This window comes from Mesorhizobium sp. M00.F.Ca.ET.216.01.1.1, assembly GCF_004010325.2.
In the GTDB taxonomy this organism is placed as follows: Bacteria; Pseudomonadota; Alphaproteobacteria; order Rhizobiales; family Rhizobiaceae; genus Mesorhizobium.
Window position 1 is genome coordinate 1 of record NZ_SADR02000025.1, and the last position, 103,607, is coordinate 103,607.

106 protein-coding genes and 2 pseudogenes are annotated in these 103,607 nt (G+C 62.9%); 43 read left to right on the plus strand and 65 right to left on the minus strand.

The features are described 5' to 3' along the window. Nucleotides 1–123: 123 nt before the first annotated feature. Together EN859_RS26950 and EN859_RS26955 are read left to right on the plus strand one after the other, a co-directional pair. Nucleotides 124–441 (plus strand): nuclear transport factor 2 family protein, encoded by a 318-nt coding sequence (locus EN859_RS26950; RefSeq protein WP_245525713.1) that lies wholly within the window; start codon nt 124–126, stop codon nt 439–441. Between the two features lie 277 nt (nt 442–718). Continuing rightward, a complete protein-coding gene (locus tag EN859_RS26955; protein WP_127855771.1) occupies nt 719–1,798 on the plus strand; it encodes a siderophore-interacting protein in 1,080 nt (359 codons plus the stop codon). Between the two features lie 26 nt (nt 1,799–1,824). Here EN859_RS26955 and EN859_RS26960 read toward each other — a convergent pair whose 3' ends face one another. The 6 genes from EN859_RS26960 to EN859_RS26985 all read right to left on the minus strand — a co-directional run bounded on the left by EN859_RS26960 (nt 1,825) and on the right by EN859_RS26985 (nt 8,141). Continuing rightward, entirely contained in the window at nt 1,825–3,042 is a 1,218-nt protein-coding gene (locus EN859_RS26960; protein ID WP_127855772.1) for an MFS transporter, read from the minus strand. Next, complete coding sequence (locus EN859_RS26965; protein WP_127855773.1) at nt 3,042–5,153, minus strand: TonB-dependent siderophore receptor; 2,112 nt, start codon at nt 5,151–5,153, stop codon at nt 3,042–3,044. Before EN859_RS26965 ends, EN859_RS26960 begins: the two co-directional genes overlap by 1 nt. 172 nt (nt 5,154–5,325) lie before the next feature. Next, a complete protein-coding gene (locus tag EN859_RS26970) occupies nt 5,326–6,414 on the minus strand; it encodes an AbrB family transcriptional regulator (protein WP_127855774.1) in 1,089 nt (362 codons plus the stop codon). A 76-nt stretch (nt 6,415–6,490) separates the two neighbouring features. Beyond that, nucleotides 6,491–6,799: a putative quinol monooxygenase gene (locus tag EN859_RS26975; protein WP_127855775.1), complete on the minus strand. Its 309-nt coding sequence runs from the start codon at nt 6,797–6,799 to the stop codon at nt 6,491–6,493. Between the two features lie 48 nt (nt 6,800–6,847). Next, nucleotides 6,848–7,648 carry an SDR family oxidoreductase gene (locus EN859_RS26980; protein WP_127855776.1) on the minus strand — a complete coding sequence of 267 codons (801 nt, stop codon included), beginning with the start codon at nt 7,646–7,648 and terminating at the stop codon, nt 6,848–6,850. Between the two features lie 55 nt (nt 7,649–7,703). After that, nucleotides 7,704–8,141, minus strand: coding sequence for a DsrE family protein (locus tag EN859_RS26985; protein WP_127855777.1), 438 nt, complete (start codon nt 8,139–8,141; stop codon nt 7,704–7,706). 97 nt (nt 8,142–8,238) lie between these two features. On the opposite strand from EN859_RS26985, the gene EN859_RS26990 reads away from it, so the two are divergent. Then, complete coding sequence (locus EN859_RS26990) at nt 8,239–9,324, plus strand: hypothetical protein (RefSeq protein WP_127855778.1); 1,086 nt, start codon at nt 8,239–8,241, stop codon at nt 9,322–9,324. Between the two features lie 12 nt (nt 9,325–9,336). Then, nucleotides 9,337–9,582, plus strand: a pseudogene (vapB, locus tag EN859_RS26995) (type II toxin-antitoxin system VapB family antitoxin). 39 nt (nt 9,583–9,621) lie between these two features. Here vapB and EN859_RS27000 read toward each other — a convergent pair. From EN859_RS27000 to EN859_RS27020, 5 genes are all read right to left on the minus strand, one after another. Next, nucleotides 9,622–10,551 carry a cation diffusion facilitator family transporter gene (locus EN859_RS27000; RefSeq protein WP_127855779.1) on the minus strand — a complete coding sequence of 310 codons (930 nt, stop codon included), beginning with the start codon at nt 10,549–10,551 and terminating at the stop codon, nt 9,622–9,624. A 28-nt stretch (nt 10,552–10,579) separates the two neighbouring features. Beyond that, the gene (locus EN859_RS27005) at nt 10,580–12,769 is read right to left on the minus strand and encodes an anthranilate synthase (RefSeq protein ID WP_127855780.1); all 2,190 of its coding nucleotides are present in this window, start codon (nt 12,767–12,769) and stop codon (nt 10,580–10,582) included. A 252-nt stretch (nt 12,770–13,021) separates the two neighbouring features. After that, a complete protein-coding gene (locus EN859_RS27010; protein ID WP_127855781.1) occupies nt 13,022–14,077 on the minus strand; it encodes a succinylglutamate desuccinylase/aspartoacylase family protein in 1,056 nt (351 codons plus the stop codon). Between the two features lie 154 nt (nt 14,078–14,231). Continuing rightward, on the minus strand, nt 14,232–15,608 hold the full coding sequence (locus EN859_RS27015) for an FAD-containing oxidoreductase (RefSeq protein WP_127855782.1): 1,377 nt from the start codon (nt 15,606–15,608) through the stop codon (nt 14,232–14,234). Further along, the gene (locus EN859_RS27020) at nt 15,605–16,066 is read right to left on the minus strand and encodes a DUF4126 domain-containing protein (protein WP_127855783.1); all 462 of its coding nucleotides are present in this window, start codon (nt 16,064–16,066) and stop codon (nt 15,605–15,607) included. Before EN859_RS27020 ends, EN859_RS27015 begins: the two co-directional genes overlap by 4 nt. A 126-nt stretch (nt 16,067–16,192) precedes the next feature. On the opposite strand from EN859_RS27020, the gene EN859_RS27025 reads away from it, so the two are divergent. Further along, entirely contained in the window at nt 16,193–16,750 is a 558-nt protein-coding gene (locus EN859_RS27025) for a sugar O-acetyltransferase (protein WP_127855784.1), read from the plus strand. A 20-nt stretch (nt 16,751–16,770) separates the two neighbouring features. Here the strand turns inward: EN859_RS27025 and EN859_RS27030 are convergent, their stop codons facing one another. Both EN859_RS27030 and EN859_RS27035 read right to left on the minus strand, forming a co-directional pair. Continuing rightward, nucleotides 16,771–18,111: an ATP-binding protein gene (locus EN859_RS27030; protein ID WP_127855785.1), complete on the minus strand. Its 1,341-nt coding sequence runs from the start codon at nt 18,109–18,111 to the stop codon at nt 16,771–16,773. Continuing rightward, the gene (locus tag EN859_RS27035; RefSeq protein WP_127855786.1) at nt 18,108–18,767 is read right to left on the minus strand and encodes a response regulator transcription factor; all 660 of its coding nucleotides are present in this window, start codon (nt 18,765–18,767) and stop codon (nt 18,108–18,110) included. The genes EN859_RS27030 and EN859_RS27035 overlap by 4 nt, the downstream gene beginning before the upstream one ends. Before the next feature lie 179 nt (nt 18,768–18,946). Between EN859_RS27035 and EN859_RS27040 the strand changes: the two genes are divergently transcribed. Together EN859_RS27040 and EN859_RS27045 are read left to right on the plus strand one after the other, a co-directional pair. Continuing rightward, nucleotides 18,947–19,213, plus strand: a complete 267-nt coding sequence (locus EN859_RS27040; protein WP_127855787.1) for a PepSY domain-containing protein — start codon at nt 18,947–18,949, stop codon at nt 19,211–19,213. A 5-nt stretch (nt 19,214–19,218) separates the two neighbouring features. Beyond that, the gene (locus EN859_RS27045; RefSeq protein ID WP_127855788.1) at nt 19,219–19,779 is read left to right on the plus strand and encodes a cytochrome b/b6 domain-containing protein; all 561 of its coding nucleotides are present in this window, start codon (nt 19,219–19,221) and stop codon (nt 19,777–19,779) included. Between the two features lie 79 nt (nt 19,780–19,858). Here the strand turns inward: EN859_RS27045 and EN859_RS27050 are convergent, their stop codons facing one another. Beyond that, nucleotides 19,859–20,860: a helix-turn-helix domain-containing protein gene (locus tag EN859_RS27050; RefSeq protein WP_127855789.1), complete on the minus strand. Its 1,002-nt coding sequence runs from the start codon at nt 20,858–20,860 to the stop codon at nt 19,859–19,861. Nucleotides 20,861–20,989: 129 nt separating this feature from the next. Between EN859_RS27050 and EN859_RS27055 the strand changes: the two genes are divergently transcribed. After that, complete coding sequence (locus EN859_RS27055; protein WP_127855790.1) at nt 20,990–21,628, plus strand: cysteine hydrolase family protein; 639 nt, start codon at nt 20,990–20,992, stop codon at nt 21,626–21,628. Nucleotides 21,629–21,701: 73 nt separating this feature from the next. Here EN859_RS27055 and EN859_RS27060 read toward each other — a convergent pair whose 3' ends face one another. From EN859_RS27060 to EN859_RS27105, 10 genes are all read right to left on the minus strand, one after another. Next, complete coding sequence (locus EN859_RS27060) at nt 21,702–23,381, minus strand: formate--tetrahydrofolate ligase (RefSeq protein WP_127855791.1); 1,680 nt, start codon at nt 23,379–23,381, stop codon at nt 21,702–21,704. A gap of 342 nt (nt 23,382–23,723) precedes the next feature. Then, a complete protein-coding gene (locus tag EN859_RS27065; protein WP_127855792.1) occupies nt 23,724–24,119 on the minus strand; it encodes an ester cyclase in 396 nt (131 codons plus the stop codon). Nucleotides 24,120–24,217: 98 nt separating this feature from the next. Then, nucleotides 24,218–25,342 carry a DUF2333 family protein gene (locus tag EN859_RS27070; RefSeq protein ID WP_127855793.1) on the minus strand — a complete coding sequence of 375 codons (1,125 nt, stop codon included), beginning with the start codon at nt 25,340–25,342 and terminating at the stop codon, nt 24,218–24,220. A 14-nt stretch (nt 25,343–25,356) separates the two neighbouring features. Then, nucleotides 25,357–26,661 (minus strand): DUF6638 family protein, encoded by a 1,305-nt coding sequence (locus EN859_RS27075; RefSeq protein ID WP_127855794.1) that lies wholly within the window; start codon nt 26,659–26,661, stop codon nt 25,357–25,359. Nucleotides 26,662–26,770: 109 nt separating this feature from the next. After that, entirely contained in the window at nt 26,771–27,187 is a 417-nt protein-coding gene (locus tag EN859_RS27080; RefSeq protein ID WP_127855869.1) for a DUF559 domain-containing protein, read from the minus strand. A 134-nt stretch (nt 27,188–27,321) separates the two neighbouring features. Further along, on the minus strand, nt 27,322–29,232 hold the full coding sequence (locus tag EN859_RS27085) for an ATP-binding protein (protein ID WP_127855795.1): 1,911 nt from the start codon (nt 29,230–29,232) through the stop codon (nt 27,322–27,324). 24 nt (nt 29,233–29,256) lie between these two features. After that, nucleotides 29,257–30,402: a hypothetical protein gene (locus EN859_RS27090; RefSeq protein ID WP_127855796.1), complete on the minus strand. Its 1,146-nt coding sequence runs from the start codon at nt 30,400–30,402 to the stop codon at nt 29,257–29,259. Nucleotides 30,403–30,431: 29 nt separating this feature from the next. Then, on the minus strand, nt 30,432–31,520 hold the full coding sequence (locus tag EN859_RS27095) for a hypothetical protein (RefSeq protein WP_127855797.1): 1,089 nt from the start codon (nt 31,518–31,520) through the stop codon (nt 30,432–30,434). A 248-nt stretch (nt 31,521–31,768) separates the two neighbouring features. Continuing rightward, nucleotides 31,769–32,158 carry a cytochrome c family protein gene (locus tag EN859_RS27100; RefSeq protein WP_127855798.1) on the minus strand — a complete coding sequence of 130 codons (390 nt, stop codon included), beginning with the start codon at nt 32,156–32,158 and terminating at the stop codon, nt 31,769–31,771. 34 nt (nt 32,159–32,192) lie between these two features. Then, on the minus strand, nt 32,193–32,804 hold the full coding sequence (locus EN859_RS27105; RefSeq protein ID WP_127855799.1) for a thymidine kinase: 612 nt from the start codon (nt 32,802–32,804) through the stop codon (nt 32,193–32,195). A 218-nt stretch (nt 32,805–33,022) separates the two neighbouring features. Between EN859_RS27105 and EN859_RS27110 the strand changes: the two genes are divergently transcribed. The 4 genes from EN859_RS27110 (at nt 33,023) to EN859_RS27125 (ending at nt 37,442) form a co-directional block, all read left to right on the plus strand. Beyond that, the gene (locus tag EN859_RS27110; RefSeq protein WP_127855800.1) at nt 33,023–33,958 is read left to right on the plus strand and encodes a choline ABC transporter substrate-binding protein; all 936 of its coding nucleotides are present in this window, start codon (nt 33,023–33,025) and stop codon (nt 33,956–33,958) included. A 239-nt stretch (nt 33,959–34,197) separates the two neighbouring features. Then, nucleotides 34,198–35,052, plus strand: a complete 855-nt coding sequence (gene choW, locus EN859_RS27115; RefSeq protein WP_127855801.1) for a choline ABC transporter permease subunit — start codon at nt 34,198–34,200, stop codon at nt 35,050–35,052. After that, nucleotides 35,049–36,230, plus strand: coding sequence for a choline ABC transporter ATP-binding protein (gene choV, locus EN859_RS27120; RefSeq protein ID WP_127855802.1), 1,182 nt, complete (start codon nt 35,049–35,051; stop codon nt 36,228–36,230). The genes choW and choV overlap by 4 nt, the downstream gene beginning before the upstream one ends. A 174-nt stretch (nt 36,231–36,404) precedes the next feature. Then, complete coding sequence (locus tag EN859_RS27125; protein ID WP_127855803.1) at nt 36,405–37,442, plus strand: MBL fold metallo-hydrolase; 1,038 nt, start codon at nt 36,405–36,407, stop codon at nt 37,440–37,442. 35 nt (nt 37,443–37,477) lie between these two features. On the opposite strand, the gene EN859_RS27130 is transcribed toward EN859_RS27125, so the two are convergent. Further along, on the minus strand, nt 37,478–39,511 hold the full coding sequence (locus EN859_RS27130) for a BTAD domain-containing putative transcriptional regulator (RefSeq protein WP_245525714.1): 2,034 nt from the start codon (nt 39,509–39,511) through the stop codon (nt 37,478–37,480). Between the two features lie 197 nt (nt 39,512–39,708). On the opposite strand from EN859_RS27130, the gene cysK reads away from it, so the two are divergent. Then, entirely contained in the window at nt 39,709–40,794 is a 1,086-nt protein-coding gene (cysK, locus tag EN859_RS27135) for a cysteine synthase A (protein WP_127855804.1), read from the plus strand. A gap of 17 nt (nt 40,795–40,811) precedes the next feature. After that, nucleotides 40,812–42,299: an aspartate aminotransferase family protein gene (locus tag EN859_RS27140; RefSeq protein WP_127855805.1), complete on the plus strand. Its 1,488-nt coding sequence runs from the start codon at nt 40,812–40,814 to the stop codon at nt 42,297–42,299. A gap of 69 nt (nt 42,300–42,368) precedes the next feature. On the opposite strand, the gene EN859_RS27145 is transcribed toward EN859_RS27140, so the two are convergent. The 3 genes from EN859_RS27145 to EN859_RS27155 all read right to left on the minus strand — a co-directional run bounded on the left by EN859_RS27145 (nt 42,369) and on the right by EN859_RS27155 (nt 44,960). Continuing rightward, entirely contained in the window at nt 42,369–42,764 is a 396-nt protein-coding gene (locus EN859_RS27145) for a YciI family protein (protein ID WP_127855806.1), read from the minus strand. Nucleotides 42,765–42,837: 73 nt separating this feature from the next. Next, on the minus strand, nt 42,838–44,247 hold the full coding sequence (locus EN859_RS27150; protein WP_127855807.1) for an ATP-binding protein: 1,410 nt from the start codon (nt 44,245–44,247) through the stop codon (nt 42,838–42,840). Continuing rightward, on the minus strand, nt 44,244–44,960 hold the full coding sequence (locus EN859_RS27155; protein ID WP_127855808.1) for a response regulator transcription factor: 717 nt from the start codon (nt 44,958–44,960) through the stop codon (nt 44,244–44,246). The genes EN859_RS27150 and EN859_RS27155 overlap by 4 nt, the downstream gene beginning before the upstream one ends. Nucleotides 44,961–45,196: 236 nt before the next feature. Between EN859_RS27155 and EN859_RS27160 the strand changes: the two genes are divergently transcribed. The 3 genes from EN859_RS27160 to clpS all read left to right on the plus strand — a co-directional run bounded on the left by EN859_RS27160 (nt 45,197) and on the right by clpS (nt 46,485). After that, nucleotides 45,197–45,496 (plus strand): hypothetical protein, encoded by a 300-nt coding sequence (locus EN859_RS27160; RefSeq protein ID WP_127855809.1) that lies wholly within the window; start codon nt 45,197–45,199, stop codon nt 45,494–45,496. A gap of 37 nt (nt 45,497–45,533) precedes the next feature. Continuing rightward, nucleotides 45,534–45,791, plus strand: a complete 258-nt coding sequence (locus tag EN859_RS27165) for a hypothetical protein (RefSeq protein WP_127855810.1) — start codon at nt 45,534–45,536, stop codon at nt 45,789–45,791. A 388-nt stretch (nt 45,792–46,179) separates the two neighbouring features. Continuing rightward, complete coding sequence (gene clpS, locus EN859_RS27170; protein ID WP_127855811.1) at nt 46,180–46,485, plus strand: ATP-dependent Clp protease adapter ClpS; 306 nt, start codon at nt 46,180–46,182, stop codon at nt 46,483–46,485. Between the two features lie 43 nt (nt 46,486–46,528). Here the strand turns inward: clpS and EN859_RS27175 are convergent, their stop codons facing one another. The 4 genes from EN859_RS27175 to EN859_RS27190 are packed head-to-tail and all read right to left on the minus strand — an operon-like array spanning nt 46,529 to nt 53,357. Beyond that, nucleotides 46,529–48,616, minus strand: coding sequence for a hypothetical protein (locus tag EN859_RS27175; protein WP_127855812.1), 2,088 nt, complete (start codon nt 48,614–48,616; stop codon nt 46,529–46,531). 3 nt (nt 48,617–48,619) lie between these two features. Further along, entirely contained in the window at nt 48,620–51,442 is a 2,823-nt protein-coding gene (locus EN859_RS27180) for a DUF4159 domain-containing protein (RefSeq protein ID WP_127855813.1), read from the minus strand. Then, a complete protein-coding gene (locus EN859_RS27185; protein WP_127855814.1) occupies nt 51,439–52,353 on the minus strand; it encodes a DUF58 domain-containing protein in 915 nt (304 codons plus the stop codon). The genes EN859_RS27180 and EN859_RS27185 overlap by 4 nt, the downstream gene beginning before the upstream one ends. Beyond that, the gene (locus tag EN859_RS27190; RefSeq protein ID WP_127855815.1) at nt 52,353–53,357 is read right to left on the minus strand and encodes a MoxR family ATPase; all 1,005 of its coding nucleotides are present in this window, start codon (nt 53,355–53,357) and stop codon (nt 52,353–52,355) included. Before EN859_RS27190 ends, EN859_RS27185 begins: the two co-directional genes overlap by 1 nt. A gap of 147 nt (nt 53,358–53,504) precedes the next feature. Between EN859_RS27190 and EN859_RS27195 the strand changes: the two genes are divergently transcribed. The 3 genes from EN859_RS27195 to EN859_RS27205 are packed head-to-tail and all read left to right on the plus strand — an operon-like array spanning nt 53,505 to nt 56,046. Next, on the plus strand, nt 53,505–54,134 hold the full coding sequence (locus EN859_RS27195; protein WP_127855871.1) for a DUF1285 domain-containing protein: 630 nt from the start codon (nt 53,505–53,507) through the stop codon (nt 54,132–54,134). Next, nucleotides 54,134–54,766 (plus strand): CoA pyrophosphatase, encoded by a 633-nt coding sequence (locus EN859_RS27200; protein WP_127855816.1) that lies wholly within the window; start codon nt 54,134–54,136, stop codon nt 54,764–54,766. Before EN859_RS27195 ends, EN859_RS27200 begins: the two co-directional genes overlap by 1 nt. Beyond that, a complete protein-coding gene (locus EN859_RS27205) occupies nt 54,763–56,046 on the plus strand; it encodes a CCA tRNA nucleotidyltransferase (RefSeq protein ID WP_127855817.1) in 1,284 nt (427 codons plus the stop codon). The genes EN859_RS27200 and EN859_RS27205 overlap by 4 nt, the downstream gene beginning before the upstream one ends. Nucleotides 56,047–56,146: 100 nt before the next feature. Here EN859_RS27205 and EN859_RS27210 read toward each other — a convergent pair whose 3' ends face one another. From EN859_RS27210 to hemF, 5 genes are all read right to left on the minus strand, one after another. Next, nucleotides 56,147–57,124, minus strand: coding sequence for a S8 family serine peptidase (locus EN859_RS27210; RefSeq protein ID WP_127855818.1), 978 nt, complete (start codon nt 57,122–57,124; stop codon nt 56,147–56,149). Between the two features lie 85 nt (nt 57,125–57,209). Next, entirely contained in the window at nt 57,210–57,788 is a 579-nt protein-coding gene (locus EN859_RS27215) for a hypothetical protein (RefSeq protein WP_127855819.1), read from the minus strand. Nucleotides 57,789–58,085: 297 nt separating this feature from the next. Beyond that, a complete protein-coding gene (locus tag EN859_RS27220; protein WP_127855820.1) occupies nt 58,086–58,271 on the minus strand; it encodes a DUF1059 domain-containing protein in 186 nt (61 codons plus the stop codon). Nucleotides 58,272–58,533: 262 nt separating this feature from the next. Next, nucleotides 58,534–58,794, minus strand: a complete 261-nt coding sequence (locus tag EN859_RS27225; RefSeq protein WP_127855821.1) for a DUF1344 domain-containing protein — start codon at nt 58,792–58,794, stop codon at nt 58,534–58,536. A 245-nt stretch (nt 58,795–59,039) separates the two neighbouring features. Continuing rightward, complete coding sequence (hemF, locus tag EN859_RS27230) at nt 59,040–59,954, minus strand: oxygen-dependent coproporphyrinogen oxidase (protein ID WP_127855822.1); 915 nt, start codon at nt 59,952–59,954, stop codon at nt 59,040–59,042. Between the two features lie 110 nt (nt 59,955–60,064). On the opposite strand from hemF, the gene EN859_RS27235 reads away from it, so the two are divergent. Further along, on the plus strand, nt 60,065–60,322 hold the full coding sequence (locus EN859_RS27235; protein ID WP_006202578.1) for a hypothetical protein: 258 nt from the start codon (nt 60,065–60,067) through the stop codon (nt 60,320–60,322). On the opposite strand, the gene soxR is transcribed toward EN859_RS27235, so the two are convergent. Both soxR and EN859_RS27245 read right to left on the minus strand, forming a co-directional pair. Continuing rightward, nucleotides 60,319–60,765, minus strand: a complete 447-nt coding sequence (soxR, locus tag EN859_RS27240; RefSeq protein WP_127855823.1) for a redox-sensitive transcriptional activator SoxR — start codon at nt 60,763–60,765, stop codon at nt 60,319–60,321. The genes EN859_RS27235 and soxR overlap by 4 nt on opposite strands. Before the next feature lie 170 nt (nt 60,766–60,935). After that, nucleotides 60,936–61,394 carry a tRNA (cytidine(34)-2'-O)-methyltransferase gene (locus EN859_RS27245; protein ID WP_127855824.1) on the minus strand — a complete coding sequence of 153 codons (459 nt, stop codon included), beginning with the start codon at nt 61,392–61,394 and terminating at the stop codon, nt 60,936–60,938. 284 nt (nt 61,395–61,678) lie between these two features. On the opposite strand from EN859_RS27245, the gene EN859_RS27250 reads away from it, so the two are divergent. Genes EN859_RS27250 through EN859_RS27265 form a run of 4 tightly spaced genes read left to right on the plus strand, consistent with a single transcriptional unit; the run spans nt 61,679 to nt 66,430 of the window. Beyond that, nucleotides 61,679–62,248 carry a hypothetical protein gene (locus EN859_RS27250; RefSeq protein WP_127855825.1) on the plus strand — a complete coding sequence of 190 codons (570 nt, stop codon included), beginning with the start codon at nt 61,679–61,681 and terminating at the stop codon, nt 62,246–62,248. 29 nt (nt 62,249–62,277) lie between these two features. Continuing rightward, nucleotides 62,278–64,173: an ABC transporter ATP-binding protein gene (locus EN859_RS27255; protein WP_127855826.1), complete on the plus strand. Its 1,896-nt coding sequence runs from the start codon at nt 62,278–62,280 to the stop codon at nt 64,171–64,173. 10 nt (nt 64,174–64,183) lie between these two features. After that, nucleotides 64,184–66,067 (plus strand): ABC transporter ATP-binding protein, encoded by a 1,884-nt coding sequence (locus EN859_RS27260; protein ID WP_127855827.1) that lies wholly within the window; start codon nt 64,184–64,186, stop codon nt 66,065–66,067. A gap of 48 nt (nt 66,068–66,115) precedes the next feature. After that, nucleotides 66,116–66,430 (plus strand): DUF6665 family protein, encoded by a 315-nt coding sequence (locus EN859_RS27265; RefSeq protein ID WP_127855828.1) that lies wholly within the window; start codon nt 66,116–66,118, stop codon nt 66,428–66,430. 3 nt (nt 66,431–66,433) lie between these two features. On the opposite strand, the gene EN859_RS27270 is transcribed toward EN859_RS27265, so the two are convergent. Next, nucleotides 66,434–66,790, minus strand: a complete 357-nt coding sequence (locus tag EN859_RS27270; RefSeq protein ID WP_127855829.1) for a cupin domain-containing protein — start codon at nt 66,788–66,790, stop codon at nt 66,434–66,436. A gap of 312 nt (nt 66,791–67,102) precedes the next feature. Between EN859_RS27270 and petA the strand changes: the two genes are divergently transcribed. From petA to EN859_RS27295, 4 genes are all read left to right on the plus strand, one after another. After that, entirely contained in the window at nt 67,103–67,663 is a 561-nt protein-coding gene (petA, locus tag EN859_RS27275) for a ubiquinol-cytochrome c reductase iron-sulfur subunit (protein WP_127855830.1), read from the plus strand. Between the two features lie 17 nt (nt 67,664–67,680). Continuing rightward, complete coding sequence (locus tag EN859_RS27280; protein WP_127855831.1) at nt 67,681–68,982, plus strand: cytochrome b N-terminal domain-containing protein; 1,302 nt, start codon at nt 67,681–67,683, stop codon at nt 68,980–68,982. 90 nt (nt 68,983–69,072) lie between these two features. Continuing rightward, nucleotides 69,073–69,927, plus strand: a complete 855-nt coding sequence (locus EN859_RS27285) for a cytochrome c1 (protein WP_127855832.1) — start codon at nt 69,073–69,075, stop codon at nt 69,925–69,927. A 409-nt stretch (nt 69,928–70,336) separates the two neighbouring features. Continuing rightward, nucleotides 70,337–70,882: an adenine phosphoribosyltransferase gene (locus EN859_RS27295; protein WP_127855833.1), complete on the plus strand. Its 546-nt coding sequence runs from the start codon at nt 70,337–70,339 to the stop codon at nt 70,880–70,882. Between the two features lie 43 nt (nt 70,883–70,925). Here EN859_RS27295 and EN859_RS27300 read toward each other — a convergent pair whose 3' ends face one another. The 6 genes from EN859_RS27300 to EN859_RS27325 all read right to left on the minus strand — a co-directional run bounded on the left by EN859_RS27300 (nt 70,926) and on the right by EN859_RS27325 (nt 75,723). Next, complete coding sequence (locus EN859_RS27300; protein ID WP_127855834.1) at nt 70,926–71,396, minus strand: MaoC family dehydratase; 471 nt, start codon at nt 71,394–71,396, stop codon at nt 70,926–70,928. Further along, nucleotides 71,393–71,854: a MaoC family dehydratase gene (locus tag EN859_RS27305; RefSeq protein WP_127855872.1), complete on the minus strand. Its 462-nt coding sequence runs from the start codon at nt 71,852–71,854 to the stop codon at nt 71,393–71,395. Before EN859_RS27305 ends, EN859_RS27300 begins: the two co-directional genes overlap by 4 nt. 86 nt (nt 71,855–71,940) lie before the next feature. Next, nucleotides 71,941–72,915: a magnesium/cobalt transporter CorA gene (gene corA / locus EN859_RS27310; RefSeq protein ID WP_127855835.1), complete on the minus strand. Its 975-nt coding sequence runs from the start codon at nt 72,913–72,915 to the stop codon at nt 71,941–71,943. 199 nt (nt 72,916–73,114) lie between these two features. Continuing rightward, entirely contained in the window at nt 73,115–74,218 is a 1,104-nt protein-coding gene (gene ychF / locus EN859_RS27315) for a redox-regulated ATPase YchF (RefSeq protein WP_127855836.1), read from the minus strand. Nucleotides 74,219–74,314: 96 nt separating this feature from the next. Then, the gene (pth, locus tag EN859_RS27320; RefSeq protein WP_127855837.1) at nt 74,315–75,055 is read right to left on the minus strand and encodes an aminoacyl-tRNA hydrolase; all 741 of its coding nucleotides are present in this window, start codon (nt 75,053–75,055) and stop codon (nt 74,315–74,317) included. A gap of 23 nt (nt 75,056–75,078) precedes the next feature. Then, on the minus strand, nt 75,079–75,723 hold the full coding sequence (locus EN859_RS27325) for a 50S ribosomal protein L25/general stress protein Ctc (RefSeq protein WP_127855838.1): 645 nt from the start codon (nt 75,721–75,723) through the stop codon (nt 75,079–75,081). A 602-nt stretch (nt 75,724–76,325) separates the two neighbouring features. Between EN859_RS27325 and EN859_RS27330 the strand changes: the two genes are divergently transcribed. The 3 genes from EN859_RS27330 to EN859_RS27340 are packed head-to-tail and all read left to right on the plus strand — an operon-like array spanning nt 76,326 to nt 78,096. Beyond that, entirely contained in the window at nt 76,326–77,168 is an 843-nt protein-coding gene (locus EN859_RS27330; protein WP_127855839.1) for an N-acyl homoserine lactonase family protein, read from the plus strand. After that, a complete protein-coding gene (locus EN859_RS27335) occupies nt 77,165–77,638 on the plus strand; it encodes a winged helix DNA-binding protein (RefSeq protein ID WP_127855840.1) in 474 nt (157 codons plus the stop codon). Before EN859_RS27330 ends, EN859_RS27335 begins: the two co-directional genes overlap by 4 nt. Before the next feature lie 8 nt (nt 77,639–77,646). Further along, the gene (locus tag EN859_RS27340) at nt 77,647–78,096 is read left to right on the plus strand and encodes an SRPBCC family protein (RefSeq protein WP_189502253.1); all 450 of its coding nucleotides are present in this window, start codon (nt 77,647–77,649) and stop codon (nt 78,094–78,096) included. A 26-nt stretch (nt 78,097–78,122) separates the two neighbouring features. Here the strand turns inward: EN859_RS27340 and EN859_RS27345 are convergent. Beyond that, nucleotides 78,123–79,373 (minus strand): annotated as a pseudogene (locus tag EN859_RS27345) (MFS transporter). Nucleotides 79,374–79,485: 112 nt separating this feature from the next. Here EN859_RS27345 and EN859_RS27350 point away from each other — a divergent pair. After that, nucleotides 79,486–80,343, plus strand: coding sequence for a helix-turn-helix transcriptional regulator (locus EN859_RS27350; protein ID WP_127855842.1), 858 nt, complete (start codon nt 79,486–79,488; stop codon nt 80,341–80,343). A gap of 53 nt (nt 80,344–80,396) precedes the next feature. Here EN859_RS27350 and EN859_RS27355 read toward each other — a convergent pair whose 3' ends face one another. The 6 genes from EN859_RS27355 to lgt form a co-directional block, all read right to left on the minus strand. Continuing rightward, complete coding sequence (locus EN859_RS27355; protein WP_127855843.1) at nt 80,397–81,332, minus strand: ribose-phosphate pyrophosphokinase; 936 nt, start codon at nt 81,330–81,332, stop codon at nt 80,397–80,399. A gap of 125 nt (nt 81,333–81,457) precedes the next feature. Further along, nucleotides 81,458–82,063 carry a hypothetical protein gene (locus EN859_RS27360; RefSeq protein ID WP_127855844.1) on the minus strand — a complete coding sequence of 202 codons (606 nt, stop codon included), beginning with the start codon at nt 82,061–82,063 and terminating at the stop codon, nt 81,458–81,460. 54 nt (nt 82,064–82,117) lie between these two features. Next, a complete protein-coding gene (locus EN859_RS27365) occupies nt 82,118–83,269 on the minus strand; it encodes a Xaa-Pro peptidase family protein (RefSeq protein ID WP_127855845.1) in 1,152 nt (383 codons plus the stop codon). Further along, entirely contained in the window at nt 83,269–84,063 is a 795-nt protein-coding gene (gene pgeF / locus EN859_RS27370) for a peptidoglycan editing factor PgeF (RefSeq protein WP_127855846.1), read from the minus strand. Before pgeF ends, EN859_RS27365 begins: the two co-directional genes overlap by 1 nt. Before the next feature lie 127 nt (nt 84,064–84,190). Next, nucleotides 84,191–85,270, minus strand: a complete 1,080-nt coding sequence (locus tag EN859_RS27375) for a class I SAM-dependent methyltransferase (RefSeq protein ID WP_127855847.1) — start codon at nt 85,268–85,270, stop codon at nt 84,191–84,193. A 17-nt stretch (nt 85,271–85,287) separates the two neighbouring features. After that, on the minus strand, nt 85,288–86,163 hold the full coding sequence (gene lgt / locus EN859_RS27380) for a prolipoprotein diacylglyceryl transferase (protein WP_127855848.1): 876 nt from the start codon (nt 86,161–86,163) through the stop codon (nt 85,288–85,290). A gap of 131 nt (nt 86,164–86,294) precedes the next feature. Here lgt and EN859_RS27385 point away from each other — a divergent pair, with 131 nt between their 5' ends. From EN859_RS27385 to EN859_RS27395, 3 genes are all read left to right on the plus strand, one after another. Continuing rightward, nucleotides 86,295–86,597, plus strand: coding sequence for an accessory factor UbiK family protein (locus EN859_RS27385; RefSeq protein ID WP_127855849.1), 303 nt, complete (start codon nt 86,295–86,297; stop codon nt 86,595–86,597). A 423-nt stretch (nt 86,598–87,020) separates the two neighbouring features. Next, nucleotides 87,021–87,521, plus strand: a complete 501-nt coding sequence (locus EN859_RS27390) for a YbjN domain-containing protein (RefSeq protein WP_127855850.1) — start codon at nt 87,021–87,023, stop codon at nt 87,519–87,521. An 18-nt stretch (nt 87,522–87,539) separates the two neighbouring features. Then, complete coding sequence (locus EN859_RS27395) at nt 87,540–87,899, plus strand: tRNA-binding protein (protein WP_127855851.1); 360 nt, start codon at nt 87,540–87,542, stop codon at nt 87,897–87,899. Here EN859_RS27395 and EN859_RS27400 read toward each other — a convergent pair. Further along, nucleotides 87,896–88,477 (minus strand): alpha/beta hydrolase, encoded by a 582-nt coding sequence (locus tag EN859_RS27400; protein WP_189502256.1) that lies wholly within the window; start codon nt 88,475–88,477, stop codon nt 87,896–87,898. The genes EN859_RS27395 and EN859_RS27400 overlap by 4 nt on opposite strands. 118 nt (nt 88,478–88,595) lie before the next feature. Between EN859_RS27400 and EN859_RS27405 the strand changes: the two genes are divergently transcribed. Then, nucleotides 88,596–89,075, plus strand: coding sequence for an Lrp/AsnC family transcriptional regulator (locus tag EN859_RS27405; protein ID WP_127855853.1), 480 nt, complete (start codon nt 88,596–88,598; stop codon nt 89,073–89,075). Nucleotides 89,076–89,095: 20 nt separating this feature from the next. On the opposite strand, the gene EN859_RS27410 is transcribed toward EN859_RS27405, so the two are convergent. From EN859_RS27410 to EN859_RS27425, 4 genes are all read right to left on the minus strand, one after another. Next, nucleotides 89,096–90,118, minus strand: coding sequence for a glycosyltransferase family 1 protein (locus EN859_RS27410; RefSeq protein ID WP_127855854.1), 1,023 nt, complete (start codon nt 90,116–90,118; stop codon nt 89,096–89,098). Nucleotides 90,119–90,325: 207 nt separating this feature from the next. Then, on the minus strand, nt 90,326–91,738 hold the full coding sequence (locus EN859_RS27415; protein ID WP_127855855.1) for an ATP-binding protein: 1,413 nt from the start codon (nt 91,736–91,738) through the stop codon (nt 90,326–90,328). A 42-nt stretch (nt 91,739–91,780) separates the two neighbouring features. Next, nucleotides 91,781–92,500: a response regulator transcription factor gene (locus EN859_RS27420; RefSeq protein WP_127855856.1), complete on the minus strand. Its 720-nt coding sequence runs from the start codon at nt 92,498–92,500 to the stop codon at nt 91,781–91,783. After that, the gene (locus tag EN859_RS27425) at nt 92,487–93,020 is read right to left on the minus strand and encodes a MarR family transcriptional regulator (protein ID WP_127855857.1); all 534 of its coding nucleotides are present in this window, start codon (nt 93,018–93,020) and stop codon (nt 92,487–92,489) included. The genes EN859_RS27420 and EN859_RS27425 overlap by 14 nt, the downstream gene beginning before the upstream one ends. A gap of 249 nt (nt 93,021–93,269) precedes the next feature. On the opposite strand from EN859_RS27425, the gene EN859_RS27430 reads away from it, so the two are divergent. The 3 genes from EN859_RS27430 (at nt 93,270) to EN859_RS27440 (ending at nt 95,438) form a co-directional block, all read left to right on the plus strand. Next, entirely contained in the window at nt 93,270–94,163 is an 894-nt protein-coding gene (locus tag EN859_RS27430; protein WP_127855858.1) for a branched-chain amino acid aminotransferase, read from the plus strand. A 146-nt stretch (nt 94,164–94,309) separates the two neighbouring features. Then, nucleotides 94,310–94,627, plus strand: coding sequence for a hypothetical protein (locus EN859_RS27435; protein ID WP_127855859.1), 318 nt, complete (start codon nt 94,310–94,312; stop codon nt 94,625–94,627). Nucleotides 94,628–94,796: 169 nt separating this feature from the next. Then, on the plus strand, nt 94,797–95,438 hold the full coding sequence (locus tag EN859_RS27440; RefSeq protein ID WP_127855860.1) for an MBL fold metallo-hydrolase: 642 nt from the start codon (nt 94,797–94,799) through the stop codon (nt 95,436–95,438). A 109-nt stretch (nt 95,439–95,547) separates the two neighbouring features. Here EN859_RS27440 and EN859_RS27445 read toward each other — a convergent pair whose 3' ends face one another. The 3 genes from EN859_RS27445 to EN859_RS27455 all read right to left on the minus strand — a co-directional run bounded on the left by EN859_RS27445 (nt 95,548) and on the right by EN859_RS27455 (nt 96,830). Further along, a complete protein-coding gene (locus tag EN859_RS27445; protein ID WP_127855861.1) occupies nt 95,548–95,967 on the minus strand; it encodes a BA14K family protein in 420 nt (139 codons plus the stop codon). A gap of 194 nt (nt 95,968–96,161) precedes the next feature. Next, on the minus strand, nt 96,162–96,374 hold the full coding sequence (locus tag EN859_RS27450; RefSeq protein WP_006202521.1) for a cold-shock protein: 213 nt from the start codon (nt 96,372–96,374) through the stop codon (nt 96,162–96,164). A 243-nt stretch (nt 96,375–96,617) separates the two neighbouring features. After that, nucleotides 96,618–96,830, minus strand: a complete 213-nt coding sequence (locus EN859_RS27455) for a cold-shock protein (RefSeq protein WP_006202520.1) — start codon at nt 96,828–96,830, stop codon at nt 96,618–96,620. 527 nt (nt 96,831–97,357) lie between these two features. On the opposite strand from EN859_RS27455, the gene EN859_RS27460 reads away from it, so the two are divergent. Further along, on the plus strand, nt 97,358–97,750 hold the full coding sequence (locus EN859_RS27460) for a Kazal-type serine protease inhibitor domain-containing protein (protein WP_127855862.1): 393 nt from the start codon (nt 97,358–97,360) through the stop codon (nt 97,748–97,750). Between the two features lie 263 nt (nt 97,751–98,013). Next, the gene (locus EN859_RS27465; RefSeq protein ID WP_245525715.1) at nt 98,014–99,597 is read left to right on the plus strand and encodes a sulfotransferase; all 1,584 of its coding nucleotides are present in this window, start codon (nt 98,014–98,016) and stop codon (nt 99,595–99,597) included. A 13-nt stretch (nt 99,598–99,610) separates the two neighbouring features. Here the strand turns inward: EN859_RS27465 and EN859_RS27470 are convergent, their stop codons facing one another. The 4 genes from EN859_RS27470 to EN859_RS27485 all read right to left on the minus strand — a co-directional run bounded on the left by EN859_RS27470 (nt 99,611) and on the right by EN859_RS27485 (nt 102,606). Further along, nucleotides 99,611–99,964 (minus strand): DUF1428 family protein, encoded by a 354-nt coding sequence (locus EN859_RS27470; protein WP_127855864.1) that lies wholly within the window; start codon nt 99,962–99,964, stop codon nt 99,611–99,613. A gap of 89 nt (nt 99,965–100,053) precedes the next feature. After that, nucleotides 100,054–100,482, minus strand: coding sequence for a glyoxalase/bleomycin resistance/extradiol dioxygenase family protein (locus tag EN859_RS27475; RefSeq protein WP_127855865.1), 429 nt, complete (start codon nt 100,480–100,482; stop codon nt 100,054–100,056). A 151-nt stretch (nt 100,483–100,633) separates the two neighbouring features. Then, nucleotides 100,634–100,819 carry a hypothetical protein gene (locus EN859_RS39620; RefSeq protein WP_127855866.1) on the minus strand — a complete coding sequence of 62 codons (186 nt, stop codon included), beginning with the start codon at nt 100,817–100,819 and terminating at the stop codon, nt 100,634–100,636. 257 nt (nt 100,820–101,076) lie between these two features. Continuing rightward, nucleotides 101,077–102,606 carry an ABC-F family ATP-binding cassette domain-containing protein gene (locus EN859_RS27485; protein ID WP_127855867.1) on the minus strand — a complete coding sequence of 510 codons (1,530 nt, stop codon included), beginning with the start codon at nt 102,604–102,606 and terminating at the stop codon, nt 101,077–101,079. Nucleotides 102,607–102,978: 372 nt separating this feature from the next. Here EN859_RS27485 and EN859_RS27490 point away from each other — a divergent pair. Next, a partial coding sequence (locus EN859_RS27490) for an ISAs1 family transposase (protein WP_127856500.1) occupies nt 102,979–103,607 on the plus strand: 629 nt, incomplete at its 3' end.

Below are 103,607 nucleotides of genomic sequence, written 5' to 3' on the forward strand. Positions count from 1 at the left end.
AACCTCGTGCGATCAATCGACGACAAGCGAAGCATCAAGCTGCGCCGAAAGCGCGCTGCAAGAAACAACAAATACCTCGAACAGATCCTCCAACCTTCAATCCGTTAACCCGGATTCAAAGCCGTGGGCTATGGCTTGCTCCAGGATGCTCTTCCCCGCACGCGGCAAATGCGCCAGACTTGCCAAGCCTTTCTCGACACCTTCACCTCCGACGCCTTCCTGCGCGACTGGGGCCGGTCTTTCAGGGGCCGCGAGCAGATCGCACGCTGGAACCAGTCGGACAATATCGGCGTGCAGTCCCAGCTCCGCATCGTCCGCATCGCGTCGGCGGATGGCGCCTATCGCGTCCGGATTGCCGTGAAAGGCAAAGGTTTCAACGGCGAAGGCGACATGACTTTCACGCTCGACGGCGATCTCATCTCGAGCCTAGTGATCGCCTGAGAAACCAGCAGCACTCCTGGGAAGCGCGGGCTTCTGCTGCCGTGACGATCATGGTCTTCCGCCTCGCTCCGGCACTGCCGCCACTCTGTCTTCGAGCATCGGATTTTCTCAAACCGGTTCCCGCTTTTGGGTCCGATGGTCTCAAGCTCAGCCACTCCATAAAATATGATAACTTTCATCAAGTTTCTATGGAAACACCGGTTTGGCTGTGGCATGCCGATAACGGCGCCGACGTCCTGTGGTGACTTCGCACCAACCGGTATCGAAAGGCTGAACGATGGATCAATTGAGCGCGCAGACACGTATCAGGGACGCTGCCATCAAGTCGGTGATGGACAGACTGCGCGCCGAGCACTGCGAATTCGAGATCGACACCGGCGTTGCCGATCAATGGGAATTTCGCACGCATTACGGTTCGTTGAGCGCCAGGTTCGATGACGAAAGCGTGCTGATCCAGGTCGCGGCGGAAGATGAAACCTGCCTCGCCTACATGAAAATGGCGGTGGCCGGCCATTTTTCGGAACATTTCGGCACGACGAAAGGTATACGCTGGCAAGGCGACGGTAGCGACGCCGGCACGCCGGTCTTCTTCCGCGAGATCACGGTGATGTCCTCGATGCGGATTTCTCCGCACATGCAGCGCGTCCGCTTTGCCGGCAATGATCTCGGCCGGTTTGGCCGTGGTGGCCTGCATGTGCGGCTGCTGCTGCCGCCGCACGGCAGACAGCCGGTGTGGCCGACGACAGGCGCCGACGGCCTGCTGGCCTGGTCCTCGGGCGAGGATGCTCTCGTCGTCCGGGTCTACACGATCCGGGCGCTGGATGCCGCAAGCGGCTGGCTCGATGTCGATTTCGTCCTTCACCCCGGCAGGGAGACGCCGGCCGCGGCTTTCGCGGAAAAGGCGTTTCCGGGCGAGGTCATCGGCATGATTGGACCTGGCGGTGGCGGCGTGCCCGAAGCGGAGAACCTGCTTCTGCTCGGCGACGAAACCGCTCTTCCCGCCATTGGCAGAATCCTGGAGCATCTCTCGCCGTCAACCCGCGCCGAGGCGCTCATCGAAGTCGATGGCCCCGAAGACCGGGTATCGCTGGCCACGGGGAAGAACATCGACATTACCTGGCTTTATCGGCATGGGCGCGAGGCCGGTACTGCCGGACTGCTGCCGACGGTCCTGCGGCAGCGGAACCGCATGGCGCTTCCGGGCTATGTATGGGCCGGATGCGAGTTTGGCGATTTTCGCGAGATCCGCAAGATCGTCCGCAAGGAGTGGGGCTTACCGCGCGACCGGCATCTGGTCACCGCCTACTGGCGCCGCGGGGCGCAAGGCGAGGACGGGGCGGACGGCGGCGAGGAATAGTGCGCGCCGACGGACGCGGCGCGCAGTCAGCGACGGTCGGATACAATGGCAATTGCAGGCACCGCCAGCAGCGCGACCGCGCCTGCGCCGGCAAAGAATGCGCCATAGCCGAAATACTGCGCTGCGTAGCCCGCCACGATCCCGCCCGCCATACTCACCAGGGCGTCCATGCACTGGAAGAGCGTGAAGTCCACGCCGGCCTGCTTCGGGTCCGACCAGCGCATGAACTGCGCGTAAAGCGCCACGAAACCAAGCGCCATGAAGCCCGATGAGCTGAGCATAGCGACGGCTATCAGGATGGTGGTCGAGAAGCCGCCAAGAAGGTCGAAAACCGAAAAGAAGAGCAGCGATCCGGCCTGCAGGATGAGCGCCAGAATCAGCACGTTGCGGGTGCCGCACCACCTGACGAGAGCGCCGCCGGCGAGTGCTGCCGCGATGCCGACGAACATGCTGGCGACGCCGTTCACCAGCCCGACTGTGGAGAGATCGAGCCCGGCGTCGATCAGGAACGGGCCAAGCATGGCCAGTCCCGCCTTCTGGGCCACGACGTAGATCGCCGACGCGGCAAGGCCGCGCCGAATTTCGGGACGCCGCAATGCGCCGGCGAGCGAGGGAACGTGCGGTCGCGTCTCGTCGTGCGTCCGGTTGGTCGCGCCGAGCAGGAAGGGAAGACCGAGCAGCAGGAGCAGGGCGGCCATGGCCCAGACGGCGATCCGCCAGCCATAGGCGTCGACCAGAAACAGGAACAAGCCCGCGCCGATAGCGGAGCCGAGATAGGCGCCGCCGACCTGCGCGGCATTGCCCCAGCCGTGGTTTTCCTTTGCGAGGCTTTGCACTGCAAAACCATCGCAGGCGATGTCGACCGTGGCGGCGGCGAAGGCGACAATGGTCAGGCAGGCCAGGACCGGCCACCATGCGGCCGCGCCGAGCGCGCCGACCTCCCACAGTCCGGCGACGGACACCAGGCCGCCAGCGGCGACGATCGTGCCGGTGCGCGCCTTCCCCACCGGTGGAAGGCGATAGCGCTCGATCGCCGGCGACCACAGGAATTTGAGCGCCCATGGCAGCGCTATAAGTGAAACCAGGCCGATCCGATCGAGCGGCAAGCCCTGGTCGCGCATGACGGCAGGCAGGCCCGTCCAGGTGATGCCGCCGATCACGCTCTGCGCGACATAGAGGCCGCCGATCGCCAGCACGACGGCGACAGGCGACGAGGATGCCCGATCCGAAACGACGGTGGACATCAGAAACGATAACGCAAGCTGGCGAACAGCGAGCGGCCTTCGTCGCGATAGCAATAGCCGGCCGAGCAGATGGTCTTCTGATTGTCGAACAGGTTCTTGGCGTTGACCTGCAGCTTCACGCCCTCGAGGTCGGGGTTGCGGTAGCCGAAATCGTAGGAGAGCGAGGCGTCGACGAAGGCGCGCGCCTCATTCTTGAAGGTGTTGGTGTCGTCGCCGTAGCTGCTGCTGGCGACGCGAACGCCTGTGCCCAGCCCGAGGCCCTCCAGCGTGCCGTTCTCGAACTGATAGTGGCCCCAGAGCGACAAGATGTGATTTGGCGTCGCCGACAGTTCCTTGCCCACGGTTCCTTCGGCGCCGCGTTCGATTTTCACACGCAGATAAGTGTAGGAGGCGATGACGCTGAAGCCATTATCGAGGGAGGCATCGGCTTCCACTTCGACGCCACGCGAGTTCAGGTCGAGCTGACGCTGCTTGTTGATGCCGGTCGAGGCGTCGAACACGACGCCATCCTTCTGGTCGATATCGAACAGGGCGGCGCTGACGGTCGCGTTATAGTCCGGGATTTCGTATTTGACGCCGATTTCCCCCTGCGTCGCGATGGTCGGACGGGCGACGCGCGCGATGTCGCTGCTGACGTCGTCATAGACAAAACCGATGTTGGGCGAGAACGACGTCGAATAGTTGACATAGGGGGTGATGCCCCATTCGGTCAGATAGGACAGGCCGAGCCGGCCGGAGAAAGCGCTGTCGTCCTGCTTGGACTTGGTGAAGTCGGCGGCGGTGGAGGTGGTGTCGACCCAATCGTAGCGACCGCTGGCGAACAGGGTGAAATCGTTCCACTCCATCTGGTCATGCAGGTAGATGCCGAGCTGGTTCATCTCCTGCCCGCCGAGGTGGGGAACCGGCGCGGCCTTTATGTCGTCGACGGAGACATAGGACAGCCCGCTGCCGGCATCATAGTCGGACCAGGCGTAGTCGACGCCGCCTACCGCCGTGTGCCTGACCGGGCCTGTGTCGAACTCAAACTGCGCCATGTTATCGACGACGAAGTTCTTCATGTTCTCGGTGTAGTGGCCCCAGTAGCGCTGCAGCGGCTGATCTGGATCGATCGAATAGTGACCGCTATATTCGATGTCGGCGTCGACAGCGTTGTAGCGCAGGTTCTGCCGGACCGTCAGCACGTCGTTGAAGCGATGCTCGAACTCGTAGCCGATGCGGCCTTGGCTCTGGGCAAAGTCGTTCCAGGCGGGATCGCCCTCGTAGATGTCCGACAGGGCGCCATAGACCGGGTTATAGAACGCAGCAGTGCCGCCGGTTACGGATTTCGAATACTCGCCGAGGATGGTCAGCTTGGTATCGTCGTCTGGCTTGAACGTGACCGCCGGCGCCAGATAGATCTTGTCGTCGGGATAGCCGGGCAGTTCGGTGTCGCTTTTGCGGCCAAGGCTGGTGAAGCGGTAGAGGATGCTGCCGTCCTCATTTACCGGGCCTGAAGCGTCAAGCCCGGCCTGAAAGCGATTGTGTTCGCCCATCAGCATTTCGACTTCGCGGTACTGTTCCTCCTTGGGGCGCTTGGTGACGAGGTTGACGATGCCGCCCGGGCCGCTGACGCCATAGAGTGAGGATGCGGGACCTTTCAGGATGGTGACGCCCTCGATGCCGTAAGGCTCCGTCTTGAACCAGGCCGAGGGCCCGTTGTACTGGCGCAGCCCGTCGCGGAACATGCCGTTATAGAAGGCCTGGAAGCCGCGCAGGAAGAAGGCATCGTAGCGGGTGTCGAAGCCGAAGCTGTTGGGATTGGCGCTGGCCGTATAGCCGAGCGACTCGTTCAACGTGCGCGGCTTCTGGTCCTCGATCTGCTTCTGCGTCACCACCGAAATGGCCTGCGGGATCCTGACGATCGGCGTATCGATCTTGGTGCCGATGCGGTCTTTCTTGGCGACGTAGCCATCCTGTACCAGGATCTCGTCGCTCTCGGCGTTTACCGATATCTTCTCGAGGACGGTGACATTTCCGGCGTCCTGGGCGCGGGCCGGCCCGGACTGGCCGAGCATCGCAGCGCTGCCCAGCAATGTTATCCCCAAGCGCCATGTCGTCGGCCGCGTCCGCATCAACTCGTCTCCATCGTCCGTGCAGAATTTGCCGTGACGCGCTCTCAAATTTGAGTATTTGAGTCAAGTTATTTTTTGCGGTTTGCGCTCAGGCTGGTTGGTGCTGTCGCCGGGCAGCAAGGCGGGCCCGACGAAACCACGCTGCGAACTCAGGAGAGGATGCGGCGGGTTCTTATTGCTTCACACTTTTCGCCACTAGCTTCGCCACGCTCGGCCCGACCAGCAGCACGACGAGGAAGCGGGCCGACTGCAGCGCCATGACGAAGGAGATGTCGACGTGCTGCGCGGCGGCGGCGATGATGGCGACGCTGTCCACGCCGCCGGGGCTGGTTGCAAGGTAGGCGGTCAGTGGGTCGATGCCGAGCAGGCGACTGATGATGAAGCCGAGGCCGCCGCAAAAGGCGATCAGCACGACGATCGAGCCGATGATCTGCGGCAGCGCCCGCGTCGCGTGGCGCAGGATAGGCCGCGTGAAGTTCAACCCGATCGACCAGCCGACCAAGGTATAGCTGAGTGCCAGCAGCCAATGCGGCAACTGCATCGTCACGCCGAGCCCGAGATGGACCGCGGCGCCGAAAATGAAAGTGCCGAGGAAGACGGGCGACGGCAGCCTAAGCACTTTTCCGAGCAGGCTGCCGACCAGCGCCACGCCGAGCGTCGCGGCGAAGGCTGCCGGCTGGATCGGCGGGAACCAGACGACGGCCGGGATCTCGATACCCGATGTGTCGACCCACATCCTGGCGATCAGGGCCGCTGTCATCGAGACGAAGATGACGCGCAGATATTGCATGAAAGCGACTAGGCGCTGGTCGGCGCCGAAGGCACCGGCCATCAGCACCATGGCGGTGGCCGCACCCGGCGATGAGCCCCAGACCGCGGTGGTGCCGGGCAGGATACGCCAGCGGCTGATCAGCCAGCCGAGCAGGCTGGATGCGGCGACTGTCGCCACCACGGCGCCGAGGAACAGCGGCCATTCCTTGTAGAAGACCGGAAAGATGCCGGCGGAGATCGAGCCGGCGACAAGGCAGCCGACGACTGCCTGGGCCGAGCCGAACAGAGGGCGCGGGACGCGCACTGTAGCGCCGTTGGTGCCGGCGACGATGGCCGCGAGCATCGGTCCGATCAGCAGCGCCGCGGGCAGGGCGGCGAATTCCAGCGCGCCAGCGAACAGGATGGAAACAATCAGGATGGCCAGCCATTGCCAGACCTTGTGTATCCGCGCCATGCGCTCAACGGTCGACTGGTCTGGCAAGGAATCCATATTTTGCTCTTAGCTCCGAAGAGCGAAGATGCGAACCCCGCGGCGGCAAAAAAGGTTGGTTGCTTCCGCCTCGGGGTCAGTCCGTTTTGACAGGAGGCAGGCCGAAGCCGCCAACGGGACGGGTCTCAACCTGGAATTCAAAACCGGCGATGATCGGTCGCGCCTTGGCGATCGCCGCCTGGACTTCGGGCAGTTGCAGCGAAGCCTTGTGGCTCTCGGCGTCGGTCCACACTTCGGTCACCCATATGGCGTCGACGTCTGCCGGGTCCTTGGCGATGACATAGCTCAGGCAGCCCGGCAGCGCGCCAGTGCTGGCGAGCAGGACGTCCATGATCGCGTCGCGCTGGCCGCGCGCCGCCCGCATCTTGCCGATCAGTCCGTACATTCCCTTTGCTCCCTTGGGTTGCGCGACAAGGAGTATGCAGATCGCCGCTCAAGGCATCAACTGGCCACCATTCACCTCGATCACCTGGCCGGTGATGTAACCGCTCAAAAGGTCCGACGAGAGAAACAGATAGGCGCCGACGCAGTCTTCGGCCGTGCCGGCACGGCCCTGCGGAATGGTGGCCACCATGCCCTTCATCTGCTCGTCGGTCGAATAGCGCTCGTGGAACGGGGTGGCGATGGTGCCGGGCGCCACAGCATTGACGCGAATGCCGAAGCCGATCAGTTCCTTGGCCATGCCGCGCGTTACGTTGGAGACGAAGGCCTTGGCCGAGCCATAGAGGCCGGCGCCGCCACCGGCGCCGTTGCGCGCGGCGATCGACGAGGTGTTGACGATGAAGCCGCCCTGGCGCTTCAGCCACGGCATCGCCTTCCGCGAGGCGGTGAGCACCGAGCGGGCGTTGAGGTTCATCACCGCGTCGTAATGCGCCTCGGTCTGCTCGGCATAGGGCACGCGGCCGAGCATGCCGCCGGCATTGTTGACCAGGCCGTCGAGGCGGCCAAAATGTTGCGCACTGTCCTCGACGACCCGCTCGACATCGGCGGGAGCCGAGAAATCGCCCTGGGTCAGGAACACCTCGCCGCCGCTGTCGCGAATGGTCCCGGCCAGGTTTTCGGCGGCCGCCCGGCTTGAATTGTAATGCAGCGCGACGCGGCATTTCTGGGCGGCGTAGGCAAGTGCGAGCGCGGCGCCGATACCGGTCGATGCGCCGGTGACCAGCACCGCCTTGCCGGCGAGGTCTGGGATGACCAAGGTGGGGGTGACAAGGGTGGTCGTGGTGGCTGGCACTTTTGGTCCTCCGGGATTTTTGCCCGTCATTCGTAGGCCCTCGCCGCCGTCACGTTCAAGGCCTGATATAGACATAGCCCTGGCGTTGCAGTTCGGCGAGCTTGACGACGCCGCCGTTCTCGGCGGCGTCGAAGCCGTCGAGCAGGTCGGCCAGCGAGATATCCATGCCGTGCATGGTGTTGGCGCAAGCGTGTGGGCTGAGCCCTTCCTGGACAAGCCCAGCGAAACGCCCGGAAACCGCGGCGGATATACCCTTGGACTTGAAGGCGGCAAGGGCCGGACCATGCACGACGAGGGCGATGTCGACATTGCCGCCGGTGCCTTCATAGTGGTTCTTGATGTTGCCGAGCACGAAATTGACTTTGTCGAGATCGCTGAGGTGATAGGCGACCTTTTGCCTTTCCTCTTCCACGGCTGCCGCCTTGACCTGGCGTAGCCCAAAAAGGCCAGCGGCTCCGGCAAGACCCGCACGGAAAATGTCGCGGCGTCGCATGACTTCCCCTCCTGTTGCCGGCCTCACAAATTGCGTGGCCTCGGTACCGATCCTAGCATAAATTGACGCCGCGTCGTGTCGATGCGAGGAGGGGAACATGACGTCGAAGGCTATGTTGGGCACCGGATTTGGCGTCGCCCTATTTGCCGCACTTGCCGGCACAGCGTTCGCCGACGACACACCCAAGCTTACGGAACTCAGCCCGAACGGCGCCGATGCCTGTTTCGGACGAGTCTATGAGGCAGCGCATCTCAAGGCGCACCCGCATCAGAAGGTGGCGCGGATCTTCTTCTACTACGGTCCCGATCCGGTCAGCCATCCGAACGAGGAGTCAAGCCCCGGATCCGACACGTCCTACAACTCCTTCATGGCCACGACGGTGCGCGGCGCCCAGGCGCCGGAATGGGTCGGCGGCTGGTGCAACAAAGAGTCCGGGGACGGCACGACCGGCGCGATCCATTGCGGCATGGATTGCGATCGCACCATGGCCTCACTGAAGGTCGATGACAAAGGCCGGCTGATCGTTTTCGACGTGCAGCCCGATCTTTATCTCGATGCGGGAGCGGAAGACGAGCTCGGTGCGGCGGAATACGACAAGCAGGTGCTGGGCAACGAGGATGACGGCTTCCGGCTCGACCCGATGCCGGCCGCGACCTGCAAGGCGGAGTTCGCGCGCATCGATCCGATCGATCCGGCACTCGGCCCGCCGCTGCGCGAGCGGCTGAAGCCGGACCAGGCCTTCTGCTACGGCCGCGACTACGATGCAGCGCATCTCGGCTCGCATCCCGGCCAGGTGACGCAATCCATCCGGGTTTTCCGCGGCCCGATCGAACTGGCGTCGTTCGCCAACGGCGATGTGGCCAGCTGGCCGGACGGAGCCGACGTCACCATTTCGGTCACCACGCGGCAGAAGTCGGGCAAGGTCACGCAGACCTATTTCTGCCAGGGCGAGGCGGACCAGTGGCGCTGCGCGGCCAGCGCGAAAATGAGCGATTTTTCCTGCGATATCGCGCAGAAGGAAATTTTCCTGCGCCGTGGCGCCAACGGCACGATGATGCTGGCCAACCCGAACAGCTCGCTGCCGATCGTCGACCTCTGCTCAAAGGTGGCGGAAGGCGACACCAGATCCGACGACAAGGTGTTTCGGCTGACCCCGATGCCGCAATCCGCCTGCGCGCCCTGAGGAGATGGCACGATGAACAAGGCAAAGGTGTTCTGGTCAGGTCGTTCTCAGGCAGTGCGCCTACCCAAGGAATTCCGTATCAAAACCAAGGAGGTTTCGATCCGCCGCCACGGGCATAGCGTAATTCTCGAACCGCTTGCGCAGGATTAGGCCTGGCTCGACCAGGCGACCGGAACAGTCGACGACGATTTCGCCGAGGCGGCACTGGAAAGGCCGGCGGAGCAGGACCGGTCGGTTTTGGACGACTTGTTCAGGTAATCGATCTGCTCGGACCGGCACGTCAGGGATCGAGACGCTTCACGCGAACGGAACGGCCGTCGTGCCCCTAGGCAGCTTTGCCTCGTCGTCGGGCTCGACATGGATGGTGACGCGAACCGAGGGGATCTCGGCTTTCAGCGCGTCCTCGATGCGGTCGCAGATGACGTGGCTGTCGCCGACCGACATGTCGGCATCGACGACCAGATGGAACTCGATGAAGGTGGCGCGGCCGGCGATGCGCGTCTTCAAGTCATGAACTTCCAGCGCACCCTTGCAATTGGCCGAGATGATGTCGCGGATGTGCATGTGTTCCTGGGTGTCGACAGCGCGGTCCATTAGCCCGTTCATCGACGAGCCGATGACATGCCAGCCTTGCCAAAGGATGTTCAGCGCCACGATAACGGCAAGTGCGGGGTCGAGGATCTGCCAGCCGCTCAGCACGGCGCCGACCAGGCCGGCAAAGACGCCGACCGAGGTCACCACATCGGTCATTATGTGCTTGCCGTCGGCGACCAGCGCCGGCGATTTTTCGCTGCGTCCGGCGCGGATCAGCGTCCAGGCCCAGAAGGCGTTGATCACTGTCGCAACGCCGTTGACGGCAAGGCCGGTCCAGGGCTGCTCGATGGGGGCGTGATGCTGCCAGGACCGCCAGACCGCATTCAGGATCAACAGCGCCGCCACCACGATCAGCACCCCTTCCAGAACGGCAGAGAAATACTCGGCCTTGTGATGGCCGAACGGATGATCCTGGTCGGCCGGCTTGTAGCTGACCAGGATCGCCCAGTAGGCGGCCGCCGACGCAATGACATTGACGATCGATTCAGCCGCGTCCGAATACAGCGCCACGGAACCGGTGATGTACCAGGCGGCAAGTTTCAGGCCGAGCACGACGCAAGCGACGACGATCGACCTGAAGGCGAGGTTAGCGACTTTGCGTCTGGCGGCTGTTTTCGGCTCAATTGCTGTCATTGGTCGGTTCCAGCCGTGGAAACTCCGGCTAAGCGGCCTTTTCCTTGGCCTTGCGTGGCAGATGCGCGACGATGTTCTCGATGATGCGCATGCCGGCATTGTGGCCGAGCGTCATGATCGATTCCGGATGGAACTGCACCGCAGCAATAGGCTCCTTGCGGTGCTCGAACGCCATGATGACGCCGTCCTCCGTTTCTGCAGTAACGACGAAGTCGTCCGGCAGCCGCACCGGATCGGCGAAGATCGAGTGATAGCGGCCGACTGTCACCTCCTTGGGCAGGCCGGAGAAGATGATGCCCGGCTTTGACACGCGGATGCGCGACGGTTTGCCATGCATCGGTATATGCAGTTGCCGCAGTTCGCCGCCATAGGCCTCGGCCAGTGCCTGCAGGCCGAGGCAGACGCCGAAGATCGGCAGGTCGCGGGCGCGTGCCTTCTTGATGGTCGCGGCGCAATCGAAATCCTTCGGCGTGCCGGGGCCGGGCGACAGGACGACAAGGTCTGGCTTCAGCCGTTCGAACACTTCCTCCGGCACCGGCGAGCGCACGGTCGAGACATTGGCGCCGGTCTGGCGGAAATAATTGGCGAGCGTGTGGACAAAACTGTCCTCGTGATCGACCAACAGGATGTTGACGCCGTCGCCGACGCGGGCCGTGGTGCGTTCGGTGCCGGCGGCATTGCCGGCTTTGGCGTCGCGGATGGCGGAGAGCATGGCGGATGCCTTCAGTTCGGTTTCGGCTTCTTCTTCCTCGGGAACGCTGTCGAAGAGCAGCGTTGCGCCGGCACGCACCTCGGCGATACCGTCCTTGATGCGGATGGTGCGAAGCGTCAGGCCGGTGTTCATGTCGCCGTTGAAATTGACCATGCCGATCGCTCCGCCATACCAGGCACGCGGGCTCTTCTCGTTCTGCTCGATGAAGCGCATGGCCCACAGTTTCGGCGCGCCGGTAACAGTGACCGCCCAGGCGTGCGACAAGAACGCGTCGAAGGCATCCATGCCTTCCCGCAGCCGCCCCTCGATGTGATCGACGGTGTGGATCAGGCGCGAATACATCTCGATCTGGCGGCGGCCGATGACGCGCACCGAGCCCGGCTCGCAGACCCTCGACTTGTCGTTGCGGTCGACGTCCGAGCACATGGTGAGCTCGGATTCGTCCTTTTTCGAATTGAGCAATTTCAGGATCTGCTCTGAGTCGGAAATGGCATCGTCGCCACGCTTGATCGTGCCCGAGATCGGGCAGGTCTCGACGCGGCGGCCGTTGACGCGCACGAACATTTCCGGCGAGGCGCCGATCAGGTACTCGCCTTCGCCGAGATTGATGAAGAAGGAATAGGGTGAGGGGTTGATCGTCTTCAGCTTGCGGGAAATGTCGGAGGGCGGCGTCTCGCAGCGCTCGTAGAACATCTGGCCGGGCACCACCTCGAACAGGTCACCGCGCTTGAAGCTTTCCATCGCCTTGCGCACCAGATCGGCATATTCGCCGGGCTCATGGTCGCCGCGCGGCGGGATGCGGTCGGCGGTCCTGAACGGCTCGACGATCTCCTCGCGCGGCAGCCCTTCCGTTGAAAACTCGTCGCCGGAATAGTCGTAGCGGTCGGTCCAGGCCTTGGTCGAATAGTGATCGACGACAAGGATCTCGTCGGGCAGGAACAGCACGAGGTCGCGCTGGCTTTGCTGGCGTTCGAGCTTGTAGTCGACCGGATCGAACTGGAAGGCGAGATCGTAGCCGAAGGCACCATAGAGGCCGAGATTGGCGTCTTCCTCGGTCCTGAACAGAGCGGTGATGGCACGCAGCACGGTGAAGACGGAGGGAACGCGGCTGCGCTCCTCTTCGGTGAAGACACGGCCGGGCTTGGCCACGTCGAGGCGGATGAGTTTCTTCGACGTATCGGTGATCGCCACGTCGGCAAGCTCGGCGAGCGCCTTGCCGATCACCGGCAAAAGCACCTCGCCGCGGCTGTTCAGCGCCTCGATGCGCATGGCGCGGCCGCGCGCCGATATCACCAGCGGCGGATCGATGATGGCGGTGTCCCAGCGCGTGTAACGACCTGGATATTCGTAATTCGAGGAAAACACGGCGCCGCGGCGCGAGTTCAGCCCGTCAACATAGGCATCGATCGCACCTTCGTAAGGCTGGTCGTGGCGCTCGCGGGTAATCGTCACACCGCCCGCTGTGACGAAGCGCTCCGCCCCGTTGTCCAGAATTTTCGTCGTCATTGCCGTCTCCATCAGCGTCTTGGGCAACGGACCCGGGAATGGCTTGAAAAAACAAATGGCCGCCCGGACATTCCGTTGCGGCCACCCTCTATTTTCACGCGCACGCGTTCGAACAGGCCGCTGTCAGCGAGCCCACCACCAAACGGTCTTGATCGAACGCATGTTCATGGCGATTTCAATAGCGGCGAACGGTCGGGTCGGCAAGCGGATTCGGAGGGACCGAATGCCACGCTGCCAAAATGGCTCCTACCCTCAGTCCTCCAGCGTCCCCGACCTCGCGTCGGCGCTCTTCTTGTCGCCGACCAGCTTCAGCAGGTCTTCGCCGGTACGGATGATGCGTCGGGAACGCCGTGTCAGGATGACGCCCGCTTGCGGCGCGAACACTTCAGCGCGACCGCCGGCTTCGCCCGGTGCATGGATGATGGTGGCAAGCCGCGCGCCCTTGGCGACGCGGTCGCCGGGCTTCACGTCATAAAGGATAGCGCCGGCGCGGGGTGCGGGCATCATGTCGATGTTTTCGAGCGGAGCGACGATGCCGGCGAAACCACTAGGCGCGGGCAGGGCCTGATCGGCGATCACGCCGCGCGCCACCAGCAGCCGGTAGAGCCCTTCGGCATCGGAGCCGGCCAGGGCGCCATCGACATCGAGTATGCCGCGGTATTCGACCGTGGCGGCGACGCGCCGGTCGAACCGCGCCACGTCTGCCGAAGCGTTCTGATACGGCATGATCGAGGCGCCTTCGAAAGTGCCGTCGGTATCCTCATCCCACAGTACCACCGCATCGACGCCCATGGCTGCCGCACAATCGGCCATCGCCGGCCACAGGCCGGTGTGGACATAGAGGTAGGCCAGGCCCTCGTCGTCGCAATGCAGGTCGAGCACGATGTCGTGGCCAATCGACAATTGCAGCAGCCGGGTCTTCAGCCGCTGATCGGCCGTGCCAAGCGCCGTGTCCGGCAACAGTGAGGTGTCGGGTACGGCGAGCAGTGGAAAGCCGCGGTTGAAGTTGGTTCGCGTGCCCAAGTGAAAACGGCCCTGGTGCTCGCCGAAATGATACTGGGCGCGGCCGACCGGATTGGCTTGGGGTACGATGGTGATCGAGCCCTTGATGCGCCCCTCGGCCTGGGCCTTGGTCAGCATCGGCATCAGCGCATCGATGGCGACGACGCCTGGCAGCTCGCCGGCATGGAGTGCGGCCTGCAGATAGGCCGAAGATGCTGTGTTGTCCGTTCCTTCGAAGCGGAACACCGGGAATTCGTAGGAAACGCCCTCGCTGTCACCGGCGATGCGTTCGATCGATTTCTGCATGTGATGCCTCCGTGACGAACACGGGGAGACATGCCCCGTCGAAGGTTCGCTGTCGATTGGTCCAGCTTTTCGCGTTATGGGCGCAACGAGGCCACTCGGCGGCAGCCTGAAGGGTCGCGATGGGCAATAACGGTTCCAATGCCTGCGCCCGACTTTACACCAGCGGCTTCAGTTCCTGGGCGATGGTGGGCAGGAGTTCCGAGACGTTCGGATGGATATGCATGGCTCGCGCCAGCGTGCTGACCGGCGCCTTGGCATACATCAGGTCGAGCACGCAGTGTATCGCCTCGTCGCCGCCCGGGCCGAGCACCGAGCAGCCGAGAATTTCCCTGCTGTCGGCATCGACCAGAATCCTCATGAAGCCTTGCGTTTCGCCTTTCTCGACGGCGCGGCCGACGCGGGTCATCGGCCGCTCCCCGACCAGCGCGCGACGGCCGGATTTCCTCACCGCGGCTTCAGTCATGCCGCAACGGCCGAGCGGCGGGTCGATATAGAGCGCGTACGCCTCGATGCGGTCGCTCACCTTGCGCGGATCGTTGTCGAGCAGGTTGGCGGCGACGATCTCGTAGTCGTTATAGGAGGTATGGGTGAAGGCGCCTTTGCCGTTGCAGTCGCCCATCGCCCAGATGCCGGGCACGCTGGTGCGCAACTGGTCGTCGACAACAATGAAGCCGCGTTTGTCAACCTCGACGCCGGCCTTGTCCAGGTCGAGATCGTCGGTGTTTGGCGTCCGGCCCAGCGCCAGCAGCACATGCGAGCCGACCGCCGGCGCCTTGCCGGCGGAGTAGGTCACGGCAATGTCGTTTCCCTGTTTGGCAAAGCTGATGTCGCCGGCGCCGAGATGAACCTTGATGTCTTCATTTTCGAAGATGGACAAGATGGCGTCCGAGACATCCTCGTCCTCGCGGTCGATCAGCCGCGGGCTCTTTTCGATCACTGTGACATCACTGCCGAAGCGGCGGAACATCTGCGCGAATTCGAGTGAGATGTAGCTGCCGCCGACGACGACGAGATGGCGCGGCAGTACGTCGAGATCCATCATCGAGGAATTAGTGAGATATGAGATGTCATTGACGCCGGGCAGGTCAGGCACCGAGGCGCGGCCGCCGGTGTTGAGGAATATTTTCTCCGCGCTCAGCAAGTCCTCGCCGACGCGCACCGTGTTGGCGGTTTCGAAGCGTGCATGGCCGCGATAAAGCGTGCATTTGTCCATGCCGCCGATCCAGCTTTCGAGGTTGGTGCGGGCGTCGTTCGAGACCTTGTCCTTGCGCGCCTTGATCATCTTGTAGTCGACGCCGACAGGACCGGAGAGCGTCACACCGTAGTCGGCGGCGCGGCGGGCAAGATGCGCGGCATAGGCGCTGGCCACCATCGCCTTGGTCGGCATGCAGCCGGTGTTGACGCAAGTACCGCCGACAAGCTTTCGCTCAATCAGCGCAACGCTCATCCCGGCTGCCGCTAGCCGGCCGGCGAGCGGCGGGCCGGCCTGTCCGGCGCCAATGATGATGGCGTCGAATGTCTTTGCCGTCATACCACTGCCGCCACGATAAGCAGGCCGCCGATGATCGCCACCGCATCCTCGATGAGGGCGGCGGGCAGGTCCTTGCCGATGGCGGCAGCCAGCCGTGCGCGCACCTGGGCCCCGCCCAGCGTGCCGACCACCGCGCCGAGTGCGCCGGCGATCAGGCCGCCAATGGTGATGCTGCCTGTCGCACCGAGCACTGCGCCGGTGAAGGCGCCCATGATGATGCGCGCGCCGAACTGCTGCGGCACCTTGCGGCTCGGCGTCGACGGCAATTGGTCGGTGACCAGCTCGACGATCGCCAAGATGGTGAAGATGCCGACGGCGATCCAATGGCCCATGAAACCAGCCCAGGTTCCGGCGGCCGGCAGCCAGCCGAGCCAGGCACCCCAGGCGACCGCGGCGGGCGCAGTCATTGCACGCAGGCCGGCGATGACGCCGATCAGCAGTGCAAGAACGTACAGCATGCTTGATCCCCTCGATGTCAGGACCTGGGACAACCCTGCCAGGGCAGGCTAGCATAGGCGCGGCATTTGACCAAAGAGGGATCAACTCTGACACTTTGCCATACGATAATGCAGGAGGCGCCGGCCTTGACGGGAAGTGAACGCACAAAGATGGCAGCTGGCGAGTGGTATTCTTGCCTCGATCCGGAGTTGGAGGCGCTGCGCGTCGTCGCCCGAGATGCAGTATTCGAGCACAACAGCCTGCCACCCCGGCAACGTGGCGAGATCGGGCCCCGTCTGAAGCCGCTGCTCGGCGGCGCGGGCGATGGTGCCCGGATCGAGGCGCCGTTCCACTGTGCCTACGGCTTCAACATCTTTCTCGGCGACGGCGTCTTCCTCAACGCTGGCTGCACTATCCTTGACACGGCAATTGTCCGCATCGGCAAGCGAGTGCTGCTAGGCCCCAACGTGCAGATTTATTGCGCCGAGCACCACAAGGAGGCCGCCGGACGGCAGGCAGGGCTGGAGATCGCAAAGCCGGTTGAGATCGGCGACAGCGCCTGGATCGGCGGAACTGCCATCATCCTTGGCGGTGTCACCATCGGCAAGGGCGCAATCGTCGGGGCGGGTGCGGTGGTGACCCGCGACGTGCCTGCGAACACTACGGTCGTCGGCAATCCGGCACGGCCGGTCAAACGCGGCTGACGTTTATCTGCAGTCGACGGTCACGTAGGCGGGAATTGGACCACCGCTTCGAAGCCGTCCTGCCGGCCGGATGCCGGTGAGTTCAGGACAAGCTTCGCTCCGGTCTGCTGCAGGATTCGGGTAACGATCGCCAGTCCGAGGCCTGATCCATCGGCGCGCGTTGCCCCGCGTTCGAAGCGCTTGACCAGGCCGTTCAGAGAGTGGGCTGGAATCACGAGGCCTTCGTTGACCACACTGAGCCTGGCATCGTCGCTGATGCGCACGACCACCTGCCCGCTTTCGGCGCCATGCCGCAAGGCGTTTTCGATAAGGTTGCGCAGGACTATGGCCAGCGCGTCCGTGTCGATCGCTGCTTGCACCGTGCTTTTCGCCGGCGCTTTGAGGCGAAGGCGACCGCGGCTTTCGCCATGCTGTTCGAGGTCGGCGACGACCAGTGCCGCGACTGCAGCGAGATCGGCTGGCTTGCCGGCAGCGGCCATGCCGGCATCGGCGCGCGCGAGTTGCATCAGCTTTTCGGACAGGCTGGCGAGATCGGACAGGGCCGCCTTGATCTGGCGCGGCCGTTTCTTTCCGGCCTCATCCGCCGCCTCGGCGATCATGCGCTCCGTCTGCGCCAGCGCGCCGGCGATCGGGGTGCGCAACTCGTGCGCGGCGTTCGCAGTGAATTCCTTTTCGGCGTCGAGCGCCAAGTGCAGACGCCGCATCAAGCTATTAACCGACTTGGCGATGGCTGCGAGTTCGGAGGGGAGTTCCTCGGTACGGATGGGAGCAAGGTTGTCGCCGTGGCGGGCGCTGATCTCACTGCGCAGCGTTGCGATTGGCCTGAGCGAACGCGCCAAGATCAGCCACGCGACGATCGCGCTCAGTGGCATAAGCACGGAAATCGGCACCAGGAATCCGGTTGCGGCTTCGAATGTCTCCTCGTTGCGCCGTGCGTCGAGCTCGGCGACCTGGACGAAAACCGAGCCGCTGATGGCCGGTTCGGTGTAGATGCGCCTGCCGGCCTCCTCAGAGAATCCCTGTACGAGTTTGGCCGTGAGCGGCTCGGCGGGAGCGTTGTACGAATGCATCAACACACGCCCGTCGCCGTTGCGCACCTGGACGATCAGCCTTCCGCCGTCGTCCTCCGAAACGGCTTCCGCCAGCCGGCGCGGAGACTGCGATGTTTCACGCTCGAAGAGGTCGTCGATGACGAGCGGCAGCAGCCGGCGCGCCGCTTCCTGCATCGCACTGTCCATGGCTTCGTTAATTTCGCGATGCAGCGTGAAGCTTCCGGTGGCCGCGGCGATCAGTCCGAACGCGACCGTGACTAGGATCAGCGAAGCGACGAGCCGGCCGACGAGGCTGTCGAACAATCTCATCCGGATGCCAGGCGATAGCCCAGCCCCCTTACGGTCATGATCGTCTCGCGCCCGATCTTCCTGCGCAAGCGGCTGACATAGACCTCGACGGTATTGCTTTCGACCTCAGCGCCGAACGCGTAGAGTGCGTCCTCGATCTGTCCCTTGCCGACCGTGATGCCGGGCCGGCGCAGGAACTGCTCAAGCACTGCCCACTCGCGCGAAGTCAGCATGGCTTCCGCGCCGTCGACGACAACGCGGCGGCTGGCCTGGTCGATTTCGATCGGCCCGAGACGGATCAGCGGGTTTGGGTTCCCTGAGTAGCGTCGTGCGACCGCGGCGAGGCGAGCGGACAGTTCGCCGAGATCGAACGGCTTGACCAGATAGTCGTCGGCGCCCGAATTCAGCCCCTCTATCCGGTCGGAGAGCTGATCGCGCGCAGTCAGGACGATGACCGGCATATCGGCGCCTTTACGACGGAATGCCTTCAGGAAGTCGAGACCCTTGCCATCTGGCAAGTGCAGATCGAGCAGTACGAGTTCATAGGACACGACATCGAGGTGTTCGCGGGCATCCGCGAGTGTCGTACTCCAGTCCACGGCATGGCCGTCGGCGGCGACGTGATCGCGCACGGCTTCGCCCAGCACCTGATCGTCCTCGATCAACAGAACCCGCACATTGCCTCCGCGCCCGATCGCTTGTTGCTCCATGCAGCACAAGGCTGACAGTAGCCTGAATGCCAGGTGATGCGTGGTGGATTTAAAGCTTCTGGCATGCGGCATTTGCGCGTTCAGGCTGCTGTCAGCTTTCGGCGTCAGGGTTTTCGCATCGGAATCACCCGATGGAGAAAACCGACATGAAGACAATCATCCTGACCGCGCTGGTCCTGGCTGTCGCCGGCCCGGCCGTCGCCGCCGACAAATGCAACGTCCCGACGGACCAGTGGCAGCCGCGCGAGGCCTTGCAGAAGAAACTCGAAGGCGAGGGCTGGAAAGTCCGCGGCATCAAGACAGAAAATGGCTGCTACGAGGCCAAGGCGATCGACGCCAATGGCAAGAAGCTGGAAGCCGTCTTCAATCCCAAGACGCTCGAGTCGATGGGCGCTGATTCCGACGACGGTTGATCGCCATGAACGCCACCGTTTCGATACGAGGATCCTCGGTCAGGGTCTGGAGCCCCTATGTCCGCCTCTTTCACTGGTCGCTGGTCTTGTGCGTGGCGGTGGCGTGGCTGTCCTCCGGGGAGATCATGAAGGTGCATGAACTGGCCGGCTACTCAGCCGGCGTGTTGATCGCCTCGCGAATGATCGCGGGGCTGGCAGGATCACGATACGTGCGCTTCCGCCAGTTCGTGCGCGGTCCGCGAGAGGTGGCCGGATATCTTACCGACGTGGCCAGTCATCGCGAGCGAAGGTATCTCGGCCATAACCCTGCTGGCGGCGCCATGGTGCTGGCGCTGCTGGCCAGCGTGGCGGGCATTGCGCTTACCGGCTGGATGCAGACCACCGACGCCTATTGGGGCGTGACATGGGTCGAGGATGTGCACAAGATACTTGGCAACGGCATCCTGGTGCTTGTCGGACTTCATGTCGGTGGCGTGCTGCTGGCGAGTCTGCGCCATCACGAAAACCTGATTCGTGCGATGATTACGGGCCGCAAGCGCGCGCCCTCGCCGGAAGATGTCGTCTGATAGGCCGCGGCCCGCCATACAAGGGGCGCTGCAACGATGCGGTGCCCCCTTGCCGTTCGGCCGGGGGCACTGCTTTGCTTCAGCCGGATTGGCGCGGAGAGAAGTGTGCGATGCGCTCGTTCTGAACGTTCTTCGAGAATTCGCGCCGGTACTGGGCCGGCGAAGTCCTGAGCCGCGCCGCGAAATGCTGGCGAAGCGAGGTGGCGCTGCCGAAACCAGCCTGGAAAGCGATCGCGTCCATCGACTGGGATGTCGATTCGAGCAGCCGCTGCGCCAGCTGGACGCGCTGCTCGGTCAGCCAGTCGCCGAAACTGGTGCCGATCGATTTCTGAAAGCGGCGCGTGAATGTGCGGCGGGTGAGGCCGGCGGCGCCGGCGACGCTGTCCAGGCTGTGTGCGTCGCCCAGCGTTCTCACAACCGTGTCGAGAGCCTGCGCAAACCGGTCCGTGTTCTCGCTCTTTGCCAGGGGACGCTCGATGAATTGTGCCTGCCCGCCCTGGCGGTGCGGCGAAAGGACGATTTGCCGGGCCAGCCGCAGCGCTGCTTCCGCGCCATAGCGGGCGCGCACGACATGAAGGCAGCAGTCGAGCCCGGCAGCGACGCCGGCCGACGTCACGACATCGCCGTCGTCGACGTAAAGCACGTCTGCGTCGACGATTATGTCGGGATAAAGCGCCTGCAACTGCTCGGTATAGGCCCAGTGTGTCGTCGCCCGCCGTCCCGACAGCAGTCCGGTCGCGGCAATGGCGAAGGTGCCGAGGCACAGACCAACGATCAGCGCGCCGCGCCGATGGGCGCGGCGCAGCGCCTCGGTCAGCGCCGCAGGAGGCGGGTCCTCGAGGTTCCTCCAGCTTGGGACGATTACGATGTCGGCGTCATCGAGTGCTGAGAGCCCGTGAGGGACGGTTATGGTCAGCCCGGCATCGGTGCGGATTGGTCCGTTCTCGATCGCGCAGACCCGGAAATCGAAGCGCGGCAGACCAAGCGCCGTGCGATCGTCGCCGAACACCAGGCAAGGCACCGAAAGATGGAACGGACTGATGCCATCGAAGGCGATGGCGGCAACGATCGGATTGGCCATGAGGAGCACCAACAGGGATTAGTATCAAATTGTCCCAATTCTTTCGAATAATGTCAATCGGGACACTTTTGCAATCCGATGGCATGCCTATCCTCGACCAATCAAAGCCAAAACGGGAAAGGAAACTCCATGTCGGAAGCCAAAGCGCCACGCCGTGCCCTCGTCGTCGTCGATGTCCAAAATGACTATGACGGCGGCAACCTTGCCATCCAGCACCCGCCATTCCGCGACAGCGTCGTCAACGTGGCACAGGCCATGGACGCAGCCGCTCAGGCCGGCGTCAAGGTGGTGGTCATTAAGCAGATGGCGCCAGAGACGGCGCCGATCTTCGCCAAGGGCAGCCCCGGCGCCGAATTGCATCCCGAGATCGCCAGGCGAAGCCGCGATCATTATATCGAGAAGACGCTGCCGAGCGCCTTCACGGGCACCGATCTCGAGGATTGGCTGCGCGCCAATGCGATCGATACGATCACCGTCGTCGGTTACATGACCCATAATTGCGACCTGTCGACCGTCATCCACGCCGTCCATATGGGCTTTGCGGTCGAGTTCCTGTCCGACGCCACCGGCTCGGTGCCCTATGCCAACAGTGCCGGCTATGCTTCGGCCGAGGACATCCATCGCGTGGTGACGGTCATTCTGCAGTCGCGCTTCGCTGCCGTCCTCAAAACCACCGAATGGATCGACTGCCTGAAGACCGGCGCACTGCCCGAACGCGATACGATCTTTGCGTCCAACCAGCGGGCACTGGCGCGGAACGCCGCGTAAGGGGACCGGTATCGTAACAAAAAAGGGCGTCGCAGCGATGCGGCGCCCTTTGCATTTTGGATCGTCGAAGCTCTCAGAACAAGCCTTCGATCTGGCCGATCTCGTTGAGGAAGATCTTTTCCGATGACGGCGTCTTGGGCAGGCCGGGCATGGTCATGACCTCGCCGCAAATGATGACGACGAAGCCGGCGCCGGCAGATAGCCTGACCTCGCGCACCGGCACGGTGTGGCCGGTCGGTGCGCCACGCAGGTTCGGGTCGGTCGAGAAGGAATATTGCGTCTTGGCCATGCAGACCGGCAGGTTGCCGTAGCCGGCGTGCTCCCAGGCGTGCAGCTGGTCGCGTACCGACTTGTCGGCAATCGCTTCGGAACCGCGATAGATGCGCTGGACGATGGTGTTGATCTTCTCGAACAGCGGCATGGCGTCGGGATAGAGCGGTGCAAACTGCGACGCGCCGGATTCGGCCAGCGCCACCACCTTGTTGGCAAGTTCCTCGATGCCGGCCGATCCCTGAGCCCAGTGCTTGCAGAGGATCGCCTCCTCGCCCATCGAGGCGACATAATCCTTCATAGCCCGGATTTCCGCGTCGCTGTCGGAATAGAAGTGGTTGATGGCGACTACAGCCGGCACGCCGAACTGCCTGATGTTCTCGATGTGGCGGCCGAGGTTGGCGCAGCCCTTTTTCACCGCCTCGATATTCTCCTTGCCGAGGTCTTCCTTCTTGACGCCGCCATTCATCTTCATGGCGCGCACGGTGGCGACGATAACGGCTGCCGCCGGCTTCAGGCCGGCCTTGCGGCACTTGATGTCGAAGAATTTTTCGGCGCCGAGATCGGCGCCGAAACCGGCTTCGGTGACGACATAGTCGGCGAGCTTCAGTGCCGTCGTTGTGGCGACGACCGAGTTGCAGCCATGCGCGATGTTGGCGAACGGGCCGCCATGGACGAAGGCCGGGTTGTTCTCCAGCGTCTGCACGAGGTTGGGTTGCATGGCGTCCTTCAGCAGCACGGCCATGGCGCCGTCTGCCTTGAGGTCGCGGGCATAGACCGGCGACTTGTCGCGGCGATAAGCGACGATGATGTCGCCGAGGCGCTTTTCCAGGTCCTTCAGGTCGGTGGCGAGGCACAAGATCGCCATGACTTCCGAGGCGACGGTGATGTCGAAACCCGCTTCGCGCGGAAAGCCGTTGGCGACGCCGCCGAGCGAACAGATGATTTCGCGCAACGCGCGGTCGTTCATGTCCATGACGCGGCGCCAGACAACGCGGCGGATGTCGATGCCGAGCTCGTTGCCCCAGTAGATGTGGTTGTCGATCAGCGCCGAAAGCAGATTGTGCGCGGTGGTGATGGCATGGAAATCGCCGGTGAAGTGAAGGTTCATGTCCTCCATCGGCACGACCTGGGCATAGCCGCCGCCGGCGGCACCGCCCTTGACGCCGAAGTTCGGGCCGAGCGAGGCTTCACGGATGCAGACGATCGCCTTCTTGCCGATGCGGTTGAGGCCGTCGCCGAGACCCACTGTCGTCGTCGTCTTGCCTTCGCCGGCCGGCGTCGGGTTGATGGCGGTGACGAGGATCAGCTTGCCGTCCCTGTTATCCTTCACCGACTTGATGAACTCGGCTGAGATCTTGGCCTTGTCGTGGCCGTAAGGCAAAAGGTGTTCGCTCGGAATGCCGATCTTCTGGCCGATCTCCTGGATCTGCTTCTTCCTGGCGGCGCGCGCGATCTCGATGTCGGACTTCACTTCGGCCATGACGGCTTTCCTCTGGATTGGACGGTGGAGGGGACGGGTTTGATCAATGTGGTCGCATGCATTCAAGACGCCCCGGCACTGCAGGCGAGGGCATGTTCTAACCCTGTCGCTGCCGTGGCGTCAACTCGCATGCAACTAAGTTTCCTAAGAAGAAAGATATCTCTGTTTCCCGGTCGACGTGTCTCGGGTCTTTGCGCCCGGTTGTCGCGCAGTATAGAAGCCAGAGCAGGCGCTGTTCCGCCGTCTCAAAACAGCCGCGCAATACGCGAAAAGCGACAGGGTTCGAGCACCGGCCGGCGCTTCGAGCTGTTGGTCCGGTTTTGGGTTTTCGAGTATGAGCAGCTAATAGACGCGGATCTGACGCAGCAGCCCCAAGGCGTCGAGTTGGCCGAAGTGCTCGACCGCGACGCCGTTCTCAAGCCGATCGATGTGGATCACGCCAACCGAGACGCGGTTTCCGCTCGGCTCGACGCCATGGAAGATGCCGGTGTGCGTCCCCTGAAAACGGCAGCGCGTGGCCACCCTGTCGGCATCAATGACATAGTCGTCGATAAGGTGATGTCCGTCCGGGAATCCGACAAAGAATTCGATGAGGGATTTGCGCCAGTCATCGAAGCCGATCGGGCCGGCGCTGCCTAAATGAACGGCGAGATCCGGGGAAACCAGATCGGCAAGCTTGTCCCATTCCTGCGTGTCGATCATGGCGTAGAAATTTTGCGCAAAGTCCCGGATATCCATCTCGTGTCCTCGCCGGCTGTCGCCCAGCCATTCAACAACGACGAGACGATCAGGTTCCGCCGAGAGCCCGATTTGATATCGTGGTGCGCAGGCCCGAACTACTGCGTCAGCACGTTGCTGATCTCGACCATGTTCGAACGCACGCGCAGGATGTAGAAACCCATCGTAGTCAGGTGCGTCGGCAACAGCCAGCCGTCCTCGCGGCCATTGGCGATGATGAAGGGCTGGATGCGCAGCGCCGAGACGAACTGCGAGTCCATGGTGTCCCACAGATTCTGCAGGTGCTTTTCCTTGATCACGTCGTCGAAATCGGCCTGCGCGCCCTTCATCAGCCCGTAATAGGCATAGAGCTGGCCATAGGCGAACCAGAAGCGGTCGTCGGCTCGGGTGTCGAACCAGCCATTGTTGTGATTTTCGGCGCGCTCCTTGAGGATGGCCGAGGTCGAGCCGATATCGGATGAGATGCGGTCGATATACTGCTTCAGATTGTCGGCGCGGGCGTCGAATGTCGCCTGGCAGGCGGCCAGCCGGGCGTTGAAGGAACGCAGCTTGCGCACGGCGTCGCGATAATAACTCGGCGTCGGCGTCTTCGGACCGAACGGGTTCAAGCCGAAGTACCAGGTTTCCTCATCGAACTGCAGGTTGCCGCGGGCATCCTGCAGGTCGGCATCGATTTGCGAGGTGGTGCGCACACGGCCGAGATTGTCGGCCAACTCGGTCGCTGTGCGCCGCACCGCCTGGTTGATGCCGCGCTGGAACGAGGCCTTGTTGTCCATGAACGGCGTGTGGTCCCAGTCGATGCCGAACAGGCCGAGCTTGTAGAGGATCATCGACGAGACCCAGGCATTCTGATTGACGTTGAAGTCGGTCAGGTCTGCCGCCACCTGGGCTATGCCTGAGTTTCCACAGGTCTTGGCGGTGTCGGTGCCGGCGCCAGCGGAGACCTGCTCGCCGGCGGACGTGTTGCGTTTCTCGAAAGTATATTTGTCGACGTAGCTCGGGTCGAAATTGTTCCACCACTGGGTGGCGTAAAAGAAATTGGCGTAGAGGCCGATCAGCACGAGGACAGCGAGGCCGAGCACCGCCTTCAGGATCCAGCCGCGCTGCGTGTACCAGCGCCCGGCCCACACGAACGGCCACAGGATGGCGCCGATGACGAGGCCAATGCCGCGCCCGATCCACTGGAAAATCCGGGTGAAGAAATTCACGATCGGATCAAGCATGGCGATGCACCCCCTCAGTCAGTCAGGCCGTAGAGGCGTGTGCGAAACGCCACCTTGTCTTTCAAATATGTGGTTTTCAGAACGTCCACAACATGCGATCGCCAGGCGTCGCTGAAGCCGTCATAGTCCTTGTAGAAGCCCGGCTTGTTGAAGACGTAGCGCGAAACGAAGTCCTGCGGCACGAAATCCGAGATCAGCTGGTTGGTCAGCCAGGCATCGGGATGATCGGGCTTGGCCCGGATGACCAGGAAACGCTGCTGCGGCAACACGTCCTCGATCTTGAGATGGCCGAGCAGGGCGATCTCGCGCTTGGCGGCGTTGAGGAAGGGGAAGTTGCCGTCGGTGGTGATCAGGTCGGCATGGCCGTGGATCCAGGTCTGCAGCCAGACCTTGTCGACATCGGTCAGATTGCGGTCGGGTTCGGCGTCGCGGATCAGCGCCCGCACCACCATTTCGGCGCGATGCTCGAGATAGCCCGAGGTTTCAATCCAGGAGGCGCGCGGCAGTTCGATGCGGCCGGTGGCGGCGAGGAACTTGAACACCTTGTCGGCGTCGAGGATCGACAGATAGCTCACCTGCCACGGCCGCGAGCGGCGGAAACCGGGTGCCGCCGGATCGCTGATCACCGTCGTCATGTCCGGGTCGACGAACACATAGAGCCCGCCGAAATGGCTGGTCCAATAGGCACTGTGGCGGAAGATCACCTGGTCCGGCACCAGCGCGTTCTCGCGGATGTCGCCGCAGATCTTGGCCAGCTCCACCATGCGCTGGAGCATGGCATTGTCGCGCCAGGCGTCGGGTTCCTGCTTCAGCCGGTCGACGAGCTTGCCGAGTTCGGCGGCCTTGCCGAGTACGTCCTCCGCCGACAGCACCTTGAACTCGACCTGGTTGATCGACAGCAGGTCCTCGATGTCGTTGACCTTGGGTACTGAATCCTCGATCTCGCCGTAGATGACATCCTTAATGGTCAGCGCGTCGATGGCGCGCTGGTTCTTCGACATGAACTCGAACATCAGTTGCGAGGTATTGGAAAAGGCGGTGTGGACCACCGGAAGGTCGATCTGCGACGGCGTCAGGATGATGAAGCGGCGGTTGACCTCGTTGGGATCGAGATAGGCGTAATCGCCACACTCGTCGGCCACCTCAGGCGAAAAGCCGGTGCGGTCGATGTCGAAGCTTTTCAGCTTGGTCGGCTTCAGGCCGAAGGCGGCCATCGCCTTGTTGTAGCGCTGGATAAGATGCGGCTCTTCGATAGTCAGCAGCCGGCCGTAGATCAGCTCGTTCTCGCGCAGCAGATCGGGTTTCCGGGCGGGGGTCATCTATGCTGCTCCAATGGGCTATCCAGAGAAGGATGTGGCGCAAACGCTGACGCCCCCCTCTCCCCGTTCTTCACGGGGAGAGGGGGAGGGTGAGGGGCAACGCGGACGGTCAAGGACATGTCTCCCCATAGCCTTTGGCGGCAATAAACCGAAGATCGTGCGTTTCGATATGGCGTTCGAGGCGGCCTCCGAGCGCGGCCAATATCGTTTCAAGCACTGCTTCTCGATCCTTCAACACGTCCACATTCCAAAAACGCAGGATCGACCAACCATGCGAGAAGATGAAGCGATCCCGGACCCGGTCATAATTGCTGTCGGCATGCTGGCTCCCTTCAACTTCGACAACAAGCTGGCACTCTCGGCAGGCGAAGTCGGCAAAATAGGAACCTTTTGGAAATTGCCGTACGAATTTGTGGCCGTTCAGCCTGCGGTCGCGCAATTCCATCCAGAGTGCCGTTTCGGCATCGTTGTCCGATTGACGTAAGCGCCTTGCTCGCCTCGTTGTTTCGATTTCCGGTCCACGCATGCGCTGCCCCTCACCCTTACCCTCTCCCCGTGAAGAACGGGGAGAGGGGGGCGTCAGCGTTTGAGTCACGTCGTTCGGCATTGCGGTTGGAGCCTGTCCATGGCCAGAGAGGCATTCGGGGATGAGGAAGAACTTCACGCATTCCACAGCCCCTTCTTCTTCATCTCCTCGATTTCGCGCACCGCGCGGTCACGCAGACGGGTGTCGCGGATCATCGTCATCACCGCCGCATCGTCGGACTTGTCGGAATAGCGGAACTCCGAGTCGGCGTAGCGGTTGATCTCCTGCATGACCATGTCCATCGAGAACGGTCCGCGCAGTTCCTCGATCATCGCCTTCTTGTCGTCGTAGCTCTTGTGCATGAAGGCATCCGGCTTCTCGAACCATTCGTCGGGCAGTTCGATATCCATGGCGCGCATCTTAATCGCGTCGGTGACGTTCTTGATGGCGCGGCCGGTGAAGCGCGGCTCGGCGTCCTTGATCATATGCAGGTAGGTGCCGATGTCGGCCATCGATTTCGGTGCGCCATTCTCCTTCATGTAGCGCTCGTAGACCCGCATCAGCCCGTCTTCCTGCGGCTTCTCGTGCTCCTCATAGGCTTCCATCACGGCGCGCTGGATTTCTTGGGCGGCATAGAGCTTGTGGTCACCGAGCGGGATCTTGTGGTTCTTGCCGGCCAGCAGGACAAAGATGTCGATATAGTCGTCGCGGGTCTGCGGCCCGTCGACCATCCAGCGGGCGCCGGCGCGCTGGCGCAGCGCGTCATCGACGTTTTCGGGATAGTTGGAGAACATGCCGAAACAGCAGTTGCCGCGCACCACGGTGGTGGCACCGGCGAAGGCGTCCATCAGGACGCCGGTGATCTCCTGCTGGCCGGCCGACGCACGGTCGTCGGAGCGGCGCGCCGCCACCTGGTCGATGTCGTCGATGGTGCCGAAGCCGATGACGCGCGGGTTGAGCACATTGTTGATGAATTGGCGGCAGTTCTGGCCGGACTTGCCCTGATAGGACGAAATCTGGTCGACGCCGAAATTCTCATAGGCAAAGGGGTAGCCGGCGACCTGGCAGTAATTGCTGACGAGGCCAGCGATCATCTGGATCAGCGTCGTCTTGCCGGTGCCGGGCGCGCCGTCGCCGATGAAGGTGAACAGGAAGCCGCCGAGCTCGACGAAGGGGTTCAGCTCGCGCTCGAAATCGTAGGCCATCAGCATCTTGGCCAGCTTCACCGACTGGTATTTGGCGATGTGGTTGCCGACGACCTCTTCCGGCTTCTTGAACGTCATCACCAGCGGCTTCGAGCGCTTGCCGGGGGCGACATCGAAGCCGTCGAGAGTGAAGTCGTCGACGTCGATGCGGATATGCGCGTTCTCGAACGGACCGATGCCGTCGAAGCGGCCCTTTCGCGCCAAAAGCCCGTCGATGGCGATGCGGGCGAAGGCGCGGGCGCGGGTCATCAGGTCAGCATCGTCCGCCGAACCTGATATCGCCTTGTCGAGGCCGGCGACGATCGACTTCACCGCATCCTGTGGCGTGTCGAACAGGAAATCCGGCACCGGCGTGTCGTTCGGCGCCTCGCCGTCGCTGTCGATCAGCTGGAACAGGTAGGAGGCGAGGCTGAAGGCGGAAATATAGGCCGAGGCGGACAGCAGCTTCTTGAAGGTGGCGGCCTCGTCGCCTTCGAGCGGCGCGCGGGTGTTCTTGGCCTGCAGGCTTTCCAGGTCGGAACCTTCGGCGAAGACATCTGATATGGCCAGCGCAATCGCCAGCCCGCGCCGGGCGCGGAACAGAAGCGTGTGCTGCGGGATGGTCAGCAACTGGTCGTCGGGATGGACGGCGGCGACGGTCTTGGAAAGCTCGACCTCGCGCGTGCGCCGCACCGAGCCGACCGATACGGTCGAGACGAAGCGGCGGTTGGTGCCAGCGAGCGCGGTGCCGGATTCGCGCGAAGGGTCTTCCAGCACGACGATGCGGGTGATGAAGCTCTGCGCGGTGGCGCGGTGCTTTTCGATTGCGGCTTCCGAGATCGTGGTCAGGCCGGTGTCCATGAAGGATGCTCCGCGGTTTGACGGTCAGACGTCGCTGATGACCTGCCCTTTGGACAGGATGTGGACCTTGTAGCCCGAAAAAATTTTCTGTGCCTCGCCGGCGGCGTAGAGCGCCTGATAGGCCTCGTGCGGGATCAGTGCGTGGTTCTCGTAGCTCGAAACGCCCTGGCGCGCGGCTTCCAAATCGTCGGTGTTGATGAAGAATTCCTGCGTCGACTTCTCGCTGGAAAACAACCCTTTGCGGCCGGGCTTCTCGGCCTTCGAATAGATTTCCTGGATGGTCCAGGTCAGCAGCCAGGCGTTTTCCGGCTTGCGCACCTTGTCCAGCACTTCCGTTACCGTCGAATTGTTGTCGGTGATCCCTGCCGAATAGAAGGGGCCGAGCACGACGCGGCGCAGCTGCTTGGGATGCAGCGGCTCGAAATCCTTGTCGAGATTCACCGCGATGGTCGCCGGCGACAGCGCGTAGGCGGAGTTCTTTTCGGTGAAATCGTCGAAGCGATGTGCGAGCTCGGGATTGAGCAAGCCGTCGACAGGCAGCGGAATGTCGACCGTTTCGTTGAGCTTGCCGCCGCTGTCGACGAGCTGCCGGATCATGTCTTCGGAGGAATCCTCCACCGTCACGATATAGACCAGCGGCAGGTTGGCGCTGCCGTCGAAGCAGGCCCAATGGACCAGATAATAAGGCCGCAACGTCTTCGGGTTGACTGAGACCTTTGCCGTCTGCGCCAGCGTGAACGGACCGAAAGTCGTCTCGCTCCTGACGTCTTCCAGGTAGAGCCGCTCGGCCATCGACTTCTGCAGCGCCTCCGGAAACTCCTTGTGGCGCAGGATGAAGTCGGCCATCTCCTCGCGCAACTCACCGGCCTGCGGGATGTTGGCGAGGCGGCTGTCGGCCTGGCGGCGGTCGTTTTCCAGTTCAAGCAGGTTCTGGAAGACTGGAAAGCCGCTTTCGGCGCGCGAGATGCGGAACGTCTCCATGAAGCCGAGGCGGTTGCGCCAGCAGGAAAATGACTTGTCCAGCCGCGCAATGTATTCGGCGACGATCTTGGCAACGATGCCGTGCCGGTAGAGCGGCGAGCGATCGTCGCGCATGAACACTTCGAGACCGCTAAGTGCGGCCGTGATCGCCGAGAAATAGCGTGCCGCCGCTTCGTTTTCAGGGGTCATGCAGCGAGCCTCAAGGAACAGTACGGCAATTACGACTGCACGTAATTAGCCGAATTGTGCTTCTTCATCACCTCGTCGAAGCGGCGGGCGAAAGCATCGTCGGCCAGCTTCTTGCGGCGCTGGATATCGGCGGTGGCCACCATGTTCTTCTCGTGCATTTCCAGAAGGTCGCCAATGTGCTTCTGCGAGGCGGCGCCGATGCCGGCCATGGTCTCTTCGGCGGTGTTGTCGACCTGGCTGCCCAGCGTGTTGATTTTGTGGGCGACATCCTGCTGGGCCGCGGTCTTCAGCGAGTCTTCCAGTGCCTTGTAGAGCACGATGCGCTGCTCGGTATCGATGCTCAGCTTGTTGATCAGCGTCGACTGCGCTGCGATCTGGTTGTTGAGCGAATCGACGAAGGTCTGAAACATCGAGGTGTAGCGTTCCAGCGTCTGGCTCTCAGCCAGCAGTTCCTGCTCCTTGGCCTGCTTCTCGTTGTACTCGGTGGCCAGTTTCGAGCGCTCGCCCTCGAGCTGCGTACGCTCCTTCTGGCTGGTCGAGGCAGCGATCTTGTTCTCGATGTCGAGCAGCATCGGATTGAGCTCTTCGATGCGCTTCTGCACCGCTTCGAGGTTGGACATGGTGGTCTTGCGGCGCTCGATCACTTGCGACAGGCTGGTCTCGGAAGTCTTGTAGCGCTGATCGAGAACCTGCTTCTGGGCCTTGAGGATGCCGACGATGGTGTCGGACTTGGCCAGAAGCTCCTGCAGATTGCCGGCCAGCGACATGTTGCGCACGCGGTCGGTGCGCATGCGCTGCTTGCGCTGCAACGAGAACACGCCGATGAAATTTTCCCAGCCGGTGTAGTTCTTCATGCTCTCGAATTCGGCGCCGAAGACGTTGGTCGCGTCCTCCAGCCCGATAATGAGGTCGGCGATGTTGCCTTCCATCACCTTCTGCTGCTTCAGCACATCCTCGATGCGGGCATTCTCGATGTCGAAATTGGCGTCGCCGATCTTCTTGTCGGCCTTGGCGAGGGTGTCGAGCACGGTGCCGGACTGCTCGATCTTGGTGCGCATGTCCTGCACGACCTGCTTGGTCTTGGCAATTTCGGCATCGAAATTCTGCAGTGTCGCCATAGGGACCTCCCGCTTCGGCATCACGTCGCTGGTTGCGAACAGCGGCGAATATATGTGGGGCCTCAGGGGATTGAAAGACGGCAGATGTGGGACGGCACGAAAACAAAAGGTTTCGTTCTGCTCTTGAAAGGCAATGGAGCCGTGGTCTTGGCGTGACTACCGGGCCGGCGTGCTGCACTTCAATTGCGGTTGGACTTTTGGCAGCCGGCGCGACAATCGTATGCACTCTTCCAGCCTGGGGATGCGGCTCAGGGCTTTGGGTCGGCTTTCAGATAAGCGATGACGTTGGCAATGTCGGCGTCGTTGGTCAGCCCGGTGAAGCCCATCTTGTTGCCGGGGACCGTCAGCTTGGGCGCGCTCAGATATTGCGCAAGATTCGCTTCGTCCCAGACAAGGCCGGCAGCGCCGGCGTCCTTCATCACCTGCGAATAGCTGCCGAGGAAGCTTTCAGCCGTGCCGGCGGTGCGGCCGACGACACCCAGCAGATGCGGGCCGATCTTGTCGCGGTCGCTCGCCGCCTCGTGGCAGGCGATGCATCTATTGAAGACCTTCTTGCCGAGCGCGGCGTCGCCGCCGGCATGCGCGGCAAGGATGCCGGCAAGGAAAAAGACACCGGCGGACGAAACGGCTCGAAGCATGGCGGACTCCCGGCTGGCTCTGGCTGGTGCCTTTTCAGGCCTTGGTGAAGCCGATGAAATCGTCGGGCGCTGCGCGGCCTATTTCCTCTTCCCAGTGGCGGCGGCACAGCGAGACATAGACATCCTTGCCGATCGCCACCTGCTCGCCCTGCCTCGCCACCTTGCCGTCCGGACCGAGGCGCACGACCATCGTCGCCTTGCGGCCGCAGCGGCAGATGGTGCGCACTTCGCGCAGGTCGTCGGCAATGGCCAAAAGCGCGCGCGAGCCGGAAAACAGCTTGCCCTGGAAATCGGTGCGCAGGCCGTAGCACATGACCGGGATGTCCAGCCGGTCGGCGATACGGGCAAGCTGCCACACCTGCTCCTCTTCGAGGAACTGCGCCTCGTCGACGAAGACGCAATGGACGGTCGTGTGATCGTGATGCTCTGCCACACGGGCAAACAGATCGTCGCCGTCGCGGAAAATCTCGGCCTGGGTCTCCAGCCCGATGCGCGACGAGATCAGCCCGGTGTCGCCCTTGCGATAGTGGCCGGCGACGAACAGCATCGTCGTCATGCCGCGCTCGCGATAATTGTAGGACGCCTGCAGCAGCATCGTCGTCTTGCCGGCATTCATCGTCGCATAATGGAAATAAAGCTTGGCCATGCTGCCCTTTTAAGCCGACTTGTCCCGGCGCGGGGAGGGGGCGCCAGCTCATTCCACCAAAAAAGCGGCAAACGTGTCGCTGATCGGCCAGCCCGCGCCGTTGATCGTGATTGCCTTAGTGCTTGAAACCGCACCAGAATGGTGTTTGGCTGACGAAACAAGGCGGTAACAAAAACCGTAACTTCGCTTCGCCAAAGAATTGAAATGGGAGAACATTTATGTCGCGCATGAATTCCTTCGTCGCAGGCCTCGGCCTGGCGGCTTTCCTGTCCACCAGTGCAGCCTTTGCCGGCGATCCGGAAAGCTGCAAGACGGTGCGACTTTCCGATGTCGGCTGGACCGACATCCAGGCGACGACCGGGCTTGCTTCGGTGCTGCTTACCGCGCTCGGCTACGAGCCGCAGGTGATCCAGCTTTCGGTGCCGGTGACTTATGCGTCGCTGAAGAACAAGGACCTCGACGTCTTCCTCGGCAACTGGATGCCGTCGATGACCAACGATATCAAGGACTACACGGCTGACGGCTCGGTCGAGACCGTCAGTGAAAACCTCGGTGGTGCTGGCTACGGCATCGTTGTGCCAAACTATGTCGCGGACGCCGGCGTCAAGACGCTGACCGACCTTGGCAAGTTCAAGGACAAGTTCGACGGCAAGATCTACGGCATCGAGGCTGGCAATGACGGCAACCGCATCATCCTCGACATGATCAAGAACCCGGCGGACAATCTCGAAGGTTTCGAACTGGTCGAATCCTCGGAGGCCGGCATGCTGACGCAGGCCGAGCAGTCGATGAAGAACAATGAGTGGATCGCCTTCCTCGGCTGGACGCCGCATCCGGTGATGGGCGCCATGAAGATCACCTATCTCGAGGGCATGGGCGACAGCGGCTTCGGCGCCGCCACCGTGCATACCAATGTCCGCAAGGGCTACATGGCCGAGTGCCCGAATGTCGGCAAGTTCATCGCCAATTTGAAGTTCAACCTGGACATGGAAGGCGAGATGATGGACGCGATCCTCAAGGGCGGCGACGCCAACACGGTCGCGACCGACTGGCTGAAGAAGCATCCCGACGCGGTCACTCCCTGGATCGCAGGCGTGACCACCTTCGACGGCGGTGACGCGGCTGCGGCGGTCAAGACCGCGCTCGGAAGCTGAGCCGACTTGCGTTCGGCATGACCGGACCCGCACATGACCCCGAAAATCGGAATCGATTTTCGGGGTCATGCGCAAAATCAAGGTGCTGCAGCATCCTTCGCGCGTCCAAGAGGACGCGCGGCGCTGTAGCAAGGGCAGCCATCTCAGAAAGGGCTGCCCTTTTTCATATCCTGTGACAAGATGATTTTGCGACGTCACGGCGCTGTTGAGCGGGGCGACGCCGGCGGAAGAGGGGTGCGATGGATCCGATTTCGAAATTCCTGATCGGCTACAAGATTCCGATAGGGGCTTGGGGGAAAGCCTTCTTCGGCTTTCTGACGGATAATTTCGACACCGTCTTCAGGGCCTTCTCCAACGGCCTCAATTTCCTACTCGACGGGCTGGTCGACGGACTTCTGCTGGTGCCGCCGGTCCTCGTCATCGCGGTGGTCGCGCTGCTCGCCTATTTCCTGCAACGCTCGAAGGCGCTCGCCGTCGCGGTCTTCCTCGGATTGCTGTTCATCCTCAACCAGAACCTCTGGAAGCAGACGGTGGAGACGCTGGTGCTGGTGGTTGCCGCCGCCGCCGCCTCGATGGCCATTGGTGTGCCGCTCGGCATCTGGGCCGCGCACAAGCCGAAAGTCTACCGCTTCATGCTGCCGGTGCTCGACCTGATGCAGACGCTGCCGACCTTCGTCTACCTGATCCCGGTGCTGACCTTGTTCGGCCTTGGCAACGCACCCGGTCTCATCGTCACCATCATCTTCGTCATCCCGACTCCGGTTCGTCTTACGCATCTCGGCGTCACTTCGGTGCCGAAATCGATCGTCGAGGCAGGCGAAGCGTTCGGCGCAACCAAAAGACAGCTTCTCTGGAAGGTCGAACTGCCTTCGGCGCTGCCCACCATCATGGCGGGCTTGACCCAGTCGATCATGCTTTCGCTGTCGATGGTGGTGTTCGCAGCCCTCATCGGCGCCGGCGGTCTCGGCACCGAAATCAACCGGGCGCTTGGTTCGCGCAGGATCGACCTCGGGCTTGAGGCCGGCCTGGCAATCGTCGTGCTCGCCATCGTGCTCGACCGGATGACGCGTATTGGCGTTGGAGGCAAGAAATGACCATCGCGGTTGATTTCAGGAATGTCGACATCATGTTCGGCCAGGACCAGGCTGGCGCGCTGGCGATGGTCGATGCAGGCGCGACCCGCGCTGAGATCCTCGAAAAGACCGGCAATGTGCTGGGCTGCGCCGGCGCCAGCCTGACCGTGCATGAAGGCGAGATCTCGGTGCTGATGGGCCTGTCCGGCTCCGGCAAATCGACGCTGCTCAGGGCCGTCAACCGGCTGAATGTCGTTTCCCGCGGCCAGGTCCTGGTCAAGGACGGCGACGGCACGGTCGATGTCGTCACCTGCGATGAGGCGACGCTGAGAAGGCTGCGGCAGAAACAGGTCGCCATGGTGTTCCAGCAGTTCGGCCTGCTGCCGTGGCGCACTGTGGAGGAGAATGTCGGCCTCGGCCTCGAGCTCGCCGGCACGCCGGAAGCCGAGCGCAAAGAGCGCGTCAGGAAGCAGCTGGAACTCGTCCACCTCGACCAGTGGTCGAAGAAATACGCGCATGAGCTCTCCGGCGGCATGCAGCAACGGGTCGGGCTGGCGCGCGCCTTTGCCACAGAGGCGCCGATCCTGTTGATGGACGAGCCGTTCTCGGCGCTCGATCCGCTGATCCGGACCAAGCTGCAGGACGAGCTGCTGCAGCTTCAGGCGAAGCTGAAGAAGACCATCATTTTCGTCAGCCACGACCTCGAGGAGGCGCTGAAGATCGGCACCCACATCACGATCATGGAAGGTGGGCGCATCGTGCAGACCGGCGCACCGGAAGACATCGTGCTGCGACCCGCCAACGACTATGTCCGCGACTTCATCGCCAATGTGAACCCGCTCTCGGTGCTGACCGCGTGGAACGTCATGCGCGACCGCCGCGACCTCGAACATGGCGAAGATGGCTGGGTGTGGCTCGACCGGCGCAAGACGACGCGCTTCAAGATCGACGAGCACGGGCTGGTGGCGGCGGCGGAGCGCGACGGCAAGCCGGCAGTCTGGGTGTCCTGCGCCGATGTCGAAGCCCAGCCCGAGGAGACGGCGCAGGTGTTCTGGGCCAATCCCGGCACCTCGCTGAAGACCGTGATGCTGGCCATGCACCGCTCGCAGACAGCACCCGTGGCGTTGTTCGACGACCAGTCGCGGTTCGTCGGCGCGATCGGGATAAGGGACGTGCTGTCAGCCGTGTTGCGGCGGTAGCCGCTGCCTTTAAGAAGGGCGGTCAGGTCGTGCATCCAATTGGACGCACAAATACTCTCTAACACTATTGAATCTAGGCATCATGCCTTCTGAAATCGATACCGATTTTCAGGCCGATGCGGTAGGATTGACCTGTAGCCGCGCGGATAGCTGCGCACAGGGCAGGGTGACGAGATGATCTTCCGTCAGCTCTTCGACCAGGTTTCAGGCACCTATTCCTATCTGCTTGCCAGCCGCAAGGGTGGCGAGGCCCTGATCATCGATCCGGTGCTGGAGAAGGTCGACCGCTATCTCCAGCTCGTGCGCGAGCTCGATCTCAGGCTGGTCAAGGCGGTGGACACGCACCTGCACGCCGACCACATCACCGGCCTCGGCGCACTGCGCGACAAGACCCAGTGCGTCACGGTGATGGGTGAGCAGACCAAGGCGGACGTGGTCTCGATGCGGCTTTCCGATGGCGACAAGCTGGCCATCGAGGGGCTGGCGCTCGACGTGATCTACACACCCGGCCACACCGACGATTCCTACAGCTTCATCTTGCTGGACCGGGTATTCACCGGTGATACACTACTGATCCGCGGTACCGGCCGCACCGACTTCCAGAATGGCGATCCGCGGCAGCAATACGAGTCGATCTTCGGCCGCCTGCTCAAGCTTCCCAATGAGACGCTGATCTATCCGGCGCATGACTACAAGGGCGAGACTGTCTCGACCATCGGCGAGGAAAAGGCCTTCAACCCGCGCCTGCAAGTGAAGTCGATGGAAGAATACGTCGAGATCATGAACAATCTGAAGCTTGCCAACCCGAAAATGATGGATGTCGCCGTGCCGGCGAACATGAAGGTCGGCCTGCATCAGGAAGAGATCGCGCGGCGCGGATGGGCAGTCACTGCCGTGGAGGCGCTTGCTCTCGTCGGCAAGCCCGATGTCGCGCTGATCGACCTGCGCGAGCACTCTGAGCGAGAACGGCACGGTATCATCCCGGGGGCGATACATCTACCCTATACGCGGTTGCAGGAGAACATCGCTGCGGGCGGCATGCTGCATGAGCTCGCCAGGTCGACCAGCAAGCAACTGCTGTTTTATTGCGCCTTCGGCGAACGCTCAGCCATGGCGGTTCAGGCGGCACAGGATGCAGGGGTTGCGTCGGCCGGCCACATCGAAGGCGGCATCGATGCGTGGAAAAAGGCCGGCGGCCCGATCATGCGTTAGGACCTGCGCCCAGAGGCTGTTTCCGAATATGGAGTTCAGCTCAGCCCGATGCGTTTGGCGCCTTGCCTGAACAGGGCTTGGGCTTCCGGTTCGAACCGGAAGGTGCCGATGAAATCATCGGCGCAGTAATGCGGCAGCGTCTTGCGGATGGCGGCGGCAAAGGTTTTCGCCTCGTCAAGCCGCCCCGCCAGCGCCAGGCAATGGGCGGCTATCGCCAGGATGACGAGATGGGCGTTGGGGCGGGCCGCCGCTTTCAGGGCCCATTCGGAGGCCTCGTCGAACTGGCCGAGCCGGGCAAGGGACATGGCGCGGGCGCCGAGCATGCCGAACAGCAACGGATCGAACGGGCTCAGATGGCGCGAATGGTCGGATGATCCGATCGCGGACTTTGGGTCGCCTGACTGGGAATGCACGAAGGAAAGCGCGTAATGGCCGAGCGCGAAATTCGGGCTTAGGTCCACGGCTCTTTCCAGCTCGAGGAGGGACCCGTCCTGCTCGCCGCGCAGCCACAGCGCCCGGCCCATGGCCCAGTGCGCAGCCGGATTGTGGTCGTCGACCAGGAGGCTCTGGCCGGCGCTTTCGAAGGCAAGAGCGCTTTCCTGTTCGCGATCGCCCCAGCGCTGAAAAGCATTCTGCCAATGAGTGAAGGAGAGGCCGGCATAGGCGCGAGCAAAGGTCGGATCCTGCTTCAGGGCCATGCCGAAGAACTGCTGGGCCAGTTCGTTTTCCGTGCGGGTGAAGCGATACATGTGCCAGAGGCCGCGATGGTAAGCCTCCCAGGCATTCAGCGAATTTGGCGCCTTGAGCATGGCACGGTTGCGCTCGACCGTCGCGATCTCGGCCGAAATCGACGAGACGATGCTGTTGCCGATATCGTCGAGGACGACAAAGATGTCGTCGGGCTTGCGTTCGAATGTCTCGGTCCACACGATTCTGGCCGTACGCACCTCGACGAGCTCGACCGTGACGATGACGCGGCCGGGCAGATTGCGCACGGTCCCGATGGCGACATAATCTACGTTCAGTCGCCGGCCGGCATCCTCCGGCGCGATGTTCTTTTCCGCCAGGGCAAAGACTGACCCACGGGCAATGACGAAGAAATCCCTCAGCTTGGCAAGACGGGTGATGATGTCATGGGTGAGGCCGTCGGCCAGCCCACCGCGAACGCCGCCGGCGTCCTCGACAAACGGCATCACGGCAAGCGAGGCCTTTCTCGAGGTAGTGGCATCGGGATCGGCAAGCACGATTGGTGCTTGGCGTGCCACAAGCGGAACGGCCGGCCGGGCGCATAGCACCGCATCTTGCTGGCCCCGGATCGCCCGCCATGCCTCGCGAACGGGTCCGAAATCCAGGTCTTCCGACTGAAAGAGCTGGGTCGCCGCCGCAAGATGTTCCTCGCACGCGCCGATCTGGCCGCGCTGTGCCAGTCTTGTCAGAAGAGCCACATGCGCGCGCCCGTCGAACGGAGCAAGTTCCAACCATTTTTCGAGATATGGAGACACCTCGTCGGACTCCGCCGGGAGATTGTTGACGAGGTGCTCCAATATGGCGGTGTGGCATGCCCTGAAACGGCGGCGTTGCGCGATCAACCAGCTGTTGAAATGCGGGCTACGGTCGATCTCCAGTCCATCGAGGAAGTCGCCGACGAACATCTTGGACAGTGCCCGCAACCGCTCGGGAGCGAGCGGCTCGATCCCCTCCGTCGCAGCCGAAGCGATCTCGGTAGCATCGATGGAAACGTCACTCAGATCAAACGCGATCGTGTCGCCTGAGGTCTCGATCCTGCGGCGATACGGCTCGTCCAGAATGCCGCGAAGCTTGCTGAGGCACCAGCGAAGCTCGCCCCTCGGATCATTCGGCACATCCCAGAGAAGCTCGCAGAGGCGGCTGCGTCCGACAGCATGCGGCGCGAGCGCCAGATAGGCGAAGAGCGCGCGCAGCTTGCGCGATGCCGGCAGCAGCAGCGAAACACCATCGCGGGCAATCGTCAGCGGCCCGAGCAGGCGCACGCAAAGCCCGGCTGTCACACCGTCCAGGCTCGATCGGGCGGATTCGACGTGCGTTTCCACGCTTGCTCCCACGCTGGCCAGTCGGCCTCTGCTTTATCACCGAATGTGACAAGGTGCATCAGGCTGCGAATTTCCGCGCCGGATGCTGCCATTGCCGCATTGCCGGCAAGTCAGGGAATTGTAGTGCGGCAAGGTCTCGAAACCTCGCCGCCCAAGCCGCTGGTTTGTAACCGGCTCGTGACCCGAGGAGACCAGACATGTTGCATCAGCAGAAAATCAGAACCACGGCCGGTCGCGGCCGGCTGTTCGACAGCATTCTCGATACAGTCGGCGACACGCCGGTGATCCGGATCAACAATCTCGGCCCCTCCCATGCGACGATCTATGTCAAGGCCGAGTTCTTCAACCCGGCTGCCTCGGTGAAGGACCGGCTGGCGCTCAACATCATCGAGGCGGGCGAGCGCAGCGGCACGCTGAAGCCGGGCCAGACCGTCGTCGAGGCAACCAGCGGCAATACCGGCATCGGGCTGGCCATGGTCTGCGCGCAGAAGGGCTATCCGCTGGTGGTGACGATGGCCGACAGCTTTTCCATCGAACGGCGCAAGCTGATGCGCATGCTGGGTGCCAAGGTGGTGCTGACGCCGCGCGCCCAGAAGGGCTTCGGCATGTACATGAAGGCGGTCGAACTGGCCGAAGCCAATGGCTGGTTCCTTGCCCGCCAGTTCGAGACGGAGGCGAATGCCGCCATTCACGAGGCGACGACGGGGCGCGAGATCGTCAATGACTTTGCCGGATCGCGACTTGACTGCTTCGTCACCGGCTATGGGACCGGCGGCACCGTCACAGGTGTCGGACGCGTGCTGCGCCGGGAACTGCCCGAGATCCGGATCGTGCTCGCTGAACCGGCCAATGCGCAGCTCATCGGCAGCGGCAAGGCACAAGAGCGCGGCGCTGACGGCGCGCCGGCCGCCAGCCATCCAGCCTTCGAGCCGCATCCGATCCAGGGCTGGACCCCGGATTTCATTCCGGACGTGTTGCAGGAAGCGATCGACGCCAGCCTCTATGACCAGGTGATACCGATTGCCGGACCCGAAGGCATCAAATGGGCAAGGGCGCTGGCGCAGAAGGAAGGCATTTTCACCGGCATCTCCGGCGGAGCCACTTTCGCCGTGGCACGCCAGATCGCGGAAAAGGCTTCGCCCGGCTCGGTGATCCTGTGCATGCTTCCCGATACCGGCGAACGCTACATGACGACGCCGCTGTTCGACGGCATCGAAGCGGAGATGGATGCGGAGGAGACCGCCCTTTCACTTTCGACGCCCGGGTGTCAATTCGCTGCCTGACAGAGCAGGAGACTGGTATGGACGCCGTGCATGAGGCTGCTGGCATGGTGGCCGAAGAGACGCTCGATCCGCTCGACTGGGCCGATGTCCAGGCCCTGTCGCACCGGATCGTCGACGATGCGGTAGGCTATCTACGCGATGTCCGCGACCGCCCGGTATGGCAGGACATGCCGGCAGCGGTGAAAGACTTCTTCGCCGCACCGCTGCCGCGCTCGCCGGCACGGCTTACCGACGTCTATGGCGAGGTCGCCCGGACGGTGATGTCCTATCCGATGGGCAACATCCATCCGCGCTTCTGGTCTTGGTACATGGGGTCGAGCAACTTCACCGGCGCGCTCGGCGATTTCCTGGCGGCAGTCCAGGGCTCGAACCTTGGCGGCGGCAACCATGCCGCCGGGCTGATGGACGGCCAGGTGGTCAACTGGTGCAAAGAGATGATGGGCTTTCCCGCTTCGGCCAGCGGCACGCTGGTCAGCGGCGGCTCGATGGCCAACATCATCGGGCTGACCGTGGCCCGCAACGCCAAGGCAGGCATCGACGTGCGCGAGCACGGCGTCGCGGCAATCGAGAAGCCGCTGCGTTTCTATGGCTCGGACCAGCTTCACTCCTGCCACCGCAAGGCGATGGAAGCGCTCGGCCTCGGCAACCGGGCGCTGCGCCGCATTGCGACGGATGCCGGAATGCGGATCGACATCGGGGCGTTGCGGGTAGCGATCGCCGAGGATCGCAAGGCTGGCTTCCGGCCGGCCTGCGTGATCGGCACGGCAGGCACCGTGAACACCGGAGCGATCGACGATCTGCAGGCGCTCGCCAAACTGGCGGCGGAGGAAGACCTCTGGTTCCATGTCGATGGTTGCATTGGCGCGCTGATCGCAATCGCACCTGAGAATGCATCTCTGGTCGCCGGCATCGAACGCGCCGATTCGATCGCGCTCGATCCGCACAAATGGCTGCACGCGCCGTTCGAGGCCGGCTGTGCGCTGGTCCGGGACGCATCGGCGCATCGCGGCACCTTCGCGGTGACGCCGGAATATCTGGAATCGACGCCTCGCGGCCTCGCGTCCGGCCAGTGGCTGCACGATTACGGCTTGCAGACGACACGGGGCTTCCGCGCGCTCAAGGTCTGGATGGCATTGAAGGAGCATGGCATCGACAAGTTCGGCCGGCTGATCGACCAGAACATCGCTCAAGCCAGATATCTGGCCTCCCTGATCGCGGCCGAACCGGCACTCGAACTGATGGCGCAGACCACCGTCAACATCGTCTGCTTCCGCCATCGCGCCAAGGGGCTGTCGGCCGAGCGGCTGAAAGTCTTCAACACCGAGATCATGCTGAGGCTGCAGGAAGAGGGCATCGCAGCCATTTCCGACACGACAGTGCACGGCCAGCACTGCCTCAGGGTGGCGATCACCAATCACCGGACCCTGCGTGACGATCTGGAGCTTCTGGTGCGCGAAACGATCCGCATTGGCAAAGAGATCATAGGCGGGGCTGCCTTACTCTGACCGGCGGCTGCCAGGCAGCGATCCCCTCGTCCGGCTCAGCCGCCGGTTGCGATGCGCTGCCGGAAGCGGTTAGGCGCCTTCGACCGGCCCTTCGGTGACGGGAAGCGGCGCGCCGGGAAGATAGAGCAGGATGGGGCGAATCTCGTAGACAGCAGTGGGGTTGGCGCGCCGCAGGTCGCGCGCTGCAGCTATGGCCTCATCGCGCGTGGCGCAGTCGAGGACATAGAAGCCCAGCAGCTGTTCCTTGGTCTCGGCAAAGGGACCATCGGTGATCATGCCGTCTCCCGGACCGCGCAGCGTGACGGCGCCAGCGGTCGGGCCGAGCCTGGCTGCCGGCCCGAGCGCTCCCTCGCGGGTCAACCGGTCATGGACCTTGTGCAATTCGCCCATCAGCGCCGCATCCTCCTGCGGCGTCCAGGACTGGACCGTCTGTTCGACGTGGTAGGCCAGGATAGCGTAAAACATGAAGCGGTTTCCTCGTGCCGATCGGTCGCACTATGGCAAGGATGAAGTGGTCGATCCAGCCCCGGCGTTCGGTTCAAGCCGCTAGCGGCAAGCGCAGTTCCGTCAGCAGGCCGCCCCCCGGATGGTTGGACAGGCTGACCTCGCCGCCGATGCCGCGAGCGATGGTGCGGGCGATGGTCAGGCCAAGACCAAGGCCGCCGGTCTCGCGGTTGCGGGACTGTTCCAGGCGCACGAAAGAGCCGAACACGGCGTCGATCTCAGCCTGCGGTATGCCAGGTCCCTCATCTCGGATGGTGAGCGTGATCATGTTTTCCGATTGCCGCAGGCTGAGGTGCGCTTTCTTGCCGTAGGTCACGGCATTCTGGACGAGGTTGGTGACGCAGCGCTTCAGCGCCACCGGCCGCGCGATGCAGATCAGGGCGCGCGACCTTGTGCCGTCATTGTCGAACGAGACCGCCTCGAAGCCGTCGGCGACCGACTCCACCAGCGACCAGAAATCGATCCGTTCGCTCTTCTCCTCGGTCACCTCGAAAGTGGCAAAATCGATGACCGAGCTGGCAATGCTCTCGATGTCGGCAAGGTCGTGGGCGAGAGCCTCGCGAACCGTCGATTTCCGCAGCAGTTCGAGGCGCAGCCGCATCCGGGTCAGCGGCGTGCGCAGGTCGTGCGCGAGCGCCGCCGCGAGGTGCTCGCGATCCTCGACATAGTCGCGCAGCCGCGCCTGCATGACATTGACCGCCTTCGCCGCAGCACGGATTTCGCGGCTGCCTGTCTCGGCGATCGGCGGGCTCTTCAGGTCGTTGCCGATCCGCTTCACGGCCGTTTCCATCATCCGGTAAGGAGCGGTCAGCCGGCGCAGCGACCAGATCGACATGATCACCACCAGCCCGGCGATGAAGGCATAGAGCGGCAGGCTGTCGAAGCTCAAAATCGGCCCGACCGGAGTGTTCGGCTCGGTGAAGTTCAGCCATTGGCCGTCGGCGAAGCGCAGCGAAGCCGTCAGCTTGTCGCTCTGGGCGAAATTGGCCGCCAGCACCAGAAGGTCGCGCTCGACCTGGCCGACATCCTTGTTCATGACCACGCCGCCGGGGGCGTCGGCTTCGCGTGTTGCCGGATCGCGCCGGACCCGCGCGTCGGTGATGCCGAATCTCGACAGCCGCCCGACCAGTATGTCCTCCAGTTCGGCCAGTTCGTCATCACCCGCAATCGACGAGGCGACAGCGGGTGTGCCCGAAACAGTGAGCGCATAGGTGGAGTTGAACAGACCGGACGCGATGGCCTTGCGCTGTTCGGGTGCGGCGTCATGCATCAGCTGCACCAGCGAGTAGGCGCGGTCGTTGAGCCGGTAGAGATCGACTATGTCATTGGCGGCGGCGCGGTCGCGCGAGACGATGTAGAGGGTCGCGACCTGGCTGATCAGCAGGCCGGCAATGACGATCAGCAGCACCCAGACGGGCAGGGTTTGTGGCAAAAAGCGTCTCATTCGGAGGTCGTTTCGGGGAGGAACTGGTAGCCGCCGCTGCGCACGGTCAGGATCAGTTTCGGCGTCTTCGGGTCGTCTTCCATCTTGCGCCGCAGCCGGCTGACCAGGATGTCGACGCTGCGGTCGAAGCTGTAACCGCTGTCGCCGCCAGAGAGTTCGATGAGTTGGTCGCGGGTCAGTACGCGCTGGGCGCTCTTGACGAAGGTCTGCAGGAGGTTGAACTCCGCCATCGTCAGTTCGACGCTGACATCGCCCGGCGCCTTAAGCCGGCGGCGCGAGCAGTCCATCGTCCAGCCGGCGAAATGATAGATCTGCTTCGTTATGGGCCGTCGCGGTTCGGCGGCGCCGTTACGCCTCAGCACAGCACGGATGCGGGCTAACAGCTCGCGCGGATCGAATGGTTTTGGCACATAGTCGTCGGCGCCCATCTCCAGGCCGACCACGCGGTCGGTGGTTTCGGTGACCGCGGTCAGCATGATGATCGGCGTCGAGTAATTGGCGCGAAGATCGCGGCAAAGCTCCAGCCCGCTTTTGCCGGGCAGCATCACATCCAGGACGATAAGATCCACCTGCGTGAGGCGCAGGGCAGCCTCCATCTCGATGCCGTCGGCGGCAACCGTCGTGCGCAACCCCCGCTTCTGGAAGAATTCCTGAAGCAGGTCGCGTATGCCCTTGTCGTCGTCGACGATCAGTATGTGTGCGTCGGATTTCACAGGAGCCCTGTCATCATTGGTGGCCAAACCGTCACGCGGTCATCACCCACACGATAGAATTCGGGCCATATGTTGGCCAGTGGCGATGACAGGACCAAGGGTGGGCCGCCAGAAACAATCCAGAAACAAAATTCTACAATCCGGAAAAACTTCTGAAAAAATTCAAAGGCATAACTGGTGTCGTGGCGGTCAGGTCATCGGCTGCGACACTGGCTTACGGGTTCACGGACAGACCAATGCAAAGGTTCTCGATCAGCTTGATGGGTGCATTGCTCGGCATTTCGCTCGTCACGGCCGCGGTTGGAGAAACCGACGCAAAGGCGGCCATCACCCGCAGCGAGCGTTGCAGCAGCGTCAGCCGCCAGGTTGACGAAGCCCTCGAAACCCATGCCGCGGCAACGCAGGTCACCGCGGCGAAGGCACTTCAAAGAAAGGGAAACCGGTTCTGCGCCAACAAGAAACAGGCACAGGGAATCCGGATGCTCGCGAACGCTTTGAAGCTGCTTGGAGTGACACCGATCGACCCCGTTCAGTGACGCTCAAATCCGGCCTGCACAAGAAAGGAAACGAACCATGAAAAAGTCCCTCCTCTCCGCTCTCGGTCTCGCTATCGCGCTTGCTTTCTCGATGCCGGTTCTCGGCACCAGCAGCGCCAACGCTGCTGCGACGACCGCGGCTGCGACCACCACGACGACCGCGCCGGCGGCTGCGCCCATGAAGGCTGCTCCGAAGAAGGTCGCCAAGAAGACCGCCAAGGCGGCCTGCAAGGTGACCAAGACGCACAAGTGCCCGGTCAAGCACACCGCCAAGAAGGCCGCTCCCAAGGCCTGATCCAGGCTGGCACAGATAGCCTACACAACAAGGCCGCTCCAGCCGCAATTCGGGTGGAGCGGCCTTGTGGTATCGAACAAGCGCCGTCTGATCGTATCCAATGCGTGGCTGACAACCACCGGCCCTTGTGATTGCCGCCTCGTCCCGGCTCATTTGGCCATCGTCACGCCTAACGCAATCGCAATGCCGGCCCGGTGGGACAACAGCACGGCAATTCCGGCTCGCCGCATCTTTGGCCGCCAGAGCCGTTGAACGACAACGCACTGCTCCTAAATTTGTGAATGATCGCGCAGCCGGAAAACCGTCTTGCGCGCCGATCAAAATAGACGACAGCTTTCGTACATGACAAAATGAAAGCGAAATTCTTGCGTGCAGTTGCCAGTTGCCGATGCCTGAGATCGTCACCAAACCTCGCACCAAAACGAAGCCGCAGATCGAACGGCCGAAGCTCTACAAGGTCATCCTGGTCAATGACGATTTCACGCCGCGCGAGTTCGTGGTGACGGTGCTCAAGGCCGAATTCAAAATGAGCGAGGACCAGGCGCAGCGCGTGATGATCACCGCGCACCGGCGCGGCGCCTGTGTGGTTGCCGTCTTCACCAGGGACGTTGCCGAGACCAAGGCGGCGCGGGCGACCGACGCCGGCAAGGCCAAGGGCTACCCGCTGCTGTTCACGACCGAGCCGGAGGAGTAGGGGCCGCTTTTCACCACCGACTCCCATTGTAGGTGAGGGAGCGCTACCGCCCCTCGCGGTACCACATTGAGCCCATTGCCAAAAGCAGCAGGCCAAGGCCGAGGAAGCCGCCGAACAGCGGTACGCGCGAGACGGCTTTCAGCACGCTGTCGTCGGTGGTGCGGAGCCCGATCCAGTCGTTGCCAGAGGCAGCGCCCGCGGAGCGGACCGGTACGATCGAAGGCAGCGTCACGCCGCTGGTAAGGTTGCCAAGCGCGGATGACTGAGCCAGCCGGCGCACGCTGCCGCCGGTGGCTTCGGCAGGCGCTTTCAGCCGGCCCTCGGTGGAGATGACGTCGGTGAATTCCGGCGCGTTGACCGGGCCGACATGGGCAAGCGCGGTCAGGTCGCCATTGCCGACCTGATAGAGGCCGATCTCGCTGGTCTCGACGCTGCCCAGGAAAACGCCAGGTTCGGATTTTTCGAGCTTGACGGTCAGCGCCTTGCCGGACGGCGTGATCACCTGGGCCGGGCCAGGATCGTCGCTCATCGTCTGGCGGCGGATTTCCAGTACCATGCCGCGGCCGTCGGCGGTCAGCCGCTCCTCCTCCAGCTCAGGCTCCTTCATCAGCCAATGGGCGATGCGCCGGTAGAGCTGGACATGCGGGCCGCCGCCCTCAAAGCCGCGCGCCCACAGCCAGCCCTGGTCTGACAGCAGCATGCCGACGCGGCCTTCACCCTTGTGGTCGAGCAGCAGCAGCGGACGGTTGTCGGCGCCCTTCATCACCACCTCGCCCTCGGGATTCTCGACGCCGATGGTGCGGAACCAGCGGCTCCAGTGCGGCGGGTCGGTATTGGAGCCGTCGAGCCCGCGCGTCACCGGATGACGCTGGCCGAGATCGGTCAGGCGCGGATAGAAGGCCTTGTCGATGACGTCGCCGGTCGGCATCGCCGGCAGTGCCGACATCAGCGGCGTGCGGGCGATCGAGCTCTCGCCGGCATATTCGGGTCCCGCAGCAATCAGCAGCGCGCCGCCCTTTTCGACATATTCGGAGATGTAGTCGTAATAGAGGATCGGCAGCACGTCGCGGTGCTGGTAGCGGTCGAAGATGATCAGGTCGAAATCCTTGATCTTCTCGACGAACAGCTCGCGCGTCGGGAAGGCGATCAGCGACAATTCGTTGATCGGCGTACCGTCCTGCTTTTCCGGCGGCCGTAAAATGGTGAAATGGACGAGGTCGACCGAAGCGTCGGACTTCAGCAGGTTGCGCCAGGTGCGCTCGCCGGCATGCGGCTCGCCGGAGACGAGCAGCACACGCAAGTTCTCGCGGATGCCGTCGATCAGTGCGATGGCACGGTTGTTGGCATCGGTCAGCTCGCCCGGCTCGCGGCCGATGGCGAGTTCGACGATGTTGCGGCCGGCGTTCGGGATGGTCACTTGCAGCGGCATCGGCTGGCCGATGGTGGCATGCTCGACCGCGACCTGTTCGCCGTTTACCGACACGCGGACATCGACAGGGCCGGTTTCGTTGTCGGTGGCGATGACGCGATAAGTCATGTCGAGCGGCTTGCCGACCAGACCGAAGCGCGGCGCATTTTCAAGGCGGATGCGGCGATCCTTCTCGTGGTCGTTGCCGGTGATCAGCGCATGCAGCGGGGCGTTGAAGTCGGGAGCGCCGGCAGGCGCGTCGTGCACCTCGCCGTCGGTAATCATGATGGCGCCGCCGATGCGCGACGGCGGCACGTCGCGGAAAGCGCTTTCGAGCGCTGAAAACAGCCGCGTCTCGGTGCGTTCCTCAGCGGCTTCGGATTTGCCGGCCTCGACGACGTGGACGTCGAACTGCTTGAAACGGCCAAGGCGCTCCTGGATCCCGGCGAGGGCCTCGTCGGTCTGCTTGCCACGATCGCCGATGTCCTGGCTCTGGCTGCGGTCGACGATGACGGCGACGACGCTTTTCAGCGCCTCGCGTTCTTCGTCGAGGAAAACCGGGTTGAGAAGGGCGGCGCCCAGGGCGAGCAGGGCGGCGAAGCGGAAGATCGCGCCGCGCTGGCGAAACCACAGGCCGACCAGCGCCAGCACCGCCAGAGGCACCAGCACGGCGGCAAGCAGCTGCCAGGAAACCAGCGGTTCGAAGGAGATCGACCAGTTCATGGGTTACTGCCCCAACCGTTCGAGCAGCACGGGCACATGAACCTGATCGGATTTGTAGTTGCCGGTCAGCATGTACATCATGATGTTGACGCCCGCGCGCAGCGAATAGATCCGCTGCATCGGATCGGACGGCACGGTCGGCAGCATCGGATCGCCATTCTCGTCGACCGCCCAGGCGCCGGCGAAGTCATTGGCGGTGATCATGATGGGCGAGACGCCGTCACCGACGCGCACTGGGCGGTTCTCGGCATTGCTGGCGTCGAGCGACGCCTCGACCCACAGCGGGCTGCCGGCGAAGCGGCCGGGAAATTCAGGAAGGATGAAGAAGGACTTGGTCAGCACGTGATCCGACGGCACCGGCTCCAGCGGCGGCACGTTGAGATTGCCGAGGATGTCGCGCAGCCGCTCCGTCGCCGGGCTGGTCGAATCCGCGCCGATGCCGTTGGCAAACTGATCGCGGGTGTCGAACAGGACGGTGCCGCCTTGCTGCATATAGGCGTCGACGCGGGCGATTGCGGCTTCGCTCGGCATCGGGGCGGCGGGGTCGATCGGCCAGTAGATCAGCGGGTAAAAGGACAGTTCGTCCTTTGAAATGTCGACGCCGGCAGGCGCTCCCGGTTCGAGCGCGGTCTTCTCGATCAGGAAGCGGGTCAGTCCTTCGAGCCCGGCGCGGCTGATCGAATCGACGCCCGGCTCGCCGGTCAGCACATAGGCGATGCGGGTCTTTGAAATGTCCTCGATCGCGCCGGCATCGCCGGGCTTGGCGTCGTCGGCGCGGGCGAAGTCCGTGTGGCCGAACAGCGCGCCGAGCGCAATCAGCAGCGCGGCCGTGGTTGCGGCAGCGCCGGTACGGCGCGGCCGGCGCGACAACAGGCCGCCCATCCAGAACACCGCCAGCGTGTCGAGAGCCATCAGCACAAGAGCAGCCGTCACCAGCGGACCTTTCAGATTGTGCGATTCGTCATAGGCATACTGCACGGTGGTGACCGGCACCGTGACCTGCGGGCGGGCCAGCGGCGCAAAGCTGCTCGAGGCATCGAGCAGATTGTGGGCGAAGACGCCGGTGTCGGAGCCGTAAAGGCCGGGCGGATTCTCGAACGTCACCGGCCGCGGGCCGGCACCAGGCACAAGCGGCCTGGCATCCGGGGTCGGCGGCACCAGGGTGCCGTCGGCGGCGATCATGCGATATGGCGCCAGCGAGGTGGCGGCGGCTTCGGCATTGGCAACCGCCTGACCCTGATTGCGCGACAGTTGCACGATACGCCGCAGCATCTCGACGAAGCTGCCGGAGATCGGCAGGTTCGACCAGGTCGCCTCCGGCGTGACATGGAACAGGATCAGCGTACCCTTTCCCTTCTTCAGCCCGGTCACCAGCGGCGTGCCGTCGGCGAGTGTGGCCCAGGTGCGCTCGACGATATCAGGCGTCGGCTCCGCCAGCACCTGTCTGGTGACGGTGACCTCGGTCGGCGGCGCCAGATCGGCGAAGGGACCGCTCTTGGGGAATTCGGTGACCGGCTGCGGCGTCGTCCATGACAGCGCGCCGCCGAGCGAGCGCTCGCCGGTGCGCAACCTGACCGGTAGCAAATCGTCGTCGTTGCCGGCTGCGGCCAATCGCGAACCGGCAAACCGCACCAGGGTGCCGCCCTTGTCGACCCAGTCGCCCAGCCTTTGCCGGACCTGCTCCGGAATGATGCCGACATCGGCCATGATGATCATCGCCGGCTTCTGGTCGAGCAACTGCGGGATGGCGTCGGCAAGGTCGGCGCTCGATGGTTCGACCAGATCGGCAAACGGCTGCAGCGCGCGGCGGATGTAGTAGAGCGGCGACAGAAGCGGCTGCGCCTGGTCGGCCTCGGCTTGCGACAGCAGTCCGACGCGGCGGCGCTTGGAGCTCTCGTCGAGCACGCGGACGGCGCCGGCGTGCCGCTCGCCATCGAGCGCGATCGAGGCGAAGTCGTTGCGCAGTTCGAACGGCACCGCCATCGTGCCGGTGCCGGTGGCTTCGCCCGGTGCGAAGGTCAGCGTCGCGTCGGCGATGCGGCGACCCTTGTCGTCGAAGGCGCCGGCGGTGACCTGCGCCGGTGGCGGATCGCCCGGTGCGCGGATGGCGGTCAGGGCGAAGCCGTCCACCTGGTTGTCGGCGTCGGTCAGGCCGGTCAGGGAAAGCCGGTCCGAGGTGGCCCAGACGACACGCGCGGCGTTCTTCGACAACAGCGTGTTGAAGGCAGCCTCGTCGCCTCGCGCGGCCAGGCCGTCGGCCAGTACGGCAACGCTGGCGCCGGGCAGGTTCTCCAGGGTTGAAGCGACGCGGGCGTAGACGCCGGGTCGGTCGGTCGGGATCGGCCGCGGCTTTGCCGCGCGTAACCGGTCGAGGGCGGTGGCAGCATCGAACGGGCCGATGTCGGCATTGGGTTTTTCCGCGGTAAAGGCGATGATGACGGGAATGCCGTTCGAGCCGGCGTCTGCGATCAGCCGCTCGGCGGTGGCGACGCGCTTGCCCCAGTCGGCGGCGCTCGCCCAGTCGTTGTCGATGACCAGCGCAAGGGCGGCCCCCTCGGCCGGCAGCTTTTCGCGCGGATTGAAGACCGGTTCGGCCAACGCAACGATAATAAGGGCGGCCATCAAGAGCCGGAGCAGCGTCAGCCACCATGGGCTCTGCTTCGGCGTCTCTTCGCGCCTCAAAACGCGAGCCAGGATCCTTAGCGGCGGAAAGACCTCCGTCTGCGGCCTCGGCGGCGTGAGCCGCAACAGCCACCAGATCACCGGCAGCGCCAGGAGGCCCCACAGCACCATCGGCGCACCGAAGGAGAGCGGCAGCCAGCTCATGCGCTGATCTTTCCGGCGTAACCGCCGTCGGCGGTCATCGCCATGTGCAGGCGCACCAGAGCCTCTGAGGCGAGGTGGTCGGTGTGGTTGAGGGTAAAGCTCCAGCCGAGCCGTTTGCACCAGCCGGCCAGTTCCTGGCGGCGGGCCGTGTAAAGCAGGCGATATTCATCGCCAAGCATTTCGGCGCGCCCTGCGGTCAGCTTGTCACCGGTCTCGGGATCGGTGAATTCGGTACGCCCGGCATAGGGGAAGTTCTCCTCGGCTGGGTCGGCGACCTCGACCAGGTGAGCGCGCACACCGTGGCGCGCGAGCACATCGAGCCAGGCCTTGGTGTCTTCGACCGGATCGAGGAAATCGCTGACGATGACGATGTCGGAGAAGCGGCGGATGCCGGAAAGGTCGGGCTTTGCCGGCAACTTGCCGGCATGCGCGAGCTGCGCCGCGATGCGTTCGGCACCGTTGCGGGCAGTGAACGGGTCGGTCAGGCCCGGCCAGGCGATGCGCTCGCCGCTGCGCGACAGAAGCTCTGCCATGGCCAGCACTAGCACGAGTGCACGGGATTGCTTCGAAACGGTGGCTCCGGTCGACTTGTAGAGCATCGACGGCGAGGGATCGGCCCACAGCCAGACCGTGTGGGCTGCCTCCCATTCGCGGTCGCGGACATAGGTGTGGTCGTCGCGGGCCGAGCGGCGCCAGTCGATGCGCGAGGAATCGCCTTCGACATAGGGCCGGAACTGCCAGAAATTCTCGCCGATGCCGCGCTTGCGGCGGCCATGCCAGCCGGCGATCACCGTGTTGACGATGCGGCGTGCCTCGACCAGCAGGTCGGGCACCAGCGAAGCCCGCAACCGGCCACGGGCGAGCGCGTCGCGCGTCGATACCGGTGCCGGGACCTCGCCTACGCGTGCCATCAGATGCCTTTTGCCAGTTTCGCCACCACGTCGCGCACCGTGATGCCTTCAGCGCGGGCAGCGAAGGTCAGCGCCATACGGTGTTGCAGCACCGGCTCGGCCAGCGCGCGGATGTCGTCGACGGAGGGCGCCAGTCGACTGTCGTAGAGCGCCCGCGCCCGGGCGCATAGCATCAGCGCCTGGCTGGCGCGGGGGCCTGGGCCCCAGGCGACGTGTTTGTCGGTATCGGCATTGCCCCCGCCGGGGCGCGCCGAGCGCACCAGCTTGAGGATCGCCTCGACGACGCTTTCCGGCACCGGCATGCGGCGGATCAGTGTCTGGACCTCCTTCAGCCGCACCGGCTGCAGCACGTTTTCGGCCTTTGCATCCTCGATGCCGGTGGTTTCCAGAAGGATGCGGCGCTCCGCCTCGATTTGGGGGTAGAGGATGTCGACCTGCATCAGGAAGCGATCGAGCTGCGCTTCGGGCAAGGGATAGGTGCCTTCCTGCTCCAGCGGGTTCTGCGTCGCCAGCACATGGAACGGCGCCGGCAGATCATAACGGGCGCCGGCGATGGTGACGTGGTATTCCTGCATCGCCTGCAGCAGCGCCGACTGGGTACGCGGCGAAGCACGGTTGATCTCGTCGGCCATCAGCAGTTGCGCAAAGATCGGCCCTGAGATGAAGCGGAACGAGCGCTTTCCGAATTCGTCCTGCTCCATCACCTCGGAACCGAGAATGTCGGACGGCATCAGGTCGGGGGTGAACTGGATGCGGCGGGAATTGAGACCGAGCACGACGCCCAGCGTATCGACAAGCTTGGTCTTGGCGAGGCCCGGCACGCCGACCAGCAGGGCATGGCCGCCGGCCAGCAGGGCCACCAGTGTACGCTCGACCACGCTTTCCTGGCCGAAGATGACACGGCCGACGCCGTTGCGGACCCTGGAAATATCGGCCAGGGCCTTTTCAGCCTCGGCGATCATGTCCTTTTCGCTTATCGGGCTTTCCTTGATCATCACGCTCATGCAGCATCGATCCTTATGGTTGGAAATACCGGCTTGCACCATTCAATGCCGCAGAATGCCGCGATTCGGCCTCGCATGGCGCCACTGAATGAACTTAAATCACAGTCTTAGGCTGACAAGCGGAACAACAGTGACTATTTCGTGACCATGGCGGAACGCTCCGAAAATCGTGAAGAAGGCTTGACGTCCGCCACCGAGGCGCGCGGACTGGAGGCGCTGGTCTCCCGCGCGACGCGCGCCGGCAGGGGGGCGGCACCGGTGGAGCGCTGGAATCCCGACTTCTGCGGTGATCTCGACATGGAGATCAGGGCCGACGGCACCTGGTTCTATCTCGGCACGCCGATCGGGCGAATGCCGCTGGTGCAACTGTTTTCCTCGGTGCTGCGCAAGGACGAAGACGGCAGGACATACCTGGTGACGCCGGTGGAACGGGTCGGCATTCGCGTCGCCGATGCACCCTTCATCGCCGTCGAGATGGACGTTTCCGGTACCGGCGCCAGGCAGGTCATCACCTTCCGCACCAATGTCGGCGATGTGGTCGAGGCCGGACCCGGCCACCCGCTGCGCTTCGTCGACGAAGAGGCGACCGGTGGCCTGAAGCCCTATGTACTGGTGCGCGGGCGGCTGGAGGCGCTGGTGGCACGGCCGGTGATGTACGAGCTGGTCGGGCATGGCGAAGAGATCGTTGCCGGTGGCAGAAAGATGTTTGCCGTCCGCTCAAAGGGCGAGGTCTACCCGATCATGCCGGTGGAAAAACTCAACCGGCTGAGTGCGTGATGGACCAGATGACGCCGATGCCCTTTTCCGCCGCGGATTTTCGGGTGCGGGTTGCAGCACAGCCACAAGCACATGCCGACGATGATTATGGCGACCACCGCTTCAATCCTGGTCATCCAAGGATGAAACTGGTGAAGATGCTGCGCAACGCCGCAGTGCTGATCCCGGTCGTCGATCACGGAGGCGAAGCGACGGTCCTGCTCACCAAGCGGGCTGAAAAGCTGCGCAACCATTCCGGCCAGGTGGCTTTCCCGGGCGGTACGATCGATCCGACCGATCCCAGCCCCGAGGCTGCGGCACTGCGCGAAACCTTCGAGGAGATCGGCCTCGACGAGAGCCGCGTCGAGACCATCGGCCGAATGCCCGACTATGTCTCAGGCAGCGGCTATCGCATCGCCCCCGTGCTTGGAATCATGCAACCTGGTTTTTCATTGACGCTCAATTCCGAGGAGGTCGATGCCGCCTTTGAAGTGCCGCTGCGTTTCCTGATGGATCCGGCTAACCACAGCCGCGACAGCCGCATGTGGAATGACATCGAATGGTTCTTCTACGAGATGCCCTATGGCGGCCAGCGTATATGGGGGGTCACCGCCGGCATCATCCGCACGCTCTATGAAAGGCTCTATAGGTGAGCACGCGGGACGTAAGCAGTCGGGCATCGCTGGCGGGCAGGGCCGCCTGGCTTGGCGAAAAGCAGCTGCAGCGCCTGCTCGCCGCATTGACGGATGGCGGCGAAGAGGCGCGTGTCGCCGGCGGCGCAGTGCGCAACGCACTGATCGGCCAGCCGGTTGCCGACATCGACATCGCCACCACGACCGTGCCCGAGGAAACCATCCGCCGCGCCGAGGCGGCGGGCTTCAAGGCGGTGCCGACCGGCATCGAGCACGGCACCATCACCGTGGTCGCCAGCGGCAGGGCTTATGAGGTCACCACGCTGCGCTCCGACATCGAGACCGACGGGCGGCGGGCAAAGGTGTCGTTCGGGCGCGACTGGAATGCCGATGCGGAGCGGCGCGATTTCACCATCAACGCGCTCTATGCCGAGGCAGACGGCACGATCGTCGACCTGGTCGGCGGCATCGCCGACATCGAATCGTGCCGGCTGCGCTTCATCGGCGACGCGGAAGCGCGCATCCGCGAGGATTATCTGCGCATCCTGCGTTTCTTTCGCTTTTTCGCCTGGTACGGCGATGGACGGCCGGATGCCGACGGGCTGAAAGCCTGTGCCCGGCTGAAGGAAGGGCTGGACCAGCTCTCGGCCGAGCGCGTCTGGTCCGAACTGAAGAAGCTTTTGTCGGCCCCCGACCCGTCGCGCGCCTTGCTGTGGATGCGCCAGGCCGGCGTTTTGACCAGCGTTTTGCCGGAAAGCGAGAAATGGGGCATCGATGCCATTCACGGGTTGACCAGGACCGAGAAGGAACTGGACTGGGCGCCGGATCCGTTGCTCAGGCTGGAAGCAATCGTTCCGCCGGATGCTGCGCGGATGAAGACGCTCGCCGACAGGCTGAAATTCTCCATCGGCGAGGCAAACCGCCTGCGGCACTGGGCGCTGACGGACACTGTCGAAGCCAAGGCGAGCGAGGGGGAACTGGCGAAAAAGCTTTATCTCGGTAATCGGCAAGGCATTATCGATCGCTTGCGGCTTTCGCTCGCTTCGGCACGGGCGCGCGCCGTCGAGAACAACGATGCGCTGCTTGAAGCCGGCGGCTTTTCGCGCCTGCTTGCCTTCGCTCTGAAATGGGAAAAGCCAGTGTTTCCGATCAAAGGTGCCGATCTGGCCCGCCTCGGCGCGTCGCCGGGACCGAAGCTTGGCGCCGTCCTGAAAAACCTCGAAAGGGAGTGGATCGAGTCCGGCTTTACGCTCGATCGCGACGCGCTCATCACGCGCGCCGCGGAGATGCTTGAAACTTAGAGCCTAGCTTGGCGGCTGCGCCGCAGCTTGGCGCCGCCAATCAAATGCTACCCATTTGGAGCACAACCGAGGCGACGGCTTCGGCGGGCGAAAGCGCTGCTCACCTGATCGATACAGGAGCCAGGGCGCGCGAAAGGCTTGCCTCGCCCTTGCCGTAGACGGAGGCATTGTAGTTGACCAGCGTGTCGGTACGAGCCGTGTTGAGGAGATCGTTGGTGATCTGGGTCGGCGTCGCTTTGGTGAATTTGCTGCCGATGACCGCGGCGTATCCAGAAATGATCGGCGCGGCGAAAGAGGTGCCATAAAGGCCTGTCTTGTCTCCCTCAACACCAACCACGAGGAAGTGGCTCTGCACGAGCGGGTCGGAGCCAGCGTAGTTGGAGTACCAGGCAAGCTGGGCCGGGGTCGACGTTGTGCCGTTTGTGGCCAGCGCGCCGACGAAGATCGCTGACGCTTTGCCAATCAGGGCGAGGTCGAGATAGTCCTGCCGACCGCCCGTGACACCGCCTACGGCGACCGAGTCGTTGCCGGCTGCCTTCGAGACGACGGCTGACCCCTTGCCGGCGTAGGAGATGATCGAGGCCTCCTCCGCGCTCCACCCGATCTGGCTCACGTTGTAGCCCTGGGTGGCGTACATACCGTAGCTCAGGTTGAGCACGTTCAGACCCCTCGCCAGCCTGACGGCTGAGCTGGTTGAGAAGTCCTTCGATTTGATGGTTGCCGAGGGCGCAATCATGCTGGCTTCCTCGCGGGTCCACTCACCGTGCCGCTGGTACTGCACCCCGACGCCGAAATTGCCGGAGAAGCGCGACGAGCTGCTGAAGTCGTCGACGACGGTGATCGTGGCGCCCTTGCCCTTGTAGCCCGCGGCCCATGCGGCGCCAACATCGGGGCTCATCCAGCTTTGTACCGCTTGCGTCGTCCGTGCGGCCGGGATCTTCGCACTCACGCATATGGACCCGCCGCCGTGGCAAAGCGCGGCCATCTCATCCGCGTCGAGGGCTTCTTGCGCCGACGCGATCGGCGCCGAGAGGATGGCGAGGGCGGCGAGGCCGAATTTCCAGCGACTACCTGACATGTTCTTACTCCGGTCAAACAAGAAATAGGACGACAATCGCGGACTTCGGGAGCGAGATGACTTTTTCATTTGGGCCCCTCAGCGATCAGAAAGTAACACGGTAATTCAGCCAGAGATGCATGCTCTCCGGTTTAGCGTTAACCAGATATTTCAGGGTTTCCTCCGGTGCCATGTCAGTGGCCGCGAGCCGACAGTTGACGCTGTAGATGCCCAGATCCCCATAGTTGGCTACGCACGGCTTTTCAGTGAGGTTTCCACCGATTGTCGAGGTTAGCGAGAAGGATAGGGTACTTTTCGGAGTCGGATGCGTCTGCGTGAGGAAGCCCAGCTTGAGGCTTGGCTCGACGCTGTACTTTTCGCCCTTCTCTCCGGTCCCAAACCCCCACAGGATACCAGTGTTTTCCGTCAGCTGGGTGAGCAGGTCGACGTGGAGGTCGAGCCAGTTCGTATGGTACCATTGGTTGAACGATACCCAGCTTCCATTCTGTAGTTCATAGCCGCCGTCGCCGAGGCTTCTCGCGCGGTCGCTAAGCGGTGACCCCTGATGGATGTCGACCAGCGAAGTCGTAATATCCTGGGCAGTCGCTGGAGACGTGCCGAGGCAAGCAGACAGCAGGAGCGCCGTCGTACGGGAACCGCCTCGATTGCCAGACCTTTCGCGCATGCGCGAACACCTCGCCCCACCCCTTCCGGACCAGCGTCTGGTGGCGACGGCTTCTCGGGCAGCCGCCTGTGACCGGATTATCTGCCCGATAGTGGCATGAGTACCGTTACCACGGGGTTATCCAAGTTGACGCGAATATAAGTTTTTGATTGAAAACGGTGGGTGGGAATTTGTGCTATCGACAAGCGAATCCTCTGGCCGGCAAGCGGAGCGGGATGCATCCGGATGATGGCATCCCGTTCTCTCTGGTTAGCCGTGTTGTGCGAGTTCCGTGATTTGACCTGGCTGCAAAGGCTTTCACGCGGCGTCGCGGGTCTTTTCGATACGCGAGCGGATCGCTTCGATCATCGTCTCACGGATGATCGTCTCGCCATGCGTCTCGCGCATATGCTCGACGGCACGACGCATGACTTCGGCCTCCTCTTCGGCGCGCGTATGCCAGTCACAGCCCGGGACAAGCGACCCGCAGTGGAATTCCTTCATCGGATTTCTCCTTTTCCTCCTTGGAGCCTGCGCACCTGCTCTGATGCGTAAGCTCCAACACTTGATCGCACACGATCCTTTTTCGAAACCGGCCTCGGTTTCGGGTCATGCACTGGCGAGCAAGCATAACACGACTGAACGGTTTTGGTTGCCGCCAGAAAGCCAGCCAGGACCAAAAAGGCGGAGCATCGCTGCTCCGCCCTCTTACGCTACCCCGGAGCAAGACCAGACATAACCTCGTCTTGCTCCAGCGGGCAGGCCATCACTTCTCGATCTTGACTGCTTCAGCAATTTTTTTCTTGCCGCCCATGTCCCACGAAACGCGGACCTTTTCGCCGACCTTCAGGCCAGGATCCTTGAAGGTCTTGGGCAGCGTAAAAGTAGATCCGTCATCCAGAACGAGGCTAAGCGCCGTCGCGTCGAAAGTCTTGATTGTGCCGGTGGTGTGCTTGACAGCGGCAAACGCAACCGAACCGGAAGCGAGAAGAGCGGCGGCCGCGGCCGAAACAATGAGTTTGCGCATGGTAAAGTACTCCTGGGAAAAAGCGGGGCATCCGCTTGGGAAGATACCCGCGCGGTCATGGGCCGTCCGGTTGCGTCGAGTCGCGATTCGCGGGCGAACCGCCGGCGCTTCCCGACCCGGAGACGACAAATAACCCAATTTTTTCAATTGGATATTAGACGAAAAAGATATTCTGTGCGCCACATTCGACGCCAAGATTAGACGAATGGGACGCGAATGCGGCTCACGCGCCGCTCACCGATATTTTACGGCCATTTTACCTCCGGCGGCAGGCTGGAGAGGATCGAGGCGACATTGCCGCCGGTCTTCAGGCCGAAGATGGTGCCGCGATCGTGAAGCAAGTTGAATTCGACGTAGCGGCCACGGCGTATCAGCTGTTCTTCGCGGTCGCCGTCGGTCCAGTTTTCGTTGAAGTTGGCCCGAACCAGATGCCCATAGACGACGAGGAAGGAGCGCCCGACATCCTGGACGAAATTGAAATCGGCGTTCCAGCCACCCTTGTCCTCGCTCGAATGCAGCCAGTCGAAAAAGATGCCGCCGATGCCGCGCGGCTCGTTGCGGTGCGGCAGATAGAAATACTCATCGCACCAGGCCTTGAATTTCGCGTAGTCGGCAACCGCTGCGTTCTTCTCGCAGGCGAATTGCATGGCCCGGTGAAAGGCTATTGTGTCGGGGTCGTCCTGGACGCGGCGGCGGCCGAGCACCGGCGTCAGGTCGGCGCCGCCGCCGAACCACTGGCGCGAGGTGACGACCATGCGGGTGTTCATGTGCACGGCCGGCACGTTGGGGTTCCACGGATGCGCGATCAGCGAAATGCCGCTCGCCCAGAAGCTCGGGTCTTCCTCGGCGCCCGGCATCTGCTTCCTGAATTCCGGCGAGAACTCGCCGTAGACCGTCGAGGTATGGACGCCGACCTTCTCGAAGACACGGCCATGCATCATCGACATGATACCGCCGCCGCCCTTGCCGGCCTCGCGCTCCCACGGCGTCTTTTCGAAGCGGCCGGGCGACCATGAGGCCTGCGGCCCCTGCAGGTCCTGTTCGATCTGCTGGAAGGTGGCGCAGATGCGCTCGCGCAACGTCTCGAACCATAGCCGCGCCTTCATCTTCTTCTGTTCGACGTCGGACGGTAGTCCCACCGGTATTTCGGGTCGTTCCAAATGCTGTCTCCAGTCGGGCATGCCCGATAAATGACTCGTCTTTTCCGGGCGCGATCCCTAATCTCTTAGGGACAAGGGTCAAGTGTCATCAAGGTGCAAGGAGTTCTTTCGTGCGCACCCCGGCAAGACCGCCGCTGGATGGGCTGAAGAAAAGGCTCGATCGTTCGCGCGCCGAGCGCGAGCGCATGCCGCGCGACGGGTTCCTGCGCGAGACCTTCGTGCTGCCGCGCTCCGATGCGCGCCTCAAGGCGAAGGAATGGTTCGAGCGCTTCCCCAAGCAGGCCTACTGGACCGAGATCGAGAGCTGGTTCGAGCGGCCGGGCGACGTCATCGAATTCACGATCCGCAGATTGCCGGCGGCGGATTAACGCTCGACCAACAACCGCCTCGCTCCCGGCCCTTGGGCGCTCAAGTGGTCCTCCCGGTTCCGCAGCGGACACTTGTCGATCGACATGCAGCCGCATCCGATGCAGTCGGTGAGCCCGTCACGCAGCTTCTTCAATTGAGCAATCTTTTGATCGAGCCCGTCGCGCCAGGCCGTTGAAAGCAGATTCCAGTCCTCGCGTGTCGGCGTGCGGCCTTCAGGCAATGATTGAAGCGCGGCGCCGATCTCGGCCAGCGAGATGCCGACCTCCTGAGCGACCTTGATGATCGCCACCCGTCTCAGCACGTCGCGGCCATAGCGCCGCTGATTGCCTAATGTGCGGTGACTGCGGATCAGCCCGCGCGCCTCGTAGAAATGCAGCGCCGATACCGCAACGCCGCTGCGCATGGCCACCTGGCCGACCGTCAATTCCGTCACCGCAGCCATTTTCAGATTTTCCGCTTGACCTCAAGTTAAGTTGAGCTTGTAGCAAGAAATCCTGGATAGGCAAGCCGCAGGAGAAGGCGATGTGCGCCTGGGTGAGAGTTACGAGCGAGGGCACAGTTGTCAGTGGGGATAAGGCTGTGAGCGCCACACCCGCCGACAGCACGCAAATCCTATCGGAGTTGGCGGATCGCCTCGCCCGTCACCATGGCGACCGAAAGGGCGACGTTGATGCTGCGCGCGTCTGGCTGCATGGGGATGGTCAGTCGCGCATCCGCCGCCTCGTAGACAGGATCCGGCACGCCTGCGGATTCGCGGCCGAACAAAAGAACGTCCCCGGCGGCGAAAGCGAAGCCCGTATAGGCGGTCGCGGCTTTGGTCGACAGCAGCACCAGCCGCCGCGCGCTGCTTCTGCGCCAGTCCTCGAAGGCGTTCCAGTCGACATGCCGGGTCAACGCCGCCATCTCGAGGTAATCCATGCCGGCCCGTTTCAGCGTTCGGTCGGAGAGCGGGAAGCCGGCCGGCTCGATTATGTCGACGCCGAGACCGAGACAAGCGGCGAAGCGCAGGATTGTCCCGGTGTTGCCGGCGATATCCGGCTGGTAGAGCGCGATGCGGAGACGGTCGTTCATTTCCGCGTCTTTCTAATAAGTGGCAGATCAGCCACAGGGGTGTCGCGGTTTTGGAAATTGCTGGACTGGCGGGTGGTCATTTTCTGCGAAGTCGGGTATACGCCGTGCATTGTCAACCCGAACCGATGGAGGGGTAATTCATGATGGCCATGCACATCCAGCACCCCACCTGTGGGCTTACCAGCCTGTCGGCGGTTTCGGTACGACGATTCTCCTGAACTTTTAGACAATAATCGCACCGATTCCCGCCGGAACCTTTTTTCGGTCCTCGAAGGAATCCTGCGATGTTTTTCAAGCTGTCGAAGGGGCTGAACGCCCCACCTGAACGTATCTCGACCGATGTCACTCCTGCCGCCGGCGGCATGCCCGCGGCCGGGTTTGATTCACCTTTTTATCAGCATTTTCACATGGAGGACGGACCGATGTTCGATCCCTGCAAAATACCCGGTTCAAGAAACCTGCACGAGCGCAAGATGGCGACCTGGGCGCTTCTGATCGGCGAAACCTATTCGTCGGCGGTTCATGCCGAGACGCGCCGGCGACCGCATCGCGGGATGCTGCCGGATGTCGATTTCTCGCGCGCGGTTCCGGACCACAGCCGGCCATCGCTGGTGCGCCGGATCGTCGGGATGATCCGGCCCGGCGCGAAAAGCCGGGCTGGCGACACGGTGCCGTCAGGATCGTCAAGCGAGTCTGTCGGCGAAAAGCCCGCGACACCTTATATTGCGCGAAGCAGGACCGGCGACCCAGGTGATTCCGGGTCGCCGGTCCTTGACGCCATGCGTTCCCAGGGCGCAACGCGGCCCCAGGACGCAACGCGATCCCGGGACGCAATCCGCTCCCGCGCCGCGTGAGCGAAAACAGGCAGAAGAGCACCAAGACGATGTTCCGCTGGTTTGAAAAAAGGCTCGATCCGTTCCCTGCCGCGGAGCCGGTCGAGCCGCCGAAGACGTTGATCGCCTTCTGCGTGCACTATACGCGCGGCGCCTGGCCCTACATCATTCTCGATGCAGTGCTGGTGACGGCTATCGCCTTTGCCGAGGTGTGGATGTTCGGCTTCCTCGGACGGATCGTCGATTGGCTGTCGGCGCAGAACCGCGAAACGTTCCTGCAGACCGAGGGCTGGAAGCTCGCCGGCATGGCCTTCCTCGTGCTGTTCGCGCTGCCGGCGACGGTGTGGTTCCATTCCTTGCTCAACCAGCAGACGCTGATGGGCAATTATCCGATGCGCATCCGCTGGCAGGTGCATCGCTACCTGCTCAAGCAGTCGATGAGTTTCTATCAGGACGAGTTCGCCGGACGCATCGCGACCAAGCTGATGCAGACGGCGCTCGCCGTGCGTGAATGCGTCATCAAGCTCATCGACGTGCTCAACTATGTCGTCGTCTATTTTTTCGGCATGCTGGTCATTGTCGGCTCGGCCGACTGGCGGCTGGCGGCACCGCTTGCCGTCTGGGTTGCCGGCTACATCGCATTGTTGCGCTACTTCATCCCGAGGCTGGGCAAGGTCGGCGAGGAGCAGGCCAATGCGCGCTCGACCATGACCGGTCGCGTCGTCGACAGCTACACCAACATCCAGACGGTCAAGCTGTTCTCGCATGCACGGCGCGAGGCGTCTTTTGCCAAGGAAGGCATGGCCGGCTTTCTCGACACGGTCTACCGGTCGATGCGGCTGGTGACACAACTCTACGGAATGCTCTACGTCCTGAACTCGCTGCTGCTGTTTTCGGTCACTGCGATCTCGCTGTGGCTGTGGCTCGGCCAGGCAGTAACGATCGGCGCCGTCGCCGTGGTCATCGGCCTCGTGCTCAGGCTGTGGGGCATGTCGCAATGGATCATGTGGGAAATGTCCGGGCTGTTCGAGAACATAGGCACGGTGCAGGACGGCATCGGCTCGATCTCGCTGCCGCGCCTGGTCGAGGACAGGCCCGGCGCCAAGGACATTGTCGTCAGCAGGGGCGAAATCCGTTTCGAGGACATCCGCTTCCACTATGGCAAGCAGAAGGGTGTCATCGAGAGCCTGTCACTGACTGTAAAGCCGGGCGAGAAGGTCGGCATCGTCGGGCGCTCGGGTGCCGGCAAGTCGACGCTGGTCAACCTTCTCCTGCGCTTCTACGACCTTGAAAGCGGCAGGATCCTGATCGACGGCCAGGAGATCGCCTCGGTGACGCAGGATTCGCTGCGCGCCCAGATCGGCATGGTCACGCAGGACACCTCGCTGCTGCACCGTTCGGTGCGCGAGAACATCCTCTACGGCCGGCCCGACGCCAACGACGAGATGCTCATCGAGGCCGCGCGCCGCGCCGAGGCGCTCGACTTTATCGCCGGACTTGCCGACGCCAATGGCCGCAAGGATTTCGACGCGCATGTCGGAGACCGCGGCGTCAAATTGTCCGGCGGCCAGCGGCAACGCATCGCCATTGCCCGCGTTATGCTGAAGGACGCGCCGATCCTCATTCTCGACGAAGCGACGTCGGCGCTCGATTCAGAGGCCGAGGCCGTCATCCAGGAGAACCTCTACAAGCTGATGCAGGGCAAGACCGTCATCGCCATCGCGCACCGGCTGTCGACTATCGCCGCGATGGACAGGCTCGTTGTCATGGACAAGGGCCGCGTCATCGAGGAGGGTTCGCATGAGGAACTCGTCGCCAGAGGCGGGCTCTACGCGCAGCTCTGGCAGCGCCAGTCAGGCGGCTTCCTGCTCGATGACAACCCGGCCGACGCCGCCAACGACGCTGTTGCCTATGACATTGGCGCCAAGGATCAAGCCGCAGAATGATGGCCGCCGAATGATGACAGCCGCCTATCGCTGGTTCGAGAACTGGGTCTATCCGTTCCGGGAACCCGCGAATCTTCGGCCACCCGTCAGCGTCGGCGGCTTCCTTTGGCACTATGTCGGGCAGGCGAAGATCGCCTTCTTCGCCATGCTGGTCATCGGCGGCATCGCGCCGCTCGTCGAAGCGGGCTTGTTCTACTTCGTCGGCCGGCTGGTCGACATCCTCGACCAGCTCCCCGGCGAGCGCAGCTGGCAGGCCCTGTGGAATGCTGCCGGTCCCGAGCTTGTCTTCATGGCAGCCGTGGTGCTGGTCATCCGCACCATCGTCGTCGGCCTGTCGGCGCTGGTCGACGAACAGACGATCACGCCCGGCTTCTACAATCTGGTTCGCTGGCAGGCGTATCGCCATGTCTCGCGGCAGTCCTACGCCTTCTTCCAGAACGACTTCGCCGGCCGCATCGCGACGAAGGTCTGGCAAGCCGGGCAGGCGACCGGCGACCTGATGGAGAGCTTCATCGAGGTGGTCTGGTTCATGGTCGTCTATACGGTGACGACGCTGGCGCTGGTCGCCGGTCTCGACTTGCGGCTGGCAGTGCTGGTGTTGATCTGGATCGCCGCCTTCGGCTGGCTGGCCAAGTCCTATTTGCCGGCAATCCGCAAGCATGCCGAGGCAACCGCTGAGGCCGGCTCGATGATCACCGGCCGCATCGTCGATTCCTATTCGAACGTGCAGACGCTGAAGCTGTTCTCGGCCGATGGCGACGACCGCTATATCAGGAGCGGCTTCGATATCTATCTCGATGCGCTGCGCCCATTCACCCGCAGGCTGACCGGCGTGCGCATGGCGCTGACGACGCTGTCGGGCATCATGATCACCGCGATCGCCTGTTTTGCCGTCTATCTCTGGGTCGAAGGCTCGATCACCGTCGGCGCCGTCGCCTTCACGCTGTCGCTCGTGCTGCGCCTCAACATGCTGCTTGGCCGGCTGATGATGCAGCTCAACAGCATCCTGCGAAACCTCGGCGTGCTGGAGAACTCCAAGGCGCTGATCACGCAGCCGCTTGGCCTGACCGATGCGCCGGATGCCAGGGAGCTTGTCGTGGCCGGCGGCCGCATCGAGGTGAAAAACGTCACGTTCCACTACGGCAAGGGTTTCGGCGTGCTCGACGGCATCGACCTCGTCGTGCGGCCAGGCGAAAAGGTCGGGCTGGTCGGGCCGTCCGGCGCCGGCAAGACGACGCTGGCCAATTTGATCCTGCGCCTCTACGACCTCGAGGGCGGAAAGATACTGATCGACGGGCAGGACGTCTCAGAGGTGACGCAAGATTCGCTGCGCGCCAATATCGGCGTCGTCAGCCAGGATACCGCGCTATTCCACCGTTCGCTGCGGGACAACATCAAGCTCGGCATGCCGGAGGCGGCTGATGCCGAGGTGGTCGCGGCGGCCATGAGGGCAGAGGCGCACGACTTCATCCTCGGCTTGCGCGACAACCGGGAACGCACCGGCTACGAGGCCTATGTCGGCGAGCGCGGCGTCAAGCTCTCGGGAGGCCAGCGCCAGCGCGTCGCCATCGCCCGCGTCTTCCTGAAGGACGCGCCGATCCTCATTCTCGACGAGGCGACCTCGGCGCTCGACTCCGACATCGAGGCGGCTATCCAGGAAAATCTGGCAAGGCTGATGGAGAACAAGACGGTGATCGCCATCGCGCACCGGCTGTCGACGATCGCGGCACTCGATCGCCTGGTGGTGCTCGACGGCGGCCGCATCGTGGAAAAAGGTACGCATGACGAGCTGGTGGCGCTCGACGGGCTATATGCGCGGCTGTGGAAGCGGCAGTCCGGCGGCTTCCTGTTCAACGAGGAGAGCGCGCTGGAAGAGACGCGGCCGGCGGAGTAGGCGACCCCCCGTTTGGATACAGTTTTTGACAGGAGACTGAGGTGAGTCATGTCAGTGCGCATGCCATCGAATTTCGGGAAATCCGGCGCGCGGGAAACCGAGCTCGACCTGCTTGGCCATGAAATCCTCGGTGAAAAGGCGGCAGCACTTGGCCGCGCTGGCCGGCGCGTCGAGGAGACGCTGGCGATGTTGCGCGATAATGGCGACGATGGCGAACATCGCGGCCGGCTGCTCAAGGAAGCGGCCGAGGCCGTCCACGGCTATTTCATCCAGCGCGAACTGTGCGGCCTGCGCAAGCACGACGTGGTGATCCGGGAGTACAATATCCCCAAGGCCGTCCTGGTCAGGCTCGGCGCGAAATAGAACTCAGTCCAGCCATTCGGTGATGAAGCTGCCGTTTTCGTAGATGTCGGTGGTTTCCAGCGGACCTGGGCCGAGATTGGTGAATTTGTGCGGCGTGTTCGGCGGCACGATCAAGATCTGGCCGGCGGAAGCCTCTATCTGCTGGTCGCCGACCGTGAACAGCCCGGTGCCGGCGCGGATGATGAAAATCTCGCAATAGGGATGCATGTGCAGGCGTGGGCCGCCGCCGATCTCCGGCTGATAATCGAAGATCAGGCAGCTTTTGGAGCCGTAGGCCCCGCACTGCAGTTCGCCTTGCCAGAGGTGGGGCCAGCGGCCCGACGCCCGGGCCCATTTGTCGCGGTCGATGATATGCACCATGGCCGGAGGATAGACCGAGCCTGGGCCCGCGTCGAGGCAAACGCAGCGGTCGGTTTTGCGATTGTTTTCCCGACGTTTCGTGGTGTCCGGCGAGCACCTGGCGTCGCGACGCGCGGCGCCGGATTGCGCCCCCGCGACAATCTGCCCTTGTGCCTTCACCCGTCTGGACAAAAACAGGCTTCACGCATAAACCGAAGTCCAAATGCCGGAGGAATTCGCTAGCCTGTTCGCCATGCGCTGTCGGGCCGGCGCGATTGAGCGGGGAACAGGGCTCGGCCGCCGGCACGGAAGAGGCAAAAGGATCAGGCACCCGTGAGCGCAACCGATATCCACGATCCCAACCGTCGTGATTTTCTCTATGTCGCAACCGGCATGGCCGCAGTGGTCGGCGCAGGGGCCGTCGTGTGGCCGTTCATCGACCAGATGCGCCCGGACGCCTCGACATTGGCGCTGGCCTCGGTCGAGGTCGACGTCTCCTCGCTGACGCCGGGAATGTCCCTTGTCGTGAAATGGCGCGGTAAGCCGGTCGTCGTGCGCAATCGCACCGAAAAAGAGATGAAGGACGGCGAGGCAGTCAATCTGGCCGAGCTCAAGGATCCGATCGCCCGCAACGCCAATCTGCCGGCCGATGCGCCGGCGACCGATGCCAACCGCACCACGCCGGGCAAGGAAGCCTGGATGGTGATGGTTCAGGTCTGCACCCATCTTGGCTGCATCCCGCTCGGCCAGGAAGGCGATTTCGGCGGCTGGTTCTGCCCTTGCCACGGCTCGGTGTACGACACCGCCGGCCGCATCCGGAAGGGTCCGGCGCCGGAAAACATGGCGGTGCCGGTATTCCAGTTCATTTCCGACACCAAGATCCGTATCGGCTGAGGCAGAGGGACATTTCGATGAGCGAGGGACACTCGACCTATACGCCCAAGACCGGTATCGAACGCTGGTTCGACGCCCGCATGCCGCTGCCGCGGCTGGTCTATGATTCGTTCGTCGCCTATCCGGTGCCGCGCAACCTCAACTATGCCTGGACCTTCGGCGGCATCCTGTCGATCATGCTGACCGCGCAGATCCTGACCGGCATCGTGCTGGCCATGCACTACGCGTCGGACAGCAACCTCGCCTTCGATTCGGTCGAGAAGATCATGCGCGACGTGAATTCCGGCTGGCTGTTGCGCTACCTGCATTCGAACGGCGCGTCGTTCTTCTTCGTCGCCGTCTACATCCACATCTTCCGCGGCCTCTACTACGGCTCCTACAAGGCGCCGCGCGAGCTTTTGTGGATCCTCGGCTGCATCATCTACCTGTTGATGATGGCGACAGGCTTCATGGGCTACGTGCTGCCCTGGGGGCAAATGAGTTTCTGGGGCGCGACAGTCATCACCGGCTTCTTCACCGCCATCCCGCTGGTCGGCGACTGGATCCAGCAGCTGCTGCTTGGCGGCTTTGCCGTCGACAATCCGACGCTGAACCGCTTCTTTGCGCTGCATTATCTGTTGCCGTTCATGATCGCCGGCGTCGTCGTGCTGCACATCTGGGCGCTGCATGTGGTCGGCCAGAGCAATCCGACCGGCATCGAAGTCAAGTCGAAGACCGACACCGTCGCCTTCACTCCCTACGCAACCATCAAGGACGCGTTCGGCATGATCGTGTTCCTGCTTGTCTTCGCCTATTTCGTCTTCTACCTGCCGAACTATCTCGGCCATCCGGACAACTACACTGTAGCCAACCCGCTGAAGACGCCCGCTCATATCGTGCCGGAATGGTACTTCCTGCCCTTCTACGCGATCCTGCGCGCTATCACCTTCAACATCGGGCCGATCAACTCCAAGCTCGGCGGCGTGCTCTGCTTGTTCGGCGCCATCGCCATGCTGTTCCTGGTGCCGTGGCTCGACACCTCGAAGGTGCGCTCGGCGGTCTATCGGCCTTGGTACAAGCTGTTCTTCTGGCTGTTCGTGGCCGACGCCATCCTGCTCGGCTGGCTGGGTTCGCAGCCGGCCGAAGGCAGCTATGTCTTCATGGCGCAGATGGCGACGCTGTTCTACTTCGCCTTCTTCCTGGTCGTGCTGCCGGTGCTCGGCCTGATCGAGACGCCGCGGCGGTTGCCGAATTCGATCACCGAGGCGGTGCTCGAGAAGAACAAGGGTGGCAGCGGCCATCTTGCGCGCGCTACTGCTGCGCCGGAAACCAAGGGTTAGAGCATGATCCCGCAAAGTGGGAACCGGTTTTCGGACAAGATCATGCTCAAAAAGGACGACAGAGCGGTAGAGAATCTAAGGGGATTTGGCATGAAGAAGATTCTCAGCTCGCTGGTACTGCTCGGCCTTGTGGTCACCGGTAGCGCGGCCGTGGCCCAGGAGGGGCATAGCGAAGCCGCGCCGACGCACTTCCCGATAAACGAGCCGAAGGAGTTGAGCTGGAGCTTCGCCGGCCCGTTCGGCACCTATGACAAGTCGCAGCTGCAGCGCGGGCTGAAGGTCTACAAGGAAGTCTGCTCGGCCTGCCATTCGATGAACCTGGTGGCGTTCCGCACGCTGGAAGGCCTCGGCTACTCGGAAGCGCAGATCAAGACGCTGGCGGCCGAATACACGATCCACGACGGTCCGAACGACGCCGGCGACATGTTCGACCGTCCCGGCAAGCCGTCCGACCACTTCCCGGCGCCGTTCCCCAACGAACAGGCCGCGGCTGCCGCCAATGGTGGCGCAGCCCCGCCGGACATGTCGCTGCTGGCCAAGGCGCGTGGTATCGAGCGCGGCTTTCCGCGCTTCGTCTTCGATATCTTCACGCAATATGCGCAGGGCGGCCCCGACTACATCCATTCGCTGCTGACCGGCTACGACCAGCAGCCGCCGGCCGGCATGACGATACCTGAGGGCACCTACTACAATCCGTACTTCATGTCCGGTGTATCGCTGAAGATGCCCAAGCCGCTCAACGACGACCAGGTTACCTACGACGACGGCTCGCCGCAGACAATCGAGCAATATTCACGCGACGTTTCGGCCTTCCTGATGTGGGCGGCCGAGCCGCATCTGGAAGACCGCAAGAAGACCGGCTTCCGCGTGCTGGTGTTCCTGCTGCTGTTCGGCGCACTGGTCTACCTGACCAAGCGCAAGGTGTGGGCCGACGTGGCGCATTAGGCGCTGCGGTCCTTCGAAAATACGAGGGCGCCGAAAGGCGCCCTTTTCGACCAGTGGATCAGGCGAAGGTTCCGATCCATCGCCTGGAAGCAATGGAAGGGCGGGCGTACCCGCTTTGCGGAGCTGCGTCGTCGAGGTGTCGGGCACCATCTGGCGGCACAAACCGCCGGCAGCGTGCACGGCCCTTGGCGGATCAGCAACAGCCCCGCGCTCGCCATTGCCCTGCCAAATGCGTTCCTCGCAGCCATCGGCCTCACTTCCCTTGCTCCGGCCAATGTCGCATAACGACCGAACCGCCGTGTACGGGACCCGTATGCTCGGTGGTGTGGGAGGGGAGGAGCCGCGAGGTTCCCCCCTATCCCGATTCGGCCGCTTACCGGCAAAACTGTACGGCAACGGATCAACCGCCATGAAATCTTCCCTTGAAGAGACGCTGCTCTCGGCCATCCGCACCATTCCGGATTATCCCAGGCCGGGCATCCTGTTTCGCGACATCACCACGCTGCTCGGCAACGCGCGCGCCTTCCGCCGCGCCATCGACGAACTGGTGCATCCCTATGCCGGCCTGAAGATCGACAAGATCGCCGGCATCGAGGCGCGCGGCTTCATCCTCGGCGGCGCTATCGCCCACCAGCTTTCGGCCGGCTTCGTGCCGATCCGCAAAAAGGGCAAGCTGCCTTACGAGACGGTGCGCGTCGCCTACAGCTTGGAGTACGGGCTGGACGAGATGGAGATGCACAAGGACGGCGTTTCTCTGAGCGAGAAGGTGATCCTTGTCGACGATCTGATCGCCACGGGCGGCACGGCCGAGGCGGCGGTCAAGCTGTTGCGGCAGATCGGCGCCGACATCGTCGCCGCCTGCTTCGTCATCGACCTGCCGGAGCTTGGCGGTCGCGAGAAACTCGAGGCGCTCGGCGTGCCGGTCAGGACGCTGATTGGATTTGAGGGGCATTGAGCCCACTTTCCTTCTCCCACAAGAAGGCAGAAGGAAAGAACGCTCACCCTACTTTCACCAGAACGGCGCTTTCGAACTCGATGACCTTGTCGCCAGTCGAATCGAAGGCCTCCGAACGCAATGTCAGCAGCCGCCAGCCTGGGCGGGCGCCAAGCGGCCGGTGGGCAAGCGCGGTACGGGTGAAGGTGACGATCTCTCCGGCATAGACCGGCTTCAGCCATTTGAGGTTTTTGAAGCCGGGTGAGGGGCCGAATTCGGGCAACGCGCCAGGGCCGGTCCACCGGGTGCCCTCGGTCTCCATGCGGGTCTCGAGATTGTATTTCATCCAGGTGGCAGCGGTATGCCAACCGGAGGCGCACAGCCCGCCGAAAACACTGCTCTTCGCCGCCTCCTCGTCGGTATGGAAGACCTGCGGATCGTATTTCCTGGCGAATGCCTTGATCTCCTCCGGTTCGAACCTGTGCGAACCGAGCGTAACCGGGACACCGATGCAGAAGAACTCATCGAGGCTCACGCGCTGACCTCACGGGTCAGGAACATGACGGTGTTTTCGAGTTCGAAGACGCCTTCGCCGCGCTGGTTGAAAAGCTCGCTGCGCATGGTGACGAGGCCAAGCTGTGGCTTTGACCTGGACAGGCGCTTGGCAAGGATGGTGGTGTTGCCGCTCAAAACGTCGCCGGCCAGAACCGGCTTCTTCCATTTGACCTGATCGACGCCGGGCGCGCCTTGCGAGGTCGAGTCCAGCAGGAAGGCGTCGCACAGCATGCGCATGAACATCGCGCAGGTGTGCCAGCCGGAGGCCGCCAGCCCGCCAAGGATGCTGGCCTTGCCTGCCGCCTCGTCGAGATGCATCGGCTGCGCGTCGAATTCCCGCGCGAATTCGATGATCTCGGCGGCACTCACCAGCTTCGTGCCGAGGTCGAGCGATGCGCCCTCGACGAAATCCTCGTAGGCCCAGATCTTTCCGGTCATGGTCTGGAATCCGCTTGAAAACGTACGATCCATGGATCGGTCTCCCGATGCAAGTCACACGGGACCTGGTCAAGTGCTTTGTGCTGTTACAGCCAGCCGCGGCGGCGGAAATACCAGAACGGCAGGATCGCCGAAAGCACCATCATGGCAATGGCGAAGGGATAGCCGAACTGCCATTTGAGCTCGGGGATGACATCGAAATTCATGCCATAGATCGAGGCCACCAGCGTCGGCGGCAGGAAGATGACGGCGGCGACCGAGAAGATCTTGATGATGGCATTCTGCTCGATCGAGATCATGCCGAGCGTGGCGTCGAGCAGGAAGTTGATCTTCTGCGACAGGAAGGTGGCGTGATCGGCAAGCGACAGCACGTCACGCGACAAGGTCTTGATGCGCGCGCGGATGTCCTTGCTCATCCTGGTCTGCGTCGAGGCATGGGCGAGGAAGCCGGCAAGGCGCTGCAGCGAGATCAGGCTGTCGCGGATCGAGGAGGCGATGTCCTCCTTGCGGCCGATACCTTTCAGGAGTTCCTGGAAATCGCGATTGCGCTTGGAGACCTTGGTCGAGGTCGCCTGAAAGATATCGTGCGAGATCGCCTCGATGTCGCGCCCGGCGCGCTCCAGGATGTCGGCGAGGCGGTCGACGATCGCCTCCAGCAGGCCGATCAGGATGGTATCGCCGCTGGTGCAGCCGGTCGCCACCTTCTCGGCGCGCAGCGGAAAGGTCTTGAAGGCCTTCGGTTCGTGATAGCGCACGGTGATCAACCTGCTGCCAGCGAGCACGAAGGTGACCGGCGACATCAGGGGATCGTCGGCTTCAGTCTGTGCGGGCAGCGTGGCGGTCATGAAATAAGCGCCGTCCTCGACATAGAGGCGGCTCGAAATCTCGATCTCCTCCATCTCCTCGCGCGTCGGAATGGCGACGCCGAGCCAGCTCTCGATGGCCTCCTCCTCCTCCTTTGTCGGGTTGAGAAGGTCGGCCCAAACGACCTTGTCGCTGTTTTGCAGAAGATCGTCGGCGAGGCGCAGACGATCATTGTCCACCACGAATGCCTTGATCATCGCCTGGTCTCCCTTGCTGGGGACAATGAGGGTTTCGCTCGGAAGGGGCGCGTTATTTCGGACCGCACGGGACGGGCGCTTTGGCGCGGGCCGAATGCAGACGCCCCTTAGACCGGGCATCAAGGGCAGTCAAGCGGTGCGAAAAGGGCCTCCGCGGCACATACGACGCTGTAGATCGCACCAGCGGCCGTTCGCAGCGTCAAGTGTTGAACTTGAACAGCATGATGTCGCCGTCCTGGACGACATACTCCTTGCCTTCGTCACGCGCCTTGCCGGCTTCCTTGGCCGCCACTTCGCCGCCCAGCGTTATGAAGTCGTTGTAGGCGATGGTCTGGGCGCGGATGAAGCCGCGCTCGAAGTCGGTGTGGATGACGCCCGCCGCCTGCGGCGCCCTGGCGCCCTTGTGTACGGTCCAGGCACGCGTCTCTTTCGGCCCGACGGTGAAATAGGTGATGAGCTGCAAAAGCTCGTAGCCGGCGCGGATCACCTTGTTCAGACCTGGCTCCTCGAGGCCGAGCGTCGCCAGGAATTCCATTTCCTCGTCGTCCGAAAGTTGGGCCACCTCGGCTTCGATCGCGGCCGAGATGACGACGGCGCGGGCGCCTTGCGCGGCGGCCATCTGTTCGACCGCCTTGGTGTGGGCGTTGCCGGTGGCGGCGTCCGCTTCGGCGACGTTGCAGACATAAAGCACAGGATGCGACGTCAACAGGTTCAGCCCCTGCAGGATGCGCAGATCCTCGGGCGCAATGCCATTGAGCAGGATGCGCGTCGGTTTGCCGGCCTGCAGAAGCTCAAGTGCTGCTTCCATCATCGGCAGCACGGTCATGGCCTCCTTGTCCTTGCCAGAGGCGCGCTTGCGGAACTGCACGATGCGGCGCTCGAGGCTGTCGAGGTCGGCGAGCATCAGCTCGGTCTCGACGGTCTCGGCGTCGGCGACGGGATCGATGCGGCCCTCGACATGGGTGATGTCGTCATCCTCGAAACAGCGCAGCACATGGACGATGGCGTCGACCTCGCGGATATTGGCGAGGAACTGGTTACCTAGCCCTTCGCCTTTCGAGGCGCCACGCACCAGGCCGGCGATGTCGACAAAGGAGATGCGGGTCGGGATGATCTCCTTCGACTTGCCGATCGCGGCGATCTTCTGCAAGCGCTGGTCCGGTACCGCCACCTCACCGGTGTTTGGTTCGATGGTGCAGAACGGGTAATTGGCGGCCTGTGCCGCCGCCGTCCTTGTCAACGCATTGAAGAGCGTCGACTTGCCGACGTTGGGCAAGCCAACGATGCCGCATTTGAAACCCATTTTTGTCCGGTCCTATCGGGTAATCGAAAATTTGATGAGGGCTATGGGCGAAAGGGGTGACGAACGTCAAGCCCTCCTGCCCGATCGTGTCGAGGCTCAGTCCTTGCCGCCAAACAGCTTCTTCAGCATAGCGGCCATCGGGCCGGTTTCAGGCAACGTGACCGCCGGCTTCTGCGGCCGCGCCTGACGGACATGACTTTGGGCTTTTGGGCTCTGCGCCTTTGGCGCCTTGGGTGGCGGGCGATCGTCGTCGCCGGTCGGCGTGAGCTTGTCGCGCAGGGCCAGCGTCACGCGGTTCATGAACGAGCTGTCGTCGCCCTTGGCCAGCAATTCGGCGCCGTCGGCAATGGCGTCGAGCAGCACGGTCAGCCAGTCTTGGTCGGCCTTGGCGAAGTCGCCAAGCACATGGCCATGCACCATTTCCTTGACGCCGGGATGGCCGACGCCGATGCGCACGCGGCGAAAATCCTTGCCGACATGTTGGTCGAGCGAGCGGATGCCGTTGTGGCCGCCCGAACCGCCGCCGACCTTGACCCGCAGCTTGCCGGCAGGGAGGTCGATCTCGTCATAGAAGACGGTAAGCGCCGAAGGGCTGAGCTTGTAGAAGCGCAACGCTTCGCCGACCGCCTGACCGGACAGGTTCATGAAGGTTTGTGGCTTGATCAGGATTACCTTCTCGCCGCCAAGCGTGCCCTCGGCGATCAGACCCTGGAATTTCTTCGACCAGGGCGAAAAGGAATGGCGGCGGGCGATCGCGTCCGCCGCCATGAAGCCGACATTGTGCCGGTTGTTGGCGTATTTCCCGCCCGGATTGCCGAGACCTGCAAACAGCAGCATCGTCACCTCCGGGCGGGAAGGGATTACTTCTCTTCGTCGGCTGGAGCCTCTTCAGCTTCCGCCGCTTCGACCGCCTCTTCCGCCGCCTCCGGCTTCATCGCCGCGGAGCCGGCAATGGTCGCGATGGTGAAGTCGCGGTCGGAGATCACCGGCTTGACGCCGGCCGGCAGCTTGACTGCCGAGATGTGGATCGAATCGCCGATCTCGGTGCCGGTGAGATCGACGGTGATGAAATCCGGGATCGCATTGGCCGGGCAGTGGAACTCGACTTCGTGGCGCACGATGTTGAGCACGCCGCCGCGCTTGATGCCGGGCGACTTGTCCTCATTGATGAAGTGCACCGGCACGTCGACATTGACTTCGGTGTCCTTGCCGACGCGCAGGAAGTCGACATGGACCGGGAAATCCTTGACCGGGTCGAGTTGGAAGTCCTTGGGCAGGACCTGGATCTTCTTGCCGTCGACGTCGATCGTGGCGATCGTGGTCAGGAACCCGCCGCCATGGATCTTGTAGAAGATGTCCTTATAGGTCAGCGCAATCGCCAGGGGAGGCTGCTTGTCGCCGTAAATTACTGCAGGCACTTTACCGTTGCGGCGAACTGCACGGGCGGACCCCTTACCGACCTGTTCGCGCGCTTCGGCCTTGAGCTCGTAAGTATCTTGGCTCATGGCATTTCCTTTCGCGTTGTTCTGGAGCGCTCGCGGCCGGCAATGTGCTTGCCGCAAACGTCGAAAGCCGTCACGGCTGTGCATGATCTGGTCCAAAAACGACTTTTGGGATCATGCAGGCCCGGCGGCCTTCCGCCGCGTTGCCTCCAAGGGTGTCTACGCGGGTGGCGGCTCTATAGCGGAAGGCGGCGGGTGGCGCAAGCCAAAGGCGGGCAGCGTCCGCAAGGCCTACAAGGGGCCGGCCCGACGGCCCAAGGTTTTTTGGATCGTCGCCTGAGCCTGGCGGAGTAGCGTCCTCTCCGCGCGTGTTCGTATCACCATGCAATATTTTGGCCGATCGGGAATCTCTCGAAGGCGCTTGAGGACAGATGATCGCCATGCGCGGCGACATCCTGCCCGCGCAAAAATCCGCAACCGTCCTGATATATCGGCTGTCGATTTCGGTTCGATGACCTCCCGCACAGCGGGCACGCCCTCTTATTGACCTCCGCAGGCGCTGAAACCTCGATCGTGCGGCGCGTTGATCTTATCTCCCCGGACCATGTTGACATCAAAATACGTGATATGCCATAAGATGACATGTCATCTTATGGAGAATGATAATGAGAGTACATGCCATCCGGACCGGATCGGTCCGCATCAAGACGGCCCAGGTTGAGGGACGCGGCCATGGGCTTGCCAGCATCTTTGCCGACAGGGACTGGTCCGACTGGTTGCCGACCTTTGCCTGGGCCATCGAGCACGAAGAGGGGGTCATCGTTGTCGATACTGGGCAGGCGGGACATCTGCTGAACGGGCACGGGCACTCGCTGCATCCATTTTTTCGCTGGGAGGTATACTTCCGTGTCGAGCCGGAAGAGGAGATCGGACCGCAGTTGCGCAGCCTGGGTATCGGGCCGCGCGACGTCAAACGGGTGGTGCTCACGCATCTGCACATGGATCACGACGCGGGCCTCGTGCACTTTCCACATAGCGAGATACTCGCCGCCCCCGGCGAGATCGACGCGGCGTCGGGACTCATGGGAATGATTCGCGGTTACCTGCCGCAGCGTTGGCCTAACTGGTTCAACCCCGTACGGCTCGAGCTCGACGATGGACCGTTCGGCCCATTTACGGCGAGCAAGCGCTTGACCAGAATGGGAGACGTCGTAGCGATCGCTACCCCTGGTCACACTGCCGATCATCTTTCGGTGCTGGTGGAGGATGGCGACGCGACGCTCTTTCTCGCAGGCGACACTTCTTACAATGAAGCACTGATGCTTGCCGGCAAGGTGGACGGCGTGGGGCCTAACGCCAAGGTTTCCGCCGCGACCCTGAGCGCCATCCGGCACCTCGCCGAGAAGCGGCCGACGATCTATTTGCCAACCCATGATCCGGAGAGTGCTGTGCGACTCGCTGCGCGTCAGCTGGCGACCGCGCCGCTCGAACTGGGAGGGGCGGCATGAAACCGGAAGAGGAGCTGCGATTCCTAATCCTTGGTGCCCAGCGTGAAGGCAATAGGCTCCTTACCGACTTGCTCATCCCGCTTGGCATTACATCTTCCCAGGCTGAAGTCATCAGCTGCCTGAAGGCCGGCGGACCAATGTCGCTCAACGCTCTCGGCAAGCTGCTAGTTTGTGAGACCGGCAGTCCCAGCCGGCTGGTAGGTACGATGGTCGAGCGAGGGCTCGTCGCAAGGCGAGAAAATGCGGACGATCGTCGGCAGGTGGAGCTAGAGCTGACAAAGGAGGGCCTCCGGCTCGCCGTCGAAATCCGGCAGGTCGAAGCTCGGCTTTATGGATGGTTGGGCCAGCGGCTCACTCCGCAGGAGATCACGACCGCCGTCTGTCTGCTGCGAGCTCTGATCGTCGGAACAGCTGCCGGCAAGGCAATCGCCCAGCGCAATGGGCAACTATCTCATCTCCCCAAAGAGTGAAGTCGCAAATGTTCGAAATATCAATCCAGATCGATAGGCCTGCCCAGACCGTCTTCCGCTACATCGAGGATATCGAGTCGGCTCCGGCTTGGTACTCGGCGGTACAGTCGGTGACGAAGCTCACGGCCGGCCCAGCCGGTCGCGGCACCCGCTACGCTTTCAGCCGCGAACTTGGCGGGCAGGTTCTCGAAAATATCGTGCAGGTCACGGAGTTCGAAGTCGATGCACTGCTGACTTTATTGAGCCTAAACGGACCGACACCATTCAACTATCGCTTTAGGCTGGTGCCGAAGGGCAACAAAACGCATCTCCACCTCGAGGGTTCGATCACCGGCAGAGGGCTCCCTGGGGCGATGGTACTTCTCGCGCCGCTTGCGTCCACCTTCTTCGAACGCGGCATGCGAGCAAATCTGCTGAACCTGAAGCGAATTGTGGAGACCGCTCGTCCAGCAGGGTGATCTTGGGATTCTGTTGAACGCAAGTCTCACCTGACCGTTGTCGCCGGTTCGAGCTTTCTCGCTTCCTTCATGTTCGGCAGGAACACCGTCAGCAGCCCGAGCAGCGGCAGGTAGGCGCAGACCTGATAGACGAAGTCGATGCCTTTCATGTCGGCGACGACGCCGAGCACGGCAGCGGCGATGCCGCCCATGCCGAAGGCAAAGCCGAAGAAGATGCCGGCGATCATGCCGACCCGGCCCGGCACCAGTTCCTGCGCGAAGACGACGATGTTCGAGAAGGCCGAGGACAGGATCAGGCCGATCAGCACCGTCAAGGCCATCGTCCATTCGAAGTTGGCGTAGGGCAGGGCCAGCGTGAATGGCAGCACGCCAACGATCGAGAACCAGATCATTGCCTTCTGCCCATAGCGGTCGCCGAACGGGCCGCCGAGCAGGATGCCCAGGGCCGAGGCGCCGAGGAATAGGAACAGCATGACCTGCGACATCTGCACCGAAACGCCGAATTTGTGGATAGCGTAGAAGGTGTAGTAGCTGGAGATGTTGGCGATGTAGGCGTTCTTGGTCAGCACCAGCAGCGTCAGCACCGCCAGCGCTGCCATCACCTTGCGGCGTGGGAAGGGCGAGACGAAGCTTGCCGTCTTGCGGCTGGCAAGCGAGGCGCGCAGGCGGCTGTATCAGCCGCCGACCTGCCACAGCATGATGATGCCGAGCAGCGATCCGCCGGCAAACCAGGCTATGCTGGTCTGGCCGAGCGGCACGACGATGAAGGCGGCCAGCAGCGGTCCAACCGCCTGGCCGAAATTGCCGCCGACCTGGAACAGCGACTGGGCAAGGCCAAACCGGCCGCCGGAGGCGAAGCGGGCGATGCGCGAGGATTCCGGGTGGAAGATCGCCGAGCCGATGCCGATCAGCGACGCGCCGATCAAAAGCAGCGAGTAGTGTCCGGCATAGGCGAGCACGACAAGGCCGATCAATGAGGATGCCATGCCGTAAGGCAGCGAGTAGGGCATCGGTCGCTTGTCGGTAACCATGCCGATCACCGGCTGCAGCAGCGATGCCGTCACCTGGAAGGTGAAGGTCAGAAGGCCGATCTGCCAGAAATCGAGGCCGTAATTGTCTTTCAGCAGCGGATAGATGGCCGACAGCAGCGACTGCATGATGTCGTTGACGCAATGGCAGAAGCTCACCGCAAGGATGACAGTGAAGGCCGTCGCCTGCGCCGAGCTGTGGCTGGCCGTCGCGGGCGCGGCGACGGTGGTGGCAGTCGTATCAGTCAAGGCATGCTCCGTGGTTGTTTTGGCGGCGCTTCGGCAGCGGAGCCTTATAGACCGGTTGTCAGGCGACTTCTTTCGTGGTTTGGTCCAATAGTTTCGCAAGTGGGCCAGACCAATGCCGCATGGCAGGGAAATCTTCAAAGTGGACGACGCCGATCTCGGGCAGTTGCATGCGCGTCGCTGGCAGTGGCTGGAGCAGGCCATCGGGCCGGCGGTGGCGTTGCCCACCGAATATCCGGATGGCTACCACGTGCCGCAGCACCGTCACAGCCGCAGCCAGTTGCTGCATGCGCTGGTCGGCGTCGTGCTGGTGACGACGCGGCACGGACGCTGGATGGTGCCTCCCGATCATGCGATGTGGATCCGGGCGGGCATCGAGCATTCCGTCGAGATGCTGGGCGATGTCAGCATGCGGTCCGTCTACGTGATGCCGGGCGCCATTGCCGGGCTACCGGACGGATTGCGTGTCGTCGGCATCACCGACCTGATGCACAGCCTGATCGTGGAATCGGAAAAGCTGCCGCAGGGCGCTGAGCTGGAGGGGCGCGGCGGGCTGATCATGAACCTCTTGCTGCATGAAATCCCGAACCTGCCGGAACGGCCGCTCGGGCTGCCTTTTCCTTCAGACCGCAGGCTGGCGGCGCTGTGCCGGCGCTTCGTGGCAGCACCCTCGCCGCATGCGACGATCGACGAATGGGCTGGTATCGTCGGCATGAGCCGCCGTTCCTTCACCCGAGCCTTTCATCGCCAGACCGGATTGTCGCTGTCGACGTGGCGCCAGCAGGCCTGTCTGTTCGCTGCCCTTCCGCGCTTGGCTGACGGCGAGCCGATAACAAGGGTGGCGCTCGATCTCGGCTATGACAGCGTGCCGGCCTTCATCACCATGTTCAAGCGCATGCTGGGAGCGTCGCCGCGCGGCTATATGCGCGGCGCGCGCGATGTCGGCGAAGGCATGCGGCGAATAAGCGCTTGAATGCGCCCCCGAACGAAGACCAGCGCAGCGCAAACCAAGTTTCCGCCTATCCGCTAGTCGAACAGGCTCGACACCGATTCCTCGGTCGCGGTGCGCGAGATCGCCTCGCCCATCAGGTCGGCGATGGAGATGACGCGGATGTTGGGGGCGTCGAGCACCGCCTGGGCCGGCTGGATGGAATCGGTGATGACCAGTTCCTGCAGCTTCGAGGCGCTGATGCGGGCAACGGCGCCGCCGGACAGCACGCCGTGGGTGATATAGGCAGTGACGCTGGTGGCGCCGCCGGCAAGCAGCGCATCGGCGGCGTTGCAGAGCGTGCCGCCCGAATCGACGATATCGTCGATCAATAGACAATCTTTGCCGTCAACTGCGCCGATGATGTTCATGACCTCGGATTCACCCGGGCGCTCGCGGCGCTTGTCGACGATGGCGAGTTGCGCATCGAAGCGCTTGGCCAGCGCACGAGCCCGTACCACGCCGCCGATATCGGGCGACACGACCACGACATTGGCGAGCTGCTTGTACTTCGCCTTGACGTCGCGGGCCATGACCGGCACCGAGAACAAATTATCGGTCGGGATGTCGAAGAAGCCCTGGATCTGGCCTGCATGGAGATCCAGCGTCAGTACGCGGTCGACTCCCGCACGCGTGATCATATTGGCGACCAGCTTGGCCGAGATCGGCGTGCGGCCGGAGGCACGGCGGTCTTGCCTGGCATAGCCGAAATAGGGAATTACCGCTGTGATGCGCTTGGCCGAAGAGCGCATGAACGCATCGATCATGATGAGTAGCTCCATCAGGTGATCGTTGGTCGGGAACGACGTCGACTGCAGGATGAAGACATCCTCGCCGCGCACGTTCTCCTGGATCTCGACGAAAATCTCCTGATCGGCGAAGCGCCTGACGCTGGCCTTGCCCAGCGGGATGTTGAGGTAGCGGGCGACCGCTTCGGCCAGCACCCTGTTGGAATTGCCCGCGAAGAGTTTCATGCACCGTCCCTGGTGGAGGATTTCTTCGGGCTTTTAGCGGCCCGTGCCGGTATTGCAAGCCTCGTGACCGGGAATCCGCCGGCTAATGTCAAGAAACGCTCACGCCATCGCAAGTCGGCAACATTTCAGCCGGCCTGCCCGCCAAGCCATGCAGCGAACTGATCGACCGTCTGGTCGGCGATTGCCTGCATGGTCGCCGGTGAGACCGCCGTCCAGCCTTCGCCGCCATTGACCGATGGCGCCTTCTGTTGGCCGTTGATACGATGCAGCCGGTTGCCCGCCGGGTCATAGACATCCCAGACATAGATGACGGTGGTGTCCTTGCCTTCCGAGATCGCCGAAAAATAGCCTTTCAGCACATGTGTGGCGGTCTTGTCGGCGCTGCCCGCCAAGGTGATGCCGCGTTGCTTCGCCCGCGTCTGAAGCTCTGCGGTCAATGGCGTCGCGGCTTCAACCGAGGCGCCGACGATCGGCGCTACCTGCAGCCGCGTTCTGGCAAGCACGGCGGCGTTCTGGGCCGGCGTGGCGGGTGCCGATGCAGGCGGGGCAGCAGGCGACGATGGCGCCGGGGCGGCGACAGTCGCAGTGCCCTGCGTGGCCGGCAGCGGCTGTGTCGACGTCGTCGTCGGCGGGGCGATGGCCGAAGGTTCGAGGACGTCCTTCGCATTGGTGCAAGCGGTCAACGCCAGCGCAGCGAGCAATGACACGGTCGTCATGTGCGATCGTCTCATTTGCCTGAAATCTCCCTGGCGATGCACGCCTATCACACTGTTGCCCTTATGGATTCACTGCACGATCAAGTCGAGATCATGGCGGGAAAGCGGTCTCGGCTGCGATTCGGTGGTCAGATAAGTGCGGCCAAGCGTCATCGCCGTCTCCGTCTCGGAGTCCATGATGATCATGTGGGCGAACAGCGTCATGTTGGGCGCAATGGGCTCGGGATTGCCTTGATAGAACATCGGCATGTCCATCCAGGACGGCGTGAAGCGAGCCCCCAGCGAATAGCCGCAGGCATTGAGCCGGTGCTTGGTCAGATTGTGTGCTTCTAGCGTGCGGGCATGGGCGTCGAAGACGTCGCCGAAAGTATTGCCCGGCGTCATTGCTTTTTCAACGGCAAGAAGCGCAGCGCGGGCGGCGTCGAACAGTTCCTGGTGGCGCTTCGAGACCTTGCCGGTCAGCACGGTGCGCATCATCGCTGCGTGGTAATGATGGAAGACACCTGCCCATTCGAGGGTCAGCTGGTCGTTCTTGGTCAGTTTCCGGCGCCCGGCCTTGTAACGGCAGAGCAGCGCATCCACACCCGAGCCGATGATGAACTCGTTGGCCGGATAATCGCCGCCGCCGGCAAAGATCGCGCCCTGCATGGCGGCAAGGATCAAGGCTTCGTCGCCACCCTGCTTGATCAGCGGCAGGGCTGCGTCCAGTGCATCGTCGGCAAGGTTGGCGGCCTTTTCCGCCTTGGCGATCTCAGCCGGGCTCTTGAACAGCCGCAGCCGGCTGACGATGCCGGAGGCATCGGCGATCTGGCCGAAAGTCTGCAACTGCTCGTCGAGGCGACGGCCATTGTAGGCAGTCAGGCCGTGGGTGTCGTATTCGACGCCGATGCGGGCGCCCAGCAGGTCGAGCTCATTGAGCAGGTTGCGCAGGTCGACCGCCGGATTGGCACCGTCGCGGTCGGTCCACAATACGATGTTGTCGATGATCGAGGTGTGGCGCGCCTGGCGCAGATCGGCCGAGCGGGTGAGCAGGACCATCGAGCCGTCGGCCTTCACCACCAGACACTGGAAGAAGCAGAAGCCGAATGTGTCGTAGCCGGTCAGCCAGTACATGCTTTCCTGAGCAAACAGCAGGACGGCATCCAGCTTCTTCTCGGCAATCTCGATCATCAGCCGGTCGCGCCGCGCGTCGAATTCTGATCGTTCGAAATGCAGCGCCATCACTCTTTCTCCAAAACGATTGCCGAAATCTGCCGCCCGTAGTCCGCTTCCCCGCGATGCGTGGCGCGCCGGTAGGAATAGAAAAGGTCTTCCTCTGCGTAAGTACAGCGGCGGAGGCCTTCAGCCGTCACGCCGGCCTTTTTGAGCCGGTCGACCGTATAGAGGTTGAGGTCGAACATCGCATGGCCGGAATTTGCCGAGGGCGTGAAATAGCTGATATTGCCGGCGTCGGCCTCGACGAAGCGGGCGACGAATTCCGGCCCGACCTCGTAGTTTTTTGGGCCGATGGACGGGCCAAGCACGGCGACGATGCGCTCGCGCCTCGCGCCGAGGCCTTCCATCGCCGCAATGGTGTTTTCAAGCAGGCCGGTGAACGCACCCTTCCAGCCGGCATGTGCCGCGCCGATGATGCGCGCATCGGCGTCTGCGAACAACACCGGTCCGCAATCGGCTGTCGAGGCACCGACGGCAATGCCCGGCCGGTCGGTGACGATGGCGTCCGCCTTGGGCCGCTCGCCGACAAAGGGCTCCCTGGCAATGACGACGTCGGGCGAATGGACCTGGTGGGCGGTCAGCAAATGGCTTGCCGGGATACCCATCCAGTCGGCGACGCGGCGGCGATTCTCCGCTACCCGCGTCTGCTCATCGTTCGAGCCGGTGCCGATGTTGAGGCCCTGATAGATGCCGCTGGAGACACCGCCGACGCGAGTGAAATAGCCGTGATGGATGCCTTGCGCTTTCGCCCCTTCCAAGAGCGGCGACCGAACGGGATCCGGTTTGGTCTGATTCAGCATGGGCGCGTTGTTGTCCGTGCGGGCGATTTCGTCAAGGCGAAGTTCAGGGCCGACGGTCCGGCCTCTGTTTTGCGGGGCTAGCGTCTCTTTCACAGGAAGGGAGAGTGAGAGAGGCGGCGGCGAAAAGTCAATCCAAAGCAGGAACGGTGATGCCGCTGGGTAGGACGGCAAGTACCTTGAACAGTTCGCCCATCGCCCGTGGGCCGGCGAGGCGTTCAACCTCGCCCGCTATCTTCTCTCGCGCCGCTACGTCGGCGTTGGCGCCCAGCAGCCCGGCTCGCGCGAGAAGGCCCATGCTAAGCAGGAAATCACCCTGCGTGGCGAGGTGCGCATCGAGGCCGTGCGCCCGGACAACAGCGGCAAGCGCGGCGAAGTCGACATGCGCCGTGAGGTCTGCCTCGCCCGGATTGGCCAGCACATCTTCGTGATCGTGCTTGCGCAAAGCCTGCAATGTGTCGCCGACACCCGGCCGAATATGGCCGTAGTCGATGAACAGGCCAGCGCCGCCATCCCGGGCGATCCGTTCGGCAATGGCTGCCATCAGTGCAGTGCGGGCTGGCGCTACCTCGACGATTGCGCCTTGCGGCGCGTCGGCGGCATCGTCCGGCAGCAGTGTTGGATCGATCGAACCTGCGCCGGCGAAAAAGCGCAAATCATCAACCTCGTCGAGGCCGATAACCCGTTCGCGCCAGCCCGCTCCGGCACGGACGAACTGGCGAATGGGCACCGCGTCGAACAATTCGTTGCCGACGATGAGCAGCTGCGCCTGCGGCAGCGTGTCGGTGGTTTCGTGCCAGCCGAGCCTGGCCGATGTCCCGGCAAGCGTCTGCTTCTGGATCGCGGTCAATCTCGGGCTGGTCTCGATCATGGCGAACGTCGCGCTGGTGGCGAGCGCGCGATCGAGCCGCGAGAAAGTGCGCAGCATGTCCTTCATCAGCGTGCCGCGGCCGGGGCCGATTTCGGCGATGGTGACCGGAGCGGGCCTGCCGATCGCCAGCCAGGTCTGATAGAGCCAGACGGCGACCAACTCGCCAAACATCTGGCTGATCTCCGGTGCGGTGACGAAGTCGCCGCTTGCGCCGAAAGGTTCGCGCGTCGTGTAATATCCGTGCTTGGGATCGAACAGGCAGAGTGCCATGTATTCGTTGACCGGGATCGGCCCCACCGCACCGATCAGGTCGACGATGTGGGTTTTAAGCTGTGTCATGCCGGTCGCGGTTGCGTTTACGCATCGCGCTTTCCAAAAATCGATTCCGATTTTTGGGCTGATGCGGTAGCCGTCGCCATCGCCCAGATGCCGGCAAGCAGCATCGGCAGCGAGAGCACCATGCCCATGGTGAGCCAGCCGGTGCCAAGCAGATAGCCGAGCTGCTGGTCCGGCTCGCGGAAGAATTCGACGAAGATGCGTGAGGCGCCATAGCCGGCGATGAAGGCGCCGCCGACGAAGCGCGGCGTTTTCAGCTTGAGCCGTGAATGGGTTAGGAAGCGCAGGACCAGAAACAGCACAAGGCCTTCGAGCAATGCCTCGTAGATCTGGCTCGGATGGCGGGAGAAGGGGCCGCCATTGGGGAATTCGACGGCCCACGGCACGCTTGTCGGCCTGCCCCAGAGTTCGGAGTTGATGAAATTCGCCAGGCGGACAAGGCCGAGGCCGACGGGAACGCCGGCGGCCACGACGTCGAACAGCGACCATGTGCGGATGCCGCGCGAATAGGAAAACAGCGTCATTGCGAGAATGACGCCAAGCAGGCCGCCATGGAACGACATGCCGCCCTGCCAGACGGCAAGGATATCGAGCGGATGGGTAATATAGCGCGGCAGGTCGTAAAACAGCACGTAGCCGGTACGCCCGCCCACCACCACGCCAATGGCCGCCCAGACGATGAAATCGTCGAGGTCTACGGGCTTCATCGGCAGGCTGCCGTCGGGCCACAGCCTTGCATTGGTGACGAGCCGCTTGGCATACCACCAGGCGAACAGAATGCCGACGATGTAGCCGACGCCGTACCAATGCACTGCTAGCGGCCCGATGCGGACGATGACCGGATCGATGTTGGGGAAGGGCAGGGCGGCCAATGGCAGCAGGAAATATTCGCTCAATAAGGGTCTCCCGGTTGCGACCGCGTACGGGCGCGGACCATGCGGCAGGGTTTTGGCGGGGTCAAGGCAAGCCTGTTCTTGCATTCCGCGTCGCGGCCCACTACGTCAATTCCACCAAGCGAGGATTTGCCATGGCGACCGGACCGAACCGCATTCTCGATGAATTCGCCAAGCTGATGACTGACGCCGCAGGTGCTGCGCAAGGCGTGCGGCGCGAGGTGGAAACCGCCTTCAGGGGGCAGGCCGAGCGCATCCTGAACTCCATGGACGTCGTGCAGCGCGAGGAATTCGAGGCCGCGCGCGAGATGGCAGCAAAGGCGAGGGAAGAAAACACCCGTCTCGCTGCCCGCATCGAGGCACTCGAGGCGAAGCTTGCGGAATTGACCGGGCAAGCCGCACCTGCGGCTGCGGCAAAGCCCAGATCAAAAAAATAATCGCTAAACTTTTCCACAAAGCACAATCCGAAAAAGCGCTTTGCCGTGAATCGTTTACCGGCATTGCATGAATCTTTGTGACAGCGCCTTTCCACATGCGAATGACGCAGTGCGAAAAATTGGGCTGGTCACGCGACTCCCGATCAATAGACTGAATTTGTTGCATGATTCGGAGCAGGGTCATGCGCCGGGCGGTGGGGTCCGGTCTTGGGGTCTTTGCGTTTGAGAAGTTCCTGGCCGTCCGAGTTCTAGACAAGATTGTTCGTTGGGTGTGCCTCTCCCGCGGAGCGTGTGGTGGCGCTCACTAGAGCGACGTGCGTCCGCTTGGACGCACAAAGTACGCTCTAGAACTTTGAACGTTCGCATCGTGCTTTCCGAAAAATCGATTTCGGACCGATGCGATGGATCGACAGGAAGCATTCCATGGAACTTCTCGAACTCGAATTCTCCCGCGAAATCCACCCGGTGGATGTCATCGAGCAGGTGGCCCACAACAACGACTGGTCCTTCGAACGGGCCGGCGATGACGAGATTTCGATTTCGGTTGCCGGAAGCTGGACCGACTATCACGTCTCATTCTCCTGGATGGAGGATTTCGAGGCGCTGCATCTGGCCTGCGCTTTCGACATCAAGGTTCCAGAGGCACGCGCACTCGAGGTGATGCGGCTGCTGTCGCTGATCAACGAGCAGATGCTGTTCGGCCATTTCGACCTCTGGGAGCAGGAGGGCGCGATCATGTTCCGCCAGTCGCTGCTGCTGGCGGGTGGGGTCGAGCCGTCGAGCCAGCAGGTCGAGGTGCTGCTGTCGTCGGCGCTGGAAGCCTGCGAATGCTATTTCCAGGCATTCCAGTTCGTCGTCTGGTCGGGGACCTCGGCCAAGGACGCGCTGGCAGGCGTCCTGTTCGAGACCTTCGGAAACGCCTGAGCCTGGGTCCTGACCTCGATGAGTTCGAGCAGCGCGCGCAAGCCCGAGATCAGCTTCGCCGATTTCGATCGTGTCGATATCCGCGCCGGAACGATCATCGAAGCAGAACCGTTCCCGGAGGCGCGCAAGCCGGCGATCAAGCTGAAGATCGATTTCGGCCCGGTGATCGGAGTGAAGAAATCCTCCGCGCAGATCACCAAATACTATGCGCCCGAGACGCTGATCGGCCGGCAGGTGTTTGCCGTGGTCAATTTCCCGCCGCGCCAGATCGGGCCGTTCATGTCGGAAGTGCTGACGCTTGGCTTCCCCGACGAGGAGGGGGCCGTGGTTCTGGGCGCAATCGAACGCAAGGTGCCGAACGGCGGGCGGCTGTTTTAAGCTAGACGCTCGCCTTTTGCTGGCGGGACCGCGCCCACACGTTGTATCTCCTCGGCGAACTCTCTCAGCAGGTGCAGCCCCTCCGGCCAGTCGCCCAGACCGCTCGCGGCGTTGATGTGTCCCAGCGCGCTCAGTTCGATGAACCGGCTTCCCCATTGCTCGGCACAGCGCCGCTGATAGATGACGCTGCCGAAAGGATCGTTGCCGCTGGCAACAATCCGCGTTGGGAAGCGGAGCGGCGCAGCAGGTACGGTGGTGAAGCTTGCCGCCGCTGATGTGGGGAATGCAGCCGATTGGGGATTCGGAACCGAGACGAGAAAGGCACCGGCGGCAGCAAGACTCGAGCGTGCGCTCCAATTCGCGACGAGCAGGCAGGCGAGGCTGTGAGCAACAAGAATGCAGGAAGGGCCGGCCTCCCCGACGGCCTCGTCGAGGGCAACGATCCATTGCCCAAGAACGGGTGCATTCCAGCTTGCCGGGCGGAAACGGCGCATTGCCGGATCGCAACGCTCCCACAAGGTCTGCCAGTGTCGTTCGCCGGAGCCGCCGATACCCGGCAAGATGACGAAGCGTCTCACGATCTTTTCCTCATCCGAACTTTCCCTTCGATCCGTGGCCATTGTGCCTGCTTGCGCAGGGTCGAGGAATAAGAGATTATCGGAACCGTCAGCGCCTTGCCGATGGATTGAAGGCAAAATGTCGTATCTAACAACAACATCGCTCGACGAAACCGATACGTTGATCGTCGAAGCGCTGCAGGAAAACGGCAGGCTCGCAATATCCGAGCTCGGCCGTCGCATCGGCCTTTCCCAGCCCGCGACGTCGGAGCGGGTCAAACGCCTCGAGGAGCGCGGGGTTATCTCAGGCTACCACGCGGTCATCGATGCCAAGAAGCTCGGGCTTGGCATGATGGCGATCATCCGTGTTCGCACGACCCATGAAAATATCCAGCGCTGTCTACGGCAATTTTCCGAAATGCCTCAGGTCCTGGAAGTCCATCGCATGACTGGCGAGGATTGCTTCTTTCTGAAGGTGATCGTGCCGTCGCCGGAGCAACTGGAGAGCATCGTCGACACGGTCGCGCGTCATGGCGCCGTCACGACCTCGCTCATCCTGCGCTCCGAACCGGCGAAGATGTTGAGCAGAGATTTGTTGAGGGCCGCCGGGCTGAATTGACGGGCGGCGGGAGCGGCCAGTCAGGCCGCCAGTTTGCGCGGCATTCCCAGCGCTTCCTCGACCGTGTCCAGGAACATTTCGGCGCAGGCTCTCCAGCTGTAGCGCATGGCGCGCTGGCGCGCCTCCGCCCGGTCGATGTGAAGTGCTTTGAGCGCTGCCTCGCGCAGATCCTCGGACACAGCCCCGCCGACGCCGTCGCCGACGATGTCGATCGGCCCGGTCACCGGATAGGCGGCGACCGGCGTGCCGCTGGCCAGCGCCTCGATGATGACGTTGCCGAACGTATCGGTGCGGCTGGGAAAGACGAAAGCATCGGCCGAGGCATAGATTTCCGCCAGTTCGTCGTTCGGGCGATGGCCGAGGAAATGCGCATCGCGATATCTGGCCTTGAGCTTTGCAAGTTCCGGTCCCTCGCCGACGACGACCTTGCTGCCGGGTAGCTCAAGATCGAGGAAGGCGGTCAGGTTCTTTTCGATGGCGACGCGGCCAACGCAGAGGAAGATCGGCGCCTTGAAGCCCAGGCCTTTTCGCTTTTCCGGCCGGAAATGCTCGGTGTCGACGCCGCGTGTCCATGGCTTGAGCTTGGTGAAGCCGCGCGCCGAAAGGTCGTCTGCCAGCGACTGGGTGGCGACAAGAGTGCCCTGTCCGGAATTGTGGAAATCGCGCAGCCAGCGGTAAGTCCAGCTTTCAGGGACAGGCAAGCGCGCGCTCAGATACTCGGGAAAGCGCGTATGGTAGCTGGTCGTGAACGGCCGGCCCGCGTTGCGGCAGTAGCGCCGCGCCATGATGCCGAGCGGACCTTCGGTGACGATGTGGATGTGGTCCACCTTGCGCGCCTCGATCAGGCGCGCAACATGGCCAGGGGTCGTCAGCGCCAGCCTGATGTCCGGATAGGTCGGCAGGGGCAGGGTGCGAAATATGTTCGGCGTCAGGAAGTCCGCCTCGACGTCAAGAGATTTCAGCGTTTCCGAAAGCCGCTCCAGCGTGTGGACGACGCCGTTGACTTGCGGGCGCCAGGCGTCGGTGACCATCAGGATGCGCATGGCGGCCCTTTGCTGGAGAACCCGTCGGTTGCCTTGATACGATGCCGGAACGGCGACCAGGCCGCAGCTCTCGCTTCGCACCACCGTACCCGGAAGGGCGCGGAGTCGAAATGAGGCAGCAAGGCCGAATCAACTGATGTCGCGCGCTTCATGCGCGCTCTTCAGCATGGTTTCATGACGGGCGGATGAAGCCGCGACTTCACCCCATCAGGCGGGAACCTTGATCACCGCGCGCAAGCCGCCGAGCGGGCTGTCGTCCAGCATGATGTCGCCGCCATGGCTGCGGGCAATGTCGCGGGCAATGGAAAGGCCAAGCCCGGTGCCGCTGGCGTCGAGGTTGCGCGCTTCGTCCAACCGCACGAAAGGCTTGAACACATCTTCGCGCTTGCCGGGCGGAATGCCCGGGCCATCGTCATCGATGGTGACGACAAGCGAGCCGCGACCGTGGTCGGCGCCGATCTCCACGGTCATGGCATAACGGAAGGCATTGCCGACGATATTCGACAGCAACCGGGCGAAGGCCTTGGGCCGCACATGCACGTCGGGATCGCCGCTGAACGTGGTCGACAGCTTACGCTTGCGTAGCGCAGCCTCCTCGCCGAGCTTCTGGAAATAGGCCTCCAGATCGAAGCGGCCGGCATCTTCCGACGCCTCCCCGCGGGCAAAGGCGAGATAGCCCTCCAGCATCGACTGCATGTCGTCGATGTCCTGGCCGAGCGCCTCTGTATCGGCCCTGGTCCCGGTTAGCGCCAGCTGCAGCTTGAAGCGGGTGAGGATGGTTCTCAGATCGTGGCTGACGCCGCTCAACATGGCGGTGCGCTGTTCGAGCTGGCGCTCGATGCGTTCGCGCATCTGGATGAAGGCAAAGCCGGCGCGGCGAACCTCCTCGGCACCGCGCGGGCGGAAGTCGCGCGGCATCGGTCTACCCTTGCCGAAGCTTTCGGCCGCCTCGGCCAGCGTCAGGATCGGCCTGATCTGGTTGCGCAGGAAAGGAATGGCGATCATCAGCAGCACCAACGAGGTGCCGACCATCCAGATCAGGAAAATGTGGGTGTTCGACGCATAGGCCTGGCTGCGGCGGACGAAGACGCGCAGAACCTTGCCCTCGAGCTGGACGCGGACCTCGACGATATTGGAATTGCCGACAGTATCGATCCAGAACGGACGGTTGATCTGGCGGGTGATCTCGGCCGAGAGGATCTCGTCGAGGATCGAGAAGAACGGCTTTGGACCGGGCGGCGGCAGCGGGTCGGGCGGCAGCAGGTCGACCTTCAGCTGCATGCGATCCTGGGCGATGCGGATGATGTTGGCGTAGTCGGCGTCGTGCGGATAGGTCTCCATCATGTCGATGATGGCGGCGATGTCGCGCACGGTGGCCTGGGACAGGCGCTGCGTCACGGTTTGCCAGTGGCGTTCCATGAAGACAAAGGCGATCACCGATTGCAGCAGGATCATCGGCGCGATGACGATGATCAGAGAGCGGGCATAGAGCCGCTTTGGCATGTAGAGCGCAACGAGGCGCCAGAACCGCTTCCAGGCGCGCGGCATTGCCTTCAGCATCCGCATGGCGCGAGCGCTCAAGCCGTCATCTTCCGGCCTTTCCAGTTGCGTGGTCGCCATTCGCCCTTCCGCTCGTCAACGGCCGTGGCCGTCAGCGGCATTCTATTCCACGCTGAGCCGATACCCAATACCACGTACTGTCTGCAGCCAGACCGGATTGGACGGATCGCGTTCGATCTTGCGGCGCAGCCGGTTGATCTGGACATCGATGGTGCGCTCGCCGACGTCGGACTCGTCGCCGACAAGCTCATGGCGCGGTATCGTTTCGCCCGCCCGTGCCGCGAAGATAGCCAGGATCTCCTGTTCGCGGTCCGTCAGCTTCAGGGCCTCGCCGCCACGCTTCAATTCGCGTCTGGCGATCTGGAACGTGTAGGGGCCGAAGACCAGTTGCTCGACTTTGGGCGTCGTCGCGGGGCCGCCACGGCGCAGGATGTTGTTGATGCGCAGGATCAGTTCGCGCGGGTCGAACGGCTTCGGCAGATAGTCGTCGGCGCCGGCTTCGAGCCCGGTGATGCGGCTGTCGGTTTCGGTGAGCGCGGTGAGCATCAGGATCGGCACGTTCTTCTGCGCCCTCAGCGCCTTGGTGAGGTCGACGCCGCTTTCCCCCGGCATCATCACGTCGAGCACGAGCAGGTCGAAGTCGAGACCGGCGAGCTTTCGCCTGGCCTCGCCGGAATTTCCGGCAACGGTGACGCGAAAGCCGTTCTCCGTCAGATATTGCTTGAGCAGGTTGCGGATGCGAGTGTCGTCATCCACCACAAGCAGATGCGGTGCGTCATCGTCCGGTGCTGTCGGATGATCAACCCTCTCAATGGTCTCCATGGCTTTTCCCTGACATTTTTGCAGGCACAATGCCGATCTGCGTTCTTAGTTCCGGATTGACCATCGCTTCCAGGAATCGTTCGATCATGGCGCGTTCGGTGGTTCCGGAATCCTCCAATGCAGCACGGATGCGGCGTGACTGTGGCCGCGCCAGGGCCAGCGCCAGGGCACGGCCCTTGGCGGTCGGGTAGAGTTCGCGCTGGCGGCGGTCGCGAGGGCCTTGCAACTGGACGATATGGTCGGTGTCGATCAATTGCTTGAGCACGCGCGCCAGGCTCTGCTTGGTGATCTTCAGCACGTCGAGCAGTTCGGCGACCGTCAGGCCAGGCCTGCGGTTGACGAAATGCAGTACACGGTGATGGGCGCGGCCAAAGCCATAGTCGGCCAGGATCTGGTCAGGATCGGAGGTAAAGTCGCGATAGGCAAAGAAGAACAATTCGATGATGGCGAAGTCGATGCCGTCCTCGTCGGTGACCGCCGTCCTGATCGGTTTTACGGCTGCGTGGTTGCGATCCGTCATCTTTTCTCCGTGCGAAGCAGGAAATTAAGTCAGTACTATTGACGTATTTTCCTGGCAATGGTAATTTTTGACAAGCTTTTCGGCTGATTGCGAACGAAAAGGCAAGGAAAAGCCATTTTTCCGGAATTTCCTGAGTTTGCCATGCCCTAAATATCCGCCTACGGTTCGAGGCAAAGGCCGTCTGGTGCGGCTGAAACGAAACACGCAACCACACAATAATGTGCGGGCTGTCGCCCCTGGGAGGTTACCATGGCATCCGTTCCCTTTGATCAGTTGGACGGCTTTATCTGGATGAATGGCGAGTTCGTCAAATGGGCCGACGCCAAGATCCACGTGCTGACCCATGGCCTGCACTATGCCAGCGCCGTTTTCGAGGGCGAGCGCGCCTATGGCGGCGAGATCTTCAAGCTGAACGAGCATAATGAGCGCCTGCATGAATCGGCACGGCTGCTCGGCTTCAAGATACCCTATTCGGTTGCCGAAATCGACGACGCCTGCCGCACGCTGCTGAAGAAGCAGGGTTTTCGGGATGCCTATGTCCGGCCGATCGCCTGGCGCGGCAGCGAGCAGATGGGCGTTTCGGCACAAAACAACCGTATCAACTGCGCCATCGCCATCTGGCAGTGGCCGAGCTACTTCGACCCGGCACAGAAGCTGAAGGGCATCCGTCTCGATGTGGCGGAATGGCGTCGCCCCGATCCGCGCACCGCGCCGTCCAAAGCGAAGGCCGCCGGTCTCTACATGATCTGCACCCTGTCCAAGCACGCCGCCGAAGCCAAGGGCTATGCCGACGCCATGATGCTCGACTGGCGTGGCCAGGTCGCCGAAGCAACGGGCGCCAACATCTTCTTCGTCAAGGACGGCAAGATCCATACGCCCACGCCCGATTGCTTCCTCGACGGCATCACCCGCCGCACGGTCATCGGCCTTGCCAAGGACCGCGGCTTCGAGGTGATCGAACGCGCCATCATGCCGGAAGAACTTGAAGGCTTCCAGCAGTGCTTCCTCACCGGAACGGCGGCGGAAGTGACACCGGTGTCGGAGGCCGGTCCGTACCGATTCGAGGTTGGCGAGATCACCAAGACACTGATGAACGACTATTCTGCGGCCGTTCAACCCAAGCATGCGATTGCAGCAGAATAGCGAAAGTCACAGCTTTTTAGTCAAGCAGGGGCGGTTTTCGGGCCGCCCCTTTTATTTCAGCACTTCTGCATTTGACTTTCGTTTAATTCGGCGTCTCATGATGGCGTCGGCCCCGGGAGGCTGGCAGCTATGGAGGGATTGGTAGTATGGACATGAACACGCTTCTTCCGATCATTGTTCAGGTGATTACGGGTATCATCGGTGGTCAGGCGGTGGGCGCGGCGCTCAAAACAGCGGCCTTGGGTCAGCTTCCCAAAATCCTGGGCGGCGCCGTTGGCGGCGTCGGCGGCGCGGCGATCCTCGGCAGCCTGCTCGGCGGCGGTACGGTCGATCCGGCAGCGGCTGCAGCGGCAGCTGGCGGATTGGGCAGCGCGTTGAATATTCCAAACATCGTTGGCGGTGCCGGCGGTGGCGCCATCCTGACCGGCATAATCGGTGCGGTCATGAATGCGATGAAGAAATAAGCCTCGACGTTTCGGGCTTTTTCACATGGGCGGCTACGGCCGCCCATTTTCTTTTGCTGGTGGACGCGACGGTGGACGCCGTTCGCATGTGTCTCTAAATCAGGCGTGTCTCGATAGACTTGAGCGTTCGAGATGACGCGCGGCACTCCAACCCAGCGAAAGGACAAGCATGGGTCAGCTCAACGCCGGTATCGTGCCGGTCACGCCGTTCCAGCAGAATTGCACGATCCTGTTCGACATGGACGACAAGAATGGCGTCGTCGTCGACCCCGGTGGCGATATCGACAAGGTGCTGGCGGTGCTGAAGGACAATGCGATCATCGCGGGTGCGATCTGGATCACCCATGGCCATATCGATCATGCCGGCGGTGCGATGGATCTGAAGGAGGCACTCGGTATCGAGATCATCGGCCCGCATGAGGCCGACAAGCCGCTGCTCGCCAACCTCGAGAACCAGGCGAAACGCTACGGCATCACAGACGCCGTGCGCAACTGCCTGCCCGACCGGTTCCTCGCCGAAGGCGAAACCGTCTCGTTCGGCGAGCATGTGTTCGAAGTGTTTCATTGTCCCGGCCATGCGCCCGGCCACGTCGTCTACTACAACCGCGCAGCGAGATTCGCCCATGTCGGCGATGTGCTGTTTCACGGTTCTGTCGGGCGCACCGATCTGCCGGGCGGCGACCATGCGGCGCTGATCGATGCCATCAAGAACAAGCTGCTGCCGCTCGGCGACGATGTCGGCTTCATCTGCGGCCATGGTCCCGGCGGCCGCTTCGGCGAGGAGCGCCGAACCAATCCGTTTTTAATCTGAAAGTCGTTCTGACCTGAAGTCGGGCCAAGTTTTGAGCCACAGCTTCGACCAACCGGCAAAAAAAGCGCTGCCCTAGGGCAGCGCTTTTGTTCGAGACAGGAAATCTGCTTCAGTTGGCGGTGCAGAAATGCTGTTCGCCGTCATTGCCGGTAAACGTGCCGGTGCGGGCATTGAAGCTCCGGTAACGGTCCGAACAGTATTCATACCACGCGCGGGTCCAGGGTTCCGCATAACGGTCGGCGTAAACGACCCGCGGCTCCACATAGTAGCGGCGCACCGGCGCCGGCCGGTAGCGATAGTAGCCGTCGTCGTAGCCGGGATCATAGTAGCTATAGCTCGGCTGCGGGTTGGCGAGCGCACCGCCGATCAGGGCGCCGGCCGCAAGGCCGAGGACGCCGGCCGCAACGGCATCGCCATGGCCGTGATGTCGGTGATGGCGCCACTCATCGGCGCTGGCCGCAGGCAAGGTCGCAAGCGTGGTGGCGGCGACTGCGGCGGCCAGGATGGCAGTCTTGAAAATTCGGTTCATTTCGGTCTCCTTCGTGCCGGCCCGGAAAATTTTCGGGGATGCGGTCCGGCTTTACCGAAGATTAATAGACGACCGTGGCTGAACGGGGGCTGAACGGAATTTGCCCCGGGCGGTTCAATGCATGCGACGAAAACCGCACACTCACTAAGCGCGGACCGCCTTGCCGGCCCGCGCCCGATCTGTCTTGCGCCGGCCTAGCCGATCGACAGGTTGACGGCTTTCGGACCCTTGCCGCGCTTGTCCGGCTCGGTGTCGAATGTCACTTTCTGCCCATCCTCAAGACCGGGAAGACCCGACGCCTGCACGGCCGAAATATGGACGAAGACATCCTTCGCGCCATCGTCCGGCGTGATGAAGCCGAAGCCCTTGGCATGATTGAAGAATTTGACGGTGCCGGTCTGCGGCATGGGAAGCTCCTTTGATCCCATCAAGTCCAGTCTCGGGCCGGCAAATGCCCGAATGGAAATTTGTCCTTTATTTTAGCGCTATCGGCAAGAGAAAGTTTTGCGGGCTCCGGCAAGCACCGCCGGACATGAAAAAGGCGCGGCGGGAACCGTCGCGCCTTCAAGAATTCAAGTCCGGCTCCGAAAGCCGGTTCAAAACCTGGAGCGCCGTTTCGTGCCCGAACGGACGCGCGGCACGCCGATGGCTCAGGCCGCGCGGAGATTGACCGCCTTCGGACCCTTGCCCATGCGATCGGGCTCGACGTCGAAGGTGACCTTCTGGCCGTCGACGAGGGTACGCAGGCCCGAAGCCTCGATCGCCGAAATGTGGACGAACACGTCCTTGGCGCCGCCGTCTGGCGTGATGAAGCCGAAGCCTTTGGTCGCGTTGAAGAATTTAACGGTGCCGGTCTGGGCCATTGGGGAAACTCCTTCACCCGTGTCAGTCTTGTGGTTTGCCCGCCGCCTGGCGCCGTGGGCAAGTCCCGGTGGTTGCTTCGGCAGTCATGCATTGGCGCATGGTCAAACCCCCCGCCGAAAACGGGGCCGTCAGAGATTCACAGTATCGGGGAAAGGTCGTCCAAAACGTTCCGCTCTCCGGGTCGCAAATGCCCGAACACAAAATTTATCGCACGGAAACGTGATGGTTGCAAGATAGCGCCGCGGGCCACCCTGATGGGCGCATCCCGACGCGGCGCATCGATAGACCCGGCTCTTCGCGTGGTCATCGGCCAGACCGCGGCCACATATGGTCCAGCGGATGGCATTGCGCCGGATAACATCACATCGCTCTGCCGCCAGCGGACTGCAAACGGGGGTTGCATTTAGCTGGGGAATGGCGAGGATCGGTTTGGTGTGGTTTGGCCGCTGATGCCACCAGGAATAGCGGGAAAACCCACGTTGGTGGCAGGCGCTTTTTTGCTGCCGGCTCGAGGGGAGGGACATCTATGAGGTTTCTTGCGGCAATCTTCTCGCGACTGGGCTTTGCCATCCTGTTCCTGTCGGCGCTGCTTGCGGCTTGTACCGTGGTGGTGGATGAGGGACCTGGGCCGCGCCCGCCGAGGCCGGAACCGCAATTCTGCACCAGGCAATATGAGCCGGTCTGTGCCCGGCGCGGCGGCGATCGCCAGACCTTTGCCAATGCCTGCCTTGCCGAACGAGAGGGATACCGCATCATCCGTGACGGCGAGTGCCGCGGCGGTGGCGGTGGCGAGCAGACCTTCTGCACACGCGAATATGCTCCGGTCTGCGGCCGACGTGGTGGCGAGTTGCGCACCTTCCCGAATGCATGCGAGGCCCGCGCCGCGGACTACCGGGTCGTCGACGACGGGCCCTGCTGAGAAGCTACGGCGCCTATCTTCCCGCCGGCGGGGGGATTTGCCGCATCCTGCCGGCGATGCTGGTGCGCTCTTGAATCTCAACGTCCCATGCCTTAGGTCCGGCAGGCGGACAAACACGGCAGGTTCCCATCAACAGAGATCAGAGAAGACCGGCAGACATAGGCGCCAATTCTGGCTCTGGGGGGCAGCCGCCGCTGGGGCTCGACCAGCGTGTGCAGCAGGCGTTGCAACTGCATCAGGCCGGGCGCCGGCAGGAAGCAGAGATGCTCTACCGGCAAGTGCTGGCGCAAAAGGCCAACCATGCGGCGGCGGCGCATTTCCTCGGGCTGCTGCTGCACCAGACCGGGCGCAGCGCAGACGGTCTGGTGCTGATCGAACAGTCGGTGCGGCTGCAGCCGAACAATCCGGATTTTCTCAACAATCTCGGCACCGTGCTGCGCGACCTCGGCCGGGTTGCGGCCGGCGCCGATTTCTTCCGCAAGGCGGTGGCAATTCGGCCGGACCAGCTTGCGGCGCGCGACAATCTCGGCTCGGCGCTGAAGCAGCTCGGCCAGTTCGAGGGCGCCGAGGAGATCTATCGCGGCACGATCGGTCGCAATCCGTTCCATGTCCGCGCCCGCATCGGGCTTGCCGAAACGCTGCAAGAGGCGGGCCGGCTTGACGAGGCGCTCGCCGTCTTTCGCGACGCACTGGCGATCCGGCCGAAGGACGCTGACCTGCTGCACGGGCTGGGCGTCGGTCTGATGGAAAAGGGCAGCCTCGGTGAGGCGGCGAATCTTTTCCGCCAGGCGCTGGCGGTCGATCCCGGCATGGCGAGGGCATGGCTGATGCTCAGCCAGGTCAAGCGCCAGAAGGAGCGCGACGCCGAGCTTGCCGGGATGGAGGCGCAGCACGCCAAGGCGCCGGAAGGCAGCCTGGCGCGCATGCAGCTGTCTTTCGGCCTCGGCAAGGCCAATGACGACCTCAAGGACTACGGCCGCGCCTTCGACTATTTCGCCGAAGGCAACGCGATCCGCCGCAAGGGCATCGACTACGACGCTGGCAAGACGCGCGCCGAATTCGAGGCGATGAAGGCGGTGTTCGACAAGGCGTTCTTCGAAAAGCACAAGGTGAGCGGGATTGCCGACGACACGCCGATCTTCGTCGTCGGCATGCCACGGTCTGGCACCACGCTGGTCGAGCAGATCATCGCCAGCCACCCGCAGGTCTACGGCGCCGGCGAGCTCAGCATCCTGAAGACGGCGGTCGGCAAGCAGTTTCCGTTAAGCATGAGGGGCGGCTTTCCGGCCGGTATCACCGAGATGCCTGACAAGGCCTTCGCCGAGGCGGGCCAGGCCTATCTCGACATGCTGCACGCCCGCTATCCGGATTTCAGGCACATCACCGACAAGATGCCCGGCAATTTCCTCTTGATCGGCTTCATCCATCTGATGCTGCCGAAGGCCAAGATCATCCATTGCGCGCGCGATGCGGCGGCGACCTGCCTGTCGATCTATAAGGTACATTTCCGCGGCGACAGCCACCGGTATGGCTATGACCTCGGTGAGCTTGCGGATTTCCACAATCTCTACACCGACATCATGGCGCATTGGCGGGCCGTGCTGCCCGGCGTCGTGCACGATGTGCGCTACGAGGATTTCGTCGCCGACCAGGAAGGGCAGACGCGGGCGCTGATCGCCCATCTCGGCCTGCCGTGGAACGATGCGGTGCTGTCGTTCCACGAGACTGACCGGCCGGTGCGCACGGCCTCGGCGGCGCAGGTGCGCCAGCCGATGTACCAGGGCTCGGTCAATCTGTGGAAGCGCTACGGCGACCGGCTCAAGCCGCTGCTCGACAAACTTACCTGAGGCGCCAAGGCGCCTACAGTTCCATGAACGGCTGGAAGCCGCCGAAGATCATGCGCTTGCCGTCGAACGGCATCGTCGACCAGTCGGCCTTCAGGCGCGGGTCTGCCATCACCTTGGCCATCACCGCATCGCGGTTCTGGCGCGATTCATAGACGACCCATGAGAAGATGACGATCTCGTCGTCCTTGGCCTGCACGGCGCGCGGGAACGAGGTGACCTTGCCATAGGGCACATCGTCGCCGACGCATTCGACATAGGCGAGCGCGCCATGCTCTTTCCAGACGGCGCCGGCTGTTCGCGCCATTTCTTTGTAGGCATCGAGATTTGCCTTGGGCACGGCAATTACGAAACCATCAACGTAGGACATTGGGTTCTCCCTTGATTGCTGGCGGCCTCCTTCTCCACTTGTGGGAGAAGGGGCCTGAACAATGGATGGCGGATGAGGGGTGGAAGGTGCTAAGCCTTCTTCACCGGCGCGTTCATCGCCCACTCCACGCCGAAGGGGTCGGTCAGCTGACCCCAGCGGTCGCCCCAGAACATCACCTGCAACGGCGTGGCGACCTTGCAGCCGGCGTCGACGGCGCGCTTCCACCAGGCGTCGATGTCGTCGCTGCCGAGATGAAGCTGTATGGTGTAGCCCTGCGGCTTCACGGCGGACATCCCGTGCTCGGGGTAGAAATCGGAAATCATCAACGTCGAACCGTTGATGTGGAGGTGGATATGCATCGTCCGGCCCTTCTCGTCCGGCGGGTAGAAGAAGACCTGCTCGGCACCGAAGGCCTTCTGGTAGAATTCAGCGGCCTTGAAGGCGCCGTCCAGTTGAAGATAGGGCGTCAACCCGCCGAGAACTTTTGCGGCAGGCTGGGTTTGGGGCTGATCGTTCATCTTCATTCCTCCTTGATACCGGTTTTGCCGTTGCGGCCGTACACAGGACGAATGACGCGGCGGCGATCCTACACGGCCGATGCGTCTTTTTTTCAATGCCGAACCGAGGGTTCGAAACGGCGCTTTGCTGCAAACGGCCGGTCGGTCTCCTTCACCTTGCCTCGGTCAGGGAGATTGCTATGCGAGGGCTGTTTTGCGCGTCAACGACGATTTCCGGCCAGCCGATGTCCTTGCGCAATTCGATCGGCAAGGAACGGAGGACGCGCTCGCTGCGGTAACGGGCGCGGGTTGCCGAGTAACGGGTCGCTATACGACCTATGGATGACAGAATAGACATGTGCGTTCTCCTCGATTGGCGCCGGCATCACCGTGTCGGCATTCCAAGGACGCGGCGCGCAGCCATGATCCGACAGACCGCCGGGATTTTTTGCCGCAAGGACGAATTCAATCGAAGAAGGTGTTTCCCACCCGCCGGGAATCGAGCAGTCAGGCGACCGGTCGCGTAAGCGGTGCCGGAACGCGCCGTTTGCCGCACGGGGCAAAGCGCCGGCGGCATCGCCAGCCCGTGTTACCATTGCAGTTGTCCGCCGCCCTTCAACCGCCCGCTTCGGCCACCGACGTGAAGAAATCCTCGGGGTCGTCGACTTCGGTCAGCCGCAGCTTCTCGATCAGCCAGAAACGGTTACCGATCGCCCTGATGAAGGAGCGGTCGTGCGAGGCGAGCAGACAACTTGCCTGATGGGCGAGCAATTCCGTTTCCAACGCCTCCTGGCCGTCGATGTCGAGATGGTTGGTCGGTTCGTCGAGCAAATAGAAATTGGGATTGGCGAGCCTCAGCGCCAGCATCATCAGCCGCGCTTTCTGCCCGCCGGACAGCAGGCCGATCCTGCGCTCCTGCACGTCGATGTTGACGCCGGCACCCGCCAGCAATGAGCGGGCGCGCTGCTCACCGACATCGAACCTGCGTGAGAGTATCGCCAGCGGCGTGTCGTCGCCGCTGATGCCCGACAGCGCCTGGTCGCCATAGCCGAGCACTGTCGATGGCGTCACCTTCACGCTTTGCGCTGCGGTCTCCGGCTCGACGATGGCGTTCCTGATCAGGTTGATGAGGCGCGACTTGCCGACACCGTTGCGGCCGACCAGGACGATGCGGTCGCCCTGGCAGATGTGCCGCCTGCCGGTTTTGAACAACAGCGTACCGTCCGGTGTTTCGACCGCTGCGTCGTCGAGCCCGATCAGCACCTTGGCATGGGTGCCGCGATTGGCCAGTTTTATCGCGCCCGCCGATCTCTCGCGGTGTGCCGGCGCCGCGGCTTCCTCGAGCCGCTGGGCGCGCTGGTTGAGCTGCTTGGTCTTGACCGTCAACAGGTCGCTGCCCGAATTGACGCCGATGTTGTTGAGCTTGGCGGCCTGCCGGCGCAGTTGCTGCGCCACCTTGATGTCGCGCTGGAACTTGCGCTCGGCCGAGGCATCGACTTCACTCAGCGCAGCGCGCGCCCGCGAATAGGGCAGGGAAAACACTGGAGACTGTTCCGGGCGCAGGAACAGCGTCCGGTTGGTCGTCGCGTCGAGAAACGCCCGGTCGTGGCTGGCAACCACGACCGGCACCTCGCGCGGCAGCGCGTTCAGCCAGGTCTCGAGCTGGCTGATCCTGGTCAGATCGAGGTGATTGGTCGGCTCGTCGAGAAGCAGGACATCCGGGTCGGTGACCCAAACGCGGGCGATCAACGCCAGCCTTTGCCAGCCGCCGCTCAATGCCCGCATCGGCCGCTCGCGCATCGGCTCCGGCACGTCGAGCGAATCGAGGACCACATCGACGCGCCACCGTTCGCTTTCGGCCCGCTCGGGCGGCAAGGCATCGGCGACCACCTGATGGAAACTGCGATCGAGGAGCGCGTCTGGAACCGCCTGCTCGACATGGCCGACGCGCAGGCCGCGCGTGCGGGTGATGTCGCCAGCAGTGGCTTCGATCTCGCCCGTCAGGCATCTGAGCAAGGTGGATTTGCCGCGGCCGTTGGCGGCGACGATGCCGAGGCGATCGCCGGCGCCGATGGTGAGGTCGAGGTTGGAGAAGAGCGGCGCACTCATTGTGACGCCGAAGGACTTGAGGCTGATCAGGGCCATGTCGATTTCTCTGGTCTGCGCGGACTGGAATTCCGCAATGCACTTTGACGATGCGCGGGCAGGCCATCAGGCCAAGCGTTGCGGCACCACGAAGGGCAGACCAAAAAATCGAAGCGGGAAAAACCCGGACCGTCTCTGGTCAGCCCTGCAAGCAAGCTCGCAGGGCGGAGACAGGGCCGCGCTGACGGTGGTGACGAAAAAACACGCAGCCCTCCTTTCGAGACGTTCGAGTGTGGAAACTGGCTACACCAAGGGTGGGGCCAATGGCAAGTGGGTTGGCCGGCTACCACGGCATTGAACTCGGGTTAACGGCGGTTTCGGGATTGCGACGGTTCTGATTCTGTTGGTGGCGTTGATTCGGAGAGCACCGCCATGCCTGAGACTGCCGAGAAGCCGCGTCTGCGGCTGTTGCTGGACCATTTCGCCCTGATCGAGGATGACCGGGAGGGGTGGCGGGTGGCGCATCCTCTGTCTGAGGTTCTGCTGCTGGTGGTCTGCGGCACGATCGCGGCGGGCGATGATTTCGAGGACATCGCCGATTGGGGCGAGGACAATGTGGCCTTCCTGCGCCGCTTCCTGCCCTATCATCACGGGGTTCCGGGTTCGCGTTGGCTGCGGTTGCTGATGAACCGGATCGATCCGGGGCTGTTTGCGAACTGCTTCCAGTCCTGGGCGACGGCGATGCGTCCGGACGCGCCAGCGCTGGTGGCCATCGACGGCAAGACCTCGCGCGGCAGCCACGATCGTCCCAGAGGGCGGGCCGCGCTGCACCTGGTCTCGGCATTTGCCACGCGCGAGCGTCTCGTCATCGGCCAGGAGGCCGTAGCCGAAGGAAGCTGCGAGCAGGAGACGATCCCGCTGCTTTTGGAAAAGCTGGCCGCATCCGGCAGCCTCGACGGCGCGCTGGTGACGATCGACGCGATCGCCTGCAATCCAAAGGTGGCCGCGGCCATCATCGACGCTGGCGCCGACTATCTTCTCGCCGTCAAGGCCAACCAGCC

Bases quoted from the DNA above. Each gene is read 5' to 3' on its own strand.
- EN859_RS27040 (WP_127855787.1), top strand. From the start codon at position 18,947: ATGAAGACAATCATCCTGACCGCGCTGGTCCTGGCTGTCGCCGGCCCG.
- pth (WP_127855837.1), bottom strand. From the start codon at position 75,055: ATGCTGCTGTTTGCAGGTCTCGGCAATCCGGGCGGGAAATACGCCAAC.
- EN859_RS27475 (WP_127855865.1), bottom strand. From the start codon at position 100,482: ATGAACGATCAGCCCCAAACCCAGCCTGCCGCAAAAGTTCTCGGCGGG.
- EN859_RS27105 (WP_127855799.1), bottom strand. From the start codon at position 32,804: ATGGCCAAGCTTTATTTCCATTATGCGACGATGAATGCCGGCAAGACG.
- cysK (WP_127855804.1), top strand. From the start codon at position 39,709: ATGTTGCATCAGCAGAAAATCAGAACCACGGCCGGTCGCGGCCGGCTG.
- EN859_RS27225 (WP_127855821.1), bottom strand. From the start codon at position 58,794: ATGCGCAAACTCATTGTTTCGGCCGCGGCCGCCGCTCTTCTCGCTTCC.
- EN859_RS27450 (WP_006202521.1), bottom strand. From the start codon at position 96,374: ATGCCGCAGACCGGCACCGTCAAATTCTTCAATCATGCCAAGGGCTTC.
- EN859_RS27455 (WP_006202520.1), bottom strand. From the start codon at position 96,830: ATGGCCCAGACCGGCACCGTTAAATTCTTCAACGCGACCAAAGGCTTC.
- EN859_RS27360 (WP_127855844.1), bottom strand. From the start codon at position 82,063: ATGAGACGATCGCACATGACGACCGTGTCATTGCTCGCTGCGCTGGCG.
- EN859_RS26970 (WP_127855774.1), bottom strand. From the start codon at position 6,414: ATGGATTCCTTGCCAGACCAGTCGACCGTTGAGCGCATGGCGCGGATA.
- EN859_RS27020 (WP_127855783.1), bottom strand. From the start codon at position 16,066: ATGCTGTACGTTCTTGCACTGCTGATCGGCGTCATCGCCGGCCTGCGT.
- EN859_RS27160 (WP_127855809.1), top strand. From the start codon at position 45,197: ATGCAAAGGTTCTCGATCAGCTTGATGGGTGCATTGCTCGGCATTTCG.
- EN859_RS27095 (WP_127855797.1), bottom strand. From the start codon at position 31,520: ATGGCGACACTGCAGAATTTCGATGCCGAAATTGCCAAGACCAAGCAG.
- choW (WP_127855801.1), top strand. From the start codon at position 34,198: ATGGATCCGATTTCGAAATTCCTGATCGGCTACAAGATTCCGATAGGG.
- EN859_RS27385 (WP_127855849.1), top strand. From the start codon at position 86,295: ATGGCGACCGGACCGAACCGCATTCTCGATGAATTCGCCAAGCTGATG.
- EN859_RS27015 (WP_127855782.1), bottom strand. From the start codon at position 15,608: ATGACGGCAAAGACATTCGACGCCATCATCATTGGCGCCGGACAGGCC.
- EN859_RS27190 (WP_127855815.1), bottom strand. From the start codon at position 53,357: ATGAGCGTGATGATCAAGGAAAGCCCGATAAGCGAAAAGGACATGATC.
- EN859_RS26985 (WP_127855777.1), bottom strand. From the start codon at position 8,141: ATGCGACGCCGCGACATTTTCCGTGCGGGTCTTGCCGGAGCCGCTGGC.
- corA (WP_127855835.1), bottom strand. From the start codon at position 72,915: ATGATCAAGGCATTCGTGGTGGACAATGATCGTCTGCGCCTCGCCGAC.
- EN859_RS27070 (WP_127855793.1), bottom strand. From the start codon at position 25,342: ATGCTTGATCCGATCGTGAATTTCTTCACCCGGATTTTCCAGTGGATC.
- EN859_RS27405 (WP_127855853.1), top strand. From the start codon at position 88,596: ATGTCGTATCTAACAACAACATCGCTCGACGAAACCGATACGTTGATC.
- EN859_RS27030 (WP_127855785.1), bottom strand. From the start codon at position 18,111: ATGAGATTGTTCGACAGCCTCGTCGGCCGGCTCGTCGCTTCGCTGATC.
- EN859_RS27265 (WP_127855828.1), top strand. From the start codon at position 66,116: ATGTCAGTGCGCATGCCATCGAATTTCGGGAAATCCGGCGCGCGGGAA.
- EN859_RS27410 (WP_127855854.1), bottom strand. From the start codon at position 90,118: ATGCGCATCCTGATGGTCACCGACGCCTGGCGCCCGCAAGTCAACGGC.
- EN859_RS27425 (WP_127855857.1), bottom strand. From the start codon at position 93,020: ATGACGGATCGCAACCACGCAGCCGTAAAACCGATCAGGACGGCGGTC.
- EN859_RS26955 (WP_127855771.1), top strand. From the start codon at position 719: ATGGATCAATTGAGCGCGCAGACACGTATCAGGGACGCTGCCATCAAG.
- EN859_RS27470 (WP_127855864.1), bottom strand. From the start codon at position 99,964: ATGTCCTACGTTGATGGTTTCGTAATTGCCGTGCCCAAGGCAAATCTC.
- EN859_RS27195 (WP_127855871.1), top strand. From the start codon at position 53,505: ATGGCGGAACGCTCCGAAAATCGTGAAGAAGGCTTGACGTCCGCCACC.
- EN859_RS39620 (WP_127855866.1), bottom strand. From the start codon at position 100,819: ATGTCTATTCTGTCATCCATAGGTCGTATAGCGACCCGTTACTCGGCA.
- EN859_RS27210 (WP_127855818.1), bottom strand. From the start codon at position 57,124: ATGTCAGGTAGTCGCTGGAAATTCGGCCTCGCCGCCCTCGCCATCCTC.
- EN859_RS27125 (WP_127855803.1), top strand. From the start codon at position 36,405: ATGATCTTCCGTCAGCTCTTCGACCAGGTTTCAGGCACCTATTCCTAT.
- EN859_RS27375 (WP_127855847.1), bottom strand. From the start codon at position 85,270: ATGACACAGCTTAAAACCCACATCGTCGACCTGATCGGTGCGGTGGGG.
- EN859_RS27145 (WP_127855806.1), bottom strand. From the start codon at position 42,764: ATGTTTTACGCTATCCTGGCCTACCACGTCGAACAGACGGTCCAGTCC.
- EN859_RS27435 (WP_127855859.1), top strand. From the start codon at position 94,310: ATGGACATGAACACGCTTCTTCCGATCATTGTTCAGGTGATTACGGGT.
- EN859_RS27085 (WP_127855795.1), bottom strand. From the start codon at position 29,232: ATGGACACCGGCCTGACCACGATCTCGGAAGCCGCAATCGAAAAGCAC.
- EN859_RS27460 (WP_127855862.1), top strand. From the start codon at position 97,358: ATGAGGTTTCTTGCGGCAATCTTCTCGCGACTGGGCTTTGCCATCCTG.
- soxR (WP_127855823.1), bottom strand. From the start codon at position 60,765: ATGGCTGCGGTGACGGAATTGACGGTCGGCCAGGTGGCCATGCGCAGC.
- EN859_RS27080 (WP_127855869.1), bottom strand. From the start codon at position 27,187: ATGCGTGGACCGGAAATCGAAACAACGAGGCGAGCAAGGCGCTTACGT.
- EN859_RS27150 (WP_127855807.1), bottom strand. From the start codon at position 44,247: ATGAGACGCTTTTTGCCACAAACCCTGCCCGTCTGGGTGCTGCTGATC.
- EN859_RS27010 (WP_127855781.1), bottom strand. From the start codon at position 14,077: ATGCAGAAATCGATCGAACGCATCGCCGGTGACAGCGAGGGCGTTTCC.
- EN859_RS27100 (WP_127855798.1), bottom strand. From the start codon at position 32,158: ATGCTTCGAGCCGTTTCGTCCGCCGGTGTCTTTTTCCTTGCCGGCATC.
- EN859_RS27245 (WP_127855824.1), bottom strand. From the start codon at position 61,394: ATGAACGACCGTCTCCGCATCGCGCTCTACCAGCCGGATATCGCCGGC.
- EN859_RS27065 (WP_127855792.1), bottom strand. From the start codon at position 24,119: ATGGATATCCGGGACTTTGCGCAAAATTTCTACGCCATGATCGACACG.
- EN859_RS27255 (WP_127855826.1), top strand. From the start codon at position 62,278: ATGTTCCGCTGGTTTGAAAAAAGGCTCGATCCGTTCCCTGCCGCGGAG.
- EN859_RS27250 (WP_127855825.1), top strand. From the start codon at position 61,679: ATGTTTTTCAAGCTGTCGAAGGGGCTGAACGCCCCACCTGAACGTATC.
- EN859_RS27465 (WP_245525715.1), top strand. From the start codon at position 98,014: ATGCTCTACCGGCAAGTGCTGGCGCAAAAGGCCAACCATGCGGCGGCG.
- EN859_RS27445 (WP_127855861.1), bottom strand. From the start codon at position 95,967: ATGAACCGAATTTTCAAGACTGCCATCCTGGCCGCCGCAGTCGCCGCC.
- EN859_RS27045 (WP_127855788.1), top strand. From the start codon at position 19,219: ATGAACGCCACCGTTTCGATACGAGGATCCTCGGTCAGGGTCTGGAGC.
- EN859_RS27440 (WP_127855860.1), top strand. From the start codon at position 94,797: ATGGGTCAGCTCAACGCCGGTATCGTGCCGGTCACGCCGTTCCAGCAG.
- pgeF (WP_127855846.1), bottom strand. From the start codon at position 84,063: ATGCTGAATCAGACCAAACCGGATCCCGTTCGGTCGCCGCTCTTGGAA.
- EN859_RS27215 (WP_127855819.1), bottom strand. From the start codon at position 57,788: ATGCGCGAAAGGTCTGGCAATCGAGGCGGTTCCCGTACGACGGCGCTC.
- EN859_RS27165 (WP_127855810.1), top strand. From the start codon at position 45,534: ATGAAAAAGTCCCTCCTCTCCGCTCTCGGTCTCGCTATCGCGCTTGCT.
- EN859_RS27110 (WP_127855800.1), top strand. From the start codon at position 33,023: ATGTCGCGCATGAATTCCTTCGTCGCAGGCCTCGGCCTGGCGGCTTTC.
- EN859_RS26965 (WP_127855773.1), bottom strand. From the start codon at position 5,153: ATGCGGACGCGGCCGACGACATGGCGCTTGGGGATAACATTGCTGGGC.
- choV (WP_127855802.1), top strand. From the start codon at position 35,049: ATGACCATCGCGGTTGATTTCAGGAATGTCGACATCATGTTCGGCCAG.
- EN859_RS27280 (WP_127855831.1), top strand. From the start codon at position 67,681: ATGAGCGAGGGACACTCGACCTATACGCCCAAGACCGGTATCGAACGC.
- clpS (WP_127855811.1), top strand. From the start codon at position 46,180: ATGCCTGAGATCGTCACCAAACCTCGCACCAAAACGAAGCCGCAGATC.
- EN859_RS27050 (WP_127855789.1), bottom strand. From the start codon at position 20,860: ATGGCCAATCCGATCGTTGCCGCCATCGCCTTCGATGGCATCAGTCCG.
- EN859_RS27220 (WP_127855820.1), bottom strand. From the start codon at position 58,271: ATGAAGGAATTCCACTGCGGGTCGCTTGTCCCGGGCTGTGACTGGCAT.
- EN859_RS27420 (WP_127855856.1), bottom strand. From the start codon at position 92,500: ATGGAGACCATTGAGAGGGTTGATCATCCGACAGCACCGGACGATGAC.
- EN859_RS27060 (WP_127855791.1), bottom strand. From the start codon at position 23,381: ATGGCCGAAGTGAAGTCCGACATCGAGATCGCGCGCGCCGCCAGGAAG.
- EN859_RS27200 (WP_127855816.1), top strand. From the start codon at position 54,134: ATGGACCAGATGACGCCGATGCCCTTTTCCGCCGCGGATTTTCGGGTG.
- EN859_RS27395 (WP_127855851.1), top strand. From the start codon at position 87,540: ATGAGTTCGAGCAGCGCGCGCAAGCCCGAGATCAGCTTCGCCGATTTC.
- EN859_RS27340 (WP_189502253.1), top strand. From the start codon at position 77,647: ATGTTCGAAATATCAATCCAGATCGATAGGCCTGCCCAGACCGTCTTC.
- EN859_RS27295 (WP_127855833.1), top strand. From the start codon at position 70,337: ATGAAATCTTCCCTTGAAGAGACGCTGCTCTCGGCCATCCGCACCATT.
- EN859_RS27355 (WP_127855843.1), bottom strand. From the start codon at position 81,332: ATGAAACTCTTCGCGGGCAATTCCAACAGGGTGCTGGCCGAAGCGGTC.
- EN859_RS27175 (WP_127855812.1), bottom strand. From the start codon at position 48,616: ATGAACTGGTCGATCTCCTTCGAACCGCTGGTTTCCTGGCAGCTGCTT.
- EN859_RS27305 (WP_127855872.1), bottom strand. From the start codon at position 71,854: ATGACCGGAAAGATCTGGGCCTACGAGGATTTCGTCGAGGGCGCATCG.
- EN859_RS27000 (WP_127855779.1), bottom strand. From the start codon at position 10,551: ATGACAGCAATTGAGCCGAAAACAGCCGCCAGACGCAAAGTCGCTAAC.
- EN859_RS27090 (WP_127855796.1), bottom strand. From the start codon at position 30,402: ATGACCCCTGAAAACGAAGCGGCGGCACGCTATTTCTCGGCGATCACG.
- EN859_RS27415 (WP_127855855.1), bottom strand. From the start codon at position 91,738: ATGGCGACCACGCAACTGGAAAGGCCGGAAGATGACGGCTTGAGCGCT.
- EN859_RS27285 (WP_127855832.1), top strand. From the start codon at position 69,073: ATGAAGAAGATTCTCAGCTCGCTGGTACTGCTCGGCCTTGTGGTCACC.
- EN859_RS27390 (WP_127855850.1), top strand. From the start codon at position 87,021: ATGGAACTTCTCGAACTCGAATTCTCCCGCGAAATCCACCCGGTGGAT.
- EN859_RS27005 (WP_127855780.1), bottom strand. From the start codon at position 12,769: ATGACGACGAAAATTCTGGACAACGGGGCGGAGCGCTTCGTCACAGCG.
- EN859_RS27330 (WP_127855839.1), top strand. From the start codon at position 76,326: ATGAGAGTACATGCCATCCGGACCGGATCGGTCCGCATCAAGACGGCC.
- EN859_RS27075 (WP_127855794.1), bottom strand. From the start codon at position 26,661: ATGACCCCCGCCCGGAAACCCGATCTGCTGCGCGAGAACGAGCTGATC.
- EN859_RS27260 (WP_127855827.1), top strand. From the start codon at position 64,184: ATGATGACAGCCGCCTATCGCTGGTTCGAGAACTGGGTCTATCCGTTC.
- EN859_RS27335 (WP_127855840.1), top strand. From the start codon at position 77,165: ATGAAACCGGAAGAGGAGCTGCGATTCCTAATCCTTGGTGCCCAGCGT.
- EN859_RS27430 (WP_127855858.1), top strand. From the start codon at position 93,270: ATGGCATCCGTTCCCTTTGATCAGTTGGACGGCTTTATCTGGATGAAT.
- ychF (WP_127855836.1), bottom strand. From the start codon at position 74,218: ATGGGTTTCAAATGCGGCATCGTTGGCTTGCCCAACGTCGGCAAGTCG.
- EN859_RS27270 (WP_127855829.1), bottom strand. From the start codon at position 66,790: ATGGTGCATATCATCGACCGCGACAAATGGGCCCGGGCGTCGGGCCGC.
- EN859_RS27055 (WP_127855790.1), top strand. From the start codon at position 20,990: ATGTCGGAAGCCAAAGCGCCACGCCGTGCCCTCGTCGTCGTCGATGTC.
- EN859_RS26990 (WP_127855778.1), top strand. From the start codon at position 8,239: ATGACGTCGAAGGCTATGTTGGGCACCGGATTTGGCGTCGCCCTATTT.
- EN859_RS27365 (WP_127855845.1), bottom strand. From the start codon at position 83,269: ATGGCGCTGCATTTCGAACGATCAGAATTCGACGCGCGGCGCGACCGG.
- EN859_RS27350 (WP_127855842.1), top strand. From the start codon at position 79,486: ATGCCGCATGGCAGGGAAATCTTCAAAGTGGACGACGCCGATCTCGGG.
- EN859_RS27485 (WP_127855867.1), bottom strand. From the start codon at position 102,606: ATGGCCCTGATCAGCCTCAAGTCCTTCGGCGTCACAATGAGTGCGCCG.
- EN859_RS27180 (WP_127855813.1), bottom strand. From the start codon at position 51,442: ATGAGCTGGCTGCCGCTCTCCTTCGGTGCGCCGATGGTGCTGTGGGGC.
- EN859_RS26960 (WP_127855772.1), bottom strand. From the start codon at position 3,042: ATGTCCACCGTCGTTTCGGATCGGGCATCCTCGTCGCCTGTCGCCGTC.
- EN859_RS27140 (WP_127855805.1), top strand. From the start codon at position 40,812: ATGGACGCCGTGCATGAGGCTGCTGGCATGGTGGCCGAAGAGACGCTC.
- EN859_RS27185 (WP_127855814.1), bottom strand. From the start codon at position 52,353: ATGGCACGCGTAGGCGAGGTCCCGGCACCGGTATCGACGCGCGACGCG.
- EN859_RS27325 (WP_127855838.1), bottom strand. From the start codon at position 75,723: ATGAGCCAAGATACTTACGAGCTCAAGGCCGAAGCGCGCGAACAGGTC.
- EN859_RS26975 (WP_127855775.1), bottom strand. From the start codon at position 6,799: ATGTACGGACTGATCGGCAAGATGCGGGCGGCGCGCGGCCAGCGCGAC.